Below are 115,343 nucleotides of genomic sequence, written 5' to 3' on the forward strand. Positions count from 1 at the left end.
CAAAGAATTCTATGTCGGGAATGTCTTTCTCATAAACAACTTCTATATCATACCAACGTGATAACTGGCGCATTACATCGGCCAGCTTTCGGTCCTGGAAATCGAATATGCCATTTTTCCATGCAATTACCTGGCGGGTATTTACATGTTGCAATACCTGTATCGGTTTTCCTGTAACCACCTGTGCCTGTTGTCCCGGTTGCAGCAAACTGTTAGCCGCAGCGGCTTTCACGCGCACAGTCCCCGAAAGTAAGGTAGTCGTTTGCCCCGGTTCATCGTGATAAGCATTGATATTGAAAGAAGTGCCAAGCACCTCTACAGCACTTTCTTTATTGACAGATACAATAAAAGGCATTCTACCATTTGCAGCTACTTCAAAATAAGCTTCACCGCTTAATTCCACCATCCTTTGCGCGCCGTGAAATGCTGTAGGATAACGCAATGATGAAGCTGCATTCAGCCATACTGTTGTACCATCGGGCAATTGCACCCGGTACTTACCGCCCCTGGGTGTAGTAAGCGTATTATAAGTAATGACGTTTGCAGCGGCGTCTTTCGCGGCTGCTTCCTGGTAGCTCAACTGCCCATTCTGTTGCCTGATAGATGCGGCGCCTGCACGGTCATCGATCAGCATATTACCTTTTTCATCCAGCAGTACGGCAGAGCCGTCAGCAAGTGTAAGCGTTGCCCTGTCGCTACCCGGATGAAGATCGTGCCGGAGTGAAGCTACTCCTGTCAACCCTTTATTTGCCTGTTTCGTATTCAGCTGGTAAATGCCGGCTACCGCCAGCAACAAAACAGCAGCAGCCACTGTGGCATACCAGGTACGCCTTATACGCCTTATCCTGGCCTGGGCGGCAGCACGCATGATGCCGGCAAAAACAATCTCCCCGCGTCCCGGATCTGACAATCCACGGTAAGCAGCATTACCCAGCGTTTCCTGTAGTGAATGCTCCAGCGCTGCTGTTTGCTCCGCTTCCGGCAATAATGCCAGGAACTGCCGGGTTTCTTCAACAGACAATGTACCGTTGAGGTAACGGCGCAAGAGTAACGCGAATATTTGAGGATCAGAATGACTCATCTGCCAGTAAAGACACACCCGGAAGCGCCAGGTATGAGTGTGAAACAAAAAAAATTACAAGAAATGCGATAACAGCGCTATAAGTCCGACCGCATCACCTGAATGCGATTTAAGGAATTCTCTCAAGGCATATAAAGCTTTGCTCATATGCGTTTTTACCGTACTTACCGAAATACCCAGGGCTGCGGCAATTTCGTCCTGGTTCATGCCCTGCTGCCGGCTCATGCGGTATACCGCCTGTTGTTGGGGTGACAATAAAGCAATTCCCCGTTCTACAAGTTCACCCACCTGCCTGTTTTGTACGTACTGTTCGGGATTATCATCAGCGGCAAAGTAGGCCAGTACCTGCTCGCGAAAGGGCACTTCATACACCTTCTTTCGCAGCTGGTTCAGGATATGATTCCGCGCGACGATAAACAAGTAATTCGAGAAAGAAGCTACCCCATCCAGTTTCTCACGTCCTATCCAGATCTTGAGGAAAATATCCTGGACCAGTTCTTCCGATAGCGTATCTGACTTGGTAAATGTAAAAGCAACGGTATAGATATGATCCCAATACTGGTGAAACAGCGTGCGGAACGCAGCTTCATCTCCTTTCACCACGCGGTTCAACAACTGCGGGTCGGTATCAAAAAGATCATCAGACAGCATTAGTTTTCATTCATTCAACCCGCAATATCGTTCAGATTATTGTAAAAGCCTGCCTTTCAGTGCATTTTAACCCGGTTGGCCTTTCAACCGCCGGCATTTGCCGGCTACCCGGGTTATTTGTCTTTTGCTGAGAAAGAAGAACCCTAATGGAACGGAAGAATTGCGGGATATCTTTCGCAGGGACAGGCCCGTCAGCCCCCTGTGGGGAGCAAGTGCGATGCAAGTGCGATACAAGTGCGATGTAAGTGCGATGCAGGAGCGGTTATAGTAGCTTTACGGAAGCATTATGGGATACCGACAGTTTATCCCAAAAAGGCGCCTTACGGCGTAAGCAGCCGTTCTAAAATGTATATTGAGGCACTAAACCTTTTAAAAACCTCTAACCATGGCAACCCAGGACGGCCCTTTCATACTAAGCGGACAAGTATGCGGTTTGATCTTTTATTCAGACAAAGGGAAACAGTATGTACGACGAAAGCCAACGCATGTAAACCAGTCGGAAGCTACCCGTGAGAGCAGCGGTGATTTCAGAACCGCCAATAATGCCGCCTCCATGATACATAGCGCTTTCAAGCCAATGAGTTCAGGAGTTTCGGATAAGGGGCTTTACGACCGTATCAGGAAAACAGCGCTGGATATACTTTACCATACCTCACCGGGAGTACGGGGCAACAGGCTTCTTACGGACGGGAATATTGCCTGTTTTACAGCGATTGAACTAAATAAAGGCGCGTTATTCAGTAAGCTTACCAGCCTTTCCCCGGAGATCACAATTAATCCTGCAGCGGACTTCAGCGTGCGGATTCCTTCGATGACGCCTGCGGCATGTTTTAATCCTCCTCCCAATGCGGTAACTGCAGTGTTGCAATTCCGCTGTTGCGTCTTTCATTTTGACCAAAAACAAAGTGCATTTAAGCAATCGCAGCCGTTGCCGATATCACTGACAGCGTCTTCTTTTCCCGGCGCCGAGTTCAGTTTTCCTATGAAAGGCGCTGAGAACAGTGTCCTGATCGTTGCAGCCGCTATTCATTTCCTACATAAAGAGGGGTATAAGATAGGTGACCATCAACATCTCGCCGGCAAATTCCTGAAAGCGGTTACTATCGCAGATGGCCAGATCATTACCTGGCATGCGCCATCATCATTGCCTGTAGCCGTTACCGCCGCTAAACTTCCCGACAATTCGCTTCCGTGGCATGTAAATAGCTAATACCAGGGCCATTCAACTTGCGGGGGCGGTAGTGGGGGGCAGCCTGATCTTCAGAAATGAAACCGATTACATAATATTTCGGAAAAAGCACTTATCTTAGTCCCACTTTGCATATAAAGAAACCGATTGCACAAATGAAGGCCATTATTTTAATTTTGCTACTGGCAGCGACTGCCACCGCTTCTGTTAAAGCAGAAGACGGATACCGTCTCTGGCTCAGGTATGATCCGCTGCCCCAGACATCTGCATTGCTGTCCTCCCGGCAACAAATAACTACCTTCTTTATACAGGGCCAATCGCCCACCCTGGCGGTGCTAAGCCGGGAGCTGAGCACCGGCCTGTCCGGTTTGCTCAACAAGGAGATTACGATTACGCCTGCTGCTGCGACAGCAGATATTGTTATAAGCAAATCCAACAACGAGCGTCTGGGAACAGAAGGCTTTTCCATCATCACTTCCACAACAGGGCGCCGCCAGATCAGGATCTCAGCCAACACTGATGTTGGCCTCCTGTATGGCGCCTTTCATTTTCTCCGTTTACTGCAAACGGGCCACCCGACAAGTAATCTCAACATTACAAGTAAACCCGGGATCCGGCACAGGATACTGAATCACTGGGATAACCTCGACCGTTATGTTGAAAGGGGGTATGCCGGGATCTCTATTTTCAACTGGCATACTTTGCCAGGGTATATCGACAAACGTTATATCGATTATGCACGCGCCAATGCTTCTGTTGGCATCAACGGCACTGTGCTTACCAATGTAAATGCCAATGCTTATATACTAACGCCCGATTATCTTCTTAAAGTAAAAGCACTTGCAGATGCATTCCGGCCTTATGGTTTGAAGGTATATCTCACCGCCCGGTTTTCGGCTCCTATGGAGATGGGTGGATTGAAAACAGCTGATCCATTGGACGCTGATGTTAAAGCGTGGTGGAATAACAAGGCGAAAGAAATTTACCAGCTGATACCTGATTTCGGCGGATTTCTTGTAAAAGCCAATAGTGAAGGTCAGCCTGGTCCGCAGGACTACCAGCGGACGCATGCCGACGGCGCCAATATGCTTGCCGACGCGGTTGCGCCCTACAATGGTATCATCATGTGGCGCGCCTTCGTTTATAGTCATGAAACGCCGGAAGACAGGTTTAAGCAGGCCTACAATGAATTCAAACCACTTGACGGCCAGTTCAGGAAAAACGTGATGGTACAGGTGAAGAACGGGCCTATCGATTTCCAGCCGCGTGAGCCGTTTTCTCCTTTATTCGGCGCCATGCCGCAAACCCCTGTATTAATGGAATTCCAGTTAACGCAGGAATATCTTGGGCAAGGCACACACCTTGCCTACGAAGCGCCGCTTTTTAAAGAGGTGCTTGACGCAGATACTTATGCCAAAGGCAAGGGGTCTACGGTTGCAAAGGTTATTAACGGGAGCCTTTATGACCATCCTTTAACGGGTATTGCAGGCGTTGCCAATATTGGCAACGATATCAACTGGTGCAGTCATCCTTTTGCACAAGCCAACTGGTACGCACTTGGAAGACTGGCCTGGAATACGGCGCTTTCCAGTGAAACGATAGCAGAGGAATGGATAAAACAAACCTGGAGCAACAATAGTAAAGTAGTAGCCGTCTGCAAACAAATGATGCTGGATTCGCGCGAGACACTGGTTAACTATATGACACCGCTGGGGCTTCATCATATTATGGGCAACGGACATCATTACGGGCCGCTGCCCTGGGGCAAAAGCCTTCCGCGTGCCGACTGGAATCCCGTTTATTACCATCGTGCCGATAAAGCCGGCATTGGCTTCAACAGAACGGCAACAGGCAGCAATGCACTTGCACAGTACACGCCGGAAGCTGCGTTGCTTTGGAGAGACAGCACAACCTGTGATGAAAAATTCCTTTTATGGTTTCATCATATTTCCTGGCAACGCCCGATGCATTCGGGGCGCAGCCTTTGGGAAGAACTATGTTACAAATACAACGAAGGCGTAAGAGGTGTAAAAACAATGCAGCAGCAATGGAGCAGCCTGCAACAATATATCGATACAGAAAGATTCAGCCAGGTACAACAACTACTGACCATTCAATACAACGATGCGGTATGGTGGCGGGATGCATGTTTATCTTATTTCTCGGATATATCGGGACTGGCCATACCTGCCGGTTATGAACGGCCGGCGCAAACACTTGATCACTATAAAAGCCTTCAATTCCCTTATGCCCCAGGCAATGGAAAATAGTCAACAATATATTCAAAGAATACAATGCTTAAATAATAGTCACATGAAATCATTCAACACCCGTTTGTTTTTGGCCATCGGCGTATCTGCGATGTATAGTATAACGAGCTGCCAGGAATCATCTTCCGGCAACAACAGTTCAAAAGCAGAAAAGGCTGATAGCAGTAAAAAGACCTATCTCTCGCAGCCACTGGTAAATAACATCTACACAGCCGATCCGTCTGCACATGTATTCAATGGCCGTATTTATGTATATCCATCTCATGATACGGCGACAGGCATCCCTGAAGACGATCTTGGCAGTCACTTTGACATGAGAGACTTTCATGTGCTGTCTATGGATTCTGTTGGCGGTAAGGTTACCGATCATGGTGTAGCGCTGGATATTAAAAACATTCCATGGGCGGGCCGCCAGTTATGGGCGCCGGATGCCGCCTTTGCGAATAATACCTATTATCTCTTTTTCCCTGTTAAGGACAAACAGGATATCTTCCGCATTGGGGTAGCCACCAGCAAAACTCCTGAGGGACCATTCGTTGCGGCGCCGAATCCCATTAAAGGCAGCTACAGCATTGATCCCTGCGTATTTAAAGACGATGACGGCAAATTTTATATGTACTTTGGCGGTATCTGGGGTGGACAACTGCAACGCTGGAACAGCAACAACCAATATGATTCTACCAAAGGAAACCGTGGGGCCGAAGAACTTGCCATACTTCCAAGGGTAGCTCCTCTTACCAGCGACCTGCAAAACTTTGCGGCACCTGTTAAAGAGCTGAAACTTACAGATGAGAAGGGTAACCTCTTCAAAGAGAAAGATAACAGCAAACGTTTCTTTGAAGCCTCCTGGATGCACAAATACAATGGCAAATACTATTTCTCTTATTCCACCGGAGACACTCATAACATCTGCTATGCTACAGGTGACAGCCCTTATGGGCCATTCACGTACAGAGGTGTTATACTTAATCCTGTAGAAGGCTGGACCAGCCATCATTCCATTGTTGAAAAAGACGGGAAGTGGTACCTTTTTTACCACGATGTTCAGCTATCGGGCAAGACTTATTTACGTAATGTAAAAGTTACTGAGCTGCATTATAACAGCGATGGCACTATTCAAACCATCAACGCGGTAAAATAAAATCCCTCTGCGGAATTTTATTCGCAGCAAATGCTGAATAAGCACCCATTGCCCTATGCCTGCTGTTATTGCCGAGAACAATTTAACAGCAGGCTACTCCGGCATCCGGCAAACCGTTTGCCACCCATTAACCGGGAACACGATCATCAATGCAGTAACCGCTCTGATACATATGAAAAAGCTTACAAACCCAATACCGTTGCCAGCAGCCAGCGGTGAAACCTATAATAAGGGAAAGACTTTGTCGTTGGTTTCTATACCCGCGTATCTCTGCCTGCTATTATTTTCCTGCCTCACATTTTCTGCCGAAGGCAAGATCATATTGCCGCAACTGGTGCGCGACAGCATGATTCTGCAACGCAACCAGCCGCTTATCATCTGGGGCCGGGCGGATGCCGGAGAGAAAGTCACCATCCGGTTCAACGGACAAAAACTGTCTGCCCGCACAGGCGCAGACGGTAGCTGGAAGGTGACGATGAAACCTTTGCCTGCAGGCGGTCCCTACACCATGCAGATAGACGGCAGCAACCATATTGTATTAAAGGATATACTTGTTGGGGATGTATGGCTTTGTGCCGGGCAGTCGAACATGGTACACCAGCTACAGTTGCACAACGAATATTTTGCTGCCGATATCAAAGAAGCAAACTATCCTGCGATCAGACAATTCTGGGTGCCCAATGTCACCAACCTGCAGGAGCCACAGCGTGATCTGCCTTCCGGCTCCTGGAAAGCAGCCAATCCACAGGATGTGCTCCAATTTTCTGCGGTAGCGTATTTCTTTGCGAGAACCTTATATGAAAAGTATAAAGTACCTGTCGGCATCATCAACAGTAGTTGGGGAGGCACTCCTATTGCAGCATGGACAAGTGAGCAGGGCTTACAGGAACTACCCAACTGGCCATCCATCATTCAGCAGAATAAAGACACTGCTTACTTCTATAGCCGTAACCGGCAGGCCGCGGCATTTGAAGCAGCCAACCGTCACACGCCGAAATCGGACAAAGGACTGCAAGGCCCTGTTAAGTGGTACGACACGAACTATGTACCCAAGGGTTGGCGTAACATAAATGTACCGGGCTATTGGGAAGACCAGGGCGCCGTTAATCTCGATGGCGTTGTATGGTACCGGAAAGAAATAGAAGTTCCGCCGTCCATGACGGGCATACCCGCTAAAGTGTACCTGGGCAGAATCGTAGATGCAGATGAACTTTATGTAAATGGCGTGCGGGCTGGCATCACGTATTATCAATACCCGCAACGCCGTTACCAGTTGCCGGAAAACCTGCTGAAAGCAGGAAAGAATATCCTCACTGTACGCGTTACCAATAATGCCGGCAAAGGCGGGTTTGTACCTGATAAGCCCTATGCACTTGTAGCCGGAGATCAAAGTATTGACCTGAAAGGTTACTGGCAATATAAGGTGGGAGATATTTTTACACCTACGTATCCGCCTGTTGCAGGCGCGCTCGTTCAAAACCAGCCTACTGCGCTCTTTAACGCCATGGTAGCGCCCTTAACGAACTATGCCATCAAGGGCGTGGTCTGGTACCAGGGCGAAAGCGATATTTCCATCGCAAACGAATATAGCCGTTTACTCCCGGCACTCATTGCAGACTGGCGTAGGCAATGGCAGCGGCCGGAACTACCTTTCGTATATGCCCAGTTACCCGATTTCATGGCCGTATCTTATCTGCCTGTAGAAAGTAGCCTGGCGCTTCTTCGTGAGGCACAACTAAAAACGCTATCTGTTCCCAATACAGCCATGGCGGTAACAATGGGGCTGGGCGAATGGAACGATATTCATCCTGATAATAAGAAAGACGTAGGCATAAGGCTGGCCCTGGCGGCACGTAAGGTGGCTTACCAGGAAGACATCGTGTACAGCGGTCCTTTATTCCAATCCTCACAAAAGGAAGGGAACAAAATCGTGCTATCTTTTCTTCATGCCGGCAGCGGCTTAGTAACCAGTAATGATGAAGCGCCGGGCGCTTTTGCCATTGCCGGCGCCGACAAAAAATTCGTGTGGGCCAATGCCGTCATCCGGAACAACAAGGTGGAAGTATGGAGCGAAAAGATACCACAGCCCATGTATGTACGCTATGCCTGGGCCGACAGCCCGGACAATGCCAATCTCTGTAATAAAGAAGGTTTGCCCGCCTCCCCATTCCGGACAGACCAATAGGCACCAGAAAAACGGCCGATTTGGGAAGGATGACAAAACTCACCATGAAAGCAATAGAAAAAGCCGATCTTTCGCCTGTCAAACTGGATATTCGGAAATCTAAAAATAAAGAACTATGGCAACAGCTAATGCTTGCATGTATTGCGCAAAGGACCAGAGATTAACAGACGTCATGACTGAAATCTGTGAATTGGAAGCTTCCATTCTTTACCTGTTCAAAGAACAAACCTACCCTGGCCGTTGTGTAGTAGCCTACAAAAACGCTCATAAGGAAGAGATCTTTGAACTCAGCGATGCAGAAAGGGAATTGTTCACCAAAGACGTAGCGAGAGTAGCCAAGGCAGTAAAAACTGCTTTCAATGCGGGCAAGATCAACTATGGTGCTTACGGCGACAAAATGCCTCATATCCATTTCCATATTGTTCCCAAATACGAAGACAAACCGAAATGGGGCAGCACTTTCGACATGCAACCCGATGAGAAAGTATATCTCACTGAAGAAGGTTACGCAGAAATCGCCAATAAGATCAAAGCGAATCTTTAGATAGCGGATGGCAGATGACGGAATAGATGGATAAGATAGTAGATCATTCGTCACTGTGTATATAAAAAACCTAAAAAATAAAAAGCCGGAGATTTTTGTCTCCGGCTTTTTATTATACCTGATGGCAGGTAACGATTCCTTTATTTAATAACCTCTGCCAGTTTTTTATTCAGTTCTTCGCCGCGGAGGTATTTAGCAACGATCTTACCTTCGGGGTTGATGAGGAAGTTCATGGGAATAGCAGTGACGTCGTATAATTTAGCTGCTTCGTTTTCCCAGGCTTTGAGATCTGATACCTGCGTCCAGTCAAGGCCATCTTTTGCGATCGCTTCTACCCATTTGTCTTTATCGTTGGGTTTATCGAGGGATACACCCAATACGGTGAAACCTTTGTCTTTAAAGGCGTGGTAAGTTTTCACCAGGTTCGGGTTTTCGCGGCGGCAGGGTCCGCACCAGCTGGCCCAGAAATCAAGTAACACCCATTTGCCTCTGAAATCAGATAGTTTAACGGGTTTGCCGTTGACATCGTTCTGAGTAAAGTCGGGAGCAATAGCGCCTTCCTGTGTCAATTTCATTTTGAGGATGCGGGCCAGCAAGCTTTCTCCCAACTCAGACTTGCGCACTTTTTCGTCCAGGGCGAAGAAATCCTTTTCTGCCTGGATTGCGTTGAAATCCGGGGGCAAAGTAGAGTTAAACGCCATCAACGACATGTATTTGCCGGGGTTGGCTTTTGCGTATTTCATCTTGGCTTCTATGATCTCATTCTGAACAGCATTGGCACGTTTTTCCAGGTCGGCGATATAGGCGGCATTTTTCTGTTTTTCTTCGGGCTGCGCCTTATACTCATCATTTAATACCTGGTACTTGTCATAAATTGGTTTCAGCATCGCATTCACCTTTACGTTATCGTCGTTGGTAGGCGAGCCTTTGATCACAGCGTTTTTAATGGAGTCGGTTGCCGTTATCTGGATATTTTTATCTTCTATGAAGAAAGCCAGCACGTCTTTCTGAGGTCTCATCACAGGATTTTCAGGTTCGCGGTCGTGCAGCACCAAAATATTCGCTTCTTTTGGTGCTCCTACTTTTCCTTTAAAAGTAAACTGACCGTTACGGATATCGGCAGAGTCAACATGGTTTTCACCTTTTATCTTGTAATACAGGAAAGCCTTCGCCGGTGCATTCAGACTGCCCACTTTCGCTTTTATAACATACCCATCCTGGGCCAGCATAGCCAGGGGCGAACCCAAAGCTGCAATAGATAGAATTGTCCGGATATTCATACGTTGTGTCTCTGTTATAATAAATAATTATTTTTTGTTTTTTGCTGGTGCAGGCAAATAGGAGGAATACAATTTCTGGTCGGCCAATATTTCCAATGCCTTGCGATAGCTTTCGTTATCCGCGTTCAAAACCTGAACATAGTAGTTGTTACCTGCAAACAACTGGCTTGCTACCTGTCCTTTTATTTCCAGGGATAAGAGATCGCGGGTACGGCTTTCGATTCCTTTGCTAACGGGCATACCTGCTTTGGCAGCGCTGCCAATGACATAATCCACTACCTGTACAGGCACCTGGAATTTTGCCAGGAATACCGGGAAGCTAGACCAGTTGCGTTGTAATGTTTCCCTGCTGCTATCGATGAAATCGAACACAGCCCTACCTACAAATCCTGCAGCTCCTACGTTCTGCAACCAACCGTTATATTCAACTGTATCGATAGGCACGTATTTGTCGGGCATAATACCTCCGCCGCCATACACTGTACGCTTAGCTGTTAAGGTGGTGTACTTGAGCGAATCGGCGAAATGAATTACGTTCGCATTCATGAGTTCGCCACTGGCTAATCTTGTCACTACATTATCATCGTATTGTGCTCCATGATAAGGTTTTTGAATAGAGCGGCCCGAAGGCGTATAGTAGCGTGCTCCTGTTAGTTCGAGTACAGCTCCATCGGGAAGCGGAACAGGTTTCTGCATCAGCCCCTTTCCGAAGCTACGCCTGCCTACCAGTATGGCACGATCCCAGTCCTGTAAAGCACCTGCGAGGATTTCGCTGGCGGAGGCAGTGTTCTGATCTATCAACACTATGAGTTTGCCTGTCATAAACTGACCTGATCCGCTGGTATAGTAATAGTCCTTTCCTTTATCCTGGGGCATGCTATAAAAAACGAGCTGATCTTTCTGTAAAAACTCGTCGGCCACGCCGATGGCTGCTTCCACATATCCGCCGCCATTGCCCTGCAGGTCGAGGATCAGGTTTTGCATACCTGCTTTCTTCAGGTCTATCAAAGCTTTATCGATCTCGTTGCGGGTGGTAAGGTTAAAAATGCGGAGCGCGATATAACCAGTTTTATCATCTACCATATAGGCAGCCTTTACGGATCTATCGGGTATAGCGCCACGCTCTACTTCTACCGTAAGCGGCGCGTCAACAGACTTGCGATGTACAGTAAGCTTTACAACGGAGCCTTTTGTACCGCGCAGTTTTGTCATGATATCATAATTACTGAGTTGTTTGCCTGCGACGCTGGTGTCATTGACAGCAATGATGCGATCACCCGCCAACAGTCCACGTTTAGCGGCCGGTCCATCGGGTATCACCTGCGTTACATATACGCTATCATGCTCCATCACGTACTGGATACCGATGCCTGTAAAGCTACCGCTCATCGACTGCCTCATCTGCGATGATTCTTCGCGACTGAAGTAGCGCGAATGCGGGTCCAGTTGTTTCAGCATGCCGACGATAGCCGCATCCGTCAATGTTTCATCTTTCACAGAGTCGACATAATTCTCCTGGATTGCTTTCAGCGCTGCCGCCATCTTTTCTTTCGGATTCATCTGTGCTGCTGCAACATTCACCATACCGGTGAACATTGCAGCAGCCACTACCGCTTTTACTACAGTACTCATTTATTTTTCAGCTTTTAGCAGTTCAATAACATACGACAACTCATCCACCAGTTTGCTTGGGCTACCGGAATAACCTTCAGAAGAATAACGCATGATGCCGTCTTTTAAAACCACTTTACGGGGAATAGCGGATGACTTGAAAAACGGAACGAACGTTTTGAATACGACATCCTGTTCGCCATTCTCCTTATTCACGGCATCGTGAAGCAGGTTAAAACGGAAGCCCTGTGATTTCACGTATCCAACAGATTTATTCTTATAGTCGCCATTTTGCATAGTGCCTATTAAATAGATCCCAACTTCGCTGTCATTGGCGTATTTGTCGACCAGCATTTGCATACCAGGGAAAGCTGCGATGCAAGGTTTACACCAGGTAGCCCAGAAATCGATGACCACGATTTTGTTGCCCCATTCACTGGAACGCACCAGCTGCCCGTCTGCATTCTCCAGCGCAAAGGGTTTATATTCGTTGTTCGTAAGATGTTCTTTTACGTATGCTTCCATTGCCTTACGTTCATCATCCGACTTCAGAGAATTGATATAAGTGTCGTAGCCGTCAAGGTTCTTATGTTCTTCCTGGTAAATGGTTTTCAGTTTATTGAACATTGCCGGCGTAACTGTATTAGCCTTCACTGTTTTTTCCAGGAAAGGTTTCATTTCTGCTTTTTGCCCGAGTTTCTCCAGTATGTTGAGGTATATTTCGTTTAACTCAGCAGATCCGTAAGTACCTTTCGCCGACAAGTGCCTATAATAGGTTTTCGCTTCTGCATATTTACCTAAAGTGTTCAGCAACTGAATATGATTAGACAATTCGTTGTCCAACTGCTGATCGGCATTTTCCTGTGCTTTTTCTGGCGTAAACACACCTGATTCCAGATAAGAACCATCTTTTACTTTAGCGATGAGGTCTTTGATCACAGGAGTGCTTATGTTATAAAGAGAATCGTAGCTAACCATTTTGAACACGTAGGCGCGCATGATATTCCAGCGGTAGAGCTCATTTTCGGTTTTGAAGTTGAGGTCTTTCACCATCGACAAAAATTTGTCGAATTGTTTGGTATCGAAGTAGGCTGCACCCAGTGTACGATGCGTTGAATAATAAATGAATTCCTGGCGTGCGGGATTATTATTCCATTCTTTTAAAGGAAAAGCCTTCAGGAAGCTTTCGCAACGTGCGATCTGCTCTTCCGTTGTTCCTGGCCGCTGCGTGTGGGAAAAAGCTGCCATCCTGGCGAATGCGCCTTTAGGATCCTGTTTTATCAGCAACGCCTCGAGTTCTGCCGCTCTCTTCTCATCTTTCTTAACCCGATAGTATCGCACAAGCCCTTCCAGGTTTTCTTTCGAGATATCGTTTCTCTTTACCAGCTCTGCAGGATTTGCATCTTTATAGGCATCCTGGTTGAATTGGGCAAAGCCTGTTACTGCCAGGCCGAATAAGCATCCGGCCAGGAATCCAAATTTTCTAAGCATCATATATCTAAGCTTTAATTGGTGTTATCTTTCGTTCTGCTGTATTTCGGGATTGAATAAAATATATTTATCTCCAATAGGGAATGTGTAACGGTTACTACCAGGTTCGAGCGTATAGGTTACGTTATTGAACGTTCTAGTAACGGTAGTCACCAGGGAGGTATTGTTATCTTTACTATACCTTCTCTGATCGAACCAACGGAAACCACGTCCGAAGAATTCTCTCTGGCGCTCTTCACATACTTTTACCAGGGCATCTGCGGCGTTTGCTGCTGTAAGCGCCGTATAATCGGCAGTGCTGAAGCGTTTCTGGCGAAGGCTGTTTACGAGAGACATAGCTCCGGAAGCATCTCCTGCTCTTGCAGCAGCCTCTGCTTTAATGAGCATCATTTCCGGCACATCGGGTCCGATGAGGATACCTTCGTTGGTAACCCTATAACCCCAATAAGCGCGGCCGGTGAAAGATGCAGAGAAAGAACCTGAAAAAGAGTTGCCGGGTTTTGTAAAGAACTGGTAGCGCAGATCTTTGGTACCCAGTGTTTGCAACAGTTTATCACTAAGCGACATAGCAGTGTAGCTGCCGGTAACCAGTTTAGAAAGCATGATCTCCGGATTAACCAATCGCAGCGGATAGGATTGCCCACCTGTAACATAGCTATTCAGGTCGAGCAAAGTGTTCTGCAATTTGAGGGCGCTGTCGGCATATGCACCTGCTTTAACAAAATCGCGGGTATTCAGGTAAGTACGTGCCAGTAATGCGTAGGCAGACACTTTAGCCGGCCTTACATTGAAATCGGGAGTGGCAGGCAGCATGGAAACTGAAGCCAGAAGATCGCCTGTGATCTGGTCATACACCCGTTGTACAGAAGCCCTAGTTAGGTTTGCATACAGATCGGGTGTGAGTAGCAAAGGCACGCCGAGGTCGGAGGAAGCGGTACCTGCGTCATATTGTTTGGCATAGATGTTTACCAGGTTGAGATAAGCATAGGCTCTGTGAACCAATGCTTCGCCATAGATCTGGTATTTATCTTTGTCGGTACCGTTTTCGCTTGACAATACCCCACCCAGGATTTCATTACAGGTGTAGATGATCTTGTAGTTACGATCCCAGTCGGCATCACTCTGTGCTTCTGTATAATATTTAGCGGCCCAGGTATAGGTATTACGCTGGTAATCGAGCATGCCGTTGACCCTGGTTACATCGGTAATGCTAAGATCATCGCCAGAGAAGAGGCATAAGCCGTAACCATATTCCAGCGTGCTGTTATCATTCATGACATACCGGAAATCGGCGGTAGTTTTTAAAGTCTTCTTGCCGATCTGATCGATCTCAACATACTTGCGGCAGGAAGCGAAGGCGATCAATATTAAAAAGCAGAAATATTTTTTCATACAATAAGATTAAAAAGATGCATTTAAACCAAAAACGAAATTGGTGGCAGGTGGCAGGGCTGAGTAGTTACCCGTGCTGAGGTATTCAGGGTCCAGTCCTTTTTTATTAGCCGTCCATATCAAGCCCAGGTTTCTTGCGCTCGCGTTAACAGAAAGAGATTTGAAAGCATTGCGAGGCAACAAGCGTTCGGGGAATGAATATGATAAAGAAACCTGCTGCAGCCTTATATTATCAGCTTTTTCGACCATTATATCGGAATAGCGGTACCTGTTTAAGCTATTGAAAGTAATATTGGAAAGGCCAGGGACATTGGTTTTCGCTTCATCGCCGGGATTTTTCCAGCGATCAGCAATATCTTTGAGGCGGCCGAGTACACCTGTATATCCTGTATAGGTAGGGTAGTTATCGACAGATGGCCTAAAGAATGAATGACCGAAGTAGTAGCTTATACGAACACCGAGTTCAAATGATTTATAGCGAACAGAGTTAAAATAGCCGCCATAATAAGGCGCTACGGACACGCCTACATTTTGCAGGTCATCGCGGGTAAAAGTGGATGGCAGACCTGAGGTACTCTTGATGATGTTTTTGTTTTTGTCATAAATCTGCGTTTGCCCTGTGGCATCTAGTCCTGCCCATTTATAAGCAAACAGCGATCCCATAGGCATTCCGTCGAGTGGCTGCGAACTTGAAGGGACCAGTGTTGATGAGTTATTTACAAATCTCGAGTCAGTAACCTTGTTGGTACCATAGGAGAAGTTAAGCGTAGAACTCCAGCTCCAGTCTTTTTTACGGATGATTTCGCCGGTGATGCCGAATTCGAGGCCATGGCTCCTAAGGTTACCAGAGTTAAAGTATACGTTGCTCCAGCCATAGGTGGCGTTGTAAGGTAAACTAACGGCAATGCCATTAGACCATTTCTTATAAATATCGAAAGTACCCTTGATCCTGCTATTCAATATAGCGAAGTTGATGCCTGCATTCAAGGTTTTAGTCAATTCCCAGCCCAGCTGCTGGTTAGCAGGGCTTTGAATAGAGCCATAGGGTTGCTGTGTTCTGGAATCGACACCGAAAATCGCAATGATCGGGATATTGTTTCCTGCCAGCGGAACAGCACCTGCTGTACCTAAGGAGAGGCGCACGCTAAGGTCGTTAAGCAATTTAACGTCGCGCATAAAATTCTCTTTCAGGGCGTTCCAGCGGAAGCCTGCAGACCAAAAAGGTTTTGCTCTTTTTGAGCGTTCCAATCCAAAGAAAGTATTATCGTCGAAACGCGCACTTCCTGTGAAGATATATTTGTCTTTATAGATGTAAGAGAAATTACCGAGGTAAGAAAGATAGCGGCTTTTATTTTCGGTGATACCTGACACCGGGTTTCCAATTTGTTCGGTCCAACCCCACATTGTCATAGTTGCTACTGTAGGATTGACAGTACCTGCGGTATTGGTAGCGGGGTCGTAGCCATACCTTGTAGTACCATAACCTTTGCTGTAGGTTTCCCTAACTTCAGCGGCCGCGAGCGCTACCACCTGGTGATCGCCTTTGAATCTTTTATTAAAGTTCAATTGTGCGCGACCATTGTAATCGTAGCCATTAGATTCATTCATTGTATAGATGGCACCAACGGGAATTCCGTAAGCCAATTTATTATTGGTACCTACCGAAGTAAAATAGTTAATCCTTCTGCGGGTGTCGTAACTATTCAGGTCACCGATAGTAGACAGGTTCTGTGAATAGTTTTGAAAACTCCCGGCGATTTCTGCGTTTAACCATTCTGTGACTTTGTAGGTGAACCCAGTATTGAGTCTTATCCTATTTTCTTTACCTGTAGGGATGGTATAATTCAATTCATCGAGCGCACTGTAAGTAAAGGGCAGGTAGCCTTTGGCTACGTAACCTGCTGTAAGTTCGGGGCGCATCAGGATTTCTCTCTTAATAGAGTTGCCGCTTTCATCTACGAGCAAATCATAAGGGCGCAGGCCAGAGGTAAGCGCACTTAACGCATTGGCTGTTGCATCGTTTGACTTAGAAACAGCATACTGATAGTTGATACCGGTTCTGAACGTGAGTTTATTCTTAATTAGGTCTGAAGTAAAGTTGGCAGTAAAGTTGGCACTTTTTGCGCTATTATTTTTAAACACCGGCTTATCGTTGGTATAGCCGGCAGAAATATAGTAAGTGTTATTGTCGCCGCCGCCGGATACAGAGAGGTTATATTGCTGGGCAACTGCGTTCTGCATCATATAATCTTTCACCTGTTGTTTGGAATCGTAGCTGGCGAGCCTAGCCAGTTGTGCATCACGTTCGGCAAGAGAAATGGTACCTCTTTTATATTTATACATCCATTCTGAAGCTTCACTATTATTGGGAGTATATACGCTAGGGGTACCAAAAGCCAAAGGATCTGTAATAAAAGATTTATCTACCAGTTCCTGTTCCAGGTCGATGTATTGTGCTGAAGACATCCAATTCAGTTTATTGAGATCGGCTGGTCTTGACACGCCTATATTGGTGGAAAAGGATACAGAAGCTTTGTTCTTTCTCCCTTTTTTGGTTTCAATAACAATTACCCCATTCGCGCCTTTTGACCCCCAGATAGAGGTAGCGGAGGCATCTTTCAGGAAGGTGATTGTTTCGATATCATTAGGGTTGATATAGCTTAATAATGCGTTATTAGTAGATACGGAGCTCTGGATTTTGGTTAAAGACTGCACGTCGCCAACGGGGATCTGCGGGAAGCCATCTATTACTACCAGCGGTTCGGACCCCACCGTAGTAAAACCGTTGATGGTTCTTATCTGTAATTTATTATTACGTGCGTCGACCTTGAGGCCAGGTACGAGGCCTTCGAGCCTGGGAACGACGCCGATAGTAGGTGTTTCCTGCATTTCTTTGGCAGTGACCTGTCCAAATGCGCCAGCTGCCCTTTCTTTACTAATGGTACCGTAACCATAGTTGAGGTTACCGACACTGATATCTTCGAGGGCGTAGATTTTGGCTTTTGTTACCAGGGTAATTTCGGAGCGTCCTTTCAAAGGCACTTCCCTTGTTTCAATGTTAATAGCGCTAATGATAAGCGTAGCTTCCGTTGAAATATTTTTCAGTGTAAACTCCCCCTGATCATTGGTAAAAGTTTGCATCATGGTACCTTTCACGACAACGCTGGCACCGGCAACAGGTTTTCCCGATTCGTCGGTCACCTTACCCTTGATCACATCCGGTGGCGCCAGCATTGTTGTTAAACTTGCGGACAAGCCAGCCGCGGAGCGTTGCTGCACGACGATGAATTTGTCGGATAACTGGTAAGTAAAGGGCTGATCTTTAAAGATCTCCTTCAACACCTGCTGTAAAGCTGCTCCTTTGAATGAAGCGGTGATCTTTCCAGCTTTTTCCATTTGCACGCGTGAAAAAACAAACGTGAAACCTGTTTGCTTTTCCACTTCCTTAAACACTTCGCCCAGCGATGTGTTTTTGAAACTGGCAGTCATTGTTTGACCAATGCTGCGGGCCCCCACCTGTAATGAGGCGATAAAGACCAACAGAAAAGTAAGTTTCGTCATACGAACAATTTGGGTACTAAACATTCTTTGTCCCGGGCACAACGGGACTTTGCCATGCGCAGTCAATTGCATAGTTTTGTCTTGTAGGGGTTAAACAATAAGCATTCTGATCCTTGGCGGACAGTGTTTGGTTTGTTGCAAGACCTTCTATCAGATCGCTCCGGGTACCAGCCGGGGCGATTTCATTTCAGGCTTACGCTCTTTATATTTATTTTTTAACAATAATCTTTTTGCCCTCTATCTCGAAATGGACGAGTCTGGTCATTTCAAGCAGTTTCAATACTTCCGAAACCGGAAGATTGTCGGGCAGCCTGGCGGTAAAGTCATAGGAAGGAGCGTCGGCCTCGAATACGACATCTACGTCGTACCAACGGCTGATCTGGCGCATAATACTTTTGAGATCGGTTGATTCGAAATACAGTTTACCGTCTTTCCAGGCCATTGTTTGCTGAATATTCGCATGCGTTACGGCAAATTCAGCGGCTTGTTCTCCGGGATGCAGTATTACCGATCTTTTGCCATCGGAAACCTGTACACTGCCCTCAAGAAGGGTGGTGGTAACAGCAGGTTCATCGGCATAGGTATTTACGTTAAAACGGGTACCAAGGACGTTAATATCCTGGCCCTGTGCTTTTACAATAAAAGGTTTATTCTTATCAGAAACGATTTCGAAATAGACTTCTCCTGTTACTTCCACTTTACGCTGGCTGCCTGTAAAGGCGGCGGGGAATCGAATGGAGGACTGTGCGTTCAGCCATACACCTGAGCCATCGGGCAGGGTCATTCTGAACTTACGGGCGCGTGGTGTAGACAAAGTGTTATAGGATACAGAAGCGCTGTTGAGCGCGGCCGACTTATAACTAAGACTGCCTTCTCCTGTTTTGGTAATAGAAGCACCCTGGGAGTTACTGATTTCACCGGTTACTGAATCGAGCAATACGGTTTTACCATCAGCCAGGGTTAATAAAGCGCCGGCGTGTCCGGCGGGGACATCCGACTTATAATGGATTTCAGCCAGTTTCGTGGTTGCCGGTTTATTGACCAGGAACCAGGTTCCTGTTGCTGCGGCAGCCAATACTGCTGCAACAGCCCACCATTTCCTTCTCAGGAAGTGCACGCGATGTACCGGCGCTATCGCGCGTTTGCCGGGCTGCGATAAGATTTCCAACCTCCGGCGTTCGAGATTTGCGATGCGTTCCGGAGAAAGCATTTCGGCTGTTACGGGGGCGGCCATGCGATCGGATAATAATGCTATGGCAACGTCGCAGTTACCCGGTTCGTCGAGCCATTCCATCAACCAGCCGGCCTCTTCAGGAGCACATTGTCCTTTTCCCAGTTTCTCCAGTAAATCTTTAACGTCAACAGGCTGTTCCAAAAGCAGCGTTTTTTTTCAAGACGGAACAGAAATTAAAATAGGGGGGGGATAAAAGCAATTATTTTTTCATTATCATCCAAAAAAGTAGTGCCATGGACTTATCAGCATTGGAAATCAGGTAATTACGAACGAGTTGATTTGCTTTTACCAAGTATTCTTTTACGGTATTGGGCGATATGCCCATCATTTCGGCTGCTTCTTTATAAGAATGGCCCTGCGTTTTACAGAGCAGATACACTTTTTGCTGCTGTGGGGTGAGGGTATCCATGGCTTTCTGCAACAACTGTTCGCTTTCGCGGTAGTGCAGCGCTTCTTCGATATGAGAGTAGTGTTCAATGGCCAGTGCAGTAAAGCGTGCTTCCATGGCCTTATTTGATTTTATACTGCGAAAAAAATCATAGACCTTATTGGCCGACATACGATAGATATAACCTGCCAGGCTCTTGTCTATTTGTATATCATCCCATTTCGACCAAAGGTGAGCGAATACCTCCTGGACAATTTCTTCCGCCGCATCGGGATCTTTGACCATTTTAAGCACATTCAGAAAGATCTGCTGGCTTAGCTGATTATAGATATCAGTGAACGACCTTTCAGCTTCTCCCCGCTCCCATATTTCGCCCCGCGATTGCTCATGTATACTCATCAAAGGAGAAGTTATTGGCTGTTGTTAAAAGGCTAAATTACGAAACCTGCTGTACCCGTTGGGCAAACTTAAGCGCCTTTTAACAACAGCCATGTGTTCTCCTGCTTTTATTGCGGGATGCGAATCACGAGCTTACCACGGGTTTTGCCGGTTTCCTGCTGCAAATGGGCTTCCTTCATTTGGGAAAAATCATAGACATGAGAAATATATGGTCTTATTATTCCTTCCTGCAGCAGGTGTGCGATCCGGCGCATATCTTCTCCATCCGATTCCACTAAAAAGAAAAAGCCATTTACGCCTTTGTTCCTGGCTTTTTCTGTCACCTCTTCATTCAACCCTGAAGGAATACTTATCAAGGTACCACCAGCTTTCAGCATCTCCAGGGAACGGTTTATATTGTCGCCGCCGATGGTATCCAGCACGAGATCGATATCGCTAACGGCCTCTTCCAGTTTTTGAGTTTTATAGTCGATATGGTTATCAGCTCCAAGGTTCAACACAAAGGCACGGTTTTCAGCAGACGCTGTACCTGTTACATGTGCGCCGAGGTACCGTGCTATTTGAACCGCGAAATGGCCGACACCTCCGGCAGCAGCATGGATGAGTACTTTTTTACCTTTTATATCTTTTACCTGTTTCGTAAAAGCCTGCCAGGCGGTTAGCGCCGCCAGGGTTGAAGCCGCAGCCTGTTCAAAAGAGATATTGGCCGGCTTCAACGCCAGGTGTGATGCGGGGGCTGCGACATATTCGGCATATACCTGTCCGTGTCCCGGAAAGTTCACCATTCCAAATACTTCATCCCCTTCTTTGAAGTCTTTTACAGCATTGCCTGCACGCACTATTATGCCAGCAACATCCCATCCCAATACCAGCTTGTGAATTTCCTTTAACCGTCCGTACATACCCTTGCCGGCGCGGGTTTTTACATCGACAGGGTTGATGCTGATCGCTTTTACTTTAACCAGGACTTCGTGTGCTGCTATTGCGGGAAGTGGTTGTTCGGAATATGTCAACACCTCTACTCCACCGGGTGCTTTTACTATTATGGCTTTCATACTACCTTATATTATTTGTTATAAAACACAAAAATCTACTGAAATACTCCAAAAACAGGGTACTTATCTTACCATTTCCGGTAATTTTACACCATCCAACATGCATTTAAACAGCAGTTATGCAGAAAGAAAGCCTTTACCAGCCGTTTGAGATCGTTTATAAGACACTAGACGAATGCCCGAAAATGGAGCATAAACACAGCTTCTTCGAGCTGGTATTCATACTATCGGGGACCGGCCAGCAATGCATCAACGAGCACAAATTCAGCTACCATGAGAACCATATGTTTCTTTTAACACCCAACGATTGCCACAAGTTTGATATAGCCACCACCACGACGTTCTTCTTTCTGCGGTTCACAGATATTTATCTCAAGGGAAACGGGCTGGCTCCTGCTTACGTGGAACAGCTTGAATATATTCTTCATAATGCCAGTCATGAGCCTGGCTGTATCCTGCATCATCAAGCTGATAAAATGCTTGCCCGTCCCATTATAGAGGCTATTGTAAGAGAGCAACGGAACCAGGATATCAACAGCAAAGAACTGATCACCCAACTTATCAATACACTGATTGTTATAGTGGCGCGGAATATCATGAAATATATGCCTGCCAAAGTAAATGAGTACTCAGATGATAAGATCCGTAGCATACTTCAATACATACAGCAGCATATTTACGAGCCTGATAAGATCAGGGCTAAGGAGATCAGTGATCATTTCGGGATTTCCGAATCATACCTGGGCAGATATTTTAAAAAGAATACAGGAGAAAACCTGTTGCAATATATTTCGACCTACCGGCTACGGATGATAGAAAACCGCCTGAAGCATAGTGATCTGAGGATTAATGAAATTGCCTTCAGTTTTGGTTTTACCGATGAAAGCCATCTTAATAAATTCTTCAGGAAGAGCAAAGGGTTAAGTCCTCTTGCTTATAGAAAAGAGGTTCGTTTAAAAGAAAGCGCCTGAAGCCACCAGCAACGGTAAATGGGTAATTTTCGCAGTATAGCAGCAGTTTTAACAGTTAGCAGGAGGGCTTATGGTATTTAATAGCTACATTTGTAACTGAATTAATTTCTGAGACGCGCATAGGTATCACATTTCATCTTCTCCCTTTGTTGAATATACCTGGTCAATCTTTGCTTTACTCAGTATTTTATTTTCTCTATTCAGCGCTTCCCGCCCATAAATTGCAGTAAGCCTCATTTATTAACATATTGAAGGATATAGTTATACTATCTTTCAATCCTAATTCATTTCATGAACTTTACAGATTTAAAACTCATACAACCTATTATAAACGCCGTTTCTGAGATAGGTTATCATCAACCCACTCCCATACAACAACAGGTAATTCCTTTAGTGCTTGAAAAGCGGGACGTATTAGGATGCGCACAAACCGGCACGGGTAAAACGGCTGCTTTTGCCATACCTGTGTTGCAGCTATTAAGCCAGCAAAAGACGCTGGGCAAACCCAGGGCTTTAATACTTACCCCTACACGCGAATTGGCCTTACAGATAGAACGCAACTTCAGCAGCTATGGTAAATATCTCAAATTGAAGCATATTGCCATTTTTGGTGGCGTACCGCAAGGTAAACAGGTAGCTGCACTGAAAAGCGGTATCGACATACTGATTGCCACGCCGGGACGTCTTATGGACCTTATGGCGCAGGGATTTGCAGATATTTCCGCTGTCGAGCTCTTTATTCTCGATGAAGCGGATCATATGCTGGATATGGGCTTTATCAGGGATGTGAAAAAGATCATTACCAAAATACCGGTAAAAAGGCAGACCCTTTTATTTTCAGCTACTATGCCTGCCGAGATCAGGGCGTTCGCCAATACGATACTAAAGCAGCCGGCTGAAGTAAAAGTAGCGCCTGTTTCTTCTACCGCTACCGGCATTCAGCAATCGGTTTATTTCGTTGAGAAAAGTGAAAAAACAGCGCTGCTTGTTTCTATCCTCAATAAGGATTCTGCGAGATCGCTTGTTTTTACCCGGACCAAAAGGGGTGCAGACAAACTGGCGAAAAACCTGGAGCGTTCCGGTATTTACGCGGTGGCTATTCACGGCAACAAATCGCAGAATGCAAGACAAAAGGCTATCGAAGATTTCCGCAGCAGCCGTTTACGTGTATTGGTAGCTACCGATATTGCGGCAAGGGGTATCGATATCGAGCATCTGCCGAGCGTTATCAACTACGAACTACCCAATGTACCTGAAACTTATGTACACCGGATAGGCCGTACCGGAAGGGCTAATGCCATAGGTTCGGCAATTTCGTTCTGTGACAACAGCGAAAAAGATGATTTAAAAAATATTCAGAAACTGATAGGTTTCAAGATGCCTGTTCTTAAGGCTGCTACAGGCAATGTTAAACAATAGCAAGTAAAAGCGGGTTACTAACAGGAAGCATATTATTTCCGTACTCATTTATAAAAACACTTCAGATGATCATTTGGATTTTCTTTATCGTAATCTGGTACAGTTCTTTGTTTTCACAGACGTTTTTCCAGCATAGGTATGCTGCGCATGGCGCCTTCTCGATGAGCAAGGGATGGGAACGTTTCTTTTTCATTGTCACCTATATTACGCAAGGGTCTTCGTATATGAGTCCGAAAACGTATGGCATCATGCACCGTTTGCATCATGCCCATACCGATACTGAGTTAGATCCGCATTCGCCGGCGTATTCTTCGAATGTATTTTCGATGATGTGGCGTACCCGGACTTTCTACCTCGATATTTATAATAAGAAGATGAAGGTTGACGCACGCTTCTCCAAGAACCTGCCGGAGTGGGAGACTATGGATCGCATTGGTAACAGCCGGCTTTCGAGGATATTGTGGGTAGTAGCCTATACTGCGTTCTTTTACTTTTTTGCTACCAATCCCTGGCAGTACGTGTTATTGCCTATCATTATCACCATGGGGGCCTTTCATGGTGCTATCATCAACTGGTTTGCGCATAAGTATGGCTATACCAACTTTAAGTTGAAGAATACGTCGATGAACCTGTTGTTTGCAGATGTGCTGATGCTGGGGGAATCCTATCATAATAATCACCACAAGCATCCTTCTTCTGCCAATTTCGGATACAGGTGGTTTGAGATAGATCCGACTTACCCGTTGATAAAATTGCTGGTGAAAATGAAAATCATCAGGATGTCGAAGCCGGCAGTTGAAGCTGCGCAGCATAAGCAGGAATGGTAAAGTTATAGTAGCAGCCAGGCTGAACATGGGTTTCGCCTGGCTGCTTCCATTTAATGAGAAACAGCTTTTAATCCAACGATAGAACCTATCAGGGTCATGATAAAGAAGACACGCCAGAAGCTGGCGGGGTCTTTAAAGAAAAAGATGCCTACCAAAGCTGTGCCTACGGCACCGATACCGGTCCATACAGCATAAGCCGTACCTATAGGAAGCTCCTGTATGGCTTTCATCAACAACAACATACTTGCCGTTAATGACACTACGAAACCGGCGTACCACCAATAAGACTCCATTCCTGTTGTTGCTTTTGCCTTTCCCAGGCACGATGCAAACGCCACTTCAAACAACCCTGCGATAACCAATATCAGCCAACTCATATCTTTTGCTTTTGGATCGCAAATTTCGGCAGTGCGGGGCGCAATGAATTTTACAAATGATAAAAAATGACGCCGTAGTTTTCGAGCATTGGTTTTATTGTTGGCGGTACTGCGCCAATTCAGTCAGCCTTTTCCAATATGAATAGCGCTATTGCCGGAAGGATGGGGCAATAGTTGTATCGTGCCGAGCAACTATTTCAATTCGGCTCTAATCCTGCTTAGGCTTACCTGAGTAATTCCCAGGTAGGAGGCGATATGGCCCAGTTGTACACGCTGTAAGAGATGCGGACTATACCGCATCAGTTCGCTATAGCGTTCGGAGGCGGTTTTAAACTGACGTGAGATGAGGCGTTCTTCTGTTTTAACCAGTTCTTTTTCGGCCAGTTTTCTACCCCAGTTGGCGATATGGATATCTTTCAAATACAATGTTTCCAGTTCATTTGCTTTTAATTGGTACAATTCTGCATCTTCGAGCAGTTCGACGTTTTCGTATCCTTTTGTACGTTCCACATAACTCTTCATTGATAATACGGGGTCGCCTTCTTTGCCAAACCAGAAAGTGATATCATTGTCTTCCTGGCGGGCATAGGCCCGGACGATCCCTTTTTTTATGAAGTAAAGTGTGTTCTCGATTTTATCCTGCCGGAACAAGATATGGCCTTTTGGGAAAGAGACTTCCATAATATGCTCTTTCAGCAAACCAGCGGCAGCTTGCGGGAGCGGGTAGATTGCCTGTATGATTTCGTTGATATGCATTATTCAAGCGCTTCCAATATACAACGGCGTTGTGGTTTGGGCAAACAAAAGAGCCCTCCCTGGAAAAGGACGGCCCGGAAAACGGTGTACCAGCACCTAAACAGAGATGGGTGCATTTACCATCAACCCACTTTCACCTTAGGAAAGCCACCATCGACAAAGACTTCGGAGCCGTGCATAAAAGACGCATCGTCGGATGCGAGGAAGCGGATGACACGCGCCACTTCTTCGGGTTTTCCGAAACGCGCCAAGGGTATTTGCGGGGCAAACGATCTTGTAAAGTTTTCCATTTGCGCTGCGGTAAGATTCGACCGTTCAAAATAATTTGTTTGAATGGGGCCCGGGCTTACAGCATTCACCCTTATACCTTTTGCCGCCAACTCCGCGGCAAAAGTTTTAACGAATGACTGTACAGCTGCCTTTGCTGCTGAATAGACCGAAGAATTGGGCATTCCTATTTCTGTAACGATAGATGTATTCAGAATAATAACGCTTCCGTTTCGCATCAATGGCAACAATTGCTGCACTGTGAATAATGTTCCTTTTACAATAATGTCAAAGAGCTCGTTAAAATGTTCTTCACTGACCTGTTCAACAGGGGCGTATTTTCCAATGCCGGCGTTGACATAGAGAATATCAACGTGAGGAACGACGGACACCAGCTTTTCGCGCAACATCAGCAGGTCGGTCATTTTGCCGGCATCGGAGACAATGCCGAAAGCCTGTTCGCCAAGTTCAGACTGCGTTTCCTGTACCGTGTTCTCATAACGGCCAGTAAAAACGACCTTTGCACCATGATCTATAAACTCTCTTGCCGCGGCTTTACCAATACCGCTGGTTGCGCCTGTAATAACAGCGATCTTGTTTTCCATTTTTTTCATACAACCTGAATTTTATTTGAAAACAAAATTGCTTTTCAACGTTTACGTGATCAATCCGTTTCTTGCTAAATTAGGATGACTACAGGCTGAGCTATACCGTGAGTATGGTTAAGCTCGATTTTTAGCAGGGTAAGATGCCATAAGGGGCAGGGAACAGATTAGCCAGCTCTGGGCAACAGAAGAAGAAAAGTTTGAAGCAACCGTTAAAGATGTAACGATCAAGGATGCTCATTGCGGGATAATTTTCGTAAGTTGGTTGTAAAAACATGCAACGTACCCGTATTACCACTTTATTCCTTGACATTGGTGGTGTTTTGCTAACGAATGGATGGGACAGGGCCGCACGTAAGCAGGCTGCCTCTATTTTCTCTCTTGATCTACCGGAGCTGGAAGAGCGGCATCATCTAACTTTCGATACTTATGAAGTGGGAAAGCTGACGCTGGACGAATACCTGGGCAGGACTGTTTTTTATGAGCCGAGGGATTTCACCAGGGAGGCTTTCAAGGAGTTCATGTATGGGGTAACAACTGCCTATCAACCCATGATAGATCTTGTATGTCAACTGAAGGCCAAACACGGGCTTAAGCTGGCTATCGTAAATAATGAGGGGCGCGAGCTTAATGAATATCGCATCAGGACTTTCGGGATAGATAAGTTCGTTGATTTCTTTATTTCTTCGTGTTTTGTTCATTTCAGGAAGCCTGATCCTGACATCTGGCGTATTGCGCTGGATATAGCCTTGGTAAAGCCTGAAGAGGTGTTGTATATCGACGACCGGGCGATGTTTGTTTCCGTTGCGGAAGGGCTTGGGATTAATGGGTTGGTGCATGAAGGATATGAGACGACGCGTGGCAAACTTGCCGAGTGGGGACTTGACTAAGGAAGGCCGGGAATTCATAAAACAAGAGGCCGTATCATAAGCGCGATACGGCCTCGTTTTTCTCGGGTAACTGATGGAGAAGGGTTCCCGTTTAAGCAATTCTCAGCGGCTATTTTTATTTATGAGCCATCCTCTTTCTACTAGTCTTTCGGTTTCAATAACAAGTCTATATTTTTCAGTAAATCTTCTTTATGTGCGCGCTCTATTGCGGTGGCGGGGGTGCTTGCCGCTATTTCGGTTCTCAACTGCTTCAGGTGTAACAGTACGTATAACCTGGCTTCGCTTCGTTCTGCATTTGTAAGCATTTTGCCTTCGGCCATGTTCTTTGTTTTCAGGATCATGCCTATACGCTCGACGTACATGCGCTGGATATTCCTGCGATAGATCTGCTGCTCTTCGCTGCCGGCCTTGTTCTGCCATACCAGACGCTTCAGATCGGCGAGGTAAGTACTGACAGTATAGGCTCCAGGCTTTTCTACCTGTTTGGCGAAGATATTATAGAGCAACCCGGGGCTTAGCAATAAGTTCATGGTATTGTTTTGCTGCACACTTATCAGCTCCATTTTATTGATTCCAAGCTTACTGGTAATTTCGGCAGGGTACAGCCATAGCGGCGGTTCCAGCAGGTTTTTTGAAAGGAATTGAACGGCGCTCTTCATTTTTTCTGCGGAAACGGGTTCATAGACATCCCCTTTCTGTTCCGTGCTTCTGAGAGTGATGTACTCTCCACCGAGATAACGTGATACATGACCGATGTATAAGTTATACTGTCTTGTCACGGCTTTGTACATACGGGCGAGGTTACTGTACAGGTCTCCTTCTTCTGCTGTCCATTCCGGGAGTTTTGCGATCACGCGTTTCAGGTTTTTGATGCCGTATTCATTAGCCTTCATCACGTCATCGCCGATGTCTTCTTTTTGAGCGCGCGGGTCACTGGAAGTGCCTTCGCCACCGAACCAAAGGCGTGGATCAGCGGCCAGGCTGTCGGCTACCTGTTTTTTCAGCAGCTTACTTTCCTGATATTCATCGTTTACGCCAAAGAGTTGCTGATAGCCCCATTGGATGGCCCATTTATCGTAAATGCCTATGCGGGGGTAAAGGCCTGCTTTCGAGATATTGTCTCCGGGTTGTGCTACGTAGTTAAAACGGGCGTAGTCCATGATAGAGACCGTATGGCCGTTTGCCTCCACCCAGGCTTTATTGCGCAATAGTTCTACCGGAGTTTGACTGCTGGCACCCATATTATGCCGCAGGCCTATGGTATGGCCGATCTCGTGTGATGAAACGAAGCGAATAAGATCTCCCATCAATTCATCATCGAATTCCATTTTGCGTGCGCGTGTATCTAATGCGCCGGCCTGCACCATGTACCAGTCGTGCACCAATGTCATTACATTATGATACCAACCCACATGGCTTTCTATGATCTCCCCGCTGCGAGGATCGCTGATACGTGGGCCATAGGCGTTAGGCGTTTCGGATGCGAGGTAACGGATCACGGAAAAACGCGCATCTTCCATACTCATGGTGGTGTCGTTTTCGGGCCACTCTTTTCCTATGATCGCATTTTTGAATCCTGCCTGTTCAAATGCTTTCTGCCAGTCGTTCACACCAGCGATAAGATAGGGGCGCCACTTTTTGGGTGTAGCAGGATCGATGTAATAAACGATCTGTTTTTTAGGTTCTACCAGTTCGCCGCGTTTGTATTTTTCGATATCCTCCTCTTTGGGTTCGAGGCGATAACGTTGTATGAAATTATAGCTGGTAGCCTGCTGTGCGCTATCGCTGAATAAGAGATACCTGTTTGCAAAGTAACCTACCCTTTCATCGGCAAGCCTTCTACGCATGGGAACCAATGGGAGCAGCACCATAGAGGTATTCAGTTCGTAAGTAACAACACCGGTTGCAGCGCCAGCTATGGCAGCGGCGGCAGATGTAGTGTACGTTTTGAGTGTTTTTACTTCTATGTTGATAGGATAACTGCTCATTTTTGTGATAAAAGATCTATCATCGGCAAGGCTTCCCAGTTTCAGTTCGGTTTTGTCGCGCGATGAGATGGAGGTTATGGTATTATCCTTACGGAAGAGATCTGTTACATCTATTACAATATTACCGTTAGCAGGATTTACTGTTTTTATGTCAAAGACAGCTATAATGGGTTTCACGCCAGAAGCCTGTACTGCTTTGTAGATCGCTTCTGTGGAGCTGGCCACCGTAGCTCTTGCTACACTTGAGCGCAGGAAGATCTTCTGTTGAAGGCCTTTTTCGAAAAAGATGGTTTGCTCATTGGCTTTTTCACCACCGAACACACCTGCCTGCTCGGGTGTTGCTATATAGCGGGTAACTGTTAAGATATCACGATTGAAAAGAGAATCCGGGATTTCGAAATAGTAACGGTTATCGGTGGCATATACGGTGAACATACCGTGTGATGCCACTGCATTTTTACCTATCACCTTTTCGAAAGACGGCATTTTGCCTGTTGTTGCCGGTTCGGCCGCCTGATCTTTTACTGCTGCCTTTTCTTTCTCCTGCGCAGTGCCGGCCGTTACGGCCAGCACTGACAGGAGCATCATCCATTGCTTCATGTAAATTATTTAGAGAGTATTTGCTGCATCTTACCAGGGTAGCGCTTCGCCGCTGTTCACTTTTAATGCGGGATTCAGCTTTAAGACATCCAGGCCGAAAGGCAGGATATATAATTTGGAATCGGGGGCCAGGGTGTAAGTCTGCTGAGGCAGGCTGGTATTCACCACAGGGAATTTTCGCACTATGGTTTTGGCGTATTCGGGTTCGGTATTGAAGCGCCTTAAATCCCATAAACGATTGAATCCGAACAAGAGTTCTTTTCTACGTTCAGCAATAACGATATCCATAGTAGCTTTTATGGTGGCGGGTGTAGCAAGCGTTGCTTCGCTTGCCAGGGTGATCCTTTTAGCCCTCAAAGCATTGATCACTTTCATTGCTTCTCCGAGGTTTCCTTCACGTGCGTAACACTCGGCCAGCATTAAATGCACTTCCGGCGTTTTCATACCTACGGTGGGATAAAAGAAGGCAGTGTACTTTGTATTGTTCCAGGCTGAAGTGCCCTTACCATCGACATTCGCGCCTGTAGTAGTGAAGAACAAATTAAAACGCGCATCATTCTTACTGAACAAATCGGTAAACTCTTTACTGAACATAAAGCTGCTTCCTGCAAAGTTCATTTCATTGTATCCTGTCATGTACATGTAACTCAGCGTCTCGGGATTCACACCAGGAGGCACATTTACTTTAGAAGGACCGCCCAGTTTAGCATACTCTACCAAATCATAGATGCTATTATTATAAGAAAGCGACTTTAAAGCTGCTTCTTTTGCTTTATCGAATTCCTTTTTAAATAAGTGCACTTTTGCTTTTAATGCCCATGCAAACGCCAGGGAAGGATGATAAACATCTTTTGGGTTTACCTGCAGGTGAGGAATAGCTTCATCAAGATCTTTGAGGATAAAGGCATACACTTCGGCTACCGAAGCCTGTTTAGGTATGCTTTCCAGGTCGTATTTATCCATTATGCAGATACCACCGTCGAGTGTAGCAGTAGCAGGATCGTATTGTTTAGCATACATATTCACCAGCAGGAAATGATCGAAAGCACGGAACACCCTTGCCTCAGCAAACGCCAGGGCCTTAATGGAATCGGCGCCGTTAGCCTCACCGATAAGTGTACAGATCATATTCCAGCGATTGATGTATTTATAGGTTTGGTTATATAAGGACCAAGCTGTAACATACAACAACCGGCTTTCACTATCATCGAAAAGGAAATGTACATTATAAAGGCTCTTGGGCTGTCCTATAATGAAGGATTCCCTGATCCACATATCATCGGCAAGGTACTGGAACTGATTGACAGGATAACCACGGCCGGGAAGGCTTACCAGGTTATACAGATCATCTGCCGTTTCTATAATAATCTTTCCCTTGGGAGTAATATCAAGATATTTGTTGCATGAGCTGCTTAGTACTACCAGCAGCAGCAATACGATATAATTGGATAATGATTTCATTTGAATACGCAGTTTCGGTTTAGAAATTAATAGCAAGACCAAACAGGAATGTTTTAGGGGTAGGCAGGTTTCTCACACCATTATTTAAACTTGCACTTTCCGGATCGAGCCCGTCACCGGCAGCAGACCATAGCCACAGGTTATTTACCTGCGCAGTGAGCTTCATCCCTTTCAGGCCAATCAATTGACTGTATTGCTGTGGCAAGGAATAAGACAAGGATATATTACGAAGCCTTACTGTAGTGGCATTCACCACATTCACGTCGGAGTAACGGTAAAAGCTTGACAAGGTAGTGGCCTGTGCTTTTAACAAATCGGGGTAGTCAATTTCAAACCTGGGAACAGTGGAATTGGGATTGTTTACCGTCCACCTATTGGCGATATCGCGATTGGTTTGTGTATAACCGGAGAAATCAGTTGCATCGCGGCGCATTTTATGTCCACCGTAAAATGCAAACAACATTCCCAGCTGAAAGTTTTTATAGGAAATGGATTGCTGGAGGCCACCTGTCCATACAGGAATATAGGTACCCACACGATAAACAGCATCCACTGAGTTCACTTGTTTCGTTCCTGTGAGTTCGCCGTTGGCATCGAAAGTTGCGTTCGCTTCTCCTTTTTCGTTATAGATATAAGGATAACCATTTGTCATACCTGCATATCTATAGGCATACAATGAATTATAGGGCGTGTTGGAGATGAAGTAGTTGTAAGGCACTGTTATATATAAATTAGCTAAAGTACTAAGTCGCTCCGTGTTACGGATCCTGTTGGTATTGTATGCAAAATTGAAGCTTGTGCTCAACTGCAGGTCTTTCTTTCTCCACCAGTGGTAGTTCAATTGCAGTTCGATACCACGGTTACTCATTGCCCCGTTATTGATCCTTTGTGAAGTAGTACCGACTGTAGGATCGAGTACTTTATCGACCAGCAGATCAGAATTATACTTGCGGTAATAGTCAAGGCTACCAGTAAGGATGGAAGAGAATAGTGAGAAGTCTGCACCCAAGTTGGCTGTCGCCGCTTTTTCCCAGCGAAGTTTAGGGTTGGGGTAGGTATCTATATCGTAGTACTGGAGGTTTGTGTAGACCACATCGCTCTTAATTTTTGCAGTAATATAGGGAGAACTGCTTTGGTCGATATTACCATTCACACCGTAGGTTACACGCAGCTTAAGCATATTGATCCAAGACAAATTTCTCATAAACTTTTCCTGGCTCATATTCCAGCCGCCGCCAATTGACCATAAAGGCCTGTAACGGTATTTGGGGTCACCGCCAAAGAAGTCGGCCTGATCGACACGCACACTACCTGTCAGGTTATATTTTCCTTCGAGCGTGTAGCCAAAATTGCCATAGTAGGAAAGGTAGCGGTGGCGTGTTTCTGACAAATTTTTACCGGGGGTGTATGACAGTGTTGCATTCCTGCCCGAGATATAAGAGGTAATGCCCCCATCGGATAAGGTAGCCCAGTCGGTAACAACAGAAGTAAGCGTAATTGGGTTATAGCCATATCGCAGCGAAGTGTTTGCGATGGGGGAAAAGCTTTCTCTTACTTCCATACCTGCTATTGCAGTGATATCGCTGTACATGCCTGCTATGCTGAACCGAGTTGTATAATCCAGCTGGTTACGAAAGGTATAGTTTCTTGAGCGTGTATTTGCCTGGTAAACACGGTCGCCTTCGGGCACATTGCGTTTATACACTTTGGTTGCAGCGTCGTAGCTGGTCATTGTATTATACAGATAACGCATTTTATAGGAAGCGGCTTCATCGTATTTTTCCTGTTCACTGCGGCTTAGTTCGTATTGAAAGCGGGTGGTAAAGCTTAAGCCGGGCAGCAGTTTTGCATTTACATCTGTAAAAGCACGGATACGGAGGTTCTGCGTATTGAGCTTACCGTATTCCAGTTCATCGAGGATATTAAAGTATACCGGTTTAAAATTACCATTGGCTGCCATAGCGGCTACTGTAGCCGCGTTCATGGCAACGTTGGTACTATAGCCATCGGTAATGTTTACATAGCTACTATTTACACGTTTCCCGTTTTCATCTGTGATCTGCGCATACCGGGGTTGCAGGAAATAGTTATCAAAATCGGAACTTGTTGCCACAGACCTGGTATAACCACCGTTTAAGCCGGCGGTTACTGTGAGCCATTTCTGTGCATAAAATGTATTCTTAAAGTAGAGATTAATATTATCATTGTTATTATTCTTCATCCTCAGTTTGTTGCCGTCGTAGTTGATGGACAAATAAACATTGTTCTTATCTGAGGCTGAAGAAAGGGACAGGTTATAACGCTGACGCACTTCCGGCCGCCATACCTGATTGTAGAACTGCCGCATATAATCATTATTTCTCCATTTACCCAATGTGCTATCCAGCTGGTGATCATTGATAGTGCCATTAGACCTATCCCTGTAAAGTGCGTATAGAGGAGAATAATAAGTTGGAGCGCTACCCAGCGTACCCAGTGAATTGAAGTAAGCAGTTGCGCTGCCGCTTTTCTTTACCTGATATTGATAAACCTGTGTCTCGTAATCAATCATGTCGCTTGTGGTGGCATAATTCATTTTATCGAGATCGGGCCGATTGGTAATCAGCAGGTCGGCGTTGGCGCTCATTTGCGCCTGTCCTTTTTTACCTTGTTTAGTTGTCATGACGATCACACCATTACCTGCACGTGCGCCATAGATAGAAGCTGCCGCCGCATCTTTCAACACGGTTACGGATTCGATATCGTAGGGGTTGATCTGGCTGATATCCCCTTCTGTAATCACTCCATCTACAACATACAATGGCAAAGAAGCGGTGGCGTCGGTAGGCGTATTAAAAGTACCGATACCCCTGATGACAGGGTTGTTCCGGTAAGTACTTAAACCAGGCACCTTACCTTCCAATGCTGTCAGCAGGTTTTGGTTAATATGTGCGTTCAGTTCTTTTTCAGTTACTACGTTATAAGCAGCAGTAGAACGTTCTTTTGAAATAGTCTGATAGCCTGTATTGGCGGTAATAGCCAGTTCGGTCATTTCATTTACGCTGGCAGTCATTACCACATTCAGGACAATATTTACGTTATCGTCTTTCATGGAAGCGCCGACACCAGGAACGGGGGTGCCACCGGCGGAGCATGCTTTCACGCCTACCAGGATGGTTTCGTAGCCTATGCTGGCCATGCGGAGCATGCCATTGGCAGCGACGTCTTCCAGAACGAAATTTCCATTTTCATCGGAAGCTACGCCTTTGGTTGTACCGTTAACCGCTACAGTTACGGCTGGCAGGGGTTTTCCTTTGGCGTCCATGATCTTTCCGGACAAGCGGAAGATGCGCATGAAACTCATGCCACCGCTATGATTTGAGTGGTCGTGATGCGAATGATCTTCTTCGGCTTTTTTTATAAAGATCGTTTTCCCTTCCACTGTAAAATCGAGGCCGCTTCCTTTCAGGACTGCTGCCAGGAAAGTTTTCAAAGGCATATCGTGTGCCTCGAGCGTAACGGGTTTTGCCTTTCCAACAAGGTCGGGATTATACATAATAGCATAACCTGTTTGCTGCTTTACAGCGGCGAACACCTTATCTAACTTCACCTCTTTTCCCGAGTAATGAATACTCTGTGCCATTGTGCTGCCTGCGAAGCAGCCGATACCTATTAATAATACCCTGAACAAAACGTTTACATTCTTCCAAATGCGCATAACTGCATTAGTTTTGGTAAGTGAATAAAAAATGGGAATTACATAGGAGTGCCTTCCGGTCACTGCTGCAGCAATGCCGGCGTTATATAAAACAAGATCTTTACTAAGAAGCGGGGCTTACTCGCAGCACCTTACCCTCCAGTCTATACCTTACGCCCATATTATCAAGTCCTTTGATAACCTGTAACAGGGTCAGATTTCTTTGCATTTCGCCGGTGAAGACAACATTCTCCGTACCGGGTTCATATATTACCTGAACATCGTACCAGCGTTCTATTTGTCGCATTACTTCCCTGATACCCGTTCTTTCTGAAAAATAAAACAGTCCGTTCTTCCATGCTACGGCCTGGCTGGTATTTGCGCGGTCAACGGTGAGAAGATCGTTTGAGCCTGCACTTGCCTGCTGTCCGGGTTTCAACAATGCCGTTTGTGTTGCGGTGTTAACACGTACGACCCCTTCCAGGAGCGTTGTGCGCACCACTTTTTCATCGGGGTAAGCATTGATATTGAAATTTGTACCCAGGACCTCTACTGCATATTTGTCGTTAACACTTACCCTAAATGGAACAGCCGTTTTGCCGTTATTATGTTTACTTACTTCGAAGTAGACTTCACCCGTAACGCTCACTTCCCTGGTTTTACCTGTAAAAGCTGTGGGGAAACTGATAGAAGAAGCTGCATTGAGCCAGGCTATTGTTCCATCGGGCAGCACCAGAGAGAACTGGCGGCCGCGTGGCGTGCTAAGGGTATTACGAAATACCTGGCCATTGCTTCCGGCAGCTGTTTTATTGTGTTGCTGATTGTATTGTAACCGGCCTGCTTTCAAGTGAACAGTAGACTGATCCTGTTCTGCTGACCAGCCGTTTTGCAAGCTATCCAACACGACTACGGCGCCATCGCCAAGGGTAAGAATGGCGCCATCCTTTCCGGGCAGGACATCCTGTACTGGTTTGGGAAGCACAGCAATAGCGTGCTGCGGTTTAGGTCTGTTAAGATAAACCAGCGTTCCGGCCAGCAACAATATACTTGCAGCGGCCCACCACCATCGTGTTAAACGAGCTGGCGGCTGTTCAGGCTCTTCTTTTCCTGCCTCTATGCTGCCTTTTATTTTCAGGAATAATAATGCAGCATGTTCTTCTTCGCTGCCTGCCAATGATGCAGGTACATTTACATCTGCTTCAGGCTGTGCTGCGTACCAGTTATCAAGGATCTGCCTTTCCTCTTCGGTAAGGCGTCCGAGACTCCATTTATGAGCCAGTTGGTAATAATATTCCAGTTCTTTTTGCGGGAGCACCAGCAGTAGTTTTTATATAAGTATGATGAGCAGCCGTTTACCCTTACGTGTGCTCAAAAAAAATTTCAGAAAGAAAATAACTGGGTAAACAGCAGTTTTAATCCGCCACGCAGTTTTTTTAATGCCTTTGTCATTTGTGATTCCACCGTTTTCTCGGATATATCCAAATGACCTGCTATTTCTTTATTAGTAAGCCCTTCTTCGCGGCTGAGGCGGTATACCAGCCGGCATTTCTCAGGTAATTGTTGTGTGAGATCGTAAAATTGTTCATATAAGAATTTGAGCTGAAGCTGTTCGTCGGGAGAGGGCGTTGTTTGCTGCACCACTTCGAGCTGTGCTTTTTTTTCAGATTCTCTGTAACGGCGCGCCATCAATGCATAAACCTGGAATTTAACAGCTGCGGCAAGAAATGCTTTCAAGGAGACATCTACGCGCACGGCAGCTCTTCTCCGCCAGAGATCGGCGAATACTTCCTGTACCACTTCTTCAGCATCATGGGGATTATTGAGTTTATTACTTGCTACGTAAAACATTAGTTTCCAATACAGATAATAAATTTCTGTAAAAGCTTTCTCATTTCCTTCCCTTAACTGCAGCAGGAGTTCCTGTTCACTATTTTCTTGCTTTGTTGACACTAAAGCATCAGCGTTGTTGGTTATGTAATTTGGCAAAAATACCGAAAATCAATGGACAACCACCCGCCTTCACCGACCAACTTGACCTGATAAGATGGGAGTAGCGCTGCGATATATATACTATAGAAATAAACAGTCATTATGCAGACGATCTTAATGCGGAGCTTGCTAACAATGCTATTCACCGGAATTTATATATCTATGTCGTTCTCCCAGAACTATGATGAAAGCAAGGTACCTTTTTATACCCTTCCTTCGTTACTGGTCTCCGGCCAAAACCAACCTATAAAAGATACTGCCAGCTGGGAACATGCGAGGCGGCCGGAGCTGCTCACTCTTTTCAGCAATTATGTATATGGTACAACTCCAAAAGATTTTGACAGTGTGCGTTTCGGTATAGAAAATGAGGACCCGGCTGCAATGAATGGGAAGGCCCGGCTTAAGGAGGTAGCGATACGGGTGTACCGGCAAAACAAATCCATTACATTTCACCTGGTATTGTTCACACCAACGGCGCAAGCAAGTCCTGCCGCGGTATTTGTTCTTATCAACAACCGCGGGCGCAGCCATACTGATCCCAAACGAGTTGTGCAGTCGGACTTCTGGCCTGCAGAGATGATGATAGACAGTGGTTATGGCATTGCGGCCTTTCATGTAAGCGAGCTTGCGCCCGACAGGAAGGATAGCTATGCGGATGCGCTGCTACAGCTATACCCGGAGCAGCTAGCCGCAGACAATGGGATGAAGGCAATAGGCGCCTGGGCCTTTGGCGCCAGCAGGGTTATGGATTACCTGGTAACCGATGGTCATGTAAATGCGAAGCAGGTTGTTATCGTTGGTCATTCGAGGGGTGGCAAAACGGCTTTGTGGGCGGCAGCACAGGACGAGCGCTTTTCATTATGCATTTCGAACTGTTCCGGCAATACCGGTGCGGCTCTTGCCCGCCGCCAGTTTGGCGAGCGGATCGCCAAAATCAATGCTACGTTCCCTCATTGGTTCTGTAACAATTACAAAAGATTCAACGACAATGAAACTGCGCTTCCTGTTGACCAGCATATGCTCATAGCGCTAATAGCTCCGAGACCTGTTTATGCGACCAATGCTACGGAGGACCTATGGGCAGACCCCAAGGGGACTTTCCTGGCACTAAAAAATGCAGAACCTGCCTATGCGCTTTACCATAAAAAATCGAATCTGCCTGCTGATCCGCCTTCTCCAGGCCATGCCATCCTTTACGCTCCATTAGGTTATCACAACAGGATTGGCGTGCATGATATGACACGCTTTGACTGGATACAATTTATCCAGTTCGCCCGTCATCATTTCAGGTCATGAGACAGGTAATTCATTATCTTGCGCCCCTTTTAACGTAAAGCCAGGCATGGACGGATTTAACAGGCGATCGGGAGCGGAGGCAGTAAGTGATCTTACCTCATCGGTACTGTCGTTATTAAACGGAATAGATAATAAAGCGGATATGCAATTATTCCTGACAAATCTTTCACCTGCGGTGATCCGGCAGCTTGTTGCAGCCGCCGCCACGGCGGAGTATTACGAGCTATGCCAGTTCATAAAAGAAAGCTTACCTGAAAAAGAAAGCGAAGCAGGGCTATCGTGCGGCACCACCGTTTTCAGGGAAGGCCAGGAAAAGGATGACCAGGAGGATTACAATTCAGCTGTCTACAGTTCTGCTTCGTCTTCTGAACCCGTTCAGACAGAAGAGGCTTCTTCTACAGAAGAGAAAAACAATCCTGTATAGGCAATATTTCGATAAGGTTAAAAGGCCGGCAAGATATTTGCCGACCTTTTTTATTCTCAAAAAATTCAACCATTATTATTCACCATCCACTAGACTATGACATTCACAAAAACCCGTTGGACCATTGAGTCCGACCGTATCGTTATCCGTCCCTTTCGCATGTTCTTTTTAATGGGATGGATACTTGCTATTATTTATGTCGTCATCTTTTTAGGTTACAGAGGTTTTAGTTCTCAAAGTCCTATGGGATCTACCCCTTTCGCATTGTTCCTCCTGGCCATCCTGGTGTTCTTTTTCCTGGGGGGATTTACTTATATCTGTTTTGACCGTAATACGGGAAAAATGCAGAAGATGCTTTTTGGTTTTATTCCTGTAAGAACAATCAGTTTCGACAAATTATATAAAGTAAATATTGTAACTCATAATGCCGGCGGGTTCAACTACAAGATATTTACGAAGGCCAATAAATATGGCAGAGGTACGGTCATCTCTTCGGGGTATAGCAAGGCAACCGATCGTAATGCTGTTGCCTTCAGTACGGAAGTGATCCCGCTTATTCACCAATATCTTGATTTCGCAGACCCGCTGCCTGCTGAACAGCCTGTTACCATACATGAATATCACTACTTCACCGAAGCCGGCGGTGTTTATCAATTAAAAGCCAATCCGACCGGTACACTGATCCTTGGATTGGCCTGTTTATTCGTTGGTATTCATGAGATGACGCCGCTTGCGTGGTTACAAAATACAAGTACATTCGGGAAGCTCATCGTAGTTATTTTCCCTACCCTGCTGGGGATTATTTTTATTTCGGCAGCATTCACCAAAATCACACTTGATACCAACACCAGGATCATTGAGCGCAAAAGTCCTATAGGCATCAATGCCCATCGTTACAACTTCAGCGAGTTTGTAAATTTCCAGACAATACGTAAAACTTATAACGGCGTTTATACCGGCACTGATGTGATCATGTATTTTCAGAAGGAAGGGAGCAATAAACAAAAGGCGTTGCTAATATCCAGTTTACGTAATACCCAGAAAATTGAGCGGCTTATACAAGAGATAGAAAGTATAATGAAGTAATTTCACGAGGCATACAGTGTAATCCTAAACACATACAGCCTTGAAAAGAAATACCCGGAAATATCTTTTAATCATATTGGCGATCCTATTCATTGGCATGAATGTGATCGCCTTTTTTCATGCTTATAAGTTCACCCATTTCGCCAGTACCGGGAGCAAAACACAGGCACCGGGTAAGCTGGCGACTACTGGAAAGATAAAAGCTTTAGTTTTCGGCATCAGCAATCCGCGACCAGAGAACAATCCAAAACCACAGGAGGCGTATCGGACCATTGTACTGGAAAGCAATAAGAAAATTGAATGCTGGTATAAGAGCAGCCAAGTTAATCCGGCAAAGGGCACTGTGATACTGTTTCACGGGTATGGCGGAGAGAAATCGTCGATGATTGACAAGGCGGGTATTTTTGATAGTCTTGGTTATCATACTTTGCTTGTTGATTTCATGGGGAGCGGCGGTTCGGAAGGGAATACCACCACTATCGGTTACAAGGAAGCTGCGCAGGTTAAAACTGCTTATGAATATATACGGGGGAAGGGGGAAAAGAATGTTTATCTTTTTGGCACTTCGATGGGATCGGCGGCTATTATGAAAGCAATTCATGATGATCAACTGAAGGTAAAAGGTATTATTGTTGAATGTCCGTTTGGCTCGCTTTACACTACTGTTTGTGCACGTTTTCACAACATACATGCTCCAGCTTTTCCAATGGCGGCTTTACTTGTTTTCTGGGGCGGAGTACAGAATGGCTATTGGGCTTTTGGTCATAACCCTGCCACGTATGCGAAAGCTATCAGTTGTCCAACGCTACTGCTTTATGGGGAGCAGGATCAAAATGTGAGTAAGGCAGAAACGGATGAGATATATGCCAACCTGCAAGGGGAAAAGCGACTTTGTACCTATCCGCTTGCAGGTCACGAAAACTATCTAAAGAAATACAGGCAGGCGTGGACAAATGACGTAACCTTGTTCCTGCAACCGTTAAACCGGCAGACTTTTGAGCAAGAGGATTGAGGTTCATGGCTTATTTTTAATAACCTGCAAACCTGCTGCCCAGTTTTTACACCTACTTTACATATTCTTCTTTGGAGAGATCATCCATGATAGTACATACAAACAAGCCCCTTTTTCCTTTTCCTGCGGCGTCGGCGACTTTACCTTCGAGAATGCTTTGGCCTGTATCGCCGGGGTCGTTGCCTTTTCCGAGGGGCCAGGAACCATAGGTATCTTTAATGGCGATGCCGGATATCGAGGCAATGCTGAGGCCGAAATCGGTACAGTTATTTTTATTAAGATGATAACGTTCCCTGGAGTACTGCCTGATCTTTCGCAGCACCTGCCTGAACTGATGCCGTGTGATAAATTTGGCCACCAGCTCATCCCAGCTATGGTCTTCATCGTCTTTAAATACAGAGGCAGTATTGGGTTTCAGCGGCGTTGCGGATAGCAGATTTTCTTTTTCCGGGTAAAAGCCAAAGGTTCTGCTTACATGGCTTCCGTCGTCATGGAATTTTACCAGCGTAATAAACATATGGCCTACGTTGCCGAATAAGGCATAACTTTTCCTGCTTCCGGGTCTAGGTTGTTTGATATGCAGCAATACGCCGTAAGCCACTCCTGCTTCTTCATCCCTGAAGGGGGCGGTAATTTCGGCCAACCTCAGGGGGCGGCCTGTTTTCTTTCTATTCTTATTCTGAAGCAGGAGCGTATCGGTTATGTTGCGTGACAAGTAAGGGATAAACCTGGCAAGAATGCTATCCGGCACCTCTCCTACGGCGTGTATGGTCATGGAATCCGGGGGTTGCTGGCGGAGCCTTTCCGAGAGAGAAAATATTTTCATTGAGGCTGCATAGGCTTTTACCCTTGCCAGTAACACAGCGAGCCGCAGGGAAGCGCGTGGCGACAAAAACGGCAGGCCTTTGTGTTGTTCCTCTTTTCCCGCTATATATGCCAGGGAGTCATGGACAGCCATAGGGCCGAAGAAATCTAAAGCGGGGACGGTGTTGCTATCGATATTGGTAACAAAAGTATCAGCCGGCGACAGGTGCAATGTATCGGGTTGTTGCGCCTGTACGGCACCTATGAAAAACAAGGCCCCTACCAGCATCAGCTTTCTGACGGCGCGCAGATTGGAAAACAATGTGGGTTCACACATAAGAGACATACAGCTATCGGGTTTATTGCCACCAATGGTTTTTCAGCCCAGCACAAAAGTCCATCTTTTAGATAGAATAATTAAATTTATTATTTCCTGCCCGGGCGACATAGGGCAGCTTCTCCATTGATCAAGGTTGATGCTGCCGATGGTCTGCATTACTTTGTTACGATACTATTTCAAGCGTTTAGCTTTCTTTCCCGGGATGACGGCGGGAGGTGTAAGGTACTGTTTATAGAAAGTATAGAGCTGGCCGAGATCTTTACCTGTTTGCGGAACAGAGTGGCCTGTACCGTAGTTTACCAGTGTGGTGTTAGGGACATTTAATGAGTCGAGCCGGGCTTTAAAATGTTTTAGCTGTTGCTGGTAGTATTTTTCATCATCGGTGTTATAGAAGAAGAAAACCGGGGCTGTACGGGATGACTGAACCAGGCCTGCCGCGCCCATAGACAGCCAGCGTTCATAGTTTGTTTGCAGTGGTCCCCATACCAATGGGCAGCGTGTTTCAAGGTTACCATCGCCGTCATTTGCTGCGTTATAGATCTGCGTATAATCGAATACGCCGGGGCCGAGTGCGGCGGCCTGCACATTAGATGCAATAGCTCTATTAAAACCTGCGTTTTCAAATCCGGGAACCTGTTTATCACCAATAGCCAGAGAACCGGCTGTAGCACCTCTTGAAAAGCCAAACACACCTATTTTACCTGATAAGCCCAGGCTGTTACCCAGCTTACGTAAAGTGCGAATGGCAGACTTTACTTTTTGGGCTGCATCGGGATTGGTTTGAAACGATTTGTAGGCATCGTTAGGGCCATTAACGGGTTTCCCTTTTCCCCAGGGGCAATATTTCGGGTGATCGGCAATGGCCCAGGCTATACCGTTGGCGGGGGCTCCTTCCAGGAAAGAGTCGTTAAAACCTGCCAGGGTATAGGGCAGATTCAGCCTCTGGTCTTTATTGTCGCTGGTAAGCTGTTTTCTTTTAGCATCGTAGGTTGCATAGCTGTTGCTATAGGAGAACGAGATTATCACAGGTACTTTTACTGCTGCGTTGGCCGGATAAATGAGGTCCATGTGCAATGTATCGCCCTGTTTATATTCTGCCGGGGTATTGTATACGGAAGGATCGTCTACGAAGTAAGGGATATCGCGGGTCATGCGGTATCCTTCGAAGAGGACATAAGACCTGTAGAGCGAACAATCATTTAATCCGCAGAAGGAGCCGGCTGCAATTGCGTCGTTGATGGCGATGATATCATCGTTGATAAAGGGCGATACCGTATTGGGATTGCCGGCGTAATTCAATTCTATTACGCGATAGCCTTGTGCGCATAACCAGGCCACATTCTTAGCGTTGCTGTTTCTGCCTATCTTTTTTATGTTCAGGTTTTCGAGATAAACGACGGTTGCGTACTTGCCTGTATGATCTTTAAAAGGCGCTTTGGCTTCGGTTACCTTGTAAACAATATCGTGACCTGTAACCTTGCTTGGCCATTTACCTGTTGCGGCGTGCAAAGTAGCAGTAACGAATAAGAAGAGACAGAAGATGATTTTATACATAGAACATGCTGATAAAAGCGGCAAGGTAACGAAAATGGAGAGGTTGCAGGTGCAACCGGCGGCATCACTTCACCGGCAGCCATCCGCGGAAGATGGCGGACAGCGTGTACGCTTCGGCATCTTTGGCACTTAGCTGCCGGCTCCAGGCTACCCGTTTACCTGTTGCTGCGCCTGCGCCTTTGTTGTTGTATTCAGCATAACAGGCGGTGCTTTCATTTGCAACGTTGTCCCAGTTGTGCCAGCCTTCGGGTAAGATATGTTCTTCCATTTCGCATTCAATGAAAGCTACTTTGGCGTATGCGCGCCAGGGCCGGCCCAGGTAGACTTTTTTTGCTTCGTCATTTGCAATGAGCTTACACCTGAAGAAGACATAGCCGAACTGTTGCAGCGGCGTAGTAGATGCTGCGGTTATATAGGAGTTGTTTAGACTTTTTATGGTGCAATCCTGAAATACAGCGGTTGCATTTCCGAAGATGAAGTCTGTTGTTCCCGCGATGAGGCAGTTCGCGTAGTATTGCCTGTTGCTATCGCCAGCGGTGAGCAAAGTATCCTGGTTGCCCAGGAGACTGCAGTTGCGGATCACAAAACGATCGCCATCGACATGGAGCGCTACCGCCTGCCCTACACGTCCGGCTGTATTTTCGATGGTAAGGTTTTCCATTGTGATATCATTACCCTGTACTCTCACCGTATATGAGTTGAAGGTGCTGAACTTTTCCTTTTTTGAAGTATCGGCGTTCATGAATTTGCCGGAGTAGTCGGCATTGGTGATGATCGTTTTTTCCCTGCTTTCGCCGATGAAAGAGACATCGGAGAGCCATGAGGGCACTATGATCTTTTCGTGATAAGTACCGTTTTTAATGTGGATATTGATGTGTACGGGGGAATAGGCCCGTACTGCGTTTATAGCATCCTGGATAGTGCGATAATCGCCAGTTCCATCCTGGGCGACAGTAATGTTTGTGCGGCCCTGTACAGCTTTAGCGGTAAAGGCTTTTTGAAGGAAGTCGTTGATGTGCCGGACCATTGGCTGGAACCAGGGATCGAACAGGGGGAAGCTGTGAGGCGCATCATCGAAGGTATGGACCTGGGTGTAGATGCCGTTTTCGCTAAGGATCCTGATATAGTCTTCCCTTCCGGCGTGCATACGTGCCACCGAGCTATTGATGAATAAAGTTGGCGGGGTATTGGCACCTGCGTAAGACAAGGGGGATGCCGCTTCCCAGAGCCCGGGTTGTTGTTTGCGTGTATAGCCCATCCAGAGCGTGCCTGCGGAGGGTCGTTTACTTTCATCGCCTTCACCAGATTCGGGGTGGACAAAAGATAAGGTGCCATCCAGATCTACTACTGCGTTTACACGGGAAGAGATACCGCTGTTGCAGCCGGGACCTTCGAACAGGGGCATGTTGCCTGTAGTGCCCATGAAGGCTGCCAGTTCGCCTCCTGCAGAGAAGCCCATAGCAACGATGCGTGCCGTATCGACCTGGTAAAGCGCCGCATTGGCTCTTACCCAGCGGATAGCCGTTTTAACATCGTAAACGCCTGCCGGGAAAAGCGCTTCGGTTGACAGGCGGTATTCGGGTGTGAAGCATACATAACCCAGGGCCGCCAGTTTCTGCATTAGCGGGTGATGCTGACTGCGGTTGCCTGAGCGCCAGCCACCGCCATGGATCATGATCACCGCCGTTCTTTTAGCGGCAGCTTTTTCTTTTGGATAAAAGACATCGAGGTTGAGCTTACGGGCGCCTATTGTGCAGTAGGTAACGTTATGTTTTTCGGCAACTGCTGCATCGGGGGCTTCCTGTACCAGTTTGATGAACGGGTGTGATTTAAGAGATGATTGAAATGCGCTGTGATTAGAATAGGATGTATCGGGCACACCTGTAAGTCCCGATAACATTTGGGCAAAGGCAGCAACCGGAGTTGCTGCCATAATAATACCCACCGCCCTTCTCATGAATCTGTGCTTCATATAAGTCTTTAGTTTATTGCCTTGGATAACCATTGTTCTGTTCGAGTTTCGGATTTGCCGTGATCTGTTCTGAAGGTATCGGATAAAGCGCCCTGAACGCTTCTGTTGTGCCAGTTTTGAAAGTCCATGTGCTGTTGAAATAGGAGCCAAAGCGGATCATATCCCTGCGGCGATGCCCTTCCCATATCAATTCTCTTGCTCTTTCTTCTTCTATGTTCTTCAATGTAAGCGCGGTGAGCGTGCTTGCATTACTTCTTTGCCTTACCTGGTTTACGAGGTTCAGGGCTTCGATGTTAGAACCGCTTGAGCGGAAGATCGCTTCTGCTTTGGTGAGCAGGATATCGGCATACCTGGTAAGGATAAGATCGTTGTCGGCGTTATAACCAGACCAGGCGGTGCCTACGGGTGTATATTTAAGGACCTTATATCCTTCATTATCTTCAGCGCTTACCAGGTCTTTTACGGGTACGAGGACCAGTTGCTGGCCATTGGCCATCCTGAGCGGTGTACCGTCGAGATAGGTTTGGGGGCCATATTCTATCAATCCCCTGCGTTTGTCCTGAGATTCGTACCTATCCAGTGCTTCCTGGAAAGTGCTGTACCCGTTTGCCGGAGTGAAAGGTAGATTATATTTCTCTTTATCGAGCGCGTGCTGTGTATACAGAATAAACTGGTTGTTACCTGCATTTTTGGAAGGATCGACAGAGAAGGAGGCTATTACTTCTTTAAAGCTTTTTTTGTTCGTGCTTTTGAAGTTATCTGCCACTTCGGCTTCAAGGCTGTAGGCGCCTGTATTGATAACGCTGTCGCACATGGCAATAGCTTTTGCCCATTGTTGTGTGCCTGTATAAACTTCGGCATTCAGGTAAAGCATTGCCAGTGCGCTAAAGATGGCTTCTTTTGTGAACCTGGGATAATAGGCTGCTTTGTTCACAGTTTTTACGGAAGGCAGGTCGTTTAGTGCGGCTTTCATTTCTGTTTCCACGAAGTTGAAGATCTCTGCTCTTTTTGTAGTAGCGGGCAGGTTGTTGGGATCGATCCTTGCAACTGTTACCAAAGGAACGTTACCCCAGAAGTCCATTGCATAGAAGTAACCATAGGCTCTCAATGCTCTTGTTTCCGCGATCTGTACTTTTAAGTTTTCGGCATTAGGAGAGGCGTTCAGGCTTTCCAACACGGCATTGGCTGTGCCTATTTCCTGGAAGATATAGAGCCAGGCGCGGCCGCTGGTAGCGTTAGCGGGTGTTACTTTATGGCGGATGATCTCGATATTGGAGGCATCGTACCATCCGCCACTTGCGCGGCCGGGGACGAGGAATTCATCGGTTCCGAATTCGGCGATCCGCCATGGATCATTTATATTCGACACCTGAGATAAAAGCTGATAAACGCCTACTACAGATGATAAAGCTTCTGCTTCGGTTCTATAATAAGTAGTTGGAGACAAGCTGCCAAAGGTTTCTTCGTCCAGTTTGGTACAGGCACTCAGGATGGATACACTCAATGCCATTGCAGCTATTTTATATAAACTCTTTTTCATAATCATTTCATTTTTTTCATTAAAAACCAATATTGACACCTGCACTTATCGTCCTTGATTTTGGATATGACAGGTAATCGATACCCAGCGGTGCGACGCCTGTGCCGGAGATCTCGGAGTTCACTTCCGGATCGAGGCCGCTATAGCCGGTGATTACAAAAAGATTCTGCGCTGTTATGTATACCCTGGCGTTAGACAGGAATGTATTTTTCACATTTACGTTATAAGAGAGCGTGATGTTATCGAGGCGCAGGAATGAGCCATTCTCGATCCAGCGATCGGAGTATTGTTTAGGCTGATCGCGGCCAACGCCGCTGCTAACGGCGATCTCCATCACATTTCTTCCGGGCAGGTTGCTCAGGTAGCCGAGGTTGTTTGCGGTAAGGTTATAGATCTCATTACCTACGGAGCCTCTTGCGTTAAAACTAAGGGACCATCTTTTATAGTTGAATGTATTACTGAAGCCAAAAGTAAAGTCGGGTTGTGCGCAGCCTATTACGGTATCGCCAGCGATGAACTGTTCCACACCGTTTTTAACACCCTCGAAGCGGCGTCCCCAGAAGGTACCCATGGGGCGGCCTGGCGTTATGAGCTGGGCGTAAACGCCGGAGGTAAGGCCTTGTCCCTGTAACGGGGCTGTTTTGATATTATCGCCTTTGAACTGATCGTTTGAAAGGCTCAATACTTTGTTGATGTTACGGCTGAAGTTGAGGCTGGCATTCCATTCGAAATCCTTTCTTTCTATTACTGCCATACCTAGTTCCAGTTCAAGACCTTTATTCTGCACACTTCCCACGTTAGCCAGTTGTGTGCTTACGGCAGTTGGTGAAGGGACGGGGAGACGTAATAACAAGTCGGTTGTTTTCTTTACATAATAGTCGATGGTGCCATGTATTTTACCATTCAATAATCCGAAGTCCACACCTGCATCAAATTGTCCTGTTTGTTCCCAGCGCAGGTTAGGGTTGGCGTACTGTTGGGGCAGCACTATCGTTATACGTGAGCCGCCTACGATATAACCTGATGAGGTAGCTCCCAATGTAGTAATGGAGTTAAGGTTACCAATTTCCTGGTTACCGGTGATACCGTAGCTGGCGCGCAGTTTCAGATCGGAGATGGTATTGGTATTAAAGAACTTTTCTCTCGAGATCCTCCAGGCTACAGATCCTGAGGGGAAGTAACCCCATTTATTTCCGGAGCCGAAGCGGCTTGAGCCATCGCGGCGTATTGTTGCCGTTACGAGGAAGCGGTCGTCGAAGTTATAGTTCACGCGGCTGTAGAAAGAGATAAGCGTGTTGCTGCCTTTGAAGGTGCTTACATTACTGATAGTGCTGGCTGCCTGCAGGCTGTACCATTTAAACTCATCGCTGAGGAAGCCGTTTGCGGTATTTCTCAGACCTTCTTCCACAAAGTACTGATAAGAATAACCGCCGATGGCGTCAACGCTATGTTTACCAAAGCGCTGATTATAACGCAGTACCGTTTCGAGGAGTTTGTTATAATCCTGTAATTTCTGAACAGAGGCATACCCTCCGAGGCCTTCGCCGAGTGGGTTTCCTTTGCTGATATAGGTATTGCGGTTGATGGTTTGGTTGGTATAGCCCAGGTTCACATTAACGCTCAGCGGCTTTAGAATTTTGTAGGTGGTTGACAGATTGCCTATGAAGCGGTTATTAGTAGTTTGGTCGGTAAGATCTGTTGAAAAGGAAACGGGGTTGACCCTATAGGGAGGCACGTGGTTATATCCACCGGTGGCGTTATAGACCGGGAAAGTAGGATTGAATACATAAGATTCATAGTTCATGCTGGTGCCGGCTTCGCTACCTACCGTATTGGACACTGGTGCGGCATTGCCTGAGGTTTGGCCATAGTTAAGCCTCAGGTCGAAAGTTAATTTATCGTTGAGCGCGGCATGGTTGATATTCACGCGGGCATTAGTTCTGTTGAGCTTTGAGGCCAACATTACCCCTTGCTGATTACCGTAACCCAGTGAGGCGCGGTATGTTGTTTTCTCGCTTCCACCGGTGAAGGAAAGGTAGTAGTCCTGCGTTTTTGCGGAGCGATAGATCTCGTCCTGCCAGAAAGTATTTGCGCCTTTATCTTCGTAGCTCAGGTTCAGTTTGTTGTTGATGTCGCGGTATTCATTTGCTGTCAATACCGGTAATTTTTTTGACACATTGGATACACCACCTGATACGCTTAATGCGACGCGGCCTTTGCCGGCGCTGCCTTTTTTGGTGGTGATAACAATAACGCCATTTGCAGCACGGGAACCATAGATAGCTGTGGCAGATGCATCTTTCAATACAGATACAGATTCAATGTCATTGGGGTTTAAAGTCATCAGCGGGTTGCTGGGTTCCTGATCGAAGAAGTCGGTACCATTGCCGCGGATATTGGCCTGGCTAACGCCGGCGGAGGTTGAAATAGGTACACCGTCGATCACATACAGTGGTTCGTTGGAGCCGGTGAGCGAGGTACCACCACGTACCCTTACCGTAGCGGAGCCTCCTGGCTTACCGCTATTCTGGGCGATATTTACCCCGGCAAGCTTACCTTGTATGCTTTGCTGCGGGCTCAAGATCTGTCCCTGGTTAAAATCTTTACTGCTTACAGCTGCTACTGCCCCTGTAACGTCTTTCTGGCGCTGGGTGCCATAACCTACTACAACAATTGTTTCGAGGTCTTTATTTTCCTGCATGAGCAGGATAGAGAAGTTCCTGTTCTTGCCAACACCGATATCCTGGCTCAGGAAACCTATGTAGGTAAAGACCAGTACTGCGCTTTCGTCGGGAACGGTCAATTGAAACGAGCCGTCGGCAGCTGTGGTAGTGCCTGTGTTCTTTCCTTTTACCGTAACGGATACGCCGCCGAGGGGATCGCCTTTATCGTTGACCACACGTCCCTTTACCAACACCGGAGGTGGTGGCGGAGGAGTTGCTTCGAGCATTACATCGTTAACCGTAACAGCCGGAGGGGTTTCCTTCAATTTAATGACCACAGTTTTTTGCACTATGGAATAAGTCAAGGGCTGGTCTTTGAGGCAAAGCCCGAGGGCTTCTTGGAGGGAGACATTCTTTGCATGGACGTTCACCTGTTTTGAGCGATCGAGCACGGTGCTGGTGTAAATAAACTGGTAGCCGCTTTGCATACGGATACTGGCAAAGACCTGTTGAACGGACGCATTTTCGAATGAGAGGGAAATGCGTTGTGTATGTCCTTCTGCGTGTGCAGAAAGACAGGTTACAAGCAAACAGAAGACAGACAATTTCATCGTTAGACACAATTTAAGCAGTCCAGTCTGCCGCAGGGGCAGGCCTTGGCTCATAATAGCAAGCCTTTTCATACTTTTGCAATGTTTGGGTGAGAGAATCGGAAATCGAAACACCTGATCCGGAAGTGGCTTCAACACTTCCGTTTTTTATTTTGGACCAGGAATGTCTTTGTTATATTACATTGTTACTACAATTGTTTTTTCCTGTATTTCAAAATGTACTTCGCCTGTCATTTCCAGCATTTTGAGCACTGTTCCGAGATCGACGCCCCTGGAAATGTCGCCATTAAAAGTCACGGACTCCCTGATCCTTCCTTTATAAACCGTTTCGACATTGTACCAGCGTTCGAGCTGGCGCATCAGCGTTTTTATATCGGTGTCTTTAAATGAGAAGAAGTTATTTTTCCAGGCGATGATCTCGCCTGTATTTACATGATGGAAGACCCTGGTGTTGCCGTTGGCGAAGGCCTCTACCAGCTGGCCTGCGTACATGAGATGTTCGTTGTTCCCATTTTTCAATTTCACTGCGCCTTCGACGAGAGTGGTAGTTACAGCTGCTTCGTCGCGGTAGGAATTAATGTTGAACTGAGTACCCAGGACATCGACAGTGGCGCTGCCTGCTTTTACCCTGAAGGGTCTTTTGCTATCTTGCGCTACATCGAAATACGCTTCTCCTGAGACTTCCACTTCACGATTCGTTTTTGAGAACGATACGGGGAAACGAATGGAGGAGGCTGCGTTCAGCCAAACGCGGGTACCATCTTCGAGCAGCAGCTGAAACTGTTTTCCTTTTGCGGTTCCGATGGTGTTATACAAAGAAGCATTATCGCTGTTTGTTCCTACCGGGAGGTATTGTATATGCCCGCCTGTTTTTACTACCTGCACATTTGCCTGACTTGCGAGGTTGCCATCGGAAGCGCTGTCGAGGATGATGGTAGATCCATCTGCCAGCGTTAACACGGCGCCGTCGGTTCCGGGTTTTATAACGGGTTGTTTAGTAACAGCAAGCTGTTTTGACGAGGCTGACCTATTATTGAAGAGGTAGACAGCCCCCCCTCCTGCCAGCAGCAGGATAATGGCCGCCGCTGCCATTTTCAGCCACCGGCGGTTGCGGTATGACGGGATCACGGGTGGCGCCTGGGTTTTTAGGACTACGTTACGGATGCGTTGGGCCTGTTCTTCGCCGAGCATATGATCAACAGGCAGTTGCCGCCATGCCTGCATCATATATTGCTTTATAACGGCATCGTACTCGCCTGATGCAATCATTTGCATGAGTTCCTGTTCCCGGGCAGGTGTACAAGTACCGGCAGTATAGCTATTCAGCAGTTCTATTAATCGTTGGTCCTGTTTCATATGACAATCCAAAAGTTGGATGAAAATTACATCCTTCTGAGATAAGGACAAACGAGCGGGAAAACAGGATTAGATGGAAAGGAAAAAAAGTATCAAAAAAGAGGAGGGGTGTGATTCCATAAAATGCCGGATGCGGCGGAGGGCGGTAACCATGTGTGTTTTCACAGTATTGGGCGACAGGTGCAGTTGCCGGGAGATCTCCTCGTTTTTCAATCCGAAGTCACGGTTTAAGTGATAGATCTTGCGCTGTTGTGGTGTTAAGGACTGCAGGGCCTGGTTGAGGGCCTGCAGTCTATCTTTATAATTTATGTAATCTTCTACTTCAGAGATCCCGGATTGTGCTCCGGCATGGTTTGCCAGAAGTGATTTTGCTTTGTATTCGCAGGCGTTCTTTTTTAGTTTATTGAAACAGATGTTCCTGGTAAGGACTGCTATCCAGGGTTCTGCTTTGCGAATGTTGCCGAGTTCTTGTTTTGCCGTCCAGATCCTGAGGAAGACTTCCTGCACCACGTCCTGTGCTATCACTTCGTCATGCGTGAAGTGCCTGGCATAAGAATATATTTTATGCTGATAACGCTGAAAGATAGCATTGAAGGCAGCTTCATGGCCTTCTGCTATCGCAAGCAATAATTGTTCATCTGACAAGCAGGCAGTTTGCATATCAAAGCAATCGTTATCTCATAAAGTTATAACAAAGTTCAATACAGATCACACACCTGGGCTTTTGTTACCGGGCTATTTTTTTCTTATGAGGTTTAATAACAATTGTTTCGCTACGATATTGGCAGGATTGGCATCTGCGAGGTTCATTGACTGAAGGGCAGCGTTTTCGCCATCACCTTCTGCCCTATCTTCCTGTTTACCGGTAGTAAGGCATGAAACAATATCCAGCGTGCTGATGATGATCGTACCACGGCCGTGAGGAATTACAGACAGGGCTGAGTAGACTTCGGGTTTATGATCGGCCACGCATGCTACTATGGTTTCTCCGTTACCTACTCTCAGTCCTGCTCTTTTCTTGTTATAGGTGGCAAGGGACTGGTATTCCCAGTTAAAGACACAATTCTGCGGGAGGCCTTCCAACAGCGGGTGTGCTTTTGTAAAGAAGTTTCCGCCATACCAGGTAGTTCCCAAGATCTTAGTTCCGCGGTAGTCCAATATTTCTTTTTTTGCCAGGAAGGAAGCCCATTGATCGACATTATCGACAATCACCAGCATATTACCGTCGTTGACCCATTCGAGCAGTTCGGTCACCAATGGATTGCCGGTTTGTTGTGGTTCGAAAGCGCCAACGAGTAATGTGTTACCATTGGGGCGGCCGCTGGTGAAGGGGCTGCATGTGACGCCTGCTGATTTCAGGAAGGCCGGAAGAACGCCGGTAGTATCGGCAACACAAAGACCCTCTCCTATTCCTGAAGTGTTGAGAGTGACGGCAAAGACATCGTCGATGCCGCCGGCAACTATATTGTTTTCCTGTTTTAGTACTGCGGAGACCTTGCTGTATCCGGCAGCGGGGATCTTTATAGAAACGCCATTGAGCAACAGTTGTCCATAAGTGAAGCCGCCTGTTATGTTAACGCTGCGGGTTAGCACCGGGGTTGTTTTGCCGTTAGCATCGGTGAGCGTTACCTGGAGCAGGGCTTCCCCTTTCAGCTCCTTTTCATTAACGATATAGAAGTCCGCATCTATAGCATCGCCTGTGCGTACTACTTTGTGATTTAATTTAACTGCGACATATAATGGCTGGTTGTATTGTGCGATAAGCGCTGCGTCACCTTTCAGGTTGCGGTAGTTATCTACGATACCGGAGTGGTTTTCGAGTTTCATACTTTCCCATCCGTTTACGGCGTAACCGTCTATGGTGTTATTGATCCTTACATTTTCTATCATTCTTCCCTGATAATAGTAAGCGACATTACCCATTTTACGGGTGAGGCTGTCGACATTGGGGAATGCTTTTGTGAAGCCGTTTTCTTTTAAGAATCTATCATAGGCATCGTACCATTTCAGATAGGCATCAGTTTCCCATCCCCTGTCTATGCCTGTTTTCATGATCTCGTTGCGGATGAGCTGGAGGCGGGGTGGCGTGCCTATGGCGCCTTCTTCGCCATAATAAATGATCTCATCTTTATGGTCGGTATATTTTGCGTAGTTCGTTGGGTTGTTGTAGAGGTTATCGTGATAAGTGCCGGGGCCACCTGCGTGGTGCTGATCGAACCAGCCGTAGCTATAGAAGGTGGTGTCGTACGGCATCATATGCAGTTTGAACCTGGGGTCGTGCTCCTTCATTTTAATAGCGCCGTTCGAGGAGTTGTAGGTGATGATACGGGAAGGGTCGAGCAGGTGGGCTTCCTTCATTTGAGCCGAGTCTGCCGCTGCCGGTTCTGCACCGCGTTCGTTATGCATATTATAGATCACGAGAGAGGGGTGGTTTCTATCGCGCCTGATCATGCGGGTCAATTTTTCGCGGCGCGCTATCCTATAGAAGCTGGTTTGTTTTTCTTCTTTGGAATTACGTGGATCGTAGAGGTTCCTGGGATATTGGTTGCCGCCGGGTTCTTCGAAATAAAGCAGGCCGAGTTCATCGGCTGCATCGAGCACATTTGTTTGTCCTATTGTGCGGTGGAAGTTGAGCATATTAAGGCCCAGTTGTTTGGCAGCCATTACCTGTTTGCGTGCGAGCGCATCGGAGGGGGCAATGCCGTTCACGGGCCAGAAGCCCCATGAAATAGATGTTCTCAGGACAATACGTTTACCATTAAGATAAAACTGGCGGTCGCCATCCAGATCTTTTACTTCGAACCATCTGAATCCGAAGGAGCGGCGAAACCTGTCGCTGGTGGCATTGGCGCCTTTCCATTCAACAGTTATTTCGTATAGGTTGGGGTCATCGACGCTCCATAATTTTGCGTTGTTTATGGTGAGCGGGTATTGGTTGATAAGCGCTATGCCTGTTTGCAGCGTTACGGGATAGCTGGCATGAAATGCCTGCTGTCCTGTTCTCTTATCGCGGATCGTTAATTCATAACTGCCTTTTACCGGATTGTTATGGAGGTTATGGCTTTCAATTTCGACCTCTATATGCCTTGGGTTGCTGGTATTCTTTACGAAAACATCGCTGATATAAGTTTTATCGGTGGCCACCATTTTTACTTTACCTGTGATACCGCCGAAGCCGTGTGAGGGTTGCGTTCTATAGTCGCCCCACATAAAGTTCTGGCTATCGCGCCAGTCGAAGTTGCCGTTGGGATCGGTGATGCGTACAGCCAGATCGTTTAGCTGTCCGGGTTTCATTACTTCGGAAATGCTGGCAGCGAAAGGCGTTCCGCTGATGAGGTCGTAGCCTACGAGTTTTCCATTCAGGAAGACTTCGGCCCTGAACCTGGCGCTTTCGAATTCAATGGACACCCATTTTCCGGCGAAGCTGGCGGGGATCATGATCTGCGTGGAGAACCACGATACGCCAAGGTAGTTACCCGAGACGCCGAAGGCATTGCCGTTTTTTCCCCAATAGAATTCTTCTACTGTTGCGGGCAGCTGTACCCGTTTGCCTGTTTTTTTCAGCATATTCCATCCGCCTGTGGGGGGATTGACGGGCATGGAGCCGAGTTTGAGGACGCCTGCATACAGCTGGTCGTTTTGCCAGGTGGCTGCCGTGTCCAGCGATAAGTTCCAGTTGAGGCGGGAGAGCTCTATTTCCGTTCTTCCGGATCCGGGGGTTGGCTGGGCGGTAGTTGTTAATGCCCAGCAGGAAGAAATGAGGAGTAAAAACAGTTTGTTCATAACTGGCAAGCTTTCATTTTTACAATACGCAATCGGTTGCATATTAGGTAATATTCGGGGGTGGAGCGGAAGAAATTTGCGCAAACGTTGCCGAAACAGCTGCGCGAGGGGATGGAGCGAAGATGGGGAATGGCAAAGGCAGGGAACAGGTGTGGGGGCTGGTAGTCAGAGATAGCGAAATGAGTGAAGCGGATTGGGTTGAGGTGGGATGGTTGGATTGAAATTGGTATGAATTGGGTTGAGGTGGAATGGTTGGATTGGGATTGGAATGAATTAGGTTGAGGTGGTGGCGGGTGGAAACGCGCATGGTTTTTGACAAAGAGGAGGCGGATTGCGGACTGATCCGGATGCTTTTGAATCTGTAAATTGTCAAATATGAAAAAGAACACCGTCTCCATCGTGCTTATTGCTGCAGGGGTTGTATGTGCGAGTAGTTGTAAGCAAAATTCACCTATTGACGACATACCTGGTAATGACACGCTTTATGCGCCGGTAGAAACCAAACCAGCCAATACTGATTACAAGCCGGCCTTTACCGGGCAGACGAGGATTGCGGGTGTGAAAACAACAACACCTTATGGCGGGACGGTGCTGTTGGAACAGCTTGACCGGCCCTGGGGGATCACAAGTTTACCCGATGGCAGATTGCTGATAACAGAGAAAGGAGGTACGCTTCGTATAGCCACAAGCAACGGGCAACTGAGCGCCCGCATACAAGGGCTGCCTACCGTAAAAGATGAAGGGCAGGGTGGTTTACTTGGTATTACCGTTGACCCTGATTTCGGCAGCAATAAAATGGTTTATTGGGTATTTTCAGAGCCTTTGCCTGAGGGTAATATTACATCGGTAGCCAAGGGGAAGTTGTCGGCAGATGAAAAAAGTATAGAACAGGCCACTGTTATTTACCGGGCCACTCCTGCTTACAATGGGACTTTGCATTATGGCGGCAGGATCATTTTTGATAAATCGGGTTATTTATTCGTGAGTACCGGAGAGCGTTCTGATCTTGCTACCCGGCCTCAGGCACAGGATCTGAATTCGGGGCTTGGTAAAATAGTCAGGATAACCAAGGATGGCCAGCCGGCGCCGGGTAATCCATTTGCGGGTCAGAACCGTCCGGAGATATACAGTTATGGGCATCGTAATGTGCAGGGTCTTACTTTACATCCAGGCACCGGAGATCTGTGGGAAACGGAATTCGGGCCGAGGGGCGGCGATGAAGTTAACCGGGTAGAAGCCAGCAAGAACTATGGCTGGCCAACTATCACGTATGGAATAGAATACGCGGGAGGCAAAGTTGGGCAGGGCATTCAGCAGCAGGCCGGCATGGAACAACCAGTATATTACTGGGATCCGGTTGTTTCGCCCAGCGGTATTTGTTTTTATACGGGCAGTGATGTTCCGGAATGGAAAAATAATTTATTTGCAGCCTGTCTTAGCGGACTTCATGTAGCGCGACTTGTTATCAGGGATAATAAAGTAACCGGAGAAGAGCGGCTACTTGCTGATGAAGGGCAACGCTTCAGAGATATCACTATGGGCAAAGACGGTAATTTATATGCTGTAACTGATAACGGCAGACTTTATAAAATTCACAGGAAATAGGATAGATGCATCATTAACGCTTTCCTGATATTTATTCAACGGTTTTAATTCGTGTAAGCAGGAGGCTGTTACCAAAAACAGATAAGTTTCTTTTTCAAGTTGATAACAGTTTTATAGCAACCCAGGAAAGCCGTTCCCAGCAAGCCATTCAGCGGCGCTACTTCTGCGTTATCGTATACAAAGCTGCCCTGTTCGATAGAAGCGGGCATATTGCTGAATTCAAGCGTTCCTATCAACGCTTTATTGAGAACACCCTGAATGCCATTAGCGGGAACACCTTCCTGTGCGGCAGTTGCAGGATCGATCTGCGACATATATGGCAGCAGTTCATTTTTGCTGCGTGCAAAGAAAACGTTGCTACCTATGCTGCAATCTATTCCCATACGGAAAGGCATATCGCTTATTGTTATTACTGCTACCGGCACATGCCTTCTCATTTCAAGCGGCCCCATGTATTTCATAGAGGTGAGGCGGTATTGCTGGCTGATATAGTCGCCGTTGTCATCTGTTTTTACCAGGATCAACTTACCTGCAGGCAGATCGAACCGCCATTCGAAATCGCGCAGTACGTTATAACCAATCGATCCAAGGAAAGGGAGGCCTTCGGCTTCGCCGCCTATTCCTTCGTTCATGACGAAAGCGGAGAAGTTAGAGAGCTTCATTCTACCGAGTGTAAAGCCGCTGATCCGGCGGGTTAAGATGCCATCGCCACGCACACCGTTTATACTTTCCGTACCGGAGGCCGATACGAGCTGAAGAGAATCGTTAAAGAAAGTTCTGTTGAGGATCATATCCGGGGAGCCGGTATCGAGCAGGAAGAGGCCTTTACGGCCGTCGGCTTCCGCTTTTACATAAAGCCGTTGCCGGATTGTTATCAGCGGCAGGTGAATGGTATCGGGTGCGGCGAGAATACGATTGGCAAGACGGTTGAAGGATGCGCTTTTTACCACATTCAATTCTGTGATACGCCAATGCTGGTTCAGGACGAAATCGGGGTAAGCGGCTTTGCCTGTTTCGAACATTACTTCCATCTGTACCCGGGTACCGGCTGTATCCTTGTTTATTGTTACGATCTTGTAGGCTTGAACGGCGGGATATTTATCGAGCAGCAACGGAATCATTTTCGCATTCATACCTTTTGGCAGGCCGCTGATGCGGCAGCTATCGTGGAGCAATGGCAGGAGGAAACCAGGTTCATGTTTCTTCAATGCTGCGTAGACACTATCGGCTATATCGGAATAACTTCTATGCTGGCCAAAGGAGGTGGAAAAAGAAGCGCAAAAACAAACGAAAACGAACAGCCATTTCATGTTACAGGGGTTTAAGGGAAACGCGGGGCAAAAGTAGATATAAATGAGCAGAGCTGCTGATGCATCTGTGTTCAATGCTTCAGCAGCTCTGTTTTTATTTACGATTATCAGCTTTTATCCCCTGCCCGGAACAGCCCAATCGAAAGGCTTCACGCAGGGATCGCAGTCGAATTTCAGGACTTTACCGAGGGACTGTCCTTTGCTTCCTTTCTTTACGAAAACGTAGGCGAGGTCGAGGTATTCTTCTATTTCTTTACCTTGTTCGTCGCGGCCTTTCAATACTACCGAGTAGTATTTGCCATCGTCGGTTTGTTTCATAAACACTTCGTTGATGGTAACACGTTTCATTTGGTCGCCATCGCAGCAGCTACACCAAAGGACAGCAACGGCTTCTTTTTTCAGGTAGGCAACGGCTTTTTCGGCCTGTTCGCGGCTGATCAGGGCCAACTGATCGGCTTTAGCGAGGCTGGTGATGAACAAAAGGCATAAAATGGTAATGCATTTTTTCATGGGTAATATTGTTTTTGCGCACAAAAAGCAAATATTATGCCTCATCCCAACCCGATGATCTCAAGCTAGCGGGTGTTGCTGTGTTATTGCTGCACGCATCGGAACCCGAGGTGTTCCATGCCGCTGTCTTCACTGGTTTTCATGCGGCGCGCTACGCGGTAGCCTGAACAGTAGCCATCGTTACAAAGGAAGGAGCCTCCCCTGATGACCCGTTTAGATGCCAGCGGTTCGTTAGGGTCGCAGGCTTTGACTGGACCGGTGGGGTTCAATACACCTCCGGGTTTGGTCACTGACTGATAGTAGCGGCTATCGTAATAATCGGCGCACCATTCCCAGACATTTCCCGCCATATCGTATAAGCCGTATCCATTGGGATCGTATGACCCTACGGGGGCAGTGTAGTAGTATTGATCGAGCACTTTATTCTGATCGGGAAAATGGCCTTGCCAGGAGTTGGCTTTTGGCTTACCCTGTTCAACGGGTTCGTTGCCCCAGGGGTAAATATTACCGGTAAGCTTTCCCCTGGCGGCCCATTCCCATTCGGCTTCGGTAGGGAGGCGTTTACCAGCCCATTTACAATAGGCCTGGGCATCGTACCAGGAGATGTGGACGACGGGGTAATTTTCTTTTCCTTCGATGGTGCTACCCGGGCCGTGGGGGTGACGCCAGTTGGCGCCGGTTTTCCACTGCCACCATTGGCTATAGTCGTTTAACGGGACTTCTGCGGGTGGGGCCACAAAGACCAATGATGCCGGCACGAGCAAGAAGGAATCGGGTTCGGGTGTGCCTGGTGGTAATTGTTTTTTCAATTCCTTCCAATCGGGTTTTCTTTCTGCGGTGGTAATATAACCTGTTGCGTTTATGAAAGCCTGGAACCGGGCATTGGTGACTTCCGTGATATCCATCCAGAAGCCATCAACTGTGACTTTGTGTTTGGGATATTCGTCGTCGGCCGCCTGGTTGTTATCGCCTCCCATGCTGAAGCTGCCTCCTTCAATCCAGACCATGCCGGGGTGGGTGGGGGCATTGTTGTGGGTGGAGGTATTTTGAGGGGTTGTTATATCATGTAGTGTTGTTTGAAAACGGGCAGCGGTGGCTGGCATGCAGCAAGTGGCGCCGACCGGGGTATCGGCTGAGGTTTGTACTGAGGCATACCTGATCACCGGAGCACAAGGGATTGCTGTAGTTAAACGGCCAGCTATTGTGTTAGCGCGTGGTTTCACCGGGTTTGTCCTTATTTCCTGCGGGGAAGGCCCGGCAGATGTAAATCCAAATGCTGTTATAACTACCAGCGATAATGCAAATCCGAGATGATCCTGATTCCGCCACATATTGTTCTTGTTTAAAATTTTATTTTGGCGGCTGTATCCATTTTCGATACAGCCGCTTTTGTATATGCCTGTTACAGGGAGCTATTAAAGTAAACCATCAGAACAGGAATCCGCCTGCAGCCTGTTTTTCCTGTTGTTTACTTTTCCTGAACTCTTTCATGCTTTGCGGTTCTTTGTCTTCCAATGTTGCAAAGTCGACCACTCCGTTTTCTTTAGCCCAGGCGAAGTATTGCACCGACAGGCGGCTGACCACTTCATGATTCTCTCTTGCTACGTTTTTGGTTTCACCGGGGTCTTCTTCCAGGTTAAACAATTCCCAGGAATAGGATGGCCATGTTGACACGAGTTTCCATTTACCATCACGAACCGCCCTGTTACCAGCCCGTTCCCAGAACAAAGGTTTAGCACGCTGCACTTCGGCATCCTGACCGAACAATACGGGCAGCAGGCTTTTTCCCGGCAATGCATAGGCATTGGTTCCATTATATGTGGCTGGGTATTTAGCGCCGGCCAGTTCATAAAATGTTGGCGCCAGGTCGATGATATGACCGGTACCTTTCCTGATGGTTCCTGCGTTTATTTTACCGGGGAACCAGGCGATAAAGGGAGAGTTGATCCCACCTTCGTGCATATCATCTTTAAAGCCAAGGAATGGCGTATTGGAGAGATAAGACCAGTTCTTGCTTTGTGATTCGTTGGAGCCTGTAGTGCCTACGGGGCCACTGTTGCGGGAAGCACCATGATGCCAGCGGACGAGGTCTTCGGCAGGAGCGCCATTGTCGGAAACAAAAATGATGAGGGTATTTTCATCGGCACCAATTTCTTTGAGTTTGGCAAGGACAGCTCCCACGCCCTGGTCGAGACGATCGACCATAGCTGCGAAGACTTCCATCTTTTTCGTCCATAGCTGGCGCTGATCGTAGGAAAGCCGTGCCCAATCGTAGATGTCTTCGTCTTTTACAGAAAGGGTGGCATTATTACTGACGATGCCGAGTTGTTTTTGTTTTGCGAAACGTTCCTGGCGCAAGGCATCCCAGCCTTTATCGTATTTGCCTTTGTATTTGGCGATGTCTTCGGGTAAGGCTATCAATGGCCAGTGTGGTGCTGTGTATGCGAGATAGAGGAAAAAAGGATGATCATTTTTTGCGGCTTCGTCGAGGAAGGCCACTGCATTTTTTGTTATGACGTTGGTTTGAAAGTATTCGGGTAAAGGATAGCCGAGGCTATCGGTAAGGACCTTTTTTTCCTGGGGTGCACCGGAGGCGGCTGCAGCTTCATCGCGGGGATAGACGTATTGAAAACCGCGCTGCCAGGGAAGGCTCACATTCTTGCCCGACACATGCCATTTACCGGAGGTAATTGTTGTGTAACCGCCTGCTTTCAAGACTTCGGCCAGTGTGAGAGATTGCTGGTTGATATAACCCTGGTAAGCAGGTAATCCCAGGTCATTGGAGAAGTATCCTACACCTGCTTTGTGCTGGTACTGGCCTGTAAGCAAAGATGCGCGGGTGGGTGCGCAAATTGAATTATTATAGAACTGTTGCAGACGCAGACCATCTTTTGCCAGGCGATCGAGATTGGGCGTTGCTATTTCTGAGCCATATGCGCCAAGGTCGGAGTAACCGAGGTCATCGGCAACGATGAGGATTATGTTGGGGCGCTTGTTTTTGGGGTCTTTGGGACCTTCTTTTGCCGCTGCGTTTATGGTGATGGCTGTTAAAGCAGCTATTAAGAGATGTTTCATATTCCGGGATAATTTGATGGTGATCAAAGTTTAAGATGGATCAATTAGCGCGTTTTCGTGCGGGCGTTCCATTTGAGGGCGCGGCATTTGCGGGCGCTACGCTGCTTCTACCCTGCTGCTGTTGCGGGCGCAGTTTGTTATAATCGACCACGTCATTTGCTGTTGCCCATTGTTTATATTTTTCTTTCAACTGTTGGACTATTTCCGGGTATTTTGCAGCGAGGTCGGTGTTTTCTGCCCTATCGGTTTCGATATCGTAGAGTTCGTATTTATCGGGCTGATCGGCAGGCGATACCAGTTTCCATTTACCTTCTCTTACGGCCCTATTGCCGCCTCTTTCCCAGAACAAAGGTTCTGCGCGGTCTACTTTGTCGGTTTCACCGGTTAACAAGGGCAGCAAGCTTTTGCCTGGCAGTTTGTTCGCGGCCACTCCGTTATAGCTGGAGGGGTAGGTTGCACCTGCCAACTGGTAGAAAGTCGGGGCCAGGTCGATGAGGTGGGCCGTGCCTGTGGCAATGGTGTTGGCCCTGATCTTTTTGGGATACCATGCAATGAAAGGCGCGCTTATCCCCCCTTCGTAAGGTGTGCCTTTGTAGTTACGCAATGGGGAGTTACCTGTTTGTGACCAGTTGCTGTTCTGCACTTCATAAGAACCGGCAGTACCTACCGGGCCTGTATTCCTAGCGGTGTACAGGCGCAAGTTATTGCCACCCTGGGCGCCGTTGTCGGAGATGAAAACGATGAGCGTATTATCATCCTTCTTCAACTCTTTGAGTTTATCGAGGAGTTTACCCAGGCTTTGATCTACATGATCTATCATGGCTGCATAAACTTCCTGGCGCAGTTGCCAGTATTGCTGTTCATCGTAGGTGAGCTTGTCATATGGTTGTAAAGCGCCGTCATGTTGTGCTATCAGCTGGGTTTTATCGAATACGCCTTTTGCAATGGCGTTCTGATAGCGTTGTATGCGAAGCGAATCCCAACCGATACTGTATTTGCCCTTGTATTTGGCAATATCTTCAGGCAGTGCCTGTAAAGGCCAGTGTGGCGCATTGAAAGCAAGGTACAGGAAGAACGGTTTTTGTTCTTTGTTCTGTTCATCGAGGAAGCCCAGCGCCTGGTTTGTGATTTCATCGGTCAGGTATTTTCCTTTTTCGAGGTAAAAAGGTTCGTTATTGCGGTACAGGGCAACGTCGGCGTTCTCCTTTTCATTTATTTCGTAGTAGTTGCTGGCTCCGCCGATGAAACCGAAGGAGCGCTCAAAACCGCGCTGTGCGGGCCATTGGTCTTTATCGTCGCCTACATGCCATTTGCCGGAAAGAATAGTTGAGTAGCCGGCATTTTTCAACACTTCGGCCAGGGTTAATGATTCTTTATTGAGAAAGCCCTGATAGGCAGGCAATCCAAGGTTTACGTTGAAATAACCCACACCTGCTTTATGCTGGTATTGTCCGGTAAGCAATGAGGCGCGGGTGGGTGCGCAAATAGAATTGTTGTAGAACTCTTTTAAACGCAGGCCTTCACCAGCCAGCCTGTCGAGATTAGGCGTCTGAAGATCGAGGGCACCATAGGGGCCGATATCGGAGAAACCAAGGTCATCGACAAGGACGAGGATGATATTAGGCCTTTGGGGTTTCTGTGCCCAAAGCGGCAGCGTAGCGCCAATGGCCACTGCCAGCAATACGGATTTGAATGAACGTAATGAGATCATAAGTTAATTAGTTTAACCAGTCCGGGTGTTGTTTTAATTTGGGATTCAGGTTCAGTTCGCGTTGTGGCGTCGGAAAATGAATGTGTTTGGGAGCGGCCAGTGTTTTACCTGCTGCTTTAAGTGTAGCCACGTAGTAGTCGGCGCCGCGACGTGCAAGATCGAACCAGCGCTGGTATTCGAATACCAGTTCTTTTCTTCTCTCCTGGAATACGGAGTCCCTGAATGCGTTCTGACTTAATGCAGGAGCCAGGTCTTTGAGCTTAGTGATATGAGCACGCTGTCGCACTTCATCAATTGCCCGGTAGGCGTCATCGTTGGGGCCGCCGTTTTGTTCATTTAGTGCTTCGGCATAGATGAGGAGGACTTCGGCATAACGGATGATGGGCAGATTTTTGGACGACTGTGACTGATTTCCGACTACAGATTCATCATAATATTTATTAAACTGTGGCGTGGACAGTTTATAGAGCTTACCATCAACGGGGCTTACAATTTCGGTTACGAACGTTATGGAGCGCCTTGTATCGTTAGCTGTGAAACTTTCGTAGAGCTTACCCGCAACGTGCAAAGCATCGGCATAGTCGCCATTGATGCCGGGGACATCGGCGGGAGCTGAGCGGCTGGCAAGGCTATTGCCCTGGTAACCTGCATTTCCTTTGAACTGCGCGGAGAAGATATGCTCCTTTCCATTTTTAGTTGCAACGGCAAAGACATCGGCGAAGTTTTCGAACAAGCTATATCCGCCGTTATCGATTACATCTTTACTTTTCAGTACGGCGTTCTTCCAATCCTTTTTAGTAAGATAAACCTTGGCGAGCAGGCTTTTGGCTGCGCCGGAGGTGGCGCGGCCGAGGTCGGCTGCTGCGTAACCTGCTTTTTGGGGTAGGGCTTCTGCATCGGTAAGATCGGCTATGATCTGCTGGTACACCTGTTCTTCCGTAGCTTTTTCGACATAGAGGCTTGCAGGGTCCAGCGAGGTTGTTTCATGCAAAACCAGCGGCACAGGCCCGAACCAACGAACAAGATTGAAGTAGTGTAAAGCACGCAGGAATTTAGCTTCATTGATGAGGCGTGTTCTTACGCTGCTTTCTATTTTAGTGGCATCAATCAATGCAATTCTGTCGATAGCAATGTTTGATGCATTAATGCCATCGTAGCTTTGTTTCCATAACTGTTCCATGCGGTCGTTCGAGGCATCGTGTGTTAGTCCTGAGATGGCTCTTACGTGTGCGTTACGAGCGCGGGGGCCGGCTTCGTAATCGTCGGTAGCCATTTCCACACCTATCTGGAATAAGCTGTTATAGAGGGACTGTCCGCTTTCGTACAGTTTGCGGTAGATGGCAGTAAGCGCTGCTTCGGCCTGGCTCTGGTTCTGATAAAACTGTTCTGAAACGAGGAACGACTCCGGGGTCTCTTCCAGTTTTGAGCAAGCCTGCAAGGCCAATGCGATGATAAAAGCCGGTAGTACTATTTTGATCTTCATGTTATACGAATTGAATAAAACGAATGAGGTCACATACTGTTAAAAGTTAACCCTGAGACCGGCGTTAAAAGTTTTGGCTATAGGATAAATACCTGAATCGGTACCGGGTGAGACGTTGCTTCCGGATGTCACTTCAGGATCGAAGCCTGTGTATTTAGTGAATGTAAGCAGGTTCTGTGCTGAGAAGAAGATGTTTACTTCAGTGAGGTTGGCCTTTGCAACCAGCGACTGTGGTAAGGCGTAGCTCAGGTTGATATTCCTGACCCTCAGGAAAGAGCCATCTTCGACGAAGCGATCGGAAAAGATAGGAGCGGGATCGAGCTTAGCTCTTGGAATGGTGGTGCTGGGATTTGTTTCTGTCCATCTTTCCAATGCAGTTGCTGAAGCGTTCTGCTGGCCTGTAAACATCTCGAGCGTCTGGCGGTTGCTATTGATGATCTGGTTGCCCTGAACGCCCTGTATCAACACCGACAAGCTGAACCCCTTCCATGAAAAACTGTTGGTAATGCCGTAGATGAAGTCGGGCTGTGCATTACCAATAATAGCACGGTCGGCAGCCGTAGTGAAACTACCGTCGCCGCTTACGTCTTTGTATAACCTATCGCCTGGCAATGGAGTAGCGCTACCTGTGTATTTACCTTTAGCTGATTCTTCGCCTGTTTGTAAGATACCGTCGGTCACGGTTCCATAGAAAGTACCTAGTGGCTGCCCTACCCGGATGATGTAGTTACCGCTGATATAAGAAGATGCTCCATTTCCGATGGTAAGCACTTTATTCCTGTTGAAAGAGATATTCAGATCCGTTTCCCAGTTAAAGGTTTTAGTGCTTATGTTCTTTGTTTTAATGCCGAGTTCGAGGCCTTTGTTCTCAACAGATCCATAGTTCTGCAAGGAGCTGGCAAACCCGGTGGTCCAGGGGATTTCGACATTCAGCAGCAGGTCGGATGTTTTTTTATAGTAGGCGTCAAGTGATATCAGCAGCCTGTTGCTGAACAAGCCGATATCGAGGCCTGCGTCGTACTGGAAAGTTTTTTCCCAGCCCAGGTTTTCGTTGGGAATCCTGTTGGGGGCAAACCCGGTAAGGATCGACCCGCCGAAAATATAGTTGAGACTATAGAGAGTAGCCAGGGACTGATACTGTCCAATTTCCAGATTACCTGTTGTTCCGAAGCTGGAGCGCAATTTCAGGTCGGAGATATGTTTAGCAAAAGGTTTAAAGAATTCTTCGTTACTAATTCTCCATGATGCCGCCAGGGAGGGGAAGTTGCCCCATTTGTTATTTTTACCGAAGCGGGAAGAGCCATCTCTGCGGATGCTGGCGGTAAAATAGTAAAGATTATTGTAGCTATAGTTTATCCTCGCCAGGTAGGAATGTAAGACCCATTTGTAGGCATCGGATGCGGGGCGGACCAGGATGGAGCCGCTTCCCAGGTTATTATATGTAAGTTCATCGGAAACAAAATTCTGGGCACCTGCCAGGAATGATTCATTGTTGGCTTCCTGCTGTGTAAAGCCTGCCAGCACATCTATGCTGTGTTTACCAAAGTTTTTGTTATAGGTGACCGTATTTTCATTCAGCCAGGAATTATAGTCGGAAGATCCGAGGGAAGCTGAGCCTTTGGTACCTGAGCCTTCGTAAATAGTAGAAGGCACGTAATATTTTTCCTTTTGATTATTAATGTCGGCACCTACCAGCACTTTAACGGCGAAGTTCCTTGCAATGGTATATTCTGCGTAAGCGGTACCCAGTAAGCGATTTACGGTAGCCTTGTTGATGGTTTCGTTAATAGTGGCGATAGGATTGGCAAAGATGTTTTCAAACGGATTACGCAAGGTATATGCGCCATCGGGTTCATAAATGGTAGCTGTTGGCGGCATGATCAACAAAGAACCTACGATGCCTGATGGTGCGACATTTGCTTTAGAGCGCGATATTGTTAAGCTGGCTCCTGTTTTCAGGTGATCGCCGGGTTTGGCGTCGATGTTGGCGCGCAGGCTTAAGCGAGAGAAGTCGGAGTTCTTTATAATCCCTTCCTGTTTGTAGTAGTTACCTGAAAGCAGGTATTGTACTTTAGCAGAGCCGCCGCTAACGGAAAGCTGGTGGTTTTGTACAGGCGCTTTCCGGAATGCTTCATTCTGCCAGTTGGTGCCTTCGCCCAGTTGATCGATCTGCGCCTGCGACAGATACTGGTATTTGCCTGCGCCGGGTGTAGTGCGATATAAGACTTCGTTTCTTAGTTCAGCAAAGTCTTTCGCGCCGAGCACATCGATCTTTTTGCGGATAGATTGTGTGCCGAAGGAGGTTTCGAAGCTAATATTACTTCTATCTGCTTTTCCTTTTTTTGTTGTGATGATGACTACGCCGTTTGCGCCACGTGAGCCATAGATGGCTGTAGAGGAAGCGTCTTTCAAGATATCGATAGATTCGATGTCGGAGGGATTAATACCTGCGAGGGGATTAGTGGGAGTACCACTTAATGCGCCTGCTGAAGAAGCGCTGTTATAAAGCGGGAATCCATCTATCACGTATAGGGGTTCATTACCTCCCTGGATAGAAGCTCCTCCCCTTACCCTTATGGAGACGCCACCGCCGGGCTGACCTGAGGTTTGGGTTACCTGAACGCCTGCCGCAGCGCCTTTCAGGGCCTGATCCAAAGAGCTCACCGGTTGTTTCAGTGAAGCCTGCGGCACAGAGGAAATAGCCCCGGTAACATCGCTGCGTTTACGTGTACCGTAGCCTACTACTACGACACCATTGAGATCGTTGGAAGTTTCTGTAAGTTCAACCGATATGGGAGAGCCATTGGCTGTTATTTTCAATTCCTGATAACCTACAGAGCTGATAAGTAAATTATAAGGGAAAGACTGTCCGGTCACCAATGTAAACCTGCCTTCGGCATCGGTTTGTGTTTGGTTGGTAACGCCTTCGATCCTGATGGTAGCTCCTGCCAGCGGTGCTTTGGTGCGGGCGTCAATAATTTTTCCTTTGAGTGTTGAGTTGATCAGCGGTTTGTTCTGCGCCTGTAACAACTGAGGTAAAAAGAATAACGAGATGATAACAGAAGATCGCGAGACATAATAGTTTCGCCAAGCCAGGGCATGAAGTGCCCTTAAGCTTTTCGCAAGATTTTGCATACCTTTAGAGGGGTTATAAATGAGTAATTAAACAGGCGCCAACGCCAATTGAGATCCTGTTTTTTTATCGATAATCCGGGGGAAGTACTTTGGTATTTCCCTTTTTCATGCTGGGGGAATGAATGTATAAAGTTGCGTCAGCAACAACAACGAAAAGAAGACATGTAGTGACACATGCAAAAAAGCTGAAGCGATCGCTCAGTTAGTTTGGTGGCCATAAAAATTAAGATTTTGGACTACAAATATAGGGTTTTATAATAAACCCACAAATTTAGTGGACTAAATATCAGGCAGGATCTTTTTTGCTGTGGTTACAGTGGCAGCATAATATTGAACCGGGCACCATTTCCTTCTATTCCTGCAGCGGTTATAGAGCCATGATGCCGTTCCACTATTTCTTTACACAAAGCCAATCCGAGGCCAGTTCCTTCGTACTGATCTCTGCTATTCAGCCTTGTGAAAGTTTGGAAGATCTTATCGGCATGGGCTTGTGAGAAACCTATGCCATTGTCGTTCATTTCAATTCCGAGGTGGGGGATGCCATTTACAGTAACAGGTCCGGCTGTTATTGTAATCAGGGGTAATACCTCTGTTCTTGCAAACTTCAATGAATTATTTATAAGATTATAAAACAATTGATAGATAAGGCCCGGTGCTCCCTGGAATTTACAATCGGCATTAAAATGGCATTCGATTGTTGCTGCTTTTTGTTCGATCAGTACTTCCAGGTCGGATTCAATAGCATTGACGATTTCACACAAATCAATTTGCGTATAGGTTTCTTCCGTGTTAGCAACGGTAGAATAGGTTAATACACCCTCTATCATTTTATACATGCGATCGACTGCACTGTAGACTTTGCCGAGGTAAGTCGTTCCTTTTTCAGACAGGACTGTTTCAGGATCTTTTTCAAGTCTGCTTATAAAAGTTTTCACTTTCCTAACCGGTTCTTTCAGATCGTGTGAGGCGACATGTGCAAATTTCAAGAGAGCTTCATTAGAGCGGTGCAATTCTTTGGTTCTTTCCTGTACCAACTTTTCGAGCACCAATTCTGCTGCTTTTATTTCGGTAATATCTCTTGTAGTACCTGCTACAACTTCCACCTCTCCTTTCTCGTTGAGTACGGGTGTAAAAATATAATCGTACATACGCTTGCCGTGTACTGCATGGGGGAAAGCCACTTCACCTCTTATGGACTGGCCGGTAGCAACGACATGGTCGATTTCCCTCTCATGCATTTCGGCATGCCATGGTTCATAACCCAGCTCGAGCAGGCCGCAGCCTATCGCTTCCTGTTCTGTGCGGCCCCACATAGTGAGCAGGGCTTTATTGGCATAAATAAACTTGTAGTCTTTACTGAATACATAAACAAGGTCGGGGGTAGTATTTGTTACCGCTTCGTAGAGCCGTTTGTTGGCATTTAACTCCTGTTCAGCTTTTTTACGGGATGACACATCAGTTTCTTTACGTTCTTCCATTCTTATTCTTGCCATCACCTGTTCAGTGATATCCGTTGCCATAACGGAGACGCCTGAAATCTGCCCTTCCTTGTGCAGGACCGGTTGAAAAACATAGTTAAAATATGCTTCTGCCGGCTTTCCATTTTTCAGCACGGGGATCTTTTCTTCGTTACCCTGCTTTACCTGTCCTGCGTTGTAAACCTTATACAATGCATCGAGCAACGAGTGATTTTCGAGGCCTGGCAATACTTCCAGCAATGGTTTGCCAACAATATCTTCATTTACTACGCAAGCAGCCAGCATTGAATCGCTGGCGAAACTTACTATCATTCCGGGGCCTGATAAAACAGCGGAAAAGACCGGTGCATGCTGCAAAAGATCTATGATGTTCACGGAATTCAGCAGTGTGGCGCTGTTATTACCAGAAGTGTTCTCAAGTGTATGCGGTTTAATTTCGGGCATTTTATAATTATTTCAAAGGACATAGCAACTTAAATACAGAGAGACAACATTTGTTTTGCAAGCGCTTCTACTCCGTCTATCGTATCCGGTTTCTTAAAGTAGTGTGTGGCGCCGTTCTGCTTGCATATTGTTTCATAGAGCGATGCATCTGAAGTGCTCCACACTATCTTGGGAATGAGCGCGTAGCGTTTGTCGTTGCAGATCATGCCCAACAGTTCTGCTCCTGTTATATCCGGCATATTAAAATCTACTATGACTAATCCGGGCAGTTGCTCGTTCGTATAATGCAGCAGTAATTCTACTGCCTGTTTTCCAGAAGACACGGACACTACGGATATTGTTGGTTCCTGTTCAATAAATATTTCATTCAGCATTTCCAGATCATCTGTGTCGTCGTCGGCTAAAAATACTTTGCGGCGAGCTAATGTCATAGGTGTTACTTGTTTGTCAAAAATAAATATCCTGCTTTATTTGATGATTATGCTTACCCGTCAAGTCCATTTCGCTGCGTATTCAAGTACCCGTTTTCGGGTTCTGGATCAGGCTATGACGATAGCAAAATAATCATGCCAAATCCGTGGAAGGTAATGTGAGGGAGCTATTAAAAAAGACACAATAAATTGATTTTCAAATAATTAAAGGACACAAAGTATGAATTTAGCCAAAAGTTGTTTATTTAAGGAGGGTCACAGTTTCCCATTTTGGGGCTTTTGGACTTGCATCCCACTTGTTATTTGTGGGTTGTGCGGGAGGTGCTGTGCAGGTTTAAGGCGGGTTGATGGCCCGTATATAAAGCGTTCTTTTAAACAGAGGGGGCAATAGGGAAAGACAGGTCAAAAATAGTTTAAATCGCCTGTTATAGCAGAATTTGCCCTATATAATGCCTGCGACTAATTTTGGGGAATGGATATACTTACTTCGAATAAAGCAGTACTCAGCGAACTGTTGCATCAGAACCCTTTGTTTGTATTTGCGCTGGATTATGAAGCGAAAGAAGCGTTTACCGAATTTGATCCTTACCTGGTGGGGATAGGCAAGGTGAATGCGGCTTATCGTATCACCAAAAGGATATATGAAAACAAGCCTGGCATTATCGTTAACCTTGGCTCGGCAGGGAGTAATACATTCAAGCGCGGCGAAGTGGTTTGCTGCACCCGTTTTATACAGCGGGATATGGATGTAACGCCACTGGGCTTCCAACCATTTGAGACACCTTATTCGAATCTGGACCCTGTATTCACTTATGGGTTGCAGGCTCCGGAGTTACAGGAAGGGATCTGTGGTACGGGTGACAGCTTTGAGATTGCACATCAACACTCGGCTTACAATGTTATTGACATGGAAGCATTTCCGATAGCCTGGATTGCAATGCAGGAACAGATCCCGTTTCTATGCCTGAAATATATATCGGATGGGGCTGACGGCGGCGCTGCGGAGGAATGGACAGAACAGGTGCATAAAGCGGCGGCGGCATTGAAGCGGGAGGTTACCAAGCTGATGTGATAGCGGTATTTAAAGGATTGGCTGAGCCGCGGCGTGGCATATTTTGTTTGTATTGGCCTGTACGGCCGCTCCGGTATAATGCTTAACTTGAATTTATTCACGAAATGAACCGGACTTTATGATGAGTGAAAAAGAAAAAGCACAGAGGGGAGAATTGTATGATGCCAATTATGATGCGGAGCTGATACAGGAAAGAGAAGTTGCCAAGACGCTATGCTATACTTATAACCAATTGCCTCCTGCATCGAAGCAAGAACGGGAGAAGCTATTGCGACAGTTGTTAGGTGTAACAGGGCAGTCGTTTTTGGTAGAGCAGCCTTTTTATTGTGATTACGGTTACAATATTGAAATAGGCGAGAACTTTTACTCCAATGTCAACTGCGTTATACTTGACTGTGCGAAGGTCAGTTTTGGCGACAACGTGTTTATAGCACCTAACTGCGGTTTTTATACAGCAGGTCACCCGCTGGATGTGGAGCGGCGCAATAAGGGGCTTGAGTATGCTTATCCCATACGGGTTGGCAACAATGTATGGATAGGAGCTAATACAGTGGTTCTTCCCGGGGTTACTATCGGAGACAATACTGTAATAGGCGCTGGTTCTGTAGTGACGAAGGATATACCTGCCAATGTTGTGGCTGTTGGTAACCCGTGCCGTGTAGTGAAAGAACTACAATGATCGTTTGCAAGCACCTGACCGGCTTTGCACTTCATCTGTTTTTCTTGCCATCGTAAGCAATTTGGTATAGCGGCTATGGAACACCAGACAAGCAAACATGGGGGAAAGAGACAAATACTATAACAAGCCGCACCTTTTGAAGAAGATGCGGCTTGTTATGATAGCGATTTATTTAATAATGGTCGCTAATTCTTTCTCCAGGTCTTCGCCGCGGAGGTTTTTAGCGACTATTTTTCCTGAGGGATCGATCAGGAAGTTGGTGGGGATCGCTTTTACACCATATAAGACAGCAGAAGGGCTTTCAAAACCTTTGAGATCAGATACCTGTGTCCAGGGCATTTTGTCCTGTGCTACAGCATGAAGCCAGGCCCTTTTACCCTCGTCGAGGGAAACGCCCAGTACGGTAAAGTTCTTTTCTTTAAACTTATTGTAAGCTGCCAATACGTTAGGGTTTTCGGCACGGCAGGGTTTACACCAGGAAGCCCAGAAGTCGACGAGCACGTACTTACCACGGTAGTCGGAAAGTTTCACCAGTTTACCGGTGGAATCGGGCTGGGAGAAATCCATGGCCATAGCGCCGCTGCTGGTTTTGCGACCGGTGTCGATCATACCTTCAATTCTCTTACCCAGGGCTGTGGCTCTCATTTCAGGAGAAAGGCGTGCAAACCTTACTGCAGCTGTATCCGGATTGAAGTTATATCCTACCTCCTGGTAAAAGAAGGTTTGCAGGGCAATGTAAGAACCGGGATGATCCTTTATGAACTTAGCGGACACGCTATCGTATCCTGACTGCGTTTCTTTCATAATGGCACCGGCGACTTTTTTGAATGTGCTATCGTTACGCTCCTGCGGGGTTTTAGCCTGATATGCCGCCATCAGGGAGTCGGCAGTTTTCTTATATGGCCTTCTCAGGCGGGTTAACATAGCATCTTCTTCATTGGTAACGGAGCCTTTTACAACGGCATGCGTTACCGAGTCTTTCGCCGTAATGGTAATCACTGAATTTTCGATATAAAAATACAGGTCATCCTGCGGGGCAAATTTAGGCCTGGTAATGGTATCGTGGTTAATACGAAGGGAAGCCTGGGTGGGGTTGTTCAGTTTCCCGTTAAAAACGAAATTCCCTTTCTTCAATGTTACAGAGTCGCGCACCTCTTTGCCTGCTTCTTTATAGCTGAGAAAGGCCATTGCCGGAGCATCGAGTGTGCCCACTTTGCCACGAATTGTAAAACCCTTCTGCGCCATGAGGCCCAGCGGAAGGCAGCAGACCACTGCCAGTAAGCTATTCTTTGTCATCTCGGTTATTATTGTATTGTAATAATTTTATTTTAAGGAACCAGTGCTATACCACTGATAAAAATTGCGTCATATGTGGAAGCGTATTTTACTGATTCGAGGACAGTAAAGCGCAGGTAACGCGCTGTTATCAAACCTGTATTGAGGGTTTGCATATTGTTGGCTATTTTACCTGCAAACGTGCCTTTATTTTCCCAGGCAGTACCATTCATGCTGGTTTCTATGAGAATGGATGTGGGGTATCCGCCGTTGCTGGGATAGGCCAAGGCAGTAGGCAGGTAATAATTCACCGCAGAAAAGGTTATGTCTTTATTGAAGTTGATGGCCACCCATTGCGGCATTTTCTGGGCGATGTTGCTTGTCCAGTAGGTAGTAGTATTGTTATCGTCCAGTACATTTGTTGCGACAAACGTGCCATTCACCGACGAGAATCCGGCGATAGTCCAACCTACTTTACTGATGGAAACGGGTTTACCTGTTTTAAACACCAGGTATAAGACCTGGCTTGTTGCTGCACCATCGACGGTACCATCAACAGATTGAATAACTATAGGCAATACATAGGTAGTGTATCCTTCCAGTTTAGTTTGCAGTATAAAGTTCAACTGCGCGGAATCGGAAAGCGATGCACCTGCGGGCAGGCGCGTCATGGATTTATAGAAGAGATAGGCATTACGGGGCAGCAGCACTGCAGCGCCGTAACGGGCGCGGTAATCGCCTATTTTAGTACTGTCGACAGCAAAATTCACCCAATGATCCGATGCTGAAGCAGTGCCATTCAACGCCGCTTTCAAGCTTATGACAACGGTAGAATCTTTAGCTACAGAGACCGGCATTTCGATGGTATCCTTATTTGCATTCAATTGAATGGAGATGCTGCCATTGGGCAAAGCAGCCCGCTCACTGTTTTTGCTGCACGCTGCCAGCAGTACAATGAAACAGGTGTATATAGCTATATATATTTTATGCATGGTAGATAGTCTTGTGGTTATGGATTTTGTTGCATATCGGGATTATAAACCAGCACCTGAACAGGTATCTGCAAGGTATACCGATCGCTATGCGGCTGTAACGTAGCAACAACGGCGCCCTGGGCGTTATACCTGTTTACAGGGCCCATCCTGTTCTCTTTATCGAGGCGGCGCATATCGAACCAGCGCAGTCCATTGAAGGGCAATTCGTGGTTTCGTTCCTTCATCACTTCCTGGAACACTTCTTCCTGGCTGGCAGACTGGAAAGCGGCGTAAGTAGCTTTAGCAATCCTGTTCTTACGCAGTTCATCCAGTTGTTGCAAGGCAACAGTAAGTTCATTGTTACGCGCGGCACATTCTGCAATAATCAACTTCATTTCCTGAACGGAGGTTCCTGTATTCATATACTGGTAATTGAGTGTTACCAGTTGCGGAATATAAATAGTGGCCCCTCTTGTAGTAAACGTATAGCTATCGGTACTGCGGTATAGTGCTCTTACACGCAGGTCGTTGGTTGCGAAAGAGCGCATGAAGTCGAGAGTTGGCGTGATGTAACCCAGCACCATTCTACCATAGATAACATCGCCACGGATGCTTAACAATGGAGACGCAGGAGCGGCTTCATTGAAATCGAGCATTACGGCCCTTGTATTTTCCAAAGCCAGTTCGGCATTCTTCCTGGCATCGCGGTAGTTCCGGGCATAGAGATAGATCCTTGCGAGAAGGCTATATCCTGCTGCTCTGGAGGCGCGCAGTCTGTTGCTGCTGTTATCGAGCGGAAGATCGGGAATGGCGGTATTTATATCTTCTATGATCTGGCTGGTAAGTGCTGCAACCGTAGTTCGCGGCGGTACCACCTGCACAACCTCGTTAGAAGTAACGAAAGGTACAGCCAGGTCTGTAGCGGCAGTGGTGGAATCGTAAGGTTTACCATATAAATTAACCAGGTAGAAGTATTCCAATGCACGGCCTAATAAGGCTTCGGCCTTCAGGCTTCTTTTCTGAGCGTTGGTACCACCTGTGGCGTCATCTATTCCCAACAATACAGTATTATATTGATTGATCTTGGTATAGTGCTCTGCCCAGAATAAGGGGGCGACGTTGAGATCGCTGGAAAACTGGGGTGCCCATGTATACAGCAATTCTGCAGGCTGAATAGGCGGATTGGTGATACTGGGGACATCGACATTATCGCCCAGATAACCTGCGGTGCCAGTAGGAGCTCCAAATCCATTATTAAGGCTGGGATCGTTGAGCCATTGATCGTAATTGGTTACCGTTGTAAGCGTTGTTTTGCCTTTGGGCTGCACATCCAGGTACTTGTCGCATCCGGTTAAAACCAGGCCACAAAGAACAATGTATATAAAAGAATATTTATGCTGTTTCACTTGTCTGCATTTTAGAAGTTGGTAAAAATGGCAAGGGTGTAAGTAGGCGTCAGGTACGACTTGGCATAACTGCCAGTAGCCATACTGTAGTTGTATTTATTAAACCCTACTGTCCAGAGATTAGAAGCCTGGCATTTTATCTCAAAATGACTAAAGCCTATTTTTTTGATAAACTTACTGTTATCAAGGCTATAGGAAACGGTGAGATCGCCAAGTGTTATATAGTCTCCATTTACAACATAAGCATCGGCATAGTTATATGCATCAAGCGCCATGGTATTGCCGTAGAAGCCTGCCAGGTTCATTACGTCGGTGGTGGCTTCGTCGCCACGTTTTTTCCAGTAATTACCTGCGCCCTCCAATGGTCTTTGTGTGTTTGGAGTAGGCCTTGGTACCCTTACTTTAAATCCGCCATAATAGTTGATCATGCAGAAGATGTAAAAGTTCCCGATATCTATACGGTTGCTTAACCCTGCATTGATGGTAGGGATAGAAGTACCTGCATACCTGGTAAGGCCCGATGTATCGCTTTTAGACGCGATAGCAGTAGGAGATGTTGAGCTGGCGATATTTGTACGATAATACTGTCCCCTGTCGTTCACCATCAAAGGATAACCTGCTGTATCCAGTCCGGCATAGCCAAAAGCAAACTGAGCACCTACAGGATATCCTTTTACATATCCCAGTACATTAAGCGTTCTGGGGTTGTAGTCGCCTGTACGGTAAACCGATAACACTTTGCTGGTGTTACGGCCAAGCACGAAGCCAGTGTTCCAGTTAAATTTAGAAGTAGTGATCCAATCGGCATGCAGGCTCAGCTCCAGGCCGCTGTTATCGATGGTTGCCTGGTTTATCAACGATGGGCTTGCTCCTATGGTTGGATCGATCTGCGCATTACCTAACAGATCGGTACTTTTCTTTTTATAATAATCTACAGTACCATAAATATTATTAGAAAAGCGATAGTCAAGACCAATATTTGTACTTCTTGTTTGCTCCCAACGCAGGCTACTGTTTGCATAAGACAGCAACCTGAGCGCCTGAGAAGTTGGTGAAGTATTATAGTTCAGTGTAGACTGCGCTATCACCTGCGGCAGCGACATTTTAGCTACGTTTCCATTGAAGCCATAGGCAACGCGCAGCTTAAGGGTATTGATCCAGTCGATATCCTGCATAAAGCTTTCTTTATGGATATTCCATGCAGCACCCAGTGACCAAAGCGGCTTGTATTTGTACTTAGGGTTTGTACCAAAGAGGTTTGACTGGTCTATACGCATACTTCCTGTAAGCGAGTATGTATTTTTAAAAGAATACACAACGTTGGCGTAGCCTGACAAAAACCGGTCTTCGGTATATTGCTCGTTGAATAAGTTGGAATAATCGCTAAAAAGCGCATTGGTAGAGATGCCAAACGGGTTCTTAATAACACCTGTAAAGATACTGGCATAGTCTACCGGCTGCAGCAGCAAGGTCTGATCATTGTAACCAAACTGCGATGTGAGGTTACTGCTGTTTATAACGTTCCTTATTTCAGCACCCAATATGGCGTTAACAGAATGCAGAGATCCTATTCTCTTATTATAGTTCAGCTGAGCACGTCCTGTATAACTGGAGGTATTGGAAGCTTCGCGTTGCAGCAGATCGCCTTTGGGCACATTAAGCTTAATTGTACCATCTGTATTCTGCGTAGTATACAGGTTGATGGCATTCCTGGTTTGAAAAGACGCAGCACTTGCCAGGTGGCGGAAATCGGAGCGGGATGTTTCATAAATGCCGCCGAAAGACAAATCGAAACCACTGCCAATGTTATAATTGAAATTAGCTGTGATACGGTTATTAATGGTACGGGTTTTATCGCTCACCTCATTTATTTCCTGTAATGGATAGTAGAGTTGATTCTGCAAACCCATAGCAACCAGCGCGTCGTTGTAGAAAGGCGTAAGTCCTGAACCCGATACAAATGAAGGATTACCGTTTGCATCTTCGAAGCGTTCATAAGAAAGCGTAGAAGTTGGAGAAGGCACAGGAACATTATTCACACGATGTTCCTGGTAATCGGTCGTCAGCTCCAGGGAAAGGCGCTGGGACAATTTAAGTGTACTGCGGGCGGAAAGCAAGAACTTATTGTTATCGTTTTTGATATCCGACAGGCGGTTGCGGGTATAGTTGGCAGTTATATAGTATAACGCATTACCAGTGCCGCCGGAGACATTGAAATTATAAGTCTGCGTCAATGCCGAGCGCTTAAACAGCCTGCTGTAATCGTTGAGGTTATCATAACTGAGCAAACTGGCATATGCCTGCTGGGCCTGGTATGGTGTAATAACCTTGGCGGCTTCCTGGGCCATGATGTAATAAACAGGGTTACGGGATGTAGTACCCTGGCTATTGGTATTCAATAAGCCCCAGGTACTGGCGTTGATGCCTGAAGCGTAAATATCTTTCTGAAAGTTTACAGCGATAGCGGAAGCATCGGATGCCCACCTGTAGCGGCTATAGTTTTCTTCGGGTGTCATACCGGCAGTAGCGCGGAATGAAAACCTGGGCTTACCTAAAGCAGCCTGTTTTCTTTCTATCACGATCACCCCGTTGGAAGCACGCACACCGTATACCGTGGCTGCGGCGGCATCTTTCAGGATGGTTACAGATTTGATCTCATTGGGATCGAGCATATCCAGCGTTAGCTCTGTAGGGTAACCATCTACCACAATCAAAGGGCTTTGATTTGCGGACATGGTTGAAATACCACGGATGTTAAACAGGCTCCTGGAGTTGGAACTGGTACTTCCGGGCGTAGTGCTGGTAAAAGAGATATTATTGTTGATCATTAAACCCGGCATCCTGTTCACCAGGCCATCTATGAAGTTAGTACTGATCCTGGATTCATATTCTTTTGTGCTGAGCTGTGCTACGGCGCCGGTGCTTTGCTCGGGCCGTATGCGCTGATAACCGGTGTTTACAGACTGAATGAGCAATTCGGAGAGTTCGGATACTGTAGCAGTCATCACTACTTCAAACGATGTTCTCTCGCCAACAGAGACCGTATGCGGTGCATAGCCGATGAGCGCGAAAGTTAATTTCTCGCCTTTATTGGCCACTATTTCAAAGTGGCCTTTATTATCGGTAGTGGTAGCGGCATAAGTACCTCTGCCGGGTGCAACCACTGAAACAGTTACGCCTGCCAGCGGCTTGCCTGCGGAGTCTTTTACGATTCCGGAAACAGGCGGTGGCGGCAGATATGCCTGTAGCTCCGGCACTATGTTCTTTTTAACCGGAACCGCCGGTGCAGTAGTAATACTAATGGTTTTGCTTTCTATAGAATAGCGAAGCGGCTGATGCGCAAAGAGCTCTTCCAGGAATTCCAGCAAAGGCTTATCCGTTGCCTGGATAGTTACCGGCCGTGCTATTTTCAAAGTATTTTCCGGATACAGAAAAACATAGCCTGTTTGCTTTTCTATTTCAGAAAAAACAGTCTTCAGAGAAGTATTTTTCCCGGCAAAGGAAACCTTCTGAGAAATGCCTTTTGCGCTTACATTTAAAAACGCCACTGTAACGAGTAGTATCGTTAGTCTCATAGCTAACAGGGTTTGGAAACGAGAACGGTTATCCCCATAGGGAAACCATCTACAAAATGCAGTTTTTAGCATACTTTTATGCAGTTTGGTTGTGAAATAAGCAGTCCGCGAAGACTCGTTTTGGTTTACATTATCCAAACATTCCGGCCAGTGATGTTCCCGCATTACTGGCTTTTTTTGTGTGGACAAGATCTTTATCAGGTCATATATAGTTATTTATTTTCTATAATAAGTGTTTTGCCTTCGAGCGTGGCATGAATGCCGTAGCCATTCAGGAATCTTATAAGACCAGGTAATTTCACTTCTCTATCCATTTTACCTTCAAACCTGATAACCGGTATTGCACCTTCGTATTTTACCTCTATATCGTACCATCTTTCCACTTCTTTCATAACCGTTTGAAAGCTGGCGCCGTTAAAATCGAAAACACCATTTTTCCAGGCCAGTACCTGCTGCAAATCGGCATTTACAACACTGAGCGCCTGTGTTGCTCCCCTGCCCGTTCCCTGAACAGATTGCTGTCCGGGTGCCAGCATCACAGCATCGGAGGCTTTCAGCTTATTGATAATTTTCACCTTCCCATCCACGAGGGTGGTTTTAATAGCGTCATAATCCTTATAAGCATTAACATTAAACTGCGTGCCCAGCACTTCTACCTGTTCTTCTCCTGCAACATCAACAATAAACGGCCTTGTTTTATCGTGTGCCACCTCGAGATATACCTCGCCGGTTACTTTGATGTTACGAACACCGGCGATATTGGCAGCGGGATAGGTAACAGAGCTCGCTGCATTCAGCCAAACCTTTGTACCATCAGGAAGTGTGAGGTGATATTGCCCTCCCTTTGGGGTGCTCATTGTATTCATCATCACCTTCCCTGTTGAAGCGCCATTGGGTTCGTAGCGGATACTGCCGTCACTTGTTTTTATTACAGAAGCATTCCCCTGCCGGGCAATGGTTCCATCGGGGTTATCGTCGAGCTCTATTATTGTACCATCTGCAAGCGTAAGCGTGGCCTTCTGAGCCGCAGGCGCCAATTGCGGTTTTGATACAACCAACTGCGCATCCGGCACCTTTTTATACAGCGTTATGAATATTACACCGGCTGCTCCCAATAAAAGAAATAATACCGCAGCATACCGCCGGGGGAGGCTCCACAAGGGGCGCAACCTGCCGCCAGAAGCGCTTTTCTCTTTTTTCGCATAGAGCTCAGGCGCTTTCGCATCTTCAGCCTGCCTGGCTGCTTCTTCAAATTCCAGCAGCCGCGAAGGCCACCGGGAGCGCTGCAGCAGCTTATGATATAACTGCTCATTAGCTGGTGATAGCCCAAGCCATTCCTGCAGCATAAGGGCTTCCTGTGGTGTTATTTCACCACTCAGCTGTTTCAAAAGCAGTTGCGCTATTTCGGTTTCGGAATATGACATATCTGATGCTATCATGTATTATTACCGCCGGCTAACCTTTTCGTGCCAAAAAAGTCAGAATTTTTTTTAGCAGCTGCCAGTCGGCGTTTAAAATTGATATGGAAAGAAGGAGCAGGAAGGTTCTTTTTTGGATCCAGCTCCGTAACATTTCTATGGCGCGGCGTTTCTGGCTTCGCACAGTAGCCGGGTTAGCATCAAGGATCGCGGCTATTTCGCGGGGATTTTTCCCTTCATAATAGGATAATTCGAAAATACGGCGATAATCGGGGCCCAGTTCAGAAATGGCCTCCGTGAGTAAATGGCTCATTTCGGCCTCAATTATTCTATGGCTGACGTCTGTATCGACTGAAGTCTGTTCCGGCTCCTGAAGGGTATTAAGAAAGGCATTCCGGCGACTTTTGGACTCCAGCAGCTTCAGTGCGTGGTTTCTAACGGCGAAATACAGGAGATTTTTCAGGTGTTCATTAGACTGGAGCTGCGCTCGGGCATTCCAAAGCGCTATAAAAGCATCGGCCACTACGTCCTTTATTTCATCCCATTCCAGCTGAAATTGCCGGGCGTGAAAAAAAAGGCGGGATTTAAACAGGTGGTACGCCTGCCTGAAAGCCTGTTCATCGCCCCCGGCGATGCGCAGATAAAGATCATCTCCCGGAGACAACTGTGTCGCGTGTTTTGGCTGGTCGTTCAATACTTGTTTAATTGGCTTCCTGGTGCAAAATAAAAAAAACAGCACCAAAGTTAGAAGAATACAATGAAGAAGCTTTTCGCTTGCTACTGCAATGAAACGTCTTTTCCTTTGAAATTGTTGCGGCATTGCAGCATTGGTGCTATTAAAACCAGGTGCTGCTTCAGTTTATCAAGCACCAAAACCCTTATAGCTGTGATACCTGTTATCTGCTTATACAGGCCCGGATGTTTGGCGTAACCACACCTTCAACTAATGACAACAGTGGCTTTGCAAGTGTCTTTTGAGACGGTGGATTACCGGCAGCATCGACGCAGGATGTAATTATGAGGCTGATAGTGGCTGTTGAGCCGCTTTGATCGCTTTTTAATGATCCGAAAAGCACTTTCAGAGTTTAAGAAAAGATTTCAACCGGCTTAGCAGTATCAGTTGATCGCCATATGCCGCCAGCGTTGCGGTATCAAGTGTTTGCATTTGTTCCAGCGTATGAAGAAGGTATAGCGGATCTTCTGTTTTTAAATAATGAATAAAATAAAGAAGTTTTTCCGCACACGCCGACAAACTTTGTTTATCGGCGTCCGGAAATTTACTTTTACGGGAGAATTTACGACAAGCCTCAGAAAGGTCCCGCTGGCATTGGTCTATCACAGGCCCTTCTACATCTTCTCCAGCACATGCTATCACTTTATGTGCAAGCGTGAACAGCTCCCGGAATACCGCATATTTAGGAGATGCCAGCGCGTGGTCTACCGCAGCTATTTCATGCCCGGTCAGGATTGCGCATAAGTATAGTAATCGCCTGGGATCAAGGCCGGCATATTCATCTGCCAGCATTTTCTGATATTCAAAAAAGTTTTGTGTTCTTCCCATGTTTTTAATAAAAAGAGAGCACTTACCTGTGCAGTGTTTTAAAAGGCTTATCCATACTGTAATATAACAAATGGAGGGGCATCCAGGACATCTTTTTTAACCGATCCGGAAGCACACCTGGTCGATCACCTCTTATCGATCCGGAACATAAAACGGGAACAAAAATTACAATAAATTCTCCTGCGCAGCCTGATAAACGGTCCTGATCATCGGTTGAAAGCCAAGGCTACGGGCAAGCGAACCATCTGCATGAAGATGCCAGGGGTTTTGAAGAGGTTCAGCTGACGGCTCCATTTTTCCACCAGCGATTTGGATCAGCTCATACACCGAAAGCGTAGCTTCATCTGTAATATTAACGATTCTTCTATCCATGGCGCCTGCAAGAACTACATTCATTGCGGTGGCAATATCAAGGTGGTGGATGGTACTTATTTTCATAGCAGGATGCATCTTTCCTGCTATAGCATGCCCCTGTAACGATTCCAGATGTCCGTCGGCATCGCCGTAGACAAAGGGAAACCTTAGAATAGACCAGTTAAGTTCACTTACGCGTAGCTCTTTTTCAGCCTCCACTTTACTGGCAGGATATGGATGTTGCGGCTCAACGACATCCTCTTCACAGCCCGGGTGCGAATTATTTATATTGTATACATGATTGGTACTTGCAAAAATAAAGCGGACACCGGGATTATGTTCTTTTGCGGCCATAATAAGGTTATGGGTACCTTCCAGATTACTCTTCCAAATCAAATCTGTGTCTTGAGTGCGAAAAACAGCGGCAAGGTGGATAATTGCCGATACACCTTTCACTGCTTGCGCCAGCGTAGGCGTATCAAATAAATCTCCCTCCATCATTGTTATGCCCGATGGAACATTTTTCCCCTTTCGCACCAATGCAACACATTCCCAACCCATTTTCTGCAGACGTGGTACCAATCGTGCTCCAACAAGGCCGGTCGCTCCCGTTATCAATATTTTACCCAACTGAATGCTCATACCTATTTATTTTGTTTTGAACAAAACTCGTGGCAACAGGAGAAAAAGAGCTGGACAAAAACCGGCAGATTCAGGACAAATCCTGAAAAAATTCAGCTACTGTTTTACCAGTATTTTTTTTAAACAAACGGGAGAAATAGTCTGGATCGCTAAATCCTAATTCAAAAGCCAGTTCTTTAACAGAAGACTTTTGCCCATAGTGCATCCGGCGTCTGGCCTCCAGCATCAAACGATCTGTCAAAAATTCCTTGGGCGACAGACCGGAATAGTATTTAACAATTTGGTATAAACTATCAGTACTCACTCCAAGCTCCTCTGCAATACTCCTGATTGTTGGATGATCTGTCAGATTTTCCTCTACAAAAACTTTGAACCCGATAAATTTATCAAGTCTGTCATCGGACAACTGTCTTTCTGATCCGAAATAAGTAGTGTTAATCTCCGTCAGCAAACTATTTAAATGAGCCAGAATAATTTCAGGATCAGCATCAGTGGAGCCTAATAAAGACGAGAGTATATTAAAAATAATAGTTACACGGACAGCAGCAGCAGGAGAAAAATGTATTTTCTGCCTATTAAGCGGATTCAGAAGAAACGGATATTGCTTAGGCAGCCTCGAGAGACATTCTTCATCAAAGCCTAATTTATAATAATCACTCGCATGTGATGAAGTTGGCAACTGTCTGACCTGGTGTGGCATCAGGAACAACAATTCATGTTTCTCAACATTAAGCTGCTTCATGTCGACGCTGCACTGGCTGAACCCCTCAATCACAAAGAGAAAAAAGTAATAAGGTAAATGCTGTACCAGTTCACCTCTTTCAGTAACCTCCGGGGAAAGATGCCCAAAGCCCGGTGAAACAATCCGGATAGGCAGCAAATTGTTTTGGTTCAAATGATGATGGGAGGAAATCATACTACACATGCCGATAAATTTACTTTAGCCGGGTAAGATTAACAGGTAAGAACTGTACCTAAAATTAAGCTAATGCCGTCATTTGTGAAACAGCTGACGAGAGTAGTCTTACACCACTACCGGAGATTATTCTATACGTTGTTATCAAAAACAATGGAAATCTATACTTTTCATTTTACATGTTTTGTGGTTCATTTTTGAATTCAAAACTAGTTACGGTGGATAGTCTCCTGAATTTTTATTCTGCCACATTTCCGGCTGAGTTCAAAAATAGTTACGAAGGACGGCAAGCACTAACAATTTTGAGAGACCGAAAGATACGGGAAGAGCAAGGTACTGCTCCGGAATTTACCGCAAAAGATTTTTCGGGGAAGCAGGTTAAGTCAAGTGATTTCAAAAACAAATACATCCTGATTAACTTTGGGGCATCTTATTGCGCTCCTTGTATTCAGGAGTTTCCAGCACTTACAAATATGATAAAGAATTTACCGCAAAATGAGGTTGTGGTTATCTATGTTAACAGAAATAAAAGTTATGAAGCGTTTACCAAAGTAAAAGAGAAATACAATTTAGTTGGCTTGCATCTCAAGTCTAATGATACCTTGGATAGAAAATATAAAGCAGAAGCAATTCCTCAACTTTACCTTATTGATAAGAATAGGAAAATATGGTACGACCGAAGCGCTCTAAACGACTATGAATTATCTAAACTGCAAAACATCTTACAGCAAACTTTCAATTTGTCGGGTCAAGTTATGAAGTAATCAGGATACATCAACACGGCATGCAAACATACTATCGGTAATTGTCAGCGCTAATTATTCATAAAGATTTTTCAAAGCAGATGCTGCTTTCTATTGATGCATATTGCCCGTAATTGGGAATAACGGTATAATCTGCTTTTCTATAAAGCGCAATGGCTTCCGGCATCTTGTTGCCAGTTTCCAAAATACACTTTTTATAACCCAGCTCTTTTGCCCATGCCTCCAGTTCACACAGTATGGCAGAAGCTATTCCTTTGCTTCGCTGTTCTGCGGAAACAAACATGCGTTTTATCTCCATTGCTGAGTCATCATATACTTTCATTGCGCCGCAGCCGACAGGGGTTCCATCTATGAAAACAACAACCACGTTTTTCAAAAGATCTATGGAGTTATATTGCATAAAGAAATCATTGGCATCACCGTTACGCTTCGCAAGGTCACGATCCAATTCAGCTACCAATATTTGAAAATGCTTATTCTCAGAAGTAGTTCTTTCGATATTTGTCATGATGGGTTACAGCTTTATAGAGAACAGTAAAGCATCTTGAAAAAGGCAATCACTTACCTATGCAAAATTTACTGAATATATAATCTAATTGATCCTCAGAAGTTAACTCCCCTGAAATGAGGCCCAGGTAATGTAAGCAATGCCTTATATCCAGTGCTACAAGATCGCCCGGAAGGCCGTTCTGCAAACCACTACGAATTTCATGCAGCGAGGATTCTATCTTCTGCAATGCCTCTACATGCCGGGCATTGGTGATAATAGTTTGATCTTTTTCTATACTATCCTCTACAGCCATGCCGAAGAGTTTCTGTTGCAGTTCGGCGATACCTTCTCCTTCTTTTGCTGAAATATAAATGGTGTTAGCAGCGGCAGGTAATGCCATAGTTGCCGCATCGGCCTTATTACCTACCAGCAGGTATTGGATCTGTTGTTCCTGCAATTGCATGGCCATTACCTCCAGTTCAACGGAAGTGGTTTGGGTTACATCGTAGAGATAGAGGACCACATCGGCTTCACGCATTTTGGCGAGGCTTTTTTCAACACCTATGGTTTCTATGACATCACTGGTGTGCTCGCGGATGCCGGCAGTATCTATGAGGCGGAAAAGAACACCGTTGATGTTTAATATTTCTTCGATGGTATCGCGGGTGGTACCGGCAATATCACTTACGATGGCGCGTTCTTCCTGTAACAAGGTGTTCAGGAGGGTGGATTTGCCGGCGTTAGGTTTCCCTATGATGGCTACCTGGACGCCATTTTTGATGACGTTGCCCAGGCGGAATGATTGAAGCAGCTTACTAACCTGTACAGAAGCCTTCTCTAAAAGGGCAAATAACTGGGTTCTATCGGCAAATTCCACGTCTTCCTGGGAAAAGTCCAGCTCAAGCTCTATAAGGGCGGAAAACGACAGCAATTGGTCACGGAGCTGCTTTATAATGCCGGAGAAGCCGCCACGCATATTTTGCAGGGCTTGCTTTTTGCTGGCTTCGGTATTACTGGCAATGAGATCGGCTACAGATTCGGCCTGTACCAGGTCGAGTTTGCCGTTCAGGAAGGCACGCTGGGTGAATTCACCAGGTTTGGCAATACGAACGCCCTGGCTGACAAGACATTGTAATATCTGCTGCTGAACGTAATGAGAACCGTGGCAGGAGATCTCTACTACATTTTCGCCGGTATAGGAACGGGGGGCTTTGAATAACGCCAGCACAACTTCGTCCAGCACCGTTTCTCCTTGTTTCAGGAAGCCTACATGTAAGGTATGTGTGGGCTGCTCCTGTAGCTTTTTAGAGGGAAAAAGGCCATCCAATACACTGATGGCCTGCGAACCGCTTACCCTTATAACGCCAATAGCGCCTGTGCCTTGTGGTGTGGCCAGCGCCGCTATTGTATCATCCCATCCTGCCAGTTTTCCAAGCATGTCTTATTCTGTTAATCTGCAAAAATAAGACAAAGGCTGGCAGGATGGGAATGTTTGCTTATTCTTCGTCAACCATAAAGGTGATGGACTGGCGCTGACGATAGATCACCTTACGGCCATTTTGTTCGGCAGGCATCCATTGCGGACCTCTTTTGATGACTCTTACCGCTTCGGCTGCGGTACCGTACCCGGGATCATTTTCTGCTTTTACGTCCGATACGTTTCCGTCTCTATCTACTACGAAAGAAACGATAACTGTCAACTTGCTTCCGGGAGCCGCGCCATTGGCAACGGGTTCATCCCTGTTCAGGTTTTTCTCGAGGAATCTGCGCCAGGCATCTGTGCCACCGGGGAAACGTGCCTGAATACTTACAGTAACAACAGGACCATCATTCAAAACCTCCATGCCGGTTCCCTTGATACTACCACTTCCTGTTCCAGGGCCGGTAGCTACCGGTGGCGCCACCAAACCTGGGTCGGTAGCAGTGCCCAGATGATTCACATTACTAATGATGGCAGTTTCAATTGTTTCTACCGGGGGTACTTCGTTTTCCGGATTTACTTTTGAATCTTCCACAATGGTTAACGTTGTACTCCTGACAGTACTAACATCTTCCAGTTCTGCCGGTGGTGTAGGCAGTGGAGCAGGTGGCTCGGGGATGGCATCTTCTTTAGGAGGTATCGCCTCTGTCTCTATTATTATCTCATTAAACTGGAGTGCTGCATTCTTATCAGCTCCGCCCGCGAATAATGTACTTGCATAAAAGAGACTACAAAGGGCAGTCATGATCCCCAACGATGCCATCAATCTTTTATTATAATTTTTCCGTAAAGTATAAGCACCGTATAACTGGTTTCTATTCTCGAACAAAATGTCGAGGAAGTCGGCTTGCAGAATGTTTTTGGCTTGCATAGTTGTAGCGTTTATAATGAGACGCAAAAGGCGCTTCATTCCACATAAGAAAAGACGCTATTTATGCTATAATGAAAAATATTTCTTTTAAACATTACCCTGGCGGTATTCAAAACATATAACATTGGTTTGATGTAAGCATGCTTCTATTAAACAACGATCCTTGCCCAGGTCTATAAGGTTGCTTGAATGAGCACTCCAACCTGTTGGCAGCATTTAACCCCTGCTACAAAAATGAATTTAAGATATCAGGCACACCTTAATGTTTCCTTGCCACAAACTACACCTGCCAGTGAGCAACAGCATAAAAAACACTTTGTAAAACCATGCTTTTCAAGGTTACAAGTATGCAGTAAAATTTCCTGCCTTCGGAGGATCTCCACAGGCATAAGGCCAGCTGCTTTAGGCCAGTCATCTATGCACATAAAAAAAGGTGGCTGTATCGTTGGAATGATACAGCCACCTTTTTAAAAACTATAATTATCGGACTATTCTTCAGCTACCTGGAAGGTAATGCTTTGTCTTTGACGATAGATTACGTTACGGCCGTTCTGAACGGCAGGGATCCATTTCGGACCTTTCCTGATTACACGCACCGCTTCTTCAGCAGTACCATAACCTGGAGAGTTTTCGGCTTTTACTTCAGAGATGCTACCGTCTTTGTCCACCAGGAACGATACCACAACAGTATAGTTGCCGGGAGGCGCTCCGTTTTCAACGGGCAGGTCACGGTTAAGGCTTCTCTCGAGGTATCTTCTCCATTCCTGGTCACCACCGGGGAATTTAGCCTGGATCTGTACGGTTTTAAATTCCTTGTCATAGTCTTCTTTAGGAGCAGCAGGTGCGGCAACAGTACCGGTACCGCTGGCTTCTACTGGAGGAGCTACGATGTTGGGATCTTTTAAACCTTCCTGGTTGATAGTACCAATACGGGTATCTTCCAGTTTTTCAACTTCCTGAATTTTGTCTTCCTGCTTCACCTCAGCATCCTTCACAATTTTGGGAGGAGTGAACTTGGTGATTTCCACTTTGGGAGGTTCAGCGCGGGGAGGCGGAGGTGGAGGGGGAGCCTCAGGCTTCTTCTCCTCTTCCTTCTGCTTAACGTCTTCTAACTGTACGTCTTGTACAATTATCTGCGTGTTCTCCGTTTTCTTGGATTTACCCAGGATCACCGCAGCGAACATCAGCAAACATACCGCCAGCATCGCGATCATAGCTGTAACCAGACGCTTTGAGTACGTTTTTCGCAGTTCATATGCACCGTATTCCTTGTTCTTCCCTTCGAAGATGATATCAAGGATATCGGCTGTTAAAATTTTGTTTGCTTCCATTGTATCACAATGTTTTAATAACCTTCATTAAGGAAGTGAGTTAGACGCCTCTGTAGCCTTTACCAGCTGGTTTTCACCCTCTGAAATGTCTACAAGTGCATAACGCTTTACAGCATTAATCGGCATCTCGTCCATAATGTCAATCACGTTTTTATACTTACATTCCTCATTCGGCTTAATCACAATTACAAAGTCGTCTGCAGGAGTAGATTTCTTTTTATTGATAATCACATCGCGGATCTCTTTGAAATTAGAAGCTTTGAAATTAGCTCCCGCAGGATCTAATATACCCTCATAGTAAAAAACAGAATTGTCTTTCCCTAAAAGAATGGTCAAAGCGCCTGATTCTTTTGCCTTGTTCTGCTCTTCCGGCTTATCGGCGTCTTTCGGCATGAAAAGCTTCATAGCCGTAGGAGAGCTCATGGTTGTCGTGAATATGAAGAAGGTGATCAACAGGAAGCCCAGGTCAACCATCGGTGTCAAGTCTACACGGGTAGACTGCTTCTTACCCTTTTTGACCCCTGGGCCTTTCTTGTGCCCGCCACCACCCGAGGTATCCATTTCTGCCATAGCACAATCAGTTTATTTGTTAATAATGTTGTTATCTGTTATTCCTCAGGTTTGATACCCGCCAGGTTTGCATTCCATAACGCAGTTCCCTGCGGTACGCTTTCCGGGTTGGTAACCATCTGGAATTTAAATAATTCGTTCTTCTTGAATGAAGTCATTACATTCTTGAAAGACGGGAAACTTGCGTCGTTGTCACCCTTTACCAGCAGGTTCATTGGCTGTCCTGCATAAACGGTAGCTGCCGCACGCATCCAGTCAATCATCTGATTGTTGGTAGTATCAATTGGAATACCAGGTAACACCCTGTCGGTTTGTTGTTCCTTAGGCATCAGCGCCTGCTGTTTCAAATTGCCTACAGGTACACCAAAAAATTCGAGTTTCGCGATTGATTCAAGATCAGCATCGCTCAGTCCGAGTTGTTTGGTAACGTTCAACGTATTTAAAACATCTCTTCTTCTGTCTGCGTTATCCATACCCAGGTAAACTTTACCGGATTTGGTAATGGTAACAAGCAGCACATCTTTTTCAGGAGCCACCTTGGACGCAACCGAACTCGGAGTTGTCACCTCAATCGCCTCGGAAGGCTTGAACTTCGTTGTCAGGATAAAGAAAGACAACAGAAGAAAGGCAACATCACACATCGCAGTCATATCTACCGCGGTACTTTTCCGCGGGATTTTCGGTCTTGCCATTGTTAAAAATTTTATTCTCTATTAAGATGCATAATTCAGACTAATCCATAAATAATTTTCATTTTTTACGCAAAAACGTAAAAACAGCTTATTTATAGTTCGCAGCAAAGCTTTGAGTCAGTGTGAAACCAGATTCGTCGATACCGTAAGTGATACCGTCGATTTTAGTGGTAAACACGTTATACATGATGATAGATACAGCAGAAGTACCGATACCTAAGGCTGTGTTATAAAGGGCTTCAGAGATACCTTGAGACAGTTTCTGAGCAGCTTCACCACCACCGCTTTCACCTAAAGCAGAGAAAGAACGGATCATACCCACAACGGTACCTAACAGACCTAACAGGGTAGATACAGAAGCCAGTGTAGAAAGGAACACCAGGTTTTTTTCCAGCATAGGCAGTTCAAGAGCAGTAGCTTCTTCAACTTCTTTCTGAATGTTGAGTACTTTTTGTTCAGTATCCAGCTCAGTGTTGCCGATCATTTCTTTGTACTTACGCAAACCAGCTTTCATTACGTTACCAACAGAACCTTTTTGTTTGTCGCATTCAACGATAGCTTTGTCAACGTCTTTGTTAGCCAGGTGGAACTGCACTTTGCGGATGAATTCAGCATTGTTCGAAGTACCAGCAGCTTTAGATACAGTCAATAACCTTTCGATCACGAAAGTTACCACAGTTAAAAGACAAGCTAACAGGATAGGTACGATGATACCACCCAGGTACATTTTATTCAGAGCGCCAATCGGACCGTCGTGAGCAGGCCAGAACCAATGACTAGCATCTTTGTCAGGATGAGAAAATTTAGTAGGATCTCCTAAGATAAAACGCCAGATACAATAACCTACGATGAGGCAAACAAGTGGAGCAATCCATGAAATTGCATTACCCTTTCTCTTCGGTTGTACAGACACACTCTTTGTCGCTGCTGCTGTTGCAGTCGGTTTAGTTTCAGCCATGATGCAATTGATTTTTTAGTTTCTAAATCTAAATTTAAAATTTGAGTTCGCAATTCTAACGAAAAATCGTTTTAAATAACGCCCAATACCAATAATTTAATTTAAGGGCGCCACAATTTAAAACAAATAATGTCGCAACAATACGAACCGGCGCTTTTTTTTGAAAGCTAATCTGCCCTAAATATCAGGCCAAATCTGCGTTTCAACCAATGACAACGGTCATAACGCTTAAATAAAGATAGAATAGGAATATGATAAAAATCACGCATCAATAAGGCTTTGCAAACCCCGTTATTCGTACCGCAAAGCATTGATAGGATTCAGGTTGGCTGCTTTGAGGGCAGGCCACAAACCCGCTCCCAGTCCCACAAGTGTACAAATTACAATACCTGTGATCACCCAACCCCATGGAACCACGAAGCCTGTACCCATAAATAAGGCAAACAGATTGCCCACCAATACCCCTAATATGATGCCCAGAACAGCCCCGGCTACGCTGATTATCGTAGATTCAAAAAGGAATTGCTGACGTATATTTCTCTTCTTGCCGCCTATAGCCTTGATAAGACCAACCTCACGGGTTCGCTCGCTTACCGCAACCAGCATAATGTTCATTAAACCAATGGCAGCGCCTATAAGCGTGATCAATCCTATGGCCCCGGCAGCTCCCTGAATACTGCTGAGCAGCCCTATAAAAGTGGCGGCCAGTTTATCGCTTTTTTCTACCACGAAGTTGTCGTCCTCGGTAGGATGTAGCTTCCGGATACCACGAAACAACGCGGTAGCTTCATTAACAGCCGGTTCCAAAAATTGCACATCATTGGCCATCACACCTATATTGAAGGAAGGTGCGGAATTACCAAGCCGGCGAACGTTATTATAAGTGGTGATAGCAACGTTATCGGCCCGCATCATAGCGCTGGCCCCCTTACTTTTCAGGATGCCGATTACCCGGTAGGGGGAATTACCTACCCGGATCATTTTATCCATTCCACGGGTGTAGTTTTCCCCAAACAAACGGGTCGCCACATCACTTCCCAGGATGCAAACGCTGCGCCCCGTTTCCAGGTCAAGTGTGCTGAAATTACGGCCGGTTTCGAGGGTATAGCCATTCACCCGCAGGTAATTCTCATCCCCTCCCGTAAGCCTTACATTCGGGTTGGTTTTTTTATCCTGGTATCTGAGCTCATTACCTCCCCTGCCGTTAAGTGTAATACTTACCAGCACCGGGTAATGAAACGACTGCTTGAACAGCTCCGCTTCGGCCTGCCGGATAGGCTTGTCGAGGTTCGATTTCTTTTGCTTTTTACCGCCTTTTTTGGTCTTTTGAGTGGCACTCTGGTTATTCCCGAACCGGAAACGCTCTTTGTAGGATATAGAAAAGCCATTGGCCCCCATTAGTGAGAAACTATCCCTGAGACCACGGTTCATGGCTTCTATGGCAGTTACAATACCAATCAGGGCCATTATACCAAAGGCTATAATAGCTACTGTGATGCCGGTACGCAGCTTATTGCTGCGTACTGTACGATAGGCGAGTGAAAAGGAATCTGTTAGCGTCATGCACAAATACGTACAGTTACTAAATGTACCCGATAAAGATACATCGCCTGTTCACTCCTCCCGAAAATTTTAGAAGGGCGGAAAATGGCTGTGGTAAATGGTTAGAAATAGAACCAGTTGAGCAATGCCTGCGGCTGAATACCAAACAGGATGATGAGACCTGCCAGCAGGGCAACACCAATTTTGAAGGAACCGCTCACCTCTTCGGTACGGCCTTCGCCGTCTTTGAAGTACATTGCCTGTATAACCCTGAAGTAATAATAGGCGCTAACCGCAGCAAACAGCACGCCTACCACCACCATCCAGGTATAACCCCCTGTTTTTACTACAGACGCCAGCATATAATATTTGGCAAAGAAACCTGCAGTAAGCGGGATACCAGCAAGGGATAACAGGAATACGGTATTGGCAGCGGCCAGTAAAGGCTGCTTTTTAGCCAGCCCGTTAAAACCTTCGAAAGTATAGTCCTTCATTTTCAGCAGGATAGCAAAAATACCGATGGTCGCCAGGCTATAAGCCGCCGCATACAGCAGCAATCCCTCGCGGGCAAAATCGTTCAGACTGAAAAGCGCAAACAGCATAAACCCTGCCTGGGCGATACTGGAATAAGCCAGCATTCGTTTCACGCTTTGCTGGAATACCGCCGTGATATTACCGATCAGCAGTGTGGATATGATGATAATGCAAAACAGCATTTTCCAGTTTACAGCAGTAGAAGTATCCGCAACGCGGGCATCGAATAACTTAAGGAAGGCGATGAAACCAGCGGCTTTTACAATAGTTGCCATAAAAGAAGTGAATACCGCCGGCGCCCCATCGTACACATCAGGTGTCCAGAAATGGAAGGGAGCAGCAGACACTTTAAAACACATGGCTACCAGCAGGAACAATAAACCCGTAACCTCCAGGAAAGACACTCCTTTGTACGAACCAAATACAGAACGGATCACTTCCAGCTGGAAGGAACCTGTACCGCCGTAAACCAGGGCAATACCCATGAGCATGATACCTGTAGAAAAAGAACCCATCAGGAAATACTTAAGGGCCGCCTCATTGCTTTTGAGATTCCTCTTGTCGCTGCCCGTTAAAATATACAACGGTATAGACAGTATCTCGATGCCAAGGAATAACATCAGCAGCGTATTGAACGAAGACAATATACAAACGCCACAAAGCACGAAGAATATGAGCACAAAATACTCGGCCACATAACTGCCCGCCTTTTCAATATCCTTACCGCTCAGCAATACAAAAATGAGCGTAGAGGCTATAGCGATAGAATTAAAGAACAACCCAAAGCTGTCGAACCGCAGCATATCGTGGGTATTGATGGGGAAGAAAGAAGGTCCGTAAGAGTCACAGATATTTGCTGCCAGCAATACCAGCAACCCCAGGGCAGCAATATGCCTGAAAGCGCCCTTGTTCTTTACAAGAACACTGCTAAACATCATTACAACACCCCAGATAGCCGAAAGTATGATCGCGTTCATATTATTATCTGCAATAAGCTTTTAAATCGAATGAAATTTTGTTATCACGGCTTCCACCGCATCGTTGGTCAGCTGGATCATAGGTTGCGGATATACTCCTAAACCAATGATCACTACCGCCAGAATAGCCAGCATGAGCTTTACGCTCAGGTCGCTGTCTACAGCGTTTTCGGTGCGCGGAACGGTATTTCCATAGAATACTTTCTGTACCATTCCCAAAGTATAAACCGCAGCCAGGATAATGCTGATACCAGCTACCGCAGCAGCAGCAAAACTGAAACGGAACAGCCCGTTGAACATCATAAATTCACCAACAAAGGCGTTGGTCAACGGAAGCGCAATATTCGCAAATGCCATTATCACAAAAAGGATAGCCAAACCTGGCGCTCTCTGCGCAAGGCCGCCTAATTCACTGAATTTGCGGGAACCCAGCTGCTGCTCAATGGCATCAACCACGATCCACAATCCTATTACGTTTACGCCGTGGTTGAACATCTGTATCATTACACCCTGTAAACCTATTTCACCACCCGCTTTGTGGCTCGCAAAAATCGCAGCAGCCATTAAGCCTATGTGCGCAATAGAAGAGTACGCGATCAGGCGTTTGATATCATCCTGCCTGATGGCTATCAGCGAAGCATATATGATGCCTGCAACCGCCAGCCATATCACACAATGATCGAAATGCGCTACAGCTTCAGGGAATACAGGTAACAACCAGCGGATCACCGCATAAAGTCCCATTTTCACCATTACACCACTCAGGATGGCTGTAACGGCCGTGGGAGCTTGTTCATAGGTATCCGGCTGCCAGGTATGGAAAGGAAATACCGGCATTTTGATAGCAAAGGCGATAAAGAAGGCCCAGAACAACCAGCCTTGTTCTTTTGCAGTAAGCTGTACATTATAGAACGACTCCAGCGCAAAAGACTGATCCGGCGTGCGGAAATAAATATACAGGATAGCTACCAGCATAAGCAGCGATCCCAGGAAGGTATATACAAAGAATTTGAAAGTAACAGCAATCCTTCTTTCACCTCCCCATGCAGAGCAAAGGAAATAAGCAGGAATTAACGCCAGCTCCCAGAAGAAATAGAACAACAGGCAGTCCGACGCCAGAAATACGCCCATCAATCCTGCCTGAAGCAGTAACATCAGGCCATAAAAATTACCCGGCTTGGGATAATCGTTACGGTACGTGGCGCCAAAAACAAGTGGGAAAGAAGCAGCCGTTAACAGGCATAACATCTTAGCCATTCCATCCATTGACAATGAAAACCGGGCTCCCAGCATAGGTATCCACGATTCATCAAAATTCAGCTCGGCAGCACGGTGAGAATAAACACCTGCTACTGCCACCCCCAGGGTAACAATTGCCGATAACAGCGTCCAGATCTTGGGTGCCTTTTCTCCCGGAAGGAAAAAAGCAATCAAACCTGTAATAACGGGGATCAGTATAAGTAAGACAGGGATCATTTAAAATATTTTCTGCAGGAATTGTAAAATAATAGTTTGATTCCAGAACACTAAGAAGAGTACTACAATAGACAACACCATAAACAGGATATAGCTGCCTACCAACCCGCTTTGTAACAAGCGAAGCTGGCGGGAGAAATAATGGACGAAACGTCCGGTTCCGTTTACGATGCCATCGATGCCCGATTTCTCCACTACATTTTTCAGGAAACCAGCCAGTTTCAGCAGCGGATTAACAATTACGGCATCGTATAACTCATCTATATACCATTTATTTTCCAATACTTTGCCAGCACCGGTAGCATCATCGAGCTGCGGTCTTTTGCTGAAGCGGCTTACCGCAATCACTATTGCCACAACAGCAAGCGCAACAGAAATCCCCATCAGCATATACTCAGTGCTATGTTCCAGCGTGTGTGCTTTTTCCGATGTTATTACAGGCGACAGGTAATGATGCAGCCAATGACCGCCGCCCAGCACTTCGGGCACCCCAAGGAAACCACCCAGTACACTCAACACCGCCAGTACAATCAAAGGAATGGTCATAGCAGACGGCGATTCGTGCAGGTGATGCTCCTGGTCATGTGTACCTCTGAAAGTACCCAGGAAGGTAGTCGCATATAAGCGGAACATATAAAAAGCAGTAAGACCGGCAGTTGCTACACCTACACCCCAGTAAATGGGACTGTGCGCATAAGCCGCAGCCAGAATTTCATCTTTGGAGAAGAAACCACTGAAAGGAGGTATACCTGCAATGGCAAGACAAGCCAGCAGGAAAGTAAGATGCGTTACAGGAAGATGCTTTTTCAAACCTCCCATTTTACGGATATCCTGTTCGTGGTGCATCGCATGAATAACAGAACCGGCGCCCAGGAACAACAATGCCTTAAAGAAAGCATGTGTCATCACGTGAAAAACAGCGCCGGTATAAGCACCTACACCTAGTCCAAGGAACATATATCCAAGCTGACTTACCGTAGAATAAGCCAGTACTTTTTTAATATCGTTTTGTTTGATCGCAATCGTAGCGGCGAATAACGCAGTAGCCAGGCCAATGATAGCTACTACATGCTGAGCGCATTCGCTCAAAGAATAAAGCACATTACTGCGGGCAATCATATAGATACCTGCCGTAACCATGGTAGCGGCGTGGATAAGCGCCGATACCGGTGTTGGACCCGCCATCGCATCGGGTAACCAGGTGTACAAAGGAATTTGCGCACTCTTACCCGCAGCACCTACAAACAGAAGCAGGGTGATAGCGGTAATATCTGTTGGAGTCAGTTTTGCAATGCTTGCCGCAGAAAATACCTCGTGGTAATCAACGGTTCCCAGTTTCGCCAGCAGCCAGAACACAGCCAGCAGGAAACCCAGGTCACCAATACGGTTCATCACAAAAGCTTTCTTCGCTGCGTAATTATAATTGTTGTTCTTGAACCAGAAGCCGATGAGCAGGTAAGAACAAAGCCCCACACCTTCCCATCCAATGAACATGATCACAAAGTTACCACCAAGCACAAGCAGCAGCATAGAAAATACGAACAGGTTCAGGTAGGCGAAGTACCTGCCGAAATGCTCTTCTCTCTCTTCATGCATATAAGCTGTAGAATATACATGGATCAGGAAACCGATACCGGTAATGATCAGCAGAAAAAGACACGAAAGCTGATCAGCCAGGAAGGCAAACTGGATCTTGAAACTACTGGTATTGATGAAATCAAATAATACAGTGGTAGGTATTACCTGACCGGGGTTACCGTGCGTAGCAGAATAAACACTACCAAACAAAGAACACGATACCAGGAAGGATGCCAGGATGGCTCCGCTTCCGATTATACCTATTGCAGGCTTGCTTAACGACTTCCGGAAGAGGCCGTTAATCAGGAATCCCAACAAAGGAAATAATGGTACTAAATAAACTAAATTAGTCATATACGCGATAGTAAGTAATAGTCAATGGTCAATACAGGAACCTGGCGCTTAGTTTTTAAGCCGGTTCAGGAAATTCACGTCCGTTGAATGCACATTCCGGTACATCATTACAATAACAGCCAGTCCCACACTAACCTCCGCCGCCGCTACTACCATAATAAAAAATACGAACAACTGCCCTTCAATACCTGCTGTAGAGTTCACATCATGAGCGTAAGCCGTTCCATGATACATTTTAGAGAAAGCCACCAGCAACAGGTTCACTGCGTTAAGCATAAGCTCTATACACATAAAGATGATGATGGCGTTACGGCGCACCAGCACCCCTACCACTCCAATGCAGAACAGGCAGGCAGCCAGGGCGATATAATATTGAATTGGCATATAAATGATTTAGTCTTTCTTTCCAATAACCACAGCACCCACCATGGCGCTAAGGAATAATACACTGCTTATTTCAAAAGGCACTACATAATCCGTGAACAGGGTTTTACCCAGCGCACTGATAAGGCCAATGCTCCCCTCTTTCAACTGTGCGGTACGATTCACCATATCCGCGGAAGAACGTACTACAGAGATCATGATAAGGAAAAGGATACCACCTGAAATCACCCCGGCCAGCTGCATCCACAGATTCTTCCGCGGCTCTTTGGCATTATTCAGGTTCATAAGCATTATCACAAACAGGAATAATACCATGATAGCACCTGCATATACAATAAGATTCACAATGGCGAGGAACTGGGCGTTCATTAAGATATAGTGGCCCGAAATGGCAAAGAAAACAACAATCAGCCACAGTACGCTGTGAACCGGGTTCTTACTTGCCAGCACCATAATAGCGCTTACAAGTGCCAGCGCACTTAAAAACCAGAATAATACTTGAGTTGTACCCATTTATAGTTGTTTAATCAAAAGTTTTAGGTCTCAGCTTATCTATCTTTCCTTGCTTCCCTCGCCTTTGCAAATGCCTCTGGTTCTGTAACCGGGTTAGGGATCAGCAATTCTGTTTTACCATAGATCAGCTCCTTACGCGCAAAGCTTGCCGGAGTTACTGTCTCGCTCAGGTAAATAGCATCTTTGGGACAGGCCTCTTCGCACAGTCCGCAAAAAATGCAACGCAACATGTTGATCTCATAACGTGCTGCGTATTTTTCCTCGCGGTACAGGTTTTCCTCCCCTTCCTTCCTTTCAGCTGCTTCCATCGTAATGGCTTCAGCAGGACAGGCAACAGCACAAAGGCCGCAGGCAGTACAGCGTTCACGGCCTTCCTCATCACGGTTCAATACCTGCAGGCCCCTGAAAACAGGGCTGAAAGGACGTGTTTGCTCAGGATAGTTGATAGTGGGTTTCTTACGGAACATATGCCCGAAAGTGATAACCATCCCTTTAAATATTGCGGGCAGGTATATGCGCTCCATCAAGCTCATTGGCTCGCGTGATACCGGCTTTGATCTCTGTGTTAATGCTTGCATTTTGCAAAAATATTTTTGTTCAATACCACAATCCTGGTTAAATCTATTGCTTCCACAACTCTATTACCGCGGTGCCTACCATGTTCAGCAACGCCAGCGGAATTAAAGCTTTCCATCCCAGGTTCATCAGCTGGTCGTAACGGAAACGCGGTAAGGTCCACCTGATCCACATGAAAACAAATATGAAGATCAGGCTCTTTCCTAACAGGCAAACCACCCCAAGAACAGCAGCCAGGTTAGGCGCAAGATTGGCTTCGTTCACAAAAGGAATATCATAACCACCAAAGAAAAGGGTAGCCATGATAATGCTGCTGATAAACATGTTGATGTATTCTGAGAACAGGTAAAAGCCCAGTTTCATAGAGGAATACTCCTGGTGATAACCCATGTTAAGTTCACTCTCCGCTTCAGGCAGGTCAAAAGGAGCACGGTTACACTCTGCCATTGCACAAACGAAGAAGATCAGGAAGCCCAATGGCTGATAAACCACATTCCACCAGCTCCCATTCATCTGTTGTTCTACAATTGTTTTCAGACTCAGCGTATTGGTCATCATGAGCAAAGCTATCAGCGAAATACCCATGGCCAGTTCATAACTGATCACCTGCGAAGCACCACGCAATGCGGCTAACAGGGAGAACTTGTTGTTACTCGCCCAGCCACCGATCATGATACCATAAACACCCATGCTCACTACACCAAACACATACAGGATACCAATATTAACGTCGGCAATCTGGAGGCTGATGGTACGGCCAAACATCGTAAAATCGCTTCCCCACGGCACTACCGCACAACTCATCATGGCAGTAAGCATCGCCAGGCAAGGACCTAATACAAACAGGAACCTGTTAGAACTATTGGGGATGATCTCTTCCTTGAAAAACAGTTTCAAACCATCGGCAAGCGGCTGCAACAAACCAGCAGGCCCCGCCCTGTTCGGACCACGACGGTCCTGCAAAAAGGCGGCAACTTTACGTTCGCCGTAGGTTAAGTACATAGCCACCACCAGTGATACAGTAATGATCACTGCAATCAGCACCAGTTTCTCTATTAACATCATCCAGTCGAGGGCAAGTAAATGCATTGGTATCTGATTAATCTTTTTTGTTTGTTTTGTTGAAATCGTCGGAATGAGCCGGACCATCAATAAGACTCAGGTCTACATCAGGCCTGTTCACCTCACTCACATCGTGGATATCCATGAACATCCTCGGCTTACGGCCATCCATCACCGCCTCGAATGTTTCTTTCGGCTTTTGCATACCCACATAATGATTCAGTGATATTACAGACTGGCGGCTGATCTCCCTTGGCCCTTCAATCACCCAGTCGCTGGTTTTCTTTTTATCGAAACGGCATTCGTTACAGATCCAGTCTTCCACTTCACCCCACTGATCTTTGCGCGCAGTTACACGAAACACCTCTTCGCCACGATACCAGAGCGTTACCTTCCCACTGCACTTGGGACAATCGCAATGGGCGTTAACAGGCTTCAGGAACCATACCCTGTTTTTAAAACGGAAAGTTTTATCCGTAAGCGCTCCCACCGGGCAAACATCTATGACGTTACCGATGAAATCATTGTCGAGATTCTTTTCAATAAAAGTTGCTATCTGAGCGTGGTCGCCCCTGTCCAGTACACCATGTTCTCTTTTGTTGGTAAGCTGGTCGGCAGTAAATACACAACGGTAGCAAAGTATACAGCGGGTCATGTGCAGCTGTATGTATTGCCCCAGATCGTGCTTTTTAAAAGTACGGCGCTGGAATTCGTAACGGGTGCCGGCATTACCGTGCTCGTAACTCAGATCCTGCAAATGACATTCACCGGCCTGGTCGCAAACAGGACAATCCAGCGGGTGATTTATCAGCAAAAGCTCCACAACACCCGCACGCGCGTCAACAACACGCTCACTGGTGATATTCTTTACTTCCATACCATCCATCACCGTGGTCCGGCAACTGGCCACCAGTTTCGGCATCGGGCGCGGATCTTTTTCCGAACCTTTGCTCACCTCTACCAGGCAGGTACGGCATTTACCACCGCTGCCTTTCAGCTTGCTGTAATAACACATAGCCGGAGGAGCCACCTCACCACCAATTTTACGGGCCGCTTCCAGGATCGTTGTTCCCGGTGCCACCTCAATTGTGATGTTGTCGATTGTTACCTTAAATAGTTGTTGCTCTGACATAATAATATTTAAGCCGTTACTACTTCTAATGGATCTGCATAATGGGCCAGACCGTAATTGCTGGTTAAACACAGCTCCGGATTGTTCACATACCACTCAAACTCGTCACGGAAATGACGGATAGCCGCTGCTACAGGCCATGCTGCAGCATCACCCAGCGGACAAATGGTATTACCTTCAATCTTGCGCTGTATATCCCACAACAGGTCTATATCGCTCATCTTTCCTTTTCCTTCCAGTATTCTTTTCAGTATCTTTTCCATCCAGCCGGTGCCTTCGCGGCACGGACTGCACTGGCCACAGCTTTCGTGACGATAGAAACGTGCCAGCGTATAAGTATGTTTTACCACACTCTGATCTTCGTCAAGTACAATAAACCCACCGGAACCCATCATGGTACCAGACGCAAAACCGCCATCGGCAAGGCTCTCGTAGTTCATGTAACGGGTTTCACCCTTCGCTGTTTTAAACAGCTTGTTGGCAGGCAATATGGGAACAGATGATCCTCCGGGAATACACGCTTTTAAACGCTTCCCGTTACGGATCCCGCCGCAATATTCATCGGAATAAATAAATTCTTCCACCGAAATGGTCATGTCAATTTCAAAAACACCAGGCTTGTTGATATTACCGCAGGCAGAAATGAGCTTGGTGCCGGTCGATTTACCTACACCTATTTTAGCGTATTCTTCTCCCCCCATGTTAATGATAGGTACTACCGCCGCCAGGGTTTCTACATTGTTCACCACCGTAGGCCTGTCCCACAAACCTTTAACGGCCGGAAAGGGAGGCTTAATGCGGGGATTGCCGCGTTTACCTTCAAGCGATTCAATAAGCGCTGTTTCTTCACCACAGATATAAGCGCCGGCGCCACGCTGAACATATATTTCAAGGTCGAAACCTGTACCCAGAATATTCTTACCAAGCCAGCCGTTGGCTTTCGCTTCGGCAATAGCTTCTTCCAGAATATCGGGAATCCAGGCATATTCACCACGGATATAAATATAAGTTGCATTACTGCCCAGTGCATAAGAACTTACAATAAGTCCCTCAATAAGCAGATGCGGAAGAAACTCCATAAGGTAACGGTCTTTGAACGTACCAGGCTCACTTTCATCGGCATTACAAACAAGGTGGCGTGGCACACCCTCAGGTTTAGCAATAAAGCTCCATTTCATACCGGTAGGAAAACCTGCCCCGCCGCGTCCGCGTAATCCGCTTTTCTTCACTTCCTCTACAATAGCTTCGGGCCCCAGTTCCTTCAGCGCTTTTTCCACGCTGCGATAACCACCTTCCCGGCGGTACACCTCGTAACTACGGATGCCTTCTACATGTGCTTTATCGAGTAATAGTTTTATGCCCATATCAATATTTGGTCAAAAGTCTTGATTAGTTGTTAGCTGCCGCGTTAGACCTGCATTCGGCTATAATGGCATCTACTTTTTCCTTTGTCAGGTGCTCCCTGAAATGTTTCCCCAGCTGCATCATCGGAGCGTAACCGCACGCGCCCAGGCATTCCACTGTTTTAAGCGTGAACAGCCCGTCGGCAGTCGTTTCACCAGGTTTAATACCCAGCTTTTCTCCTATATATGCAATGATATCGTCGCTTCCACTCACCATACAAGGCCCCGTCTGGCAAACCTCGAACAGGTATTTGCCTACCGGCTTCAGGTTATACATGCTGTAAAAAGTAGCCACCTCATACACCTCAATAGGCTCCAGGCTTAAAAGCGAAGCCACATAATCCATCACGGGCACATCCAGCCAGTTGCCAAACGACTCCTGCGCCAGGTGCAGCACCGGTAACAACGCACTCTTCTGTTTTCCTTCCGGATAACGCGCGATGATCTCCTGTACTTTAGCTAATTTATCATCTGAGAAACGTATCATATAAGTCAAATTCAAAAGTCAAAAGGGTCAAAAACCTAGGCGTCCATCTCCCCTGCAATCAGGTTCAGGCTACTCATTACAATCACCGCATCGGAAAGCATCGTATTCTTCACCAGCTCAGGAAATGCCTGGTAGTAAATAAAACAAGGCCTCCTGAAATGCAGGCGGAAAGGTGTCCTCCCACCATCGCTGATAAGATAGAACCCTAACTCTCCATTGCCACCTTCTACAGAATGGTACACTTCTCCGGCAGGCATTGCTGTTTCACCCATGATAATTTTGAAATGCCAGATAAGCGCTTCCATCTTGGTATACACGTCCTCTTTCTTCGGCAGGTAGTATTCAGGCACCTCCGCATGAAACACCTCCGCTGCTTCACCTTTGAACGCCTGGATTTTTTCGTAAGCCTGCCTTACAATGCGTAACGACTCCCACATTTCCTGGTTACGTACCAGCCAGCGGTCGTACACATCACCCGTCTTCCCAACAGGAATATTAAAATCAAAATCCTGGTAGCTGCAATATGGACTGTGTACACGAACGTCATAATCAACGCCGGCAGCACGCAGGTTCGGACCCGTAAAACCATAGTTCAGCGCTTTTTCGGCACTGATAGAACCTGCACCTACCGTACGGTCCATGAAAATACGGTTACGTTCCAGCAGGTTTTCAAACTCTTTTAATGCCTTGGGAAATTCTTTCAGGAAACGCTCCAGCTTATCCCACGCAGTAGCATTGAAATTCCTTTCAAAACCGCCGATACGGCCGATATTGGTAGTTAAACGCGAGCCACAGATCTCTTCATAGATCTCATAAATAAGCTCACGGTATTGCATTACATAAAGAAAAACCGATAAGGCACCGGTATCTACACCTATAACAGAGTTACAAACGATATGATCTGCCAGGCGCGCCAGCTCCATGATAATAACCCGCAGGTAGTCAACACGCTTCGGAGTTTCGATCCCCAGCAGTTTTTCGCACGTAGTATGCCAGCCCATATTATTGATGGGGCTGGAACAATAATTAAGACGATCGGTAAGCGGGGTTATCTGGTAAAGGTTTCTGCGTTCAGCTATCTTTTCAAAAGCACGGTGGATATAACCCACTGTAGCCTCTGCCGAAATAATACGTTCACCATCAACCTCCAGGATATTCTGGAATACACCGTGTGTAGCCGGGTGGGTAGGTCCCAGGTTGAGGGTCTGCGTTTGCTTTTCAATAGAGCCTTCGGGCAGTTTCAGATTATTATGTTGATGATCTGGCATAAACGAATTTGTATTCAGCGTTAAAAGATATTTCCCCCCCTGCCAAACATGTCGTCGTCCTTATCTGCGCGGGTCTGGTCTTCCAGCGGAAACTCTTTACGCATAGGGAAATAATCCATTTCATCGACGTTTAAAATACGTTTCAGATTCGGATGGCCAACAAAATTGACACCATAGAAATCGTAGGTCTCCCTTTCCATCCAGTTGGCGCAGGCAAACAGGCTGGTAGCCGTAAATACATCAGGCTGGGAAATAGGCATGAATATCTTAAAACGGATCCTTACATTTTGTGCAAGGTTGTGCAAATGGTAAACTACAGCCAGCTCCCTTCCTTCCTGGTCAGGATAGTGTACTGCAGTGATATCGGTAAGGAACTGGAAGCCCAGTTCCGGTTCATCGTAAAGGAACTGTAATACTTTGAGATTGTTCTCCTTGGTAGTTTCAAAGCTAAACATACCATAAGGCGTTTCGAACTGTGTTACCTGTTCGCCAAATTTGTCTTCCAGCCGCTGCTTGATATACTCGTTGGTTAGTTCCATGATATTCCCATTCAAAAATCAAAATTAATAACACAAAAAAACCTGACCTTGGTCATCTCTTTTCCTTTCCTACTGTATTCCATAGCTGTTCAACAGCGCTTTGTAATGCTCGCTGTTCCTGCGGCGCAGGCTTTCGGCATGTACCAGGTCCTGGATCCGGAGAATACCGTCGAGAATAGCTTCAGGACGGGGAGGACAGCCGGGAACATATACGTCAACAGGAATGACCTGGTCAATTCCCTGTAACACAGAGTAAGAATCAAAGATCCCCCCCGACGATGCACAGGCACCAACTGCCAGTACCCAGCGGGGTTCAGCCATTTGCAGATATACCTGGCGTAAAACAGGAGCCATTTTCTTCGAAATCGTTCCCATAACCATCAACAGGTCGCACTGGCGGGGGGTGAACCCCATCCTTTCTGCACCAAAACGGCCAAGATCGTAGTGAGAAGCCATGGTAGCCATGAACTCAATACCACAGCAGGAAGTTGCAAACGGCAACGGCCAGAGTGAGTTTTTACGGGCTAAACCTACCACACTTTCCAGGGAAGTTGCAAAATACCCTTCTCCGCCTAATCCCGGAGGCATTTCTGCAATAGCCACGTTATTGTGAATATCTGGTTGCTTCGGATGAATGTTAAAACGTACCGGACGAGACATAATCTATCACATTTAATCACTGCCAAAAGTAATTCAGGGCCGGTTGTAACAGCTTATCATCAATTTGTTGTAACGGTTGCTCCTGTCACAAACGGGTAGGCAAAAATAGCACACAACCTTACAATTCCATGGAAAACGACCAAGAACTTTCAAAACGTTTTGAAAAAAATGTATCCCCATGCGCCATAAAAGGCATAAAAAAAGCAGGATCACTCCTGCTTTTACTTATATTCTGAAAAGACTTAATCCTCCCACTGAAGAGCCCCTTTCTTAATAATGTAGAAAAATCCAATAACGAAAAAGCTCACAAACATCATCACAGCCCAAAATCCACCCCATCCCAACATCTTAAAATTAACAGCGTAAGGATAGAAAAATATAACCTCTACGTCAAAAAGCACGAAAAGAATCGCTACCAGGAAGTACTTGATAGCAACAGGATGACGCGCATCACCATGACTTTCAATACCACTGGCGAAATTTGCCAGTTTATCACCTGTTTTACGCTTGGGACCCAGCCAATGGGTTACAAACATCATAACCACTACAAACCCAATAGCGAACAGGAACTGTACACCAATAGGAAAATAGTTTGTTGCATTGTTCAATGGCGGTTCAACCAAAAGTGTCATTAGATCCATGCTTCAAGATTCTTAATTATCGCAAAAATAAAAACTCCGCTCTAAAAGCGGAGTTTTTATTTATTTATTTTCCAGCACCGTTGGATCTGCCACCGGATTGCTGCTGACTTTTTTCGTATCTGTCTAATGCACTTTGCAGTTGATTTTTGGTTTGCGTTGCAAACTTGTTCTCTTCTGAAGCTGCATCAGGATATAAACCCTGCATTTTACCAGCGATCTCTATCGCTTTTTTGTACCCTTCTTCTTTAGAAATGTTTTTTACATACTGTGTGTAATAGATCAGTAAGTAATAATCATTCAGGTAAACCACTTTCTTATTGGCAACAGAATCTTTCATCAGGAAAGCGTTGTACTGCTCGATAGCAGGTAAAGCCAGCCCCTGGGTAGAGTCTCTGTCAGCTTTCTTGGCGATAAGCACACGGTAAGAATAACCTTGTGGTTTATCAGGAAAAGCAGTAATATAAGCGTTGGTGATAGAATCGGCGATAGGGAACAGCTCAGCAACAGCCGCAGTATCCGTACTTGCATTCACAGCATCGTAAGCTGCTTTGCTCAAACGGTAGTATTCAGCTTCCGAAGGAGTTTCTCCTTTGATGGTTAAAGCACGCATATACCATTTCAGCTGACGGCCATACCTGTTTGCTTTACCAAAGATGGTAGCGCCGGTGTTGGCGTAAGCAGCCTGGTTCACTTTGCTGGTATCGAGGTCGATAGCTTTGTTCAGGTAACCTGCAGCCACATCTTCCTTACCAGGAAACCTGGCAGAAATTTTAGCAGCCTGTACATAGTGATCGGCAGTAACGATGTTCGCAGGAGCAACACTCAGAAACTTATTCATAGCAGTTTCAGCCGCTACAGAATCACCTAACCTGTCGTAGTTGTAAGCATACAATACCTGCACCTGGGGAAAATCTTTACAAGGACCAGACTCCATAGCTTTACCCTTGTCCAGTGATTCCTGGTATTTACCGGCACGGAACAGGTAGTCGGCTACGAAATAATCGGTTTTGCAATCCTGGTCGGCATATTGTACATACTTATCCAGGAACTCTTTCGCAGCATTTACATCTCTGTTCTTGTAAAAGTCGAAATAAGCAAAGTATACCGGAGCATAGGCAGGATCAGCCGCAATAGCCTTACCATACCACTCGTTCATCGCTTCGGTGTTGTTCTGGCTTTGGTAGATATAACCTATACGGAAGAAACCTGCTGCATAGTTGGGAACGCGTACAGTTGCTTCACGAAAAGCTTCTACGGCTTCACCACCCCGGTCGCCACCTAATTTCAGGTAACAGATCCCCATATAAATATAGGGTTCGGGAGACTTGGTGTCCAGCTCAACTGCTTTTTTCAGTTTATCGATAGCATACTGAGGGTCGCCGGTTTTACTGCTCCCATCTGCAAAGGCACGGCCAATAGCAGTTAATATAGCAGGATCAGGATTACCCTTGTTTTTGCCTTTTGTAGCTGTGGTTGCTGTGATCGCCTGCTCAAACTTTTGTTTTACCGTATTAATATCGGCATGTTCAAGAGTCTCTACATGACCCATACCCAGCCAGATCCACGGTTCATTCACTCCATCGGTAAGGGCTTTCTGGTAAAGCGCCTTTGCTGCAGCAATATCATCATCCTCGAGGAAGGCCTGACCTAACCAGTAAATAGCATATGCATCTTTGGGTTTGTCATTTACTACTTTCTGAAAGGCTTCCTTAGCACTCTTGGTTTTCTGATAGTACAGGAACTTGATGCCGTCATCTACCGACTGGGCCAGTGTTAGTCCAGTGGCAAATGCTAACGCCAACAATGTTAAAGCTGTCTTCTTCATGATCTTCAGTTTATACAGTGTTAAATCAGTACTACTTATTGGTTTTTAAAACAGATTACTATTCCGATAGATCTCCCTTACGAACGCCAAAATACATTTGTGCGGGGACCAGGTAGGCTCTTCTAAAGATTAGCTGACCTCTTTCCAGACTCATAAAGTTGATTAAACCTGTGCCAAGACCGGTTGAATTCTCTTTGAGTATATAAAACAAAGGTCGTACCAAGGGGTATTGGCCATATGACAAAGTTGCTTGTGAAGGTTTCGCGAATATATCTTTTTCGCAATTCTTACATTCAACGAGCGCCATTTTAATTTTGCTGTTCCAGGCCTTCTGCTCAGGATCCTGGTCGTTTCCAAACCAGCTCGATCCTATAAAACCTACAGCATTTTTGTCGGCCGCAATATATTCCAATACCGCCTTACTCCCCTTCGCTGCAGTAACGTTTCCACCGAATTTCGCGCCTCTAAGCACCGAATCCATCAGGTATCTCACCGCACTGGTAGCATTATTACCATCCACCACCACCGTCTTCTTCTCCTCACCCGACAACAGTCTGCGAATTCGTTCCATCGTATACACCGTGTCCTGCGACTCAATATTTACCACCAGGTCTACTGCATCAAAGGCCAGAACATCAAATACGGGCTTGTAACCCAATTTGTTTTTATAGAAAGCTATCTCTTCCTCATTTAACCCTCTTGCAACAATTATAAGCCTCGTACTATCCGTTTGCAGATCTCTGAAACAATCCGCTTCAGATTTATATTCAGGCACAATTTCAGCATCGGGAAAAGCTGATTTATAAACTTTTATTTGTTCTTCGATAACCGGCTTAAAACTCTCATCAACACTTATATGTATCCTGCCTTGCTTGGGAGAGTCATAATACTGTTCACCAGCTGTTCTCGAATCATCACAGCTCTGTAAAAATATTACCCCTGCCGCTATTCCAATGATTTTCTTTATTATCATTTGTTAGTAGTCGCGCTTAAAAGATCTGTACAACCTGAAAGAACCGTATAAAAGACAAAGCCCCGCAAACAGGTAACGCATTAAAGGGTCTAACTCCGCGATCTGCGGTATCTTTTTACCGAAGATCAGTACAAGGCCCATTAAAAATATAAGGACAGCCCTTACCAGGTCAAAAGCCACTCTTGCCCCGGCCATTCCTTGTTCTTGTCGTCCATCCCTCATTCTGTGTTCCATAATCGAATCCAGATTTTAAACGAAGTGAGCAATTTAGGAAAAAATCAATTTCCACACGCCTAAACAAACCGTTAATGTAGGTTTTTGACCGTTTAAACGCGATTTATTCAATAAATAAGACATTTCCTTTCATTTTTTCCATACCATAAAATCGGGAATTAACAATATCTTAAGAGTTCCCGTTTATGCACGAAGCCCTTCATACACACAGCCGTCATTCACCCATCTACCATCAGAATAAGATATCTTTGCCGCTTATGAAAATTCTAATGGTATGCCTCGGGAATATTTGCAGAAGCCCGCTGGCAGAAGGTATTCTCAGACATAAAATAAAACAGCACAAACTGAACTGGGAAGTGGCAAGCGCAGGAACCGGAGGTTATCATACAGGCGAAGCGCCCCATAAATTATCGCAGAAAGTAGCTTTATATAATGGCATAGATATCAGCGGCCAGTGCGCCAGGCAGTTCGAAGCCAGCGATATGTTATCATATGATTACATTTACGTGATGGACGCCTCCAACTACCAGGATGTGAAAAGAATGAGCGGCAGATCTTGGGATCCCTCCAAAACAGATTTACTGCTTAACGAACTTTACCCCGGCCAGCATCGCGGCGTTCCCGACCCCTGGTATGGCGGCGAAGAAGGTTATCACGAGGTATTTGAGTTGATCGATAAAGCCTGCGATAACATCATCCTGAAATTCAAGGCATAACAGCACAAATCTTATTACGACATAAATTTTCAATATTATCACAATGAAGCCTACCCTTCCACAAGGCACAAGAGATTTTAGCGCAGCAGTTGTAAGAAAGCGCAATTATATATTTAATACCATCCGTAACGTATTTGAACTCTATGGTTTCCAACCCCTCGAAACGCCAGCCATGGAAAACATGGAAACCCTGATGGGTAAATATGGCGACGAAGGCGACAAGCTCATCTTCAAAATCCTCAACAATGGCCTGAGCGAAAAACAAAATACGGCACGCGCCGATTTTGAACAGGTGCTCGAAGGCAAAAACACGAAAGCCATCACAGAACGTGCCCTCCGCTACGATCTTACCATTCCCTTTGCCCGCTATGTAGCCATGAACCACGGACAACTAACCTTCCCTTTTAAACGCTACCAGATTCAGCCCGTATGGCGCGCCGATCGCCCGCAACGCGGCCGCTACCGCGAGTTCTATCAATGCGACGCCGACGTCGTAGGCAGCCAGTCGCTGTTGAATGAAGTAGAACTTACCGCTATCTATGCTACTGTTTTCAGCAAACTGGGCATCCCGGTAGAAATACGCATCAACAGCCGTAAAATACTTGCCGCCCTCGCTGAGCTTTGCGGCGGACAGGAACAACTCACCGCTATCACGGTTGCTATAGATAAATTGGATAAGATAGGGCTTGAAAAGGTAAAGGCCGAACTGGAACAACGTGGCTTACAACCTGAACAGGTTGCTATCATTGAAACCTATCTGCAGATCGATGGCAGTAACGAAGAAAGAATGCAGCAACTTATTTCTCTGATGGCTGGAAATGAAACCGCCGCCAGGGGAATAGAGGAGCTGACCTATATATTGGCGCAAACAGGTAACCTCGCGGCTTCCGGTGCTTCCAGCGCCGAAGTGATCACAGATTTCACCCTGGCACGCGGTCTTAACTATTATACCGGTGTCATCTTCGAAATAAAAGCTAAAAACGTAAATATGGGCAGCATCGGCGGCGGCGGCCGCTACGACGACCTTACCGGGTTGTTTGGCGTACCCAACCTGCCAGGTGTAGGTATCAGCTTCGGCGTCGACCGCATTTATGATGTAATGGAAGAATTACAGTTGTTCCCCGAAGAAGTACAAACAGGAACACAGGTCCTGTTTTTCAACCTCGGCACAGCCGAAAGCAACCAGGCGTTTAAACTGATGCAGTCGCTGCGCAGCAACGGCATCCGCTGCGAATTGTTTCACGAGTCAGCCAAATTCGACAAACAGTTTAAATACGCAGAAAAGAAAACCATCCGCTACGCAGTGATCCTCGGCAGCAAAGAACTGGAAGAAAATACCTGCGTAGTACGTGATCTTCAAAACGGAGAACAAAAAGCACTGCCCCAAACACAACTCACAGCTTCGTTATTTGAATAACTACGCATAAAGATCGGCTGACACAACCAAAGGAACCAATAAGCGCTCCACAGGAAAGCGCAGCATAAGGGGCCGGCCATAACAGCCAGCCCCTTATACCCGTTCCGTCATTCCCGTAGCTAAGCCGCCTTAAAGCCGCCTAAGACGAAAGATAACCGCACTTGCATCGCATTTACATCGTACTTGTATCGCACTTGCATCGCACTTGATCCCCCCAACCGCCCCTTTATCCCCCCCTTGCCATTTCTTTCGCGGCAGCTTACGCAACTTATTCCAGTCAGGCAGTCCCTTGCTTAGCCCCCCCTCGCAACCCGGTACACAGCTCACAAATCTCCAGGCCAGCTGCCCCCGGCTCGCTCCGCCCCCTGTTTAACGATATAATTCCCAACTCTGGCACAGTATTAGGGCAGATATCGGCTCACAAATGAAGATTTCGGATGAAAAACTATGTATTACGCTGTACCCTTGTTCTCATTATATTCTCTGCCTGCAGCCGCAAAACCACTCCTCCTGCTTCAGGCAATACCAACGCACAGATCGTTTATCCCAATAAAACCAAACCCGGCACCACGCCTGTAACACCGGCCATCCCCGATACAACTACGGTTCCCATTACTACAAACGAAAAAATACTTGTCATACTTGACAAAGGAGGACGCCTGGCTGTAAGCTCCAAATCAGTGCCGCCTTATGTACTTGCCAATAATAAAGTATTACCGGCCAATGCCCCCATCACAGCTACGCAAAGAAGTAACATGCTGGCACGCCATCACGTCCTGCTCCCGCTGGCGTTATATGTTCCCGACGCCAAAGCAAGTAAATCAGCTAAAGGCGATTACTACCGCTATCAGAATAAATTCTGGTACTGGAAAAAAGCAGATGGATTCTTCTACCTCGATGATATCTACTACAAATAAAACGGTATAAACACCGGCACTACTGGATCTTATCTATCGGGTAATGACTTTTAGCATGAAAAAGATACTTCGTTACCAACAGGAAAAAACCCAGGAAGTTGACGGTAGTGGTGGTAATTAGCGTGATCATGATACTGTCCGACAAATTAAAGCAGAATGGCTTATTGTCACCAAAACCCTGGCAGAACAGGATGATAAAAATGAAGAAGGTCCAGATACACGTAAATGTAAAGATCAGGAAAGCATATTTTTTACGCTCCTTGTTATTCTGAACAAGCGTCTTGTTGTATTCAACAGCCGATTCCACGCGTGCAAGCTCAAGCTTGAAAGAAGCCTCACGGTTCAGGTAGTCTTTTTCCTGCAAAATTGGTTGTGGTGCGTCCGGAGCTTCATTTACAAGCGACTGAAGCTTCTCTAGGTTAATATCATTCTTCATTGGTTACAACAAACTGTTTGAAGTAATCCGCTATTTCTGTATTGGGAATAGCTATATCGTTGATATTGGGATTGTAATTTTTAGACCAGGGCGACCCCGGCTGATGTGTCCAGTTCGAAAGTTTGATAGCATTGAAATCCTTAAGACTATCCCAGGTAAAATCAAGGGTTTTAATAGCCTCCTCATTAAGAAGGGAAAGCCCCGCTTCCTTGGCATTATGATCTACAACCCATTCAGTAGAAGCAATAGGATCACTGCCATATAACTTATAGGCATGATAAATATCCGGCACAACAGGCCCAAACTTCCAGGCCTGGAATTTTTCGCTTACCAATGCCTCTTTATGTAGGGCCATATGTATGCCATGAGCAAAATAGACCATTTTTTGCAACTTCATCTGGCTCAGAGGATTTCCTTCCTCTATACCCTTTTTTACCAGGTAATAAGCGATTAAAGATGCTGGATAAGACATGCTATTAATCTTTTTTCACAAATATAATCATTTGCATCTACATACTAAATTTTTTAGCCCCCCTCAAAGGAACCTTTACAACACCACCCTCCAAAATCCGGCCGCCTGAAAACGCCAAAACCAACAGTCTGCCCAACCACCAGCCTGTCAAGCCCCCAACCTATCGGTACCACCACCTGTCGGTACCGCACCTTCCAAAGCCACCAATCTATCGAGGCAACCAGCCCCTCACTACCACCAGCCAGTCGGGCTGCCAAACCACCACCCCCTCGCAACCACCAACCTGTCAAGCTCCCAACCTATCGGTACCACCACCTGTCGGGACCGCACCTTCCAAAGCCACCAATCTATCGAGGCAACCAGCCCCTCTCAACTAGCAGCCAGTCGGGTCGCCAAACCACCAGCCCCTCGCAACCACCAACCTGTCAAGCCCCCAACCTATCGGTACCACCACCTGTCGGGACCGCACCTTCCAAAGCCACCAATCTATCGAGGCAACCAGCCCCTCGCAACTACCAGCCAGTCGGGCCGCCAAACCACCAGCCCCTCACAACCACCAGCCAGTCAAGCCACCAATCTATCGAGGCAACCAGCCCCTCACAACCACCAGCCCCTCGGCGCCCCCTGCCTGATCCCCAGCCGCGCTGGCATAGTTACATCCGCTCAAATATCATCGCCGCCCCCTGCCCCACTCCTATACACATCGATGCCAGCCCATACCTTCCCCCACTTCTTTTCATTTCATGTAATAAGGTAGCAGCAATACGGCTGCCACTGCATCCCAGCGGATGCCCAATGGCAATAGCGCCACCATTCACATTAACAGTATCCGGGTTAAGCTGCAATTCCTGCATACAAGCCAGGCTTTGAGCAGCAAACGCCTCATTCAGCTCGGTAAGCGCCAGATCGTTAACCGAAAGCCCGGCCCTCGCAAGCGCCTTTTGCGACGCCGGCACGGGACCAATTCCCATAACAGAAGGATCTACCCCGGCTACGGCCATACTTACCACCCGCGCCATAGGTTGCAGGTTAAACTGTTTTACAGCCGCTTCACTGGCCAGTAATAACGCAGCCGCACCATCATTGATCCCGCTCGAATTACCCGCTGTAACAGAGCCGTCGGCTGCAAAAGCAGGCTTCAGGGAAGCCAGCTGTTCCAATGAAGTCTTTCGCGGATGCTCGTCGCTGTCAAAAAGACGCTGCTCTTTATTTTCGGTTACCATCACCGGCGCTATCTCATCCTGCCACTTGTTTTTCTCCAGCGCACGGGCATAAGCC

General features: G+C 46.4%; 92 protein-coding genes (2 of these 92 cut by a window edge). 20 read left to right on the forward strand and 72 right to left on the reverse strand.

Annotated features, from left to right (window positions below):
* Together ESB13_RS13410 and ESB13_RS13415 are read right to left on the reverse strand one after the other, a co-directional pair.
* Positions 1 to 1,081 carry the 5' portion of a FecR family protein gene (locus tag ESB13_RS13410; protein ID WP_129004095.1) on the reverse strand. Its footprint begins 110 nt before the window's first position, so the window shows 1,081 of its 1,191 coding nt (coding positions 1-1,081); its start codon is at positions 1,079 to 1,081; the stop codon falls past the left edge of the window.
* 54 nt (positions 1,082 to 1,135) lie between these two features.
* Positions 1,136 to 1,732, reverse strand: a complete 597-nt coding sequence (locus ESB13_RS13415; RefSeq protein WP_129004097.1) for an RNA polymerase sigma factor — start codon at positions 1,730 to 1,732, stop codon at positions 1,136 to 1,138.
* Positions 1,733 to 2,117: 385 nt separating this feature from the next.
* On the opposite strand from ESB13_RS13415, the gene ESB13_RS13420 reads away from it, so the two are divergent.
* The 5 genes from ESB13_RS13420 to ESB13_RS13440 all read left to right on the forward strand — a co-directional run bounded on the left by ESB13_RS13420 (position 2,118) and on the right by ESB13_RS13440 (position 9,061).
* The gene (locus ESB13_RS13420; protein WP_129004099.1) at positions 2,118 to 2,942 is read left to right on the forward strand and encodes a hypothetical protein; all 825 of its coding nucleotides are present in this window, start codon (positions 2,118 to 2,120) and stop codon (positions 2,940 to 2,942) included.
* A gap of 134 nt (positions 2,943 to 3,076) precedes the next feature.
* Entirely contained in the window at positions 3,077 to 5,191 is a 2,115-nt protein-coding gene (locus ESB13_RS13425) for an alpha-glucuronidase family glycosyl hydrolase (protein ID WP_129004101.1), read from the forward strand.
* A gap of 43 nt (positions 5,192 to 5,234) precedes the next feature.
* Positions 5,235 to 6,332 (forward strand): glycoside hydrolase family 43 protein, encoded by a 1,098-nt coding sequence (locus ESB13_RS13430; RefSeq protein WP_246022536.1) that lies wholly within the window; start codon positions 5,235 to 5,237, stop codon positions 6,330 to 6,332.
* 172 nt (positions 6,333 to 6,504) lie between these two features.
* Positions 6,505 to 8,517, forward strand: coding sequence for a sialate O-acetylesterase (locus ESB13_RS13435; protein ID WP_129004999.1), 2,013 nt, complete (start codon positions 6,505 to 6,507; stop codon positions 8,515 to 8,517).
* A gap of 172 nt (positions 8,518 to 8,689) precedes the next feature.
* Positions 8,690 to 9,061 (forward strand): HIT family protein, encoded by a 372-nt coding sequence (locus ESB13_RS13440; protein WP_220399675.1) that lies wholly within the window; start codon positions 8,690 to 8,692, stop codon positions 9,059 to 9,061.
* A 140-nt stretch (positions 9,062 to 9,201) separates the two neighbouring features.
* Here ESB13_RS13440 and ESB13_RS13445 read toward each other — a convergent pair whose 3' ends face one another.
* The 8 genes from ESB13_RS13445 to ESB13_RS13480 all read right to left on the reverse strand — a co-directional run bounded on the left by ESB13_RS13445 (position 9,202) and on the right by ESB13_RS13480 (position 21,472).
* A complete protein-coding gene (locus ESB13_RS13445; RefSeq protein WP_129004106.1) occupies positions 9,202 to 10,341 on the reverse strand; it encodes a TlpA disulfide reductase family protein in 1,140 nt (379 codons plus the stop codon).
* Between the two features lie 27 nt (positions 10,342 to 10,368).
* The gene (locus tag ESB13_RS13450; RefSeq protein ID WP_129004107.1) at positions 10,369 to 11,973 is read right to left on the reverse strand and encodes a S41 family peptidase; all 1,605 of its coding nucleotides are present in this window, start codon (positions 11,971 to 11,973) and stop codon (positions 10,369 to 10,371) included.
* Entirely contained in the window at positions 11,974 to 13,446 is a 1,473-nt protein-coding gene (locus ESB13_RS13455; RefSeq protein WP_129004109.1) for a TlpA family protein disulfide reductase, read from the reverse strand.
* A gap of 21 nt (positions 13,447 to 13,467) precedes the next feature.
* Complete coding sequence (locus ESB13_RS13460) at positions 13,468 to 14,835, reverse strand: RagB/SusD family nutrient uptake outer membrane protein (RefSeq protein WP_129004111.1); 1,368 nt, start codon at positions 14,833 to 14,835, stop codon at positions 13,468 to 13,470.
* Positions 14,836 to 14,844: 9 nt separating this feature from the next.
* Positions 14,845 to 18,396, reverse strand: a complete 3,552-nt coding sequence (locus ESB13_RS13465) for a SusC/RagA family TonB-linked outer membrane protein (protein ID WP_164974204.1) — start codon at positions 18,394 to 18,396, stop codon at positions 14,845 to 14,847.
* A 208-nt stretch (positions 18,397 to 18,604) separates the two neighbouring features.
* The gene (locus ESB13_RS13470; RefSeq protein ID WP_129004115.1) at positions 18,605 to 19,771 is read right to left on the reverse strand and encodes a FecR family protein; all 1,167 of its coding nucleotides are present in this window, start codon (positions 19,769 to 19,771) and stop codon (positions 18,605 to 18,607) included.
* Positions 19,772 to 19,829: 58 nt separating this feature from the next.
* The gene (locus ESB13_RS13475) at positions 19,830 to 20,417 is read right to left on the reverse strand and encodes an RNA polymerase sigma factor (protein WP_129004117.1); all 588 of its coding nucleotides are present in this window, start codon (positions 20,415 to 20,417) and stop codon (positions 19,830 to 19,832) included.
* Positions 20,418 to 20,524: 107 nt separating this feature from the next.
* Positions 20,525 to 21,472, reverse strand: a complete 948-nt coding sequence (locus ESB13_RS13480; protein ID WP_129004118.1) for an NADP-dependent oxidoreductase — start codon at positions 21,470 to 21,472, stop codon at positions 20,525 to 20,527.
* Between the two features lie 119 nt (positions 21,473 to 21,591).
* Between ESB13_RS13480 and ESB13_RS13485 the strand changes: the two genes are divergently transcribed.
* The 3 genes from ESB13_RS13485 to ESB13_RS13495 all read left to right on the forward strand — a co-directional run bounded on the left by ESB13_RS13485 (position 21,592) and on the right by ESB13_RS13495 (position 24,689).
* Positions 21,592 to 22,443 (forward strand): helix-turn-helix domain-containing protein, encoded by an 852-nt coding sequence (locus tag ESB13_RS13485; protein WP_129004120.1) that lies wholly within the window; start codon positions 21,592 to 21,594, stop codon positions 22,441 to 22,443.
* A gap of 291 nt (positions 22,444 to 22,734) precedes the next feature.
* Positions 22,735 to 23,862: a DEAD/DEAH box helicase gene (locus tag ESB13_RS13490; RefSeq protein ID WP_129004122.1), complete on the forward strand. Its 1,128-nt coding sequence runs from the start codon at positions 22,735 to 22,737 to the stop codon at positions 23,860 to 23,862.
* Between the two features lie 65 nt (positions 23,863 to 23,927).
* The gene (locus ESB13_RS13495; RefSeq protein ID WP_129004124.1) at positions 23,928 to 24,689 is read left to right on the forward strand and encodes an acyl-CoA desaturase; all 762 of its coding nucleotides are present in this window, start codon (positions 23,928 to 23,930) and stop codon (positions 24,687 to 24,689) included.
* A 50-nt stretch (positions 24,690 to 24,739) separates the two neighbouring features.
* On the opposite strand, the gene ESB13_RS13500 is transcribed toward ESB13_RS13495, so the two are convergent.
* The 3 genes from ESB13_RS13500 to ESB13_RS13510 all read right to left on the reverse strand — a co-directional run bounded on the left by ESB13_RS13500 (position 24,740) and on the right by ESB13_RS13510 (position 26,703).
* Complete coding sequence (locus tag ESB13_RS13500) at positions 24,740 to 25,066, reverse strand: DMT family transporter (RefSeq protein WP_129004126.1); 327 nt, start codon at positions 25,064 to 25,066, stop codon at positions 24,740 to 24,742.
* A gap of 192 nt (positions 25,067 to 25,258) precedes the next feature.
* The gene (locus tag ESB13_RS13505) at positions 25,259 to 25,822 is read right to left on the reverse strand and encodes a Crp/Fnr family transcriptional regulator (protein ID WP_129004128.1); all 564 of its coding nucleotides are present in this window, start codon (positions 25,820 to 25,822) and stop codon (positions 25,259 to 25,261) included.
* Positions 25,823 to 25,944: 122 nt separating this feature from the next.
* Positions 25,945 to 26,703 (reverse strand): SDR family oxidoreductase, encoded by a 759-nt coding sequence (locus ESB13_RS13510; protein WP_129004130.1) that lies wholly within the window; start codon positions 26,701 to 26,703, stop codon positions 25,945 to 25,947.
* A 266-nt stretch (positions 26,704 to 26,969) separates the two neighbouring features.
* Here ESB13_RS13510 and ESB13_RS13515 point away from each other — a divergent pair, with 266 nt between their 5' ends.
* On the forward strand, positions 26,970 to 27,584 hold the full coding sequence (locus tag ESB13_RS13515; protein WP_129004132.1) for an HAD-IA family hydrolase: 615 nt from the start codon (positions 26,970 to 26,972) through the stop codon (positions 27,582 to 27,584).
* A 140-nt stretch (positions 27,585 to 27,724) separates the two neighbouring features.
* Here the strand turns inward: ESB13_RS13515 and ESB13_RS13520 are convergent, their stop codons facing one another.
* From ESB13_RS13520 to ESB13_RS13540, 5 genes are all read right to left on the reverse strand, one after another.
* The gene (locus tag ESB13_RS13520) at positions 27,725 to 30,172 is read right to left on the reverse strand and encodes a zinc-dependent metalloprotease (RefSeq protein ID WP_129004134.1); all 2,448 of its coding nucleotides are present in this window, start codon (positions 30,170 to 30,172) and stop codon (positions 27,725 to 27,727) included.
* A gap of 30 nt (positions 30,173 to 30,202) precedes the next feature.
* Positions 30,203 to 31,633, reverse strand: a complete 1,431-nt coding sequence (locus tag ESB13_RS13525; RefSeq protein WP_129004137.1) for a RagB/SusD family nutrient uptake outer membrane protein — start codon at positions 31,631 to 31,633, stop codon at positions 30,203 to 30,205.
* Positions 31,634 to 31,652: 19 nt separating this feature from the next.
* Complete coding sequence (locus ESB13_RS13530) at positions 31,653 to 35,330, reverse strand: SusC/RagA family TonB-linked outer membrane protein (protein ID WP_129004139.1); 3,678 nt, start codon at positions 35,328 to 35,330, stop codon at positions 31,653 to 31,655.
* A gap of 103 nt (positions 35,331 to 35,433) precedes the next feature.
* Complete coding sequence (locus ESB13_RS13535) at positions 35,434 to 36,624, reverse strand: FecR family protein (RefSeq protein WP_129004141.1); 1,191 nt, start codon at positions 36,622 to 36,624, stop codon at positions 35,434 to 35,436.
* A gap of 65 nt (positions 36,625 to 36,689) precedes the next feature.
* Positions 36,690 to 37,259: an RNA polymerase sigma factor gene (locus ESB13_RS13540; RefSeq protein WP_164974205.1), complete on the reverse strand. Its 570-nt coding sequence runs from the start codon at positions 37,257 to 37,259 to the stop codon at positions 36,690 to 36,692.
* A 141-nt stretch (positions 37,260 to 37,400) separates the two neighbouring features.
* Here ESB13_RS13540 and ESB13_RS13545 point away from each other — a divergent pair, with 141 nt between their 5' ends.
* The 4 genes from ESB13_RS13545 (at position 37,401) to ESB13_RS13560 (ending at position 41,116) form a co-directional block, all read left to right on the forward strand.
* The gene (locus ESB13_RS13545) at positions 37,401 to 38,594 is read left to right on the forward strand and encodes an alpha/beta hydrolase family protein (RefSeq protein ID WP_220399676.1); all 1,194 of its coding nucleotides are present in this window, start codon (positions 37,401 to 37,403) and stop codon (positions 38,592 to 38,594) included.
* A gap of 46 nt (positions 38,595 to 38,640) precedes the next feature.
* Positions 38,641 to 39,018: a hypothetical protein gene (locus ESB13_RS13550; protein ID WP_129004145.1), complete on the forward strand. Its 378-nt coding sequence runs from the start codon at positions 38,641 to 38,643 to the stop codon at positions 39,016 to 39,018.
* A gap of 96 nt (positions 39,019 to 39,114) precedes the next feature.
* Positions 39,115 to 40,104 (forward strand): hypothetical protein, encoded by a 990-nt coding sequence (locus ESB13_RS13555; protein ID WP_129004147.1) that lies wholly within the window; start codon positions 39,115 to 39,117, stop codon positions 40,102 to 40,104.
* Positions 40,105 to 40,144: 40 nt separating this feature from the next.
* A complete protein-coding gene (locus tag ESB13_RS13560) occupies positions 40,145 to 41,116 on the forward strand; it encodes an alpha/beta hydrolase (RefSeq protein ID WP_220399677.1) in 972 nt (323 codons plus the stop codon).
* Between the two features lie 52 nt (positions 41,117 to 41,168).
* Here ESB13_RS13560 and ESB13_RS13565 read toward each other — a convergent pair whose 3' ends face one another.
* The 8 genes from ESB13_RS13565 to ESB13_RS13600 form a co-directional block, all read right to left on the reverse strand.
* Positions 41,169 to 42,266 (reverse strand): hypothetical protein, encoded by a 1,098-nt coding sequence (locus ESB13_RS13565; protein ID WP_129004149.1) that lies wholly within the window; start codon positions 42,264 to 42,266, stop codon positions 41,169 to 41,171.
* 165 nt (positions 42,267 to 42,431) lie between these two features.
* A complete protein-coding gene (locus tag ESB13_RS13570; protein WP_129004151.1) occupies positions 42,432 to 43,814 on the reverse strand; it encodes a hypothetical protein in 1,383 nt (460 codons plus the stop codon).
* A gap of 64 nt (positions 43,815 to 43,878) precedes the next feature.
* Complete coding sequence (locus ESB13_RS23960; protein ID WP_220399678.1) at positions 43,879 to 45,786, reverse strand: pectinesterase family protein; 1,908 nt, start codon at positions 45,784 to 45,786, stop codon at positions 43,879 to 43,881.
* Positions 45,787 to 45,799: 13 nt separating this feature from the next.
* On the reverse strand, positions 45,800 to 47,326 hold the full coding sequence (locus ESB13_RS13580; protein WP_220399679.1) for a RagB/SusD family nutrient uptake outer membrane protein: 1,527 nt from the start codon (positions 47,324 to 47,326) through the stop codon (positions 45,800 to 45,802).
* 19 nt (positions 47,327 to 47,345) lie between these two features.
* On the reverse strand, positions 47,346 to 50,600 hold the full coding sequence (locus ESB13_RS13585) for a TonB-dependent receptor (RefSeq protein ID WP_164974206.1): 3,255 nt from the start codon (positions 50,598 to 50,600) through the stop codon (positions 47,346 to 47,348).
* Positions 50,601 to 50,777: 177 nt separating this feature from the next.
* Positions 50,778 to 51,956, reverse strand: a complete 1,179-nt coding sequence (locus tag ESB13_RS13590) for a FecR family protein (RefSeq protein ID WP_129004157.1) — start codon at positions 51,954 to 51,956, stop codon at positions 50,778 to 50,780.
* Between the two features lie 69 nt (positions 51,957 to 52,025).
* Positions 52,026 to 52,601 (reverse strand): RNA polymerase sigma factor, encoded by a 576-nt coding sequence (locus ESB13_RS13595; protein ID WP_164974207.1) that lies wholly within the window; start codon positions 52,599 to 52,601, stop codon positions 52,026 to 52,028.
* 90 nt (positions 52,602 to 52,691) lie between these two features.
* Positions 52,692 to 55,739, reverse strand: a complete 3,048-nt coding sequence (locus tag ESB13_RS13600; protein ID WP_129004161.1) for a glycoside hydrolase family 2 protein — start codon at positions 55,737 to 55,739, stop codon at positions 52,692 to 52,694.
* Between the two features lie 375 nt (positions 55,740 to 56,114).
* On the opposite strand from ESB13_RS13600, the gene ESB13_RS13605 reads away from it, so the two are divergent.
* Positions 56,115 to 57,344, forward strand: a complete 1,230-nt coding sequence (locus ESB13_RS13605; protein WP_129004163.1) for a PQQ-dependent sugar dehydrogenase — start codon at positions 56,115 to 56,117, stop codon at positions 57,342 to 57,344.
* Positions 57,345 to 57,412: 68 nt separating this feature from the next.
* On the opposite strand, the gene ESB13_RS13610 is transcribed toward ESB13_RS13605, so the two are convergent.
* The 9 genes from ESB13_RS13610 to ESB13_RS13650 all read right to left on the reverse strand — a co-directional run bounded on the left by ESB13_RS13610 (position 57,413) and on the right by ESB13_RS13650 (position 70,921).
* Positions 57,413 to 58,654, reverse strand: a complete 1,242-nt coding sequence (locus tag ESB13_RS13610) for a pepsin/retropepsin-like aspartic protease family protein (protein WP_129004165.1) — start codon at positions 58,652 to 58,654, stop codon at positions 57,413 to 57,415.
* Positions 58,655 to 58,768: 114 nt separating this feature from the next.
* Positions 58,769 to 59,164 (reverse strand): hypothetical protein, encoded by a 396-nt coding sequence (locus ESB13_RS13615; protein ID WP_129004167.1) that lies wholly within the window; start codon positions 59,162 to 59,164, stop codon positions 58,769 to 58,771.
* A gap of 83 nt (positions 59,165 to 59,247) precedes the next feature.
* Positions 59,248 to 60,495 (reverse strand): formylglycine-generating enzyme family protein, encoded by a 1,248-nt coding sequence (locus ESB13_RS13620; protein ID WP_246022538.1) that lies wholly within the window; start codon positions 60,493 to 60,495, stop codon positions 59,248 to 59,250.
* A gap of 97 nt (positions 60,496 to 60,592) precedes the next feature.
* Positions 60,593 to 62,239, reverse strand: coding sequence for an arylsulfatase (locus tag ESB13_RS13625; RefSeq protein ID WP_129004169.1), 1,647 nt, complete (start codon positions 62,237 to 62,239; stop codon positions 60,593 to 60,595).
* Positions 62,240 to 62,279: 40 nt separating this feature from the next.
* On the reverse strand, positions 62,280 to 63,950 hold the full coding sequence (locus ESB13_RS13630; protein ID WP_129004171.1) for an arylsulfatase: 1,671 nt from the start codon (positions 63,948 to 63,950) through the stop codon (positions 62,280 to 62,282).
* Positions 63,951 to 63,957: 7 nt separating this feature from the next.
* The gene (locus ESB13_RS13635; protein ID WP_129004173.1) at positions 63,958 to 65,433 is read right to left on the reverse strand and encodes a RagB/SusD family nutrient uptake outer membrane protein; all 1,476 of its coding nucleotides are present in this window, start codon (positions 65,431 to 65,433) and stop codon (positions 63,958 to 63,960) included.
* 39 nt (positions 65,434 to 65,472) lie between these two features.
* A complete protein-coding gene (locus ESB13_RS13640; RefSeq protein ID WP_129004175.1) occupies positions 65,473 to 68,568 on the reverse strand; it encodes a SusC/RagA family TonB-linked outer membrane protein in 3,096 nt (1,031 codons plus the stop codon).
* Positions 68,569 to 68,879: 311 nt separating this feature from the next.
* Positions 68,880 to 70,490 (reverse strand): PAS domain-containing sensor histidine kinase, encoded by a 1,611-nt coding sequence (locus ESB13_RS13645; protein ID WP_129004177.1) that lies wholly within the window; start codon positions 70,488 to 70,490, stop codon positions 68,880 to 68,882.
* Between the two features lie 29 nt (positions 70,491 to 70,519).
* Positions 70,520 to 70,921: a response regulator gene (locus ESB13_RS13650; RefSeq protein ID WP_129004179.1), complete on the reverse strand. Its 402-nt coding sequence runs from the start codon at positions 70,919 to 70,921 to the stop codon at positions 70,520 to 70,522.
* 472 nt (positions 70,922 to 71,393) lie between these two features.
* Between ESB13_RS13650 and ESB13_RS13655 the strand changes: the two genes are divergently transcribed.
* On the forward strand, positions 71,394 to 71,993 hold the full coding sequence (locus ESB13_RS13655; protein WP_129004180.1) for a 5'-methylthioadenosine/S-adenosylhomocysteine nucleosidase family protein: 600 nt from the start codon (positions 71,394 to 71,396) through the stop codon (positions 71,991 to 71,993).
* Between the two features lie 118 nt (positions 71,994 to 72,111).
* A complete protein-coding gene (locus ESB13_RS24195) occupies positions 72,112 to 72,672 on the forward strand; it encodes a sugar O-acetyltransferase (protein ID WP_129004182.1) in 561 nt (186 codons plus the stop codon).
* A 168-nt stretch (positions 72,673 to 72,840) separates the two neighbouring features.
* Here ESB13_RS24195 and ESB13_RS13665 read toward each other — a convergent pair whose 3' ends face one another.
* The 9 genes from ESB13_RS13665 to ESB13_RS13705 all read right to left on the reverse strand — a co-directional run bounded on the left by ESB13_RS13665 (position 72,841) and on the right by ESB13_RS13705 (position 84,802).
* Positions 72,841 to 73,968, reverse strand: a complete 1,128-nt coding sequence (locus ESB13_RS13665) for a TlpA disulfide reductase family protein (protein ID WP_129004184.1) — start codon at positions 73,966 to 73,968, stop codon at positions 72,841 to 72,843.
* 32 nt (positions 73,969 to 74,000) lie between these two features.
* Positions 74,001 to 74,939, reverse strand: coding sequence for a BT_3987 domain-containing protein (locus ESB13_RS13670; protein ID WP_129004186.1), 939 nt, complete (start codon positions 74,937 to 74,939; stop codon positions 74,001 to 74,003).
* A 17-nt stretch (positions 74,940 to 74,956) separates the two neighbouring features.
* A complete protein-coding gene (locus tag ESB13_RS13675) occupies positions 74,957 to 76,327 on the reverse strand; it encodes a RagB/SusD family nutrient uptake outer membrane protein (protein ID WP_129004188.1) in 1,371 nt (456 codons plus the stop codon).
* Positions 76,328 to 76,338: 11 nt separating this feature from the next.
* Complete coding sequence (locus ESB13_RS13680; RefSeq protein WP_246022540.1) at positions 76,339 to 79,902, reverse strand: SusC/RagA family TonB-linked outer membrane protein; 3,564 nt, start codon at positions 79,900 to 79,902, stop codon at positions 76,339 to 76,341.
* A 212-nt stretch (positions 79,903 to 80,114) separates the two neighbouring features.
* Positions 80,115 to 81,326 (reverse strand): FecR family protein, encoded by a 1,212-nt coding sequence (locus ESB13_RS13685; protein WP_164974208.1) that lies wholly within the window; start codon positions 81,324 to 81,326, stop codon positions 80,115 to 80,117.
* 31 nt (positions 81,327 to 81,357) lie between these two features.
* Complete coding sequence (locus ESB13_RS13690; RefSeq protein WP_164974209.1) at positions 81,358 to 82,014, reverse strand: RNA polymerase sigma factor; 657 nt, start codon at positions 82,012 to 82,014, stop codon at positions 81,358 to 81,360.
* Between the two features lie 384 nt (positions 82,015 to 82,398).
* Positions 82,399 to 82,881: a hypothetical protein gene (locus ESB13_RS13695; RefSeq protein WP_129004196.1), complete on the reverse strand. Its 483-nt coding sequence runs from the start codon at positions 82,879 to 82,881 to the stop codon at positions 82,399 to 82,401.
* Between the two features lie 165 nt (positions 82,882 to 83,046).
* On the reverse strand, positions 83,047 to 83,877 hold the full coding sequence (locus ESB13_RS13700) for an NAD-dependent epimerase/dehydratase family protein (protein WP_129004198.1): 831 nt from the start codon (positions 83,875 to 83,877) through the stop codon (positions 83,047 to 83,049).
* Between the two features lie 70 nt (positions 83,878 to 83,947).
* Positions 83,948 to 84,802 carry an AraC family transcriptional regulator gene (locus ESB13_RS13705; protein ID WP_129004200.1) on the reverse strand — a complete coding sequence of 285 codons (855 nt, stop codon included), beginning with the start codon at positions 84,800 to 84,802 and terminating at the stop codon, positions 83,948 to 83,950.
* A 209-nt stretch (positions 84,803 to 85,011) separates the two neighbouring features.
* Between ESB13_RS13705 and ESB13_RS13710 the strand changes: the two genes are divergently transcribed.
* Positions 85,012 to 85,557, forward strand: coding sequence for a TlpA family protein disulfide reductase (locus ESB13_RS13710; RefSeq protein ID WP_164974210.1), 546 nt, complete (start codon positions 85,012 to 85,014; stop codon positions 85,555 to 85,557).
* Between the two features lie 58 nt (positions 85,558 to 85,615).
* Here the strand turns inward: ESB13_RS13710 and ESB13_RS13715 are convergent, their stop codons facing one another.
* From ESB13_RS13715 to ESB13_RS13835, 25 genes are all read right to left on the reverse strand, one after another.
* Positions 85,616 to 86,065: a GNAT family N-acetyltransferase gene (locus ESB13_RS13715; protein WP_129004203.1), complete on the reverse strand. Its 450-nt coding sequence runs from the start codon at positions 86,063 to 86,065 to the stop codon at positions 85,616 to 85,618.
* Positions 86,066 to 86,114: 49 nt separating this feature from the next.
* The gene (gene mnmE / locus ESB13_RS13720) at positions 86,115 to 87,485 is read right to left on the reverse strand and encodes a tRNA uridine-5-carboxymethylaminomethyl(34) synthesis GTPase MnmE (protein WP_129004205.1); all 1,371 of its coding nucleotides are present in this window, start codon (positions 87,483 to 87,485) and stop codon (positions 86,115 to 86,117) included.
* Between the two features lie 58 nt (positions 87,486 to 87,543).
* Complete coding sequence (locus tag ESB13_RS13725) at positions 87,544 to 88,398, reverse strand: energy transducer TonB (RefSeq protein ID WP_164974211.1); 855 nt, start codon at positions 88,396 to 88,398, stop codon at positions 87,544 to 87,546.
* 488 nt (positions 88,399 to 88,886) lie between these two features.
* Positions 88,887 to 89,729: an energy transducer TonB gene (locus ESB13_RS13730; protein WP_129004209.1), complete on the reverse strand. Its 843-nt coding sequence runs from the start codon at positions 89,727 to 89,729 to the stop codon at positions 88,887 to 88,889.
* A gap of 27 nt (positions 89,730 to 89,756) precedes the next feature.
* A complete protein-coding gene (locus ESB13_RS13735) occupies positions 89,757 to 90,299 on the reverse strand; it encodes an ExbD/TolR family protein (protein ID WP_129004211.1) in 543 nt (180 codons plus the stop codon).
* Positions 90,300 to 90,337: 38 nt separating this feature from the next.
* On the reverse strand, positions 90,338 to 90,991 hold the full coding sequence (locus tag ESB13_RS13740; protein WP_129004214.1) for an ExbD/TolR family protein: 654 nt from the start codon (positions 90,989 to 90,991) through the stop codon (positions 90,338 to 90,340).
* 88 nt (positions 90,992 to 91,079) lie between these two features.
* Entirely contained in the window at positions 91,080 to 91,949 is an 870-nt protein-coding gene (locus ESB13_RS13745; protein WP_129004216.1) for a MotA/TolQ/ExbB proton channel family protein, read from the reverse strand.
* 291 nt (positions 91,950 to 92,240) lie between these two features.
* Entirely contained in the window at positions 92,241 to 93,512 is a 1,272-nt protein-coding gene (locus ESB13_RS13750; RefSeq protein WP_129004218.1) for an ABC transporter permease, read from the reverse strand.
* 101 nt (positions 93,513 to 93,613) lie between these two features.
* On the reverse strand, positions 93,614 to 95,002 hold the full coding sequence (locus tag ESB13_RS13755; RefSeq protein ID WP_129004220.1) for an NADH-quinone oxidoreductase subunit N: 1,389 nt from the start codon (positions 95,000 to 95,002) through the stop codon (positions 93,614 to 93,616).
* Between the two features lie 21 nt (positions 95,003 to 95,023).
* Positions 95,024 to 96,478 carry a complex I subunit 4 family protein gene (locus tag ESB13_RS13760; protein ID WP_129004222.1) on the reverse strand — a complete coding sequence of 485 codons (1,455 nt, stop codon included), beginning with the start codon at positions 96,476 to 96,478 and terminating at the stop codon, positions 95,024 to 95,026.
* Complete coding sequence (gene nuoL / locus ESB13_RS13765; RefSeq protein ID WP_129004224.1) at positions 96,479 to 98,410, reverse strand: NADH-quinone oxidoreductase subunit L; 1,932 nt, start codon at positions 98,408 to 98,410, stop codon at positions 96,479 to 96,481.
* 48 nt (positions 98,411 to 98,458) lie between these two features.
* Entirely contained in the window at positions 98,459 to 98,794 is a 336-nt protein-coding gene (nuoK, locus tag ESB13_RS13770) for an NADH-quinone oxidoreductase subunit NuoK (protein WP_129004227.1), read from the reverse strand.
* A gap of 9 nt (positions 98,795 to 98,803) precedes the next feature.
* Positions 98,804 to 99,307 carry an NADH-quinone oxidoreductase subunit J family protein gene (locus ESB13_RS13775; RefSeq protein WP_129004229.1) on the reverse strand — a complete coding sequence of 168 codons (504 nt, stop codon included), beginning with the start codon at positions 99,305 to 99,307 and terminating at the stop codon, positions 98,804 to 98,806.
* A gap of 35 nt (positions 99,308 to 99,342) precedes the next feature.
* The gene (nuoI, locus tag ESB13_RS13780) at positions 99,343 to 99,885 is read right to left on the reverse strand and encodes an NADH-quinone oxidoreductase subunit NuoI (RefSeq protein WP_129004232.1); all 543 of its coding nucleotides are present in this window, start codon (positions 99,883 to 99,885) and stop codon (positions 99,343 to 99,345) included.
* A gap of 43 nt (positions 99,886 to 99,928) precedes the next feature.
* Positions 99,929 to 100,972, reverse strand: coding sequence for an NADH-quinone oxidoreductase subunit NuoH (nuoH, locus tag ESB13_RS13785; RefSeq protein WP_129004234.1), 1,044 nt, complete (start codon positions 100,970 to 100,972; stop codon positions 99,929 to 99,931).
* A gap of 10 nt (positions 100,973 to 100,982) precedes the next feature.
* Positions 100,983 to 102,077, reverse strand: coding sequence for a 2Fe-2S iron-sulfur cluster-binding protein (locus tag ESB13_RS13790; RefSeq protein ID WP_129004236.1), 1,095 nt, complete (start codon positions 102,075 to 102,077; stop codon positions 100,983 to 100,985).
* An 8-nt stretch (positions 102,078 to 102,085) separates the two neighbouring features.
* Complete coding sequence (nuoF, locus tag ESB13_RS13795; protein WP_129004238.1) at positions 102,086 to 103,441, reverse strand: NADH-quinone oxidoreductase subunit NuoF; 1,356 nt, start codon at positions 103,439 to 103,441, stop codon at positions 102,086 to 102,088.
* Positions 103,442 to 103,466: 25 nt separating this feature from the next.
* The gene (locus ESB13_RS13800; protein ID WP_129004239.1) at positions 103,467 to 103,967 is read right to left on the reverse strand and encodes an NADH-quinone oxidoreductase subunit NuoE family protein; all 501 of its coding nucleotides are present in this window, start codon (positions 103,965 to 103,967) and stop codon (positions 103,467 to 103,469) included.
* A gap of 35 nt (positions 103,968 to 104,002) precedes the next feature.
* A complete protein-coding gene (locus ESB13_RS13805) occupies positions 104,003 to 105,235 on the reverse strand; it encodes an NADH-quinone oxidoreductase subunit D (RefSeq protein ID WP_129004241.1) in 1,233 nt (410 codons plus the stop codon).
* Positions 105,236 to 105,255: 20 nt separating this feature from the next.
* The gene (locus ESB13_RS13810; RefSeq protein ID WP_129005003.1) at positions 105,256 to 105,774 is read right to left on the reverse strand and encodes an NADH-quinone oxidoreductase subunit C; all 519 of its coding nucleotides are present in this window, start codon (positions 105,772 to 105,774) and stop codon (positions 105,256 to 105,258) included.
* A 69-nt stretch (positions 105,775 to 105,843) separates the two neighbouring features.
* Complete coding sequence (locus ESB13_RS13815; protein ID WP_129004242.1) at positions 105,844 to 106,434, reverse strand: NADH-quinone oxidoreductase subunit B; 591 nt, start codon at positions 106,432 to 106,434, stop codon at positions 105,844 to 105,846.
* Between the two features lie 242 nt (positions 106,435 to 106,676).
* Positions 106,677 to 107,075, reverse strand: a complete 399-nt coding sequence (locus ESB13_RS13820; protein WP_220399680.1) for an NADH-quinone oxidoreductase subunit A — start codon at positions 107,073 to 107,075, stop codon at positions 106,677 to 106,679.
* A gap of 64 nt (positions 107,076 to 107,139) precedes the next feature.
* Positions 107,140 to 108,900 carry a tetratricopeptide repeat protein gene (locus ESB13_RS13825; protein ID WP_129004244.1) on the reverse strand — a complete coding sequence of 587 codons (1,761 nt, stop codon included), beginning with the start codon at positions 108,898 to 108,900 and terminating at the stop codon, positions 107,140 to 107,142.
* Between the two features lie 58 nt (positions 108,901 to 108,958).
* A complete protein-coding gene (locus ESB13_RS13830; protein WP_129004245.1) occupies positions 108,959 to 109,873 on the reverse strand; it encodes a PstS family phosphate ABC transporter substrate-binding protein in 915 nt (304 codons plus the stop codon).
* Positions 109,874 to 109,876: 3 nt separating this feature from the next.
* Positions 109,877 to 110,107: a hypothetical protein gene (locus ESB13_RS13835; RefSeq protein ID WP_129004246.1), complete on the reverse strand. Its 231-nt coding sequence runs from the start codon at positions 110,105 to 110,107 to the stop codon at positions 109,877 to 109,879.
* Between the two features lie 257 nt (positions 110,108 to 110,364).
* Between ESB13_RS13835 and ESB13_RS13840 the strand changes: the two genes are divergently transcribed.
* The 3 genes from ESB13_RS13840 (at position 110,365) to ESB13_RS13850 (ending at position 113,157) form a co-directional block, all read left to right on the forward strand.
* A complete protein-coding gene (locus ESB13_RS13840; RefSeq protein WP_164974212.1) occupies positions 110,365 to 110,823 on the forward strand; it encodes a low molecular weight protein-tyrosine-phosphatase in 459 nt (152 codons plus the stop codon).
* 43 nt (positions 110,824 to 110,866) lie between these two features.
* Complete coding sequence (hisS, locus tag ESB13_RS13845) at positions 110,867 to 112,240, forward strand: histidine--tRNA ligase (protein WP_129004247.1); 1,374 nt, start codon at positions 110,867 to 110,869, stop codon at positions 112,238 to 112,240.
* A 437-nt stretch (positions 112,241 to 112,677) separates the two neighbouring features.
* Positions 112,678 to 113,157 (forward strand): hypothetical protein, encoded by a 480-nt coding sequence (locus ESB13_RS13850; RefSeq protein WP_129004248.1) that lies wholly within the window; start codon positions 112,678 to 112,680, stop codon positions 113,155 to 113,157.
* A 19-nt stretch (positions 113,158 to 113,176) separates the two neighbouring features.
* Here ESB13_RS13850 and ESB13_RS13855 read toward each other — a convergent pair whose 3' ends face one another.
* The 3 genes from ESB13_RS13855 to ESB13_RS13865 form a co-directional block, all read right to left on the reverse strand.
* The gene (locus ESB13_RS13855; RefSeq protein ID WP_129004249.1) at positions 113,177 to 113,593 is read right to left on the reverse strand and encodes a hypothetical protein; all 417 of its coding nucleotides are present in this window, start codon (positions 113,591 to 113,593) and stop codon (positions 113,177 to 113,179) included.
* Positions 113,583 to 114,065: a Panacea domain-containing protein gene (locus ESB13_RS13860; RefSeq protein WP_129004250.1), complete on the reverse strand. Its 483-nt coding sequence runs from the start codon at positions 114,063 to 114,065 to the stop codon at positions 113,583 to 113,585. Before ESB13_RS13860 ends, ESB13_RS13855 begins: the two co-directional genes overlap by 11 nt.
* Before the next feature lie 653 nt (positions 114,066 to 114,718).
* Positions 114,719 to 115,343, reverse strand: partial view of a thiolase family protein gene (locus ESB13_RS13865; protein WP_129004251.1) — the 3' portion only. 569 nt of this gene lie beyond the right edge of the window; the window shows 625 of its 1,194 coding nt (coding positions 570-1,194); its start codon lies beyond the right edge, outside the window; it ends in the stop codon at positions 114,719 to 114,721.

It is taken from the genome of Filimonas effusa, from assembly GCF_004118675.1.
GTDB lineage: Bacteria > Bacteroidota > Bacteroidia > Chitinophagales > Chitinophagaceae > Filimonas > Filimonas effusa.

Bases quoted from the DNA above. Each gene is read 5' to 3' on its own strand.
- ESB13_RS13550 (WP_129004145.1), top strand. From the start codon at position 38,641: ATGGACGGATTTAACAGGCGATCGGGAGCGGAGGCAGTAAGTGATCTT.
- ESB13_RS13615 (WP_129004167.1), bottom strand. From the start codon at position 59,164: ATGAAAAAATGCATTACCATTTTATGCCTTTTGTTCATCACCAGCCTC.
- ESB13_RS13760 (WP_129004222.1), bottom strand. From the start codon at position 96,478: ATGATCCCTGTCTTACTTATACTGATCCCCGTTATTACAGGTTTGATT.
- nuoF (WP_129004238.1), bottom strand. From the start codon at position 103,441: ATGGGCATAAAACTATTACTCGATAAAGCACATGTAGAAGGCATCCGT.
- ESB13_RS13740 (WP_129004214.1), bottom strand. From the start codon at position 90,991: ATGGCAAGACCGAAAATCCCGCGGAAAAGTACCGCGGTAGATATGACT.
- nuoL (WP_129004224.1), bottom strand. From the start codon at position 98,410: ATGACTAATTTAGTTTATTTAGTACCATTATTTCCTTTGTTGGGATTC.
- hisS (WP_129004247.1), top strand. From the start codon at position 110,867: ATGAAGCCTACCCTTCCACAAGGCACAAGAGATTTTAGCGCAGCAGTT.
- nuoH (WP_129004234.1), bottom strand. From the start codon at position 100,972: ATGCATTTACTTGCCCTCGACTGGATGATGTTAATAGAGAAACTGGTG.
- ESB13_RS13680 (WP_246022540.1), bottom strand. From the start codon at position 79,902: ATGAGACTAACGATACTACTCGTTACAGTGGCGTTTTTAAATGTAAGC.
- ESB13_RS13730 (WP_129004209.1), bottom strand. From the start codon at position 89,729: ATGGAAGCAAACAAAATTTTAACAGCCGATATCCTTGATATCATCTTC.
- ESB13_RS13715 (WP_129004203.1), bottom strand. From the start codon at position 86,065: ATGACAAATATCGAAAGAACTACTTCTGAGAATAAGCATTTTCAAATA.
- ESB13_RS13580 (WP_220399679.1), bottom strand. From the start codon at position 47,326: ATGAAAAAGAGTTTATATAAAATAGCTGCAATGGCATTGAGTGTATCC.
- ESB13_RS13725 (WP_164974211.1), bottom strand. From the start codon at position 88,398: ATGCAAGCCAAAAACATTCTGCAAGCCGACTTCCTCGACATTTTGTTC.
- ESB13_RS13445 (WP_129004106.1), bottom strand. From the start codon at position 10,341: ATGAATATCCGGACAATTCTATCTATTGCAGCTTTGGGTTCGCCCCTG.
- ESB13_RS13460 (WP_129004111.1), bottom strand. From the start codon at position 14,835: ATGAAAAAATATTTCTGCTTTTTAATATTGATCGCCTTCGCTTCCTGC.
- ESB13_RS13620 (WP_246022538.1), bottom strand. From the start codon at position 60,495: ATGTGGCGGAATCAGGATCATCTCGGATTTGCATTATCGCTGGTAGTT.
- ESB13_RS13585 (WP_164974206.1), bottom strand. From the start codon at position 50,600: ATGAAATTGTCTGTCTTCTGTTTGCTTGTAACCTGTCTTTCTGCACAC.
- ESB13_RS13590 (WP_129004157.1), bottom strand. From the start codon at position 51,956: ATGAAACAGGACCAACGATTAATAGAACTGCTGAATAGCTATACTGCC.
- ESB13_RS13735 (WP_129004211.1), bottom strand. From the start codon at position 90,299: ATGGCAGAAATGGATACCTCGGGTGGTGGCGGGCACAAGAAAGGCCCA.
- ESB13_RS13625 (WP_129004169.1), bottom strand. From the start codon at position 62,239: ATGAAACATCTCTTAATAGCTGCTTTAACAGCCATCACCATAAACGCA.
- nuoK (WP_129004227.1), bottom strand. From the start codon at position 98,794: ATGCCAATTCAATATTATATCGCCCTGGCTGCCTGCCTGTTCTGCATT.
- ESB13_RS13705 (WP_129004200.1), bottom strand. From the start codon at position 84,802: ATGTGTAGTATGATTTCCTCCCATCATCATTTGAACCAAAACAATTTG.
- ESB13_RS13500 (WP_129004126.1), bottom strand. From the start codon at position 25,066: ATGAGTTGGCTGATATTGGTTATCGCAGGGTTGTTTGAAGTGGCGTTT.
- ESB13_RS13835 (WP_129004246.1), bottom strand. From the start codon at position 110,107: ATGGAACACAGAATGAGGGATGGACGACAAGAACAAGGAATGGCCGGG.
- ESB13_RS13700 (WP_129004198.1), bottom strand. From the start codon at position 83,877: ATGAGCATTCAGTTGGGTAAAATATTGATAACGGGAGCGACCGGCCTT.
- ESB13_RS13425 (WP_129004101.1), top strand. From the start codon at position 3,077: ATGAAGGCCATTATTTTAATTTTGCTACTGGCAGCGACTGCCACCGCT.
- ESB13_RS13850 (WP_129004248.1), top strand. From the start codon at position 112,678: ATGAAAAACTATGTATTACGCTGTACCCTTGTTCTCATTATATTCTCT.
- ESB13_RS13605 (WP_129004163.1), top strand. From the start codon at position 56,115: ATGAAAAAGAACACCGTCTCCATCGTGCTTATTGCTGCAGGGGTTGTA.
- ESB13_RS13430 (WP_246022536.1), top strand. From the start codon at position 5,235: ATGAAATCATTCAACACCCGTTTGTTTTTGGCCATCGGCGTATCTGCG.
- ESB13_RS13510 (WP_129004130.1), bottom strand. From the start codon at position 26,703: ATGAAAAAAATGGAAAACAAGATCGCTGTTATTACAGGCGCAACCAGC.
- ESB13_RS13810 (WP_129005003.1), bottom strand. From the start codon at position 105,774: ATGGAACTAACCAACGAGTATATCAAGCAGCGGCTGGAAGACAAATTT.
- ESB13_RS13825 (WP_129004244.1), bottom strand. From the start codon at position 108,900: ATGAAGAAGACAGCTTTAACATTGTTGGCGTTAGCATTTGCCACTGGA.
- ESB13_RS13525 (WP_129004137.1), bottom strand. From the start codon at position 31,633: ATGAAATCATTATCCAATTATATCGTATTGCTGCTGCTGGTAGTACTA.
- ESB13_RS13440 (WP_220399675.1), top strand. From the start codon at position 8,690: ATGACTGAAATCTGTGAATTGGAAGCTTCCATTCTTTACCTGTTCAAA.
- ESB13_RS13545 (WP_220399676.1), top strand. From the start codon at position 37,401: ATGCAGACGATCTTAATGCGGAGCTTGCTAACAATGCTATTCACCGGA.
- ESB13_RS13650 (WP_129004179.1), bottom strand. From the start codon at position 70,921: ATGACATTAGCTCGCCGCAAAGTATTTTTAGCCGACGACGACACAGAT.
- ESB13_RS13530 (WP_129004139.1), bottom strand. From the start codon at position 35,330: ATGCGCATTTGGAAGAATGTAAACGTTTTGTTCAGGGTATTATTAATA.
- ESB13_RS13480 (WP_129004118.1), bottom strand. From the start codon at position 21,472: ATGAAAGCCATAATAGTAAAAGCACCCGGTGGAGTAGAGGTGTTGACA.
- ESB13_RS13475 (WP_129004117.1), bottom strand. From the start codon at position 20,417: ATGAGTATACATGAGCAATCGCGGGGCGAAATATGGGAGCGGGGAGAA.
- nuoI (WP_129004232.1), bottom strand. From the start codon at position 99,885: ATGCAAGCATTAACACAGAGATCAAAGCCGGTATCACGCGAGCCAATG.
- ESB13_RS13855 (WP_129004249.1), bottom strand. From the start codon at position 113,593: ATGAAGAATGATATTAACCTAGAGAAGCTTCAGTCGCTTGTAAATGAA.
- ESB13_RS13805 (WP_129004241.1), bottom strand. From the start codon at position 105,235: ATGCCAGATCATCAACATAATAATCTGAAACTGCCCGAAGGCTCTATT.
- ESB13_RS13655 (WP_129004180.1), top strand. From the start codon at position 71,394: ATGGATATACTTACTTCGAATAAAGCAGTACTCAGCGAACTGTTGCAT.
- ESB13_RS13745 (WP_129004216.1), bottom strand. From the start codon at position 91,949: ATGGCTGAAACTAAACCGACTGCAACAGCAGCAGCGACAAAGAGTGTG.
- ESB13_RS13450 (WP_129004107.1), bottom strand. From the start codon at position 11,973: ATGAGTACTGTAGTAAAAGCGGTAGTGGCTGCTGCAATGTTCACCGGT.
- ESB13_RS13610 (WP_129004165.1), bottom strand. From the start codon at position 58,654: ATGAAATGGCTGTTCGTTTTCGTTTGTTTTTGCGCTTCTTTTTCCACC.
- ESB13_RS13515 (WP_129004132.1), top strand. From the start codon at position 26,970: ATGCAACGTACCCGTATTACCACTTTATTCCTTGACATTGGTGGTGTT.
- ESB13_RS13820 (WP_220399680.1), bottom strand. From the start codon at position 107,075: ATGGATCTAATGACACTTTTGGTTGAACCGCCATTGAACAATGCAACA.
- ESB13_RS13800 (WP_129004239.1), bottom strand. From the start codon at position 103,967: ATGATACGTTTCTCAGATGATAAATTAGCTAAAGTACAGGAGATCATC.
- ESB13_RS13555 (WP_129004147.1), top strand. From the start codon at position 39,115: ATGACATTCACAAAAACCCGTTGGACCATTGAGTCCGACCGTATCGTT.
- ESB13_RS13860 (WP_129004250.1), bottom strand. From the start codon at position 114,065: ATGTCTTATCCAGCATCTTTAATCGCTTATTACCTGGTAAAAAAGGGT.
- ESB13_RS13645 (WP_129004177.1), bottom strand. From the start codon at position 70,490: ATGCCCGAAATTAAACCGCATACACTTGAGAACACTTCTGGTAATAAC.
- ESB13_RS13665 (WP_129004184.1), bottom strand. From the start codon at position 73,968: ATGACAAAGAATAGCTTACTGGCAGTGGTCTGCTGCCTTCCGCTGGGC.
- ESB13_RS13830 (WP_129004245.1), bottom strand. From the start codon at position 109,873: ATGATAATAAAGAAAATCATTGGAATAGCGGCAGGGGTAATATTTTTA.
- ESB13_RS13640 (WP_129004175.1), bottom strand. From the start codon at position 68,568: ATGCAAAATCTTGCGAAAAGCTTAAGGGCACTTCATGCCCTGGCTTGG.
- ESB13_RS13670 (WP_129004186.1), bottom strand. From the start codon at position 74,939: ATGCATAAAATATATATAGCTATATACACCTGTTTCATTGTACTGCTG.
- ESB13_RS13520 (WP_129004134.1), bottom strand. From the start codon at position 30,172: ATGAAGCAATGGATGATGCTCCTGTCAGTGCTGGCCGTAACGGCCGGC.
- ESB13_RS13570 (WP_129004151.1), bottom strand. From the start codon at position 43,814: ATGTATAAAATCATCTTCTGTCTCTTCTTATTCGTTACTGCTACTTTG.
- mnmE (WP_129004205.1), bottom strand. From the start codon at position 87,485: ATGCTTGGAAAACTGGCAGGATGGGATGATACAATAGCGGCGCTGGCC.
- ESB13_RS13490 (WP_129004122.1), top strand. From the start codon at position 22,735: ATGAACTTTACAGATTTAAAACTCATACAACCTATTATAAACGCCGTT.
- ESB13_RS13630 (WP_129004171.1), bottom strand. From the start codon at position 63,950: ATGATCTCATTACGTTCATTCAAATCCGTATTGCTGGCAGTGGCCATT.
- ESB13_RS13755 (WP_129004220.1), bottom strand. From the start codon at position 95,002: ATGAACGCGATCATACTTTCGGCTATCTGGGGTGTTGTAATGATGTTT.
- ESB13_RS24195 (WP_129004182.1), top strand. From the start codon at position 72,112: ATGATGAGTGAAAAAGAAAAAGCACAGAGGGGAGAATTGTATGATGCC.
- ESB13_RS13455 (WP_129004109.1), bottom strand. From the start codon at position 13,446: ATGATGCTTAGAAAATTTGGATTCCTGGCCGGATGCTTATTCGGCCTG.
- ESB13_RS13840 (WP_164974212.1), top strand. From the start codon at position 110,365: ATGAAAATTCTAATGGTATGCCTCGGGAATATTTGCAGAAGCCCGCTG.
- ESB13_RS13695 (WP_129004196.1), bottom strand. From the start codon at position 82,881: ATGGGAAGAACACAAAACTTTTTTGAATATCAGAAAATGCTGGCAGAT.
- ESB13_RS13775 (WP_129004229.1), bottom strand. From the start codon at position 99,307: ATGGGTACAACTCAAGTATTATTCTGGTTTTTAAGTGCGCTGGCACTT.
- ESB13_RS13635 (WP_129004173.1), bottom strand. From the start codon at position 65,433: ATGAAGATCAAAATAGTACTACCGGCTTTTATCATCGCATTGGCCTTG.
- ESB13_RS13685 (WP_164974208.1), bottom strand. From the start codon at position 81,326: ATGTCATATTCCGAAACCGAAATAGCGCAACTGCTTTTGAAACAGCTG.
- ESB13_RS13420 (WP_129004099.1), top strand. From the start codon at position 2,118: ATGGCAACCCAGGACGGCCCTTTCATACTAAGCGGACAAGTATGCGGT.
- ESB13_RS13815 (WP_129004242.1), bottom strand. From the start codon at position 106,434: ATGTCTCGTCCGGTACGTTTTAACATTCATCCGAAGCAACCAGATATT.
- ESB13_RS13495 (WP_129004124.1), top strand. From the start codon at position 23,928: ATGATCATTTGGATTTTCTTTATCGTAATCTGGTACAGTTCTTTGTTT.
- ESB13_RS13415 (WP_129004097.1), bottom strand. From the start codon at position 1,732: ATGCTGTCTGATGATCTTTTTGATACCGACCCGCAGTTGTTGAACCGC.
- ESB13_RS13485 (WP_129004120.1), top strand. From the start codon at position 21,592: ATGCAGAAAGAAAGCCTTTACCAGCCGTTTGAGATCGTTTATAAGACA.
- ESB13_RS13565 (WP_129004149.1), bottom strand. From the start codon at position 42,266: ATGTCTCTTATGTGTGAACCCACATTGTTTTCCAATCTGCGCGCCGTC.
- ESB13_RS13750 (WP_129004218.1), bottom strand. From the start codon at position 93,512: ATGACGCTAACAGATTCCTTTTCACTCGCCTATCGTACAGTACGCAGC.
- ESB13_RS13600 (WP_129004161.1), bottom strand. From the start codon at position 55,739: ATGAACAAACTGTTTTTACTCCTCATTTCTTCCTGCTGGGCATTAACA.
- ESB13_RS13790 (WP_129004236.1), bottom strand. From the start codon at position 102,077: ATGTCAGAGCAACAACTATTTAAGGTAACAATCGACAACATCACAATT.
- ESB13_RS13435 (WP_129004999.1), top strand. From the start codon at position 6,505: ATGAAAAAGCTTACAAACCCAATACCGTTGCCAGCAGCCAGCGGTGAA.
- ESB13_RS23960 (WP_220399678.1), bottom strand. From the start codon at position 45,786: ATGAAGCACAGATTCATGAGAAGGGCGGTGGGTATTATTATGGCAGCA.
- ESB13_RS13465 (WP_164974204.1), bottom strand. From the start codon at position 18,396: ATGACGAAACTTACTTTTCTGTTGGTCTTTATCGCCTCATTACAGGTG.
- ESB13_RS13505 (WP_129004128.1), bottom strand. From the start codon at position 25,822: ATGCATATCAACGAAATCATACAGGCAATCTACCCGCTCCCGCAAGCT.